Origin of the sequence: Halococcus dombrowskii, assembly GCF_022870485.1 — an archaeon.
GTDB lineage: Archaea > Halobacteriota > Halobacteria > Halobacteriales > Halococcaceae > Halococcus > Halococcus morrhuae.
Map to the genome: position 1 here is coordinate 1,781,340 of NZ_CP095005.1, position 112,252 is coordinate 1,893,591.

The window sequence follows — 112,252 nt, forward strand, 5'->3', positions numbered from 1 at the left end:
TCCCGTCGCCTTCGTCGTCGCCGGCGAGGAGCGCGATTCGCTGAAGGACGAACTGATCGATCTCGTCGCCGAGGACTACCCGAAGTGGTGGGTGCCAGACGACGTGCTGTTCATCGACGAAGTGCCGAAGACCGCCACCGGGAAGTTCTCGAAGAAGGACCTTCGCGAGGAGTATTCGGACGAATCGCTGGTCGCGGGCAAGGCACCGGAGGAGGCCGCGCCCGAGAGCGACTGACCGACAACTCGCCGTGACTCGTTGCCGGTTTACACGAGTTATTTGCGTCGCGCTCCCGTCGTGTGGACATGGAGCTACTGGACGAGTCGATCGTTCCCGAACACGCTCACGAGGTCAAACAGGACGCTCGCGAGTTCGCCAACGAACACATCGCCCCGAACGCCGAGGAGTACTTCCGGACGGGCGAGTATCCCTGGGAGATCCTCGAAGCCGGACAGGAGGCGGGGCTGGTCGCTCAGGACATCAACGAGGAACTCGGCGGGCGCGACCTCGATCTGGAGCAGATGCTCGCCATCGGCGAGGAGTTCTACAGGGCTGACGCGGGCATCGCACTCACGCTCCAGCTGGCGAGTTTCGGCGCGGAGATCGTCGAGAAATACGGCAACGAGGATCAACACGAGGAGTATCTCCGGCCGGTCGCCGAGTGCGAGCAGATAACGGGTTTGGCGGTCTCGGAACCCCAGACCGGCAGCGACCTCGCCGGGATGCAGACCACCGCCGAGAAGGACGGCGACGAGTGGGTGCTGAACGGCGAGAAATACTGGGTCGGCAACGCCGTCGAGGGCGACTGGCTCACCGTCTACGCCAAGAGCGGCGATTCCGACGACCGCTACTCGAACTACTCGATGTTCATCGTTCCGACGGACGCGCCGGGCTACGAGGCCGAGCATATCCCCGAGAAGATGGGCTTTCGCGCCTCCAAACAGGGTCACATCTTCTTCGAGGACTGCCGGATCCCCGAGGCAAACCTCATCGGCAACGAGGGCACCGGCTTCTACATGCTCGCCGAGTTCTTCAACCACGGTCGCGTCGTCGTCGGCGGACATGGACTCGGACTCGCCGCGGCGGCCATCGAGGAGGCCTGGGAGTTCGTCCACGACCGCGACGCGTTCAACCGCGAGATCAGCGAGTTTCAGGCCGTCCAGCACGATCTCTCGGACATGCTCATCGAGTTCGAGAGCGCTCGCGCGCTCAACTGGCGCGCCGCCGAGAAGGTCGCCAATCAGGACAACGCGGGCTACTGGGCCGCTCTCGCCAAGGCGAACTCGACGGAAGCGGCCGTCGACTGTGCCGAGACCGGCATGCAGCTCCACGGCGGACGCTCGGTGCTGACCGAGAACCGCATCGCGCGTGTCTACCGCGACTGCCGGGTGCCCGTCATCTACGAGGGTGCGAACGCCGTCCAGCGCAACCTGATCTACAGCCAGCGCCAGTAGGTAACTACTCCCGGCTCAGAAGTCTTCACTGAGAACTACGTCTCGTGGCGGGAACATCGTAGCGAGACGTGCCGCCACCTCATCTGATTCGACGGTGAGATCGCCAGCCATCCTCGCGTGTTCGACTGAGAAATGGCCGACGAACAGCTGTGAGAGCGTCGTGATCGCGATGCGTGCATCCGGTGGTTCGTCCACGCGGGTGCAAGTCGCCACGCCGTCCCGCACCGCGAGCGCGAACGAGTCATCATTCCACGCGGCGGTCGGGTCCTCGACCGAGAGAACGACGCGTCCCTCGGCAGCGGTGGGATAGTCGAGAGCAGCGAGCGCACGCTCGACGTCGACGATGCGGACCATCCCGCCGGGAACCAGTTCGCAGTCGACGGCACGGGGATCGTCGGCGAGATCGGCCAGCGGCCAGTCGGCTCGGCCACGGATGCGGACGCGCTCGACCTGTGAATCGTGGTAGAACAGGAATCGCAGGAGATCGAGGAATGCCGCGTTGTCGATCGCGTTGCACTCTTCGACCCGCATCGTGCGCCCGTCGTCGGCGTCGATGTGGTACACGACGTATCCTCGGAGGTCGCCATCGCGCTCGACGCCGTAGATGTAGGGATCGTTCTCGCGACCGGTGAAGACCCGATCGCGCCACCACTCCTCGCTGCGGCGCATCCAGAGCGAGACGCCCTCGCCGGCGGCCGCGAGCACCGGATTCATCGTTTCGAAATCGTCGGCGTCGAGTCGCCGAAACTCCCCGTCGCGTTCGGTTTCGGCCGCGAAGGCGAGCGCCTCCGGATCGCACTCGTAGATCGTGGTGGTGCCGGCCTGTGCCCAGCCGTACTGCCGGTAGAAGGCGTACTCGAACGGCCAGAGCGCCGAGAGATACTGACCGCGCTCGCGATACTCGGCGAGCGATTCCCTGAGAAGCCGTGCGATCAGTCCCTGTCGGCGGTTCTCCGGTGGAGTTGCGACACCCGCGAGCCCCGCCAGCGGATGCTCGCCGCCGCGCACCGTGGTCGTGAACCAGTGATGAGTACCGGTACAGAGCAGTTCCTCGCCGTCGAAGAGACCGCGGCGCGCGCCGAGTGTCGCCCGTCGCGGAAGCTCGTCGACGCTCTCGACGGGCTCCGTCGGTTCGGCAGGACTGAAGGCGTACTGCTGGATCGCCCGAAACTCGTCGATCCGGTCGTCGGGCACCGGGCGGTAGGTGGGCATGGGATGCCTGCGATCCGGACGGTGAAATAGCCACTCGATCAGACGAGGAAGACGCCACCGCCGATCACCGCGAGTGCGCCGAGGCCGACACAGATCAGCCAGAACGAGACGCGCTCGACCAGTCGCATCAGCGCGTCGATGGTGAGGTAGCCGACGATCGCGCTCGTCGCGAGCGCAACGGCGGCCATCGCGGGCGAGATCGCCGGGATCCCGTCGCTGAGTGTCGTGATCGCCCCCGCGCCGAGCGCTGCCGGGATCGAGAGCAGGAAGGAGAGCCGGAACGACGACGGACCGTCGTGGCCCCGGAGGAGAAGGGCACTCGCGGTCGTTCCCGACCGGGAGACGCCCGGCAGGATCGCCAATCCCTGGAGTCCGCCGACGAGCACCGCATCGACGAGGTCCGGCGTTCCGCGCCGTCCGCCACGGCCCTCGACCCCGCGCTGGACCAGACCCGTCACGATCAGCAGGGCACCGATGAGCGCGACGAACGCCCCGCCCGCGAGCTGGCTGACGACCTCTTCGAGCACCACGTATGCGGGCAGTCCGATCACGCCGGTCGCGAGCGTGGCGACGACCAGAAAGGTGAGTTCGGAGCGATCGCGGTCGAACGCCCGATCGGGTCGCCAGTTTGGAATCTCGCCGAGCAGGGCCGCGACCTCGTCGCGGTAGTAGGCGAGCGCCGAGAGCGCGGTGCCGGCATGAAGAAAGAGCGACAGTTGGACGGCGACCGCCGGCGAGACGTTTTCGACCACCGTCAGATACAGCGTGATGTTCCCCTCGCTCGATATCGGCAGCCACTCGAAGATACCCTGCAGGATTCCGACGATGAGCGACAGCGCGACCGAGGGGTCCATGTTCGACCGGCCACGGGCCCCGGATAAAGGCGGTTCGATCGTCGCCGCGACATCACTCCAAAAACCGATAGATGTATGTGGGGATGCGACCTATATTGTCAGAGTACAGACGTGAGTGGACATCTCGCCGAGCGATTCGGGACGGCGGACAACGCCCTGGCGGTCGGCGAAAGCGAAGTACGGACCTACGTGTGGACGGCACTACTGCTGACCACACTAATCGCCGTCTGCGTGCCCGTGGTCGCCGCGGCAAGCGGTCTCCCGACCCCGGTGCTCGTCGTCGTCGCCGGTCTCTGCTATCTCGCGGTCGTGTTCGCGAGCGGACATGACCTCGCGGGGCTCGCGAGCGCCGCCATCGTCCTCACACTATTTGACATCTCCACGACGCTCGTCGAGGGTCCCGGCATCGCGTTGATCGACGTGATGGCCGCCGACGTCGTCACCGTCCCGCTGCTGTTCGTCCTCCTCTACGAGTTTCTCGACGACCGACCGTCGGTGGGGTTCAACGGGCGGTCGATCGCGACGTTCGGGCTGATCGCGTTCGTCGTCTGGGCGTTCGTCGCCGGCCTCGTCGCCAACGGGGGCTCGTCGGGGGCCGGTGTCATGTACGCCATCGAGCAGTTGCGCAATCTCGTCGTGTTCGCCGTCGCCGCGCTGATCGTCCACCGATCGGACATCCGCTGTGTCGTCTACCCGTTTCTCATCGCCGTCGCGGGCAACCTGCTGCTCTCGCTCGCACAGATCGTCAACGAGGGAATGCTCGGCTTCCCGTTCCTCGGCGAGCCGCCCGACCGCTATCTGCGCTCGTTCGTGCTCGGCTCGTTCGAGATCGCGACCGGCTTCTACGCGGGCGGGTTCGTCGGCCACGGCCGCGAACTGGTGATGGTGTTGTTGCTCGCGCTCCCGCTCGCGGTCGCCGTCGCGATCCGGCGTGCGTGGCTCTCGCCGTTCGTCGCGGCCGCGGCCGTCGTTTCGGTGCTCTCGATCCGCGTCGCCGATACGGACGCCGGCTGGGCGACGCTTATCCTGCTCGGACTCGGTTTCGGCGCATGTCTCACTCTCTGGCTGCTCGTCACCGCGAAGCGACGCCATTCGATCGCCGTGACGGCGTCCGCCAGCGTCGTCGCGATCGCCATCTGGGGGGTCATCGCCCGCGTGCTGTTGTTCGTCCTCCAATCGGGTGACGGCGACACGTCGATCTTCCGCACCGATACGCTCGCGATACGGATCGAGGAGTACGTCACGGCGATCCAGCTCGCGGTCAAATATCCGCTGTTCGGCATCGGTGGGAAGAACTTCTACGTGTTCTCGGAGCGCTATGGGCTGCCGGCGGATCTCGGCGTCCACAACACCATCCTGTCGAACCTCGCCGCGACGGGGTTCGTCGGCGGTGGCTTCTATCTCCTCGCCGCTCTCGCCGTGGCGTTCGTCGCTTTCCGGCTGATCGTGAGCACTGACGGCATCGAGCGCCTGCTGTGGATCGCCATGCTCTGTTCGATGGCCACCTTCCACGCCTACTCCTCGTGGATGGCGGCCTACCACTGGACGGTCGGCAACGCGGCGTTCTGGCTGCTCGCCGGCGCGACGATCGGCGCGGCGAGTCGCCGATACCGTGGCTGGCCGACGAACGCCGGGGTGGAAGAGGACGAACTGTCGACGACGGGTCGCGTCCAGGGCTGACCCCACCGAGCGGTTTTACCGATCCGCGGCGATACCGTTCGCATGCGCGATGCATACGTCGTCGGTGCGGGCCAGTCGCCGTTCGGCTCGTTCCCGGACGCGACCTACCGCTCGCTGTTCGAGACGGCCTTCGAGCGCGCGCTCGACAGCACCAACGGGGCGTTCGATCCCGGCCGCATCGACGAAGCCTTCCTCGGAACGCTCGGCGTCGGCGGCCGTCAAATCGGCCTGAGCGCGCCGGCCGTCACCGAACACGTCGGCCTTCACACGACTCCGACGACACGCGTCGAGAACGCCTGTGCGGCCGGCGGCTACGCGTTCCGGTCGGCGGTCACGGCCGTGCAGTCGGGCCGGGCCGACGTCGCCCTCGCGGGCGGCTACGAGGTGATGACCGACACGAGCGCCGACCAGACCCGGTGGTGGCTCGGCGTGAGCGGCGACACCGAGTACGAGCGCCTCAGCGGGACGACGTTCGCTGGTGTGTACGCCCAGATGGCGAACGCTTACTTCCACGAGTACGACGCGGAGCCGGAGGCGCTCGCACGGGTCGCGGTCAAGAATCACGCCAACGGGGCCGAAAACCCGAACGCACACCTCGGATTCGCCTGTTCGATGGACGATGCAACGAACGCGCCGCCGGTGGCCGAGCCCCTCAACCGCTATCACTGCTGTCCGATCTCCGACGGGGCGAGCGCCGTGCTGGTCGTCTCGGAGGACGTCGCCGAAGAGTTCGCACCCGTTCGCGTCGCGGGCGTCGGTGCGGCGAGCGGTCGTGTCGGCCTGTTCGAGCGTGACACCCTCACCTCGATCCCGGCGAGCGCGGCTGCCGCCGAGCGTGCCTACGAGCGCGCCGGCATCGGCCCAGGAGACGTCGATGTCGCCGAGGTCCACGACTGCTTCGCCATCGCCGAACTGCTGGCCTACGAGGATCTCGGCTTCTGCGAGCGCGGCGAGGCAGGGATACTCCTCGACGACGGACGAACCGATCCCGACGGCGAACTGCCCGTCAACACCTCTGGCGGGCTGAAATCGAAGGGACATCCGATCGGTGCGACCGGTACCGGACAGCTCGTCGAGCTGTTCGAGCAGCTGCAGGGCACCGCGCACGTCCAGGTCGATTCGCCCGAGATCGGCCTCGCCCACAACGTCGGCGGGAGCGGCGGCGGGGCCACGGTGACGGTTCTCGAACGCACGGACGTGGGAGGAGCGCGATGAGGGGAATCGACGCCGCCGCGGTCTCCCTCCCGCAATATCGACTCGCCGGTGAGGCGGTCGAAGAGGCATGGGGCCGAAGCCCGCACCGAGAGATGGTGGTGCCCGGAGCCGACGAGGACGCGTTCACGATGGGAATCGCGGCGGCCGAGCGGCTGTTCGAGACGAATGCCGAGCGCGAGGCGATTGAACACGTCGCCCTCGCGAGCACGACGCCACCGCTCGACGAAGGGCTGTTCGCGCCACGACTCGGACGCGCGCTCGGGCTGGAACGGAACGTGGAAACGAGCGAGCACACGGGAAGCACGCTCGCCGGTGCCGAGGCGCTCTCGCGCGCGATCGACGCGGATGGACGGGCGCTTGTGGTCGTGTCGGACTGCCCCGCCGGCGATCCGGCCGACGGGTGGGGAGCCGGCGCGGTCGCGCTCCTCGTCGCCGACGACGCCGCTGTCGGGGTCCCCGAACGGGCATGGCACACCGACGAGTATCCGGGACTCCGTTATCGCGAGAGCGGCTCGGAGAATGTAGAGTCGATCGGCGTCACCACCTACGAGCGGGACGCGATCCGCGAATGCGTGGCCGGGGCCGCCGCAGGGATCGACGATATCGAGCGCGTTGCGCACGCCGCGCTCCACCAGCCCGACGCGCGGATGCCGAGTCGTATCGCGGGCGACCTCCCGATCGACGACGAGGCGATCGAGCGCGGGACCGTCGTCGATCGGGTGGGCGATGCCGGCGCGGCCACCGTCTTCTTGGGACTGGCTCGCGCGCTCGGGGTTGCCGACGCGGACGACCGGACGCTCGCGGGCGCGTTCGGCAGCGGCGGCGCGGGAGCGGCGTTCGTCCTCGATGGCGGCCTCGACATCGCGGGGCTCGCTGATGGAGAGATTCCCAGTGGCGAGCGGATTTCGTACACGAACGCCCTCCGCAAGCGCGGCGTGCTCGACGAGGAAGAGGTCGCTGGCGGCGGCGCACGCGTCAGCCTCCCGACGTGGCGCGAGAGTCTCGACCAGCGCTACCGACTCCGCGCCGGGCGCTGTCCCGACTGCGAAACGGTGGCGTTCCCGCCGGAAGGTGCCTGTCCGAACTGCGGCTCACGGGCGGCGTTCGAGCCGTACGACCTGCCGCGCGTCGGCGTCGTGAAGGCGCGAACGGTCGTCGGACAGGGCGGCGCACCACCCGAATTCGCCGCCCAGCAGCGCCGTGACGGAGCTTACGGGGTCGTCGTGGTCGGTTTCGAGGGGATCGACGCGACGCTGCCGGCACAGCTCACCGACTGCGATCCCGAATCGGTGGCGATCGGCGACGAGCTCCGGGCGGTCGTCCGTCGGATCTACGAGCAGGAGGGGATCGCGCGCTACGGCGTGAAGTTCGTCCCGACCGAATAGTCGCGGCGGCGTCGGGAGTGTGGTCGGAACGAAAGCGAGGATGTGATCGAAGGAGGCAATTGCGGGATATCAGCAGTGGGTTTCATATACCACACCGTCGATGATTGGATATGCCATACAGTTACGAACCACACTACTTCGAGGATCTCGACGTGGGTCAGCGCTTCGAGAGCGCCGGCCGAACGGTCACGGAGACGGATTTCGCCCTCCACTCGATGTTCACCGGCGACTGGACCGAACTCCACACCAACAAGGAGTATTCCGAAGACGGACCGTTCGGCGAACGCATCGCCCAAGGACCGATGACGTTCATCCTCTCCACAGGGCTGTTCCAGCGCACGGGGATCGTCGAGCGGACCGTGGTGGCGTTCCTGGGAATGAACTACATGGACCTCCCCAATGCGATAGGGATCGGGGAGACGATCAGTTGCGAGTTCGAGATCGGTGAGAAACGTGACCTGGAGAGTCGCGACGACGCCGGCCTCGTCGTCGTCGATGTCGTGACCACCAACCACGAGGGAGAGGTAAAGTTGGAGGGAGATATGAAATTCCTGTTCAAGAACAAAGAGTGAGCGTCAGCACCCATTGGAATCGGGGCCAGGCACTCGCAGACGAACCGTCCGCGAGAGTATCGCTGTTTCTTGCGGAATGAATCCTGATTTTTCTGCATTCTCGATGCAGAAAGAGGAACCTTCATGTACTGTATGAACGGATCAGTGCTATGCAACGACGTCGAGTCCTGACTGGTCTCATAGCGGGTGCCTCGCTCCTCGCCGGCTGCAGTAGTACCGATGGTAGCGGCGGCAACACCGCTCAATCCGCAAACGGTTCCGACACGACGGCGGGCAACGAGTCGACTGCGACGACGGTCGCGACCACGATGACCGAAACCGCACGGGAGACCGCCACTCGGACGCGCACTCGGACGCAAACCCGGACTGCTACTGCCACTCCCACCCCGACCGAGACGGCGACAGCCCGGCCCACGTCAGCAACCACGGCTGCCGAAACGGCAGCGATGGCCACGACCATGCAGTCGATGCAGATGGACCTCTCGGATCGCGAAACCTACAGCAGTGACTCCTACCCGTACACGATCGAATATCCGACCGAGTGGCGAGTCGACGAAACCGATCCCACGGAGGTTTCCTTCACGAGTCCGGCCACACCCGGCGAGCTCACCATCTACATCAGCGAGGATGCGCCGTCGTCGGTGACGCTCGAACAGGCGACGGACCAGTTCCTGAGCGGCTATCAGCAGTCCGCCGGGGAAAGCGATCTGGAGCACGAAACGCTCGACCGGCGAGAGGTCACGCTCCCGAACGAGTACGATGCCATCTATCTCGATCTGCGACTCAGCTCGGCCGACGTCGCCATGCGCATTCGACAGAACGCGGTTCTCACGCTCGTCGGTGATACCCTCTATACCGCCGCGATCACCCTCCCGGAGCCGGCGTACTCCTCGTCGGTCGACCAGCAGACGGAGGAGATGCTGCTGTCGCTGACGGTCAGTGAGGAAGCGTCGATCTCGGTGTGAGAACTCTGTTCGGCATCGCATGACCCGATTGTCGGGATCGGGACTGTCGACGACACGGAGCAGATACCGAGATCGGTGACGGTTCCGCAGGTCATTGCTCCGATCGTCCACCGCCACACAGCTATTTATCCGGCGGCTACGAGACACGTGAACATGGCCGCCATCGACCTGCTCGACGAGCCACGCGCCATCGACACTCACGCCCACCAGCCGACCGCGGAGTTCCTCCACGACGCCGGCGGCGAGATGATGCGCGACGCGGCCGGCAAATTCGGCACCGAACTCGAAACGTGGGGCTACGAGGAGATGCGCGAGGAGTACCACGCGGCCGGCATCCGCCACGCCGTTCTTCTGGGGTGGGATGCCGAAACGAACACGGGCAATCCACCCGTTGAAAACGACTACGTCGCCGAAGTCCGTGACGACTACCCCGACTTCTTCACCGGGTTCGCGAGCGTCGATCCGCTCAAGGACGACTGCGTCGCGGAGGCCGAGCGCGCGATCGAGGAGCTCGACCTCTCTGGGTTCAAGTTCCAGCAGATCGCCCAGGGGTTCGATCCGAGCGCACCGGAGCACGACGAGCTCTGGGCGACGATCGAGGATCTCGGCGTTCCGGTCGTCTTCCACGGCGGCAACTCGACGCTCGGGGCCGGCGCGCCGGGCGGGCGCGGGCTGCGGGTCCGCCACGGCAACCCGCTGCTCGTCGACGACGTGGCCGCGCGCTTTCCGGACATGCAGATCCTGCTCGCCCATCCGGCCTTCCCCTGGGAGAAAGAACAGCTTGCCATCTGCCAGCAGAAGGGCAACGTCTACATGGATCTCTCGGGCTGGCTCCCCAAGTACATCGACGAGCAGGTGCTCCAGTACGCCGGCTCGCTGCTCCGCGACAAGGTGATGTTCGGCACCGACTACCCGATGATCCGCCCCGAGGCGTGGCTCGAATCGTTCGCCGAGCACACCGACTTCTCCGAGGAAACCCAGCGCAAGCTCCTCTGGGAGAACGCCGAGGCCTTCCTCGGGCTCTGAACGAGGGAAAAAACCGTCGCTTGCAGGCAGTACGCCGAACTGCGCCGCGGGTGACGAGCCGGCATGGACGACGAGCAGTTCTTCGCCGACGTGGAATCGCGCGCCGACCTCGACTCGCGCGAGTAGACGGTCGCGGTAGCCGAATCGGTGTTCGACGTGCTCGGCGAGCGACTCGACACGACAGACGCGCTTGCGGACGAGCTCACGGGGAACCTCGCGGCGGCACTCGACGGTGCCGGCCAGGAAGCTGCCGGGTTCACGCCCGAGGAGTTCGTCGACTGGGTGCGCGAGGCCGTACGCGAGAAAACGACCGACGTCGACGTCGACCGAGCACGGCTCCACACCCAGGCCGTCTTCGAGAGCCTCGCGCAGTCGGTCGACGGCACGACCTGGAACGACGTTCGGGGCCAGCTCCCCGACGAGTATGAGCGCCTCTATCGGGCGGGCTAGTTCACTCGTCCGAGCGCGTGCCCATCAGAATCGTGTCCTCGGCCAGCACCCGCTGAGCGCGGCGCAGCCGCTCGGAAAGTGCCTGATGGGAGATGCCGAGCTCGTCGGCGAGCGTGGTGACATCGGTTTCGCGCGGCACCGAGAAGTAGCCCTGCTCGGTCGCCAGCCGGAGCGCTTCGTACTGTTTTTTCGTGAGGCCGTGCCGGCCGACCGGGTTGCCGTCCATCTCGCGGATGGTCTCGACCTCGAAGGTGAGGCCGTTCTCGTCACAGAACTCGTAGGTCTCGGAGAGCGATTCGCGGGTCGGATAGAGAACGCGGAGATACCACCAGCCGTCGGCTCCGTAGGCGTCGAGGATCGTCGCCTCCACGCCGGTAAGCATCTGGAGAACGAGCTGGATGTCGCCGATCCACTCCATCCGATAGAGCGATTCGGTGTCGAGATCGCTCAGCAGCGTCGGATCGTCGACGCTCGGGTCGTCGGCGAGCGCCGCCTCGTAGCTCTCGGTGTGAGCACCGCGGAGCCAGACCAGCGGCATGACGACGTCGTCACCGGTCTCGACGATGCGCTCGATCTCGCACTCGATGTCGGGTTCTGCTGTGAGTGTCTCGTAGAGCGCGAACTCGCCGGCCGGTACGCGTCCCTTGACGACTGTCGCCATCGATACACGGGTTACCGGGAGCAAACGGATAAATCAGCGGGATCGGGCGTCGTGCGGCGGAGCGGTCGGAACGCATCCCCGCGGACTCGCATCCCAGGACCGAGCACGATCCCGAACGCGACCTACGACCGGAGAGGGCGTTCGCGGGTTACTGGTCGTCGGTCGTTGCCGTGCCGTCGCCGGTATCGTTCTCGCTGGTGCCGCTCAGAAACCGTCGCTTGATGAACCGAATTCCGAGGATCGCGCCGCCACCAGCGGCCAGCGCCCCGGGGACGCCGTATCGTTTGTAGCCCTTTTTCGCCGCTTTCATCGCTGCCGTGCTGCCGAGCATGGTGTCCGTGTCGGCGGCCGACGGAAAAGCGCGCTGCCTGCATCGGTCGGGCTACAGATTCAAGGCGTCACATCTCGAACCGGGGACAATGCCCCAGCCTCGTCGCCGGTTTCTCGCTACCCTCCCGCTCGCCGCCGGCATCGGTCTCGGCGGCTGTCTCACGCTCAATCCGACGGTGGACGCCGACACCGCGGGATCGGCCGTTTTCGAGGAGATAGCGACCGACGAATCGTGGGCGAGCGGTCGCGTCCGAGCCTCGATCACGCTCGCCGCGAACGCGACCAGCGAGCAGGACGTCACCGATCTGACGGTGACGACCGAGAGCGGCAAGAGCTTCGACTCGACGACCGTTAGCAGCGGCCAGAGCCGCGGGCTCACCCTCTATCTCCCGGCGGGCGAGAGCGCGACCATCACCGCCACCGATTCGATCAACGGTACGACGATCGAGAGTCAGAGCGTCAAAGCCGGTGGCGACGAACTGTTCTGACTAGCGCTGGGAGCCGCGCAGAATGAGCGGGCCGATGGCGAGCGTGCGTTTCGCGATCGTCGCGACGCGGGCGATGTAGGCGATGAGCAGGAGGAAGGGCAGCGTCGTGACGGTGAACCCGCCGGCGACGAGCCAGAGGATGTCCGGAACCCCGACCGTCGCACCCGTCAGCGTGCTCCCGTCGACGAACGCGAGCATCGCGGCGGCGACGACCAGCGCCGGCACCGCGACGTAGAGGATGAGCTGTGAGAGATCGATCAGCGCCCACTCGAAGTAGAGCGTCTTGATGTGCTCGCGCGCCGGACCGAACATCGACAGCGACGTGCGGAGTTCGTCGAGAATCGCGTGATCCTCATCGGTCAGACTCTCCTCGTGATCGTCGGCGATGCGCTCGACCTGGAACAGTTTCCAGCCGTAGTTGAAGTTCAGCGCAGCGAAGAGCACGTCGAACTCGCCGAACGTCGCCCCGTCGAGCTCCTCGTCGACCTCCTCGGCGTTGCCGACGATGGACTCGGTGAACTCGTCGACCTCCGCGCGGAGCTGGTCGTCGTCGTTGTCGGCGATGGCGCTGCGCAGGGCTTCGGCACGCCGGCGCGCCGCGTCGATGACGACGCGCAGGAACATCGAGGGGTCGGCCGGCATCGGCTGGCCGATGAGATCGCGGGTGTACGACCGGAAATCCATCGTATCGCTCATGCGGGCGTGCTGTTCGCCAAGCGGGCCGTTCTCTTGGGAGATGACGAGCTGTGAGATGGTGAGCACGAGCGTCGTCGCGGTGACGATGGCTCCGATCATCGTCGAGAACATCGTCTCGATCGTATCGGCGCTCCGGAGGCTCGCCTCGAACGGCGGGTAGACGAACACCCCGAGGGCGACGAACGCGACGAAGACGAACAGCGCGAGCAGCCCGGTGATGAGCAGGCGGTTCGCGCCGAGCATCACCCAGAGCTTGATGCGACTCTCGTTCGCGCGCTCGCGCATCGTGTTCGCGGTGCTGATATCGACGTCGGGATCGATTGCCGCACCCATCTCGCTCTCGGTCTCCGGATCGACCCCGACGTCCGTGCGCGCATCGGGGTCGGCGCTCATTCCGATGCCTCGTCGACGGGTCGCTTGAACAGCAGGAACTTCGTCCCGCCGCCGGCGTACTCGACGCTCGTGACGAGCTCCCAGCCCGCCGCGCCGAGTTCGTTCAACTCCGCCTTTGGATCGCTCGTCTCCTTCTGTGTCGGCCCGCGCGGCGGGCGCAACGTCTCGTACTCCCACTCGATCATTGGTCGATAGTCACACGTACCCTGTCGCCACCCGAATGCTAAATGGCTATGCTTTCGACAGTTCCGTCCCGACGAGTGACATGCTCGATGCTGGCAGCGTCGCAATGGCTATACATATTCATGTAGTACGTCATCATATGACAATACGCGAGGCCGCGACCGACGATGCCGAGGCGATCACGGCGATCGCACGCGAGTCGTGGAGCCACGACTACCCCGACATCCTGAGCCGCGACACGGCCGAGCAGGGCGTCGAGGAGTGGTACGCGCCCGAAACGATCCGGACTGAGATCGACAGCGACGATGCGGTGGTGCCGGTGGCCGAGCACGATGGTGAGATGGTGGGGTTCGCCCACGCCGTCGCGGACGAAACCGGCGGCACGGTTCTCAGGGTCTACGTCGCGCCCGACCACCGGGGCGACGGCATCGGGAGCGATCTGCTCGACCATGCCCGCCAGCGGCTCGTCGACCGCGGTGCCGGGCGGCTGCGGGCGATGGTGCTCGCCGAAAACGAACCGGGAAACGAGTTCTACCGTCGACTCGGGTTCGAGCTGCGCGAGCGAAACGAGACACGTATTGGTGGAGAAATCTATCGGGAAAACGTCTATCTCGATGTCTGAGTGGCCCAGTCGATCGACCCGACGACGGGATGGCGAGCACGACCGGCGATTCCCAACGGCTTAACCGTCTGCCGTTCCTATCGAGCACATGAGCGAAGAATCCGGGCGAAAGAACCTCCGCATGCCCGACGACAACGAGGTGTTCGCCGTCGTGACCCAGCACAACGGCGGCAATCACGTCCAGCTCCGGTGTATGGACGGCAAAGAGCGCATGGGCCGGATCCCCGGTCGCATGAAGTATCGCGTCTGGATCAACGAGGGCGACGTCGTGCTCGTCGAACCCTGGGACTGGCAGGACGAGAAGGGCACCATCGAGTGGCGCTACTCCGACCAGGATGCCGACCAGCTCCGCCGCGAAGGCCACATCGAATAGTCGATCTTCTCAGCGCCGCGACCCCTCGCCCGGCGGCGCGCACTGCACGTCGTGAGCTACTGTGAGAGCGACGGCGTCTCGTGGGCTCGCTCTCCAGCCTCGCCGATGACGTGGATGGCGTCGGCCGGCAGCGCTATTCGAACCCGATCACGCTCGTCGAGTCCCGCGCGCTCGTAGGCCGGCGGCGAGAGCGCGAGGCGAACGGCTTCGTCGCCCCCGTCAGGTACGACATCGAGCAGGTAGCCATCACCCTCGAAGACCTGCCGGGTGATCGTCCCCTCGAAGGAATTTCTCGTCTCGTCGCCGGCGAGCGTGACGTACTCGGGACGGATGCAGAACCAGACGTCGTCGCCGACGTTCGTCCCATTGGTGGCGGCGTCGAGCCGGCGGCCGTTCCAGTCGAGTGCGCGGCCCGTTCCGGCTTCGACGACATCTCCCCGAAACAGGTTGGTGCTGCCGGTGAACGAGGCGACAAAGGGCGTCGCGGGGTGGGCGAACACCTCGGCGGGCGTGTCGAGCTGGAGCAGCTCCCCGTCGGCGATCACTGCAAGTCGGTCGCCGATGGCCGTCGCCTCGCGCTGGTCGTGAGTGACGTAGACGACGGGCACGTCGAGCGAGGCGAGCAGCGGTCGGAGCTCGTCGCGGAGCCGGCGCTTGATCGGTGCGTCGAGATTGGCGAGCGGTTCGTCGAGCAAGAGTGCGTCGGGGTCAGCCGCCAGCGAGCGCGCGAGCGCGACCCGCTGGCGCTCGCCGCCAGAGAGGGTGTCCGCGCGCTGGTCGAGAACGTCACCGATCTCGAGCGCGTCGGCCAGCTCTTCCACCCGTCCCTCCGAACTCGCGGCGTAGGCGACGTTCTCACGGGCGGTCATATGTGGGAACAGTGCACCATCCTGGAAGACCAGAACCGTGCCACGCTTTTCGGGTGGTCGCCCGGTGAGATCCAGTCCGTCGAGCGAGATCGTGCCGGTGTCAGGGGTGACCGTGCCCGCGATCGTCGAGAGCAGGGTGGTCTTGCCACAGCCCGACGGCCCGAGCACCGAGAGCACCTCCTCGTCGACGGCGAGATCGATCGGGCCGAGTTCGAACGCGCCGTGAGATTTGTACACCTCGTCGACGACGAGTGTCATTGCCACGGGTTGGCCGCGACGGTGTTGAGCACGGCGAGCGCCGCGACCGAGATGAGCAGGAGGAGAATGGCGATCGGATAGGCGTTGTCGAGCCCGAGCTCGATGAACGAGACCCAGATCTGGACCGGCATCGTCCGGGGGTAGTACGAGAGCATCATCGTCGCGCCGAACTCGCCCATCGCGCGCGCGAACGTGAGCGTCACGCCGGCGGCGATCCCCGGCATGGCGAGCGGGAGCGTCACGTTTCGGGCGGTCGTCCACCGGCCCTTGCCGAGCGAGCGCGAGGCGTGTTCGAGCGTGCGATCGACGCCCTCGAAGGCCGCCTTCGCCGTGACGACGACGAACGGCGAGGCGACGAACGTCTGAGCGAGCACCACACCGGCGAGCGAGCGCGTGAGCGGCACACCGGCGCTGGCCGCGGCCGCGCCGATAGGCGCACCGGGACCGAACACCGTGAGCAGGACGATCCCGCCGACAGTCGGCGGGAGTACCAAGGGGAGGACGACGACCCCCAGCACGGCGTTCGTCCAGCGCGACTCGCTCCGCGCGAGCCAGTACGCGAGCGGCAGACCAAACACGGTGGCGACGGTCGCGCTGATCGACGCCGACAGCAACGACGTCGTTGCCGCGTCCACGACCGTCGAGTCGGTCATCCGGGCGAGGACCTCACCCGGCGGTACCGACAGGAACAGCGAGACCAGCGGCGCGAGATAGTAGAGACACAACACGCCGCCGAGGACGAGCGCGACGGTGAGCCAGTCGAAGCCGAACAGCGTCGTCCGCGATCGTGCCGTGTCCGAGCGTGTCGCCATTCAGATCAGGAGTGTGATGTCCGATACCGCCGAGGATAGTTCCACCGGGCTCCCGCCGAGCACGGACTGGGTTCCCGCGGTTTCGTTGCTGCCGGATCGGTTTCCGGTCGATTGTGTCCCGCCGGACCCGCTACCGCTCTCCCCATCCCCAGCGGAGCCGCCGGTCGCCCGTTGCACACGCTGTGGCACGTCCCCCTCGTACATCGGGAACTGGTCACGCAGGAGGAACCCGTGCTCGTCGAGGTAGTTCCCGGTCGTGTGGGCGGCGAACACGTCGAGAGCGGCGTCGCTCATCTTCCGGATCGTCGACCCGTAACTGATGAGTCCTCCCTGGATCGTCTGGTCGCTCGGGAGCGTGTACGAGACCGTCGAGTACCACTCCTCGTCGTACTGTGGGTTGCTGAGGTCGATCTGATCGGGGAGCTCGATATACTCGTAATCGCGCTCGACGGCCATGTTCCGGTAGGCGATCGCGGCGTCGATCGAACCGCTCTCGAACTGGCTGATGAGCGCCGTCTCGGGGAAGATCTGCTTTTTCTGTAGGATCTTTTCCGTGAGGTTCGACGCGTCGTCGTAGTACCGCGAGGCGAGTTCGAGGGTGAATAGCGTGCGATAGCCGAGCGGGTCCTGATCCGGGTCGGTACGGCCGATGCGTACGTCGTCACTGGCCAACGCATCGTACCAGTTTTCGGCTCCTGCTTCGGCGAGGCGCTTGCCGCCCTCGGTGTCGGGGTTGTAGGCGATGACGACGGCGTTGCTCGTGAATACCGAGTACCAGAGCGGCGAGAGAGGGTCCTCGAACAGCGCCGCGTCGGCGACGCTCACGATGTCGGGGTCGCGCTTGCCCTCGTCGATCAGGCGTGCGACCGTCGCCGATCCGTGGGCTTCGACGTTCACCGGGACGTCGACGGCGGGTTTGAGACCGTTCGACAGCGCGTTCTGGAGGCTGCCGGCTGCGAGGATCGCGATCGTCGTCGATGTTCCACCCCCACCGCTGCCGTCCGTACCGTTACCGACACCGGTAGTACCCGAACCGTCGGTGGTGCCGGTGGAGCCACCGCTGCCGACACAGCCCGCCACGCCCGCAAGTCCGACCGCACCGACCGCTCCGGCCGCCCGCAGAAGGTCGCGGCGCGAGCGTCCGCCGGACCGTTGTTCTCTCATAGACATAACCCTCTGACTCCGGACCCATAATAAACGTTTTGATCGTACGGACGAACCGACCGCATGGACCTCGACGCGGGTTTCGACGCACAGCTCGACAAATCGGGGGTGGAGTTCGACGAGCGCGACGCGAGCCTCCTCCGGGCGATCGACGACCACGGCTCGCTCAACGCCGCCGCCAGCGCGCTCGGGCGGTCGTACTCGCGCTCGCAGCGCCGCGTCGTCGAACTGGAGGAGGCGTTCGGCCCGCTCGTCGCGCGCGAACGGGGCGGCTCCGGCGGCGGTGGCAGCACGCTGACCGACGGCGCTCACAACCTCCTCGCGGCGCTGGAGCGCCTCACCGCCGAGTTCACGGGCGTGGCCGAGACCGAGGAGACGGTGCTCGACGGAACGGTCGTCGAGCGCGACGGTGAACTCGCCACCGTCGAGACGACCGCCGGAACCGTCCGCGCGATCGTTCCCACAGGAAGCCGTCGGGTCCGTCTCGCCATCCGCGCCGATGCCGTCACGCTCCACACGCCCGGGGCGCTGCCCGACCGCGAGACCAGCGCACGCAATCGGTTTCAGGGGGAGGTCACCGCCATCGAGAGCGGCGACGCGCTCGCCCGCGTCGCGCTCGATATCGGGACCGACGCGCGACTGACCGCGCTCGTGACGCGCGAGAGCATCGCCACGCTCACACTCTCGCTCGGCAGCGAGGCGGTCGCCTCGTTCAAGGCGACGGCGACGCGGGCGATTCCGGCGCAGCAGGGGTCAGACGAACGGACCGACGACTGAGCGGTGATTTCGGTCGGTGGTCGAAAACGGCGGTTCGTCGAGAGAAGAGGGGGAGAGGGAGAAGGAACACTCAGTCGGACAGCAGCGAACGGGGACCGGGGAGCAGCTGGCCGATGAGCTCGCGGTGTTCGGCGACGAAATCCCGAAACAGGGGGATGTCGCCGACGTGGAAGAGTTTCGCCAGCGCGAACGGGTTGCCCGCGTTGGCCGACGAGAGCGTGTCGCTGCTGAGCCGGCGGAGGTCGCGGATGAAGCGGTTGTAGCGCTCGGTCGGGGCGTAGTAGATCAGGTGGGTCATGAGCAGTCGCATCGCCGCCTTCGGGGCCACGTTGCGGTGCCAGAGCATGTCGTAGATCGTCATCTCGTCGGCAGAGGTGTCCATCCGGCCGGTGAAACAGCGATCGGCCGTGACGGCCGCCGCACGCCCCGAGCGCATGCACTTGTCGATGCCCTGTCCCCAGAGCGGGTCGATCGAGGGGACGGTGTCGCCGATCGCCATGAACCGATCGGTGCTGAGCTGTTTCGGCGGCTGGATATGTGCCGAGCCGCGATGCTGGCTGTCGTCGATGCGGTTGGCTTCGGCGAACCGGGGGTCGTCGTCGAGCCAGCCCGTGAGCGCGTCGTCGATACGGACGCGGTCGTCGCTCGGGCCGTACTTGTCGTTCTGGATGAAACAGAGCCCGACCTTCGCCGTGTCCGCGCCCGTGTGGAAGATCCACGCGTAGCCCCCCGGCGCGAGATCGTGGTCGAGGCGGAGCATCATCGAATCGTTGAGATCGGCGTAGCCGGGATGATCGAGCGCCACGCCCTCGTACTCCCACTCGATGCCGATCGCCTGGCGTTTCCGTTCGAGATCGCTCACCCCGAGCGCTTTCGCGAGCGGCGCGGCCGGCCCGGTGGCATCGATCACGATGTCGGCGTACACCTCCTCGCCGCCGTCGTAGCGCACGCCGGCGATCTCGTCGTTCTCGACGATGGGCTGTGAGACCCGGGAGTCGAAGCGGTAGGTCGCGCCGTGATCGCGGCCGTCGCGGACGAGATAGCGCTTGAAGTCGGCGAACTCAAGCACCGCACCGGGCTGGGTCATCTGGAAGTTCTCGTCGGGCGATTCGAGGACGACGCTGTCGGTGTAGTGCATCACCACGTCGTCAGGGATGCCGAACGAGCCCATCATCGAGGGGAAGGTCCCGCCGGTGGACTTGTTGCTCTGTGCGGGGAACGTTCCCTCGGGTTCGGTCTCCAGGACGAGCACTTCGTAGCCGCGCTCGGCGAGATCCCTGGCACACTGTGCACCAGCGGGACCCGCGCCGGCGATGACGACGTCGTATCGCTCGGACATGAACGCCGTTCGGATCGGTGTGCTATTTAGTCTTGCTGGCCGCACCCGCCGTGTGCCTGTGACTCACTCCCGGTAGCCCTTGCGGAAACTCCGGAACTCGCTCCGATGTGACTCCTCGTCGCTGAGGATATCGATCGCGAGATCCTCGGTCACGGGATCGTCGGCCTCGCGCGCGGCCTCCAGCAGCGAGCGGTAGGTGTCGATGGCAGCCTCCTCGTACTCGATCACGCCGTCGATCACGCTCAGAACGTCGGCGGTGTCGTCGGGCGGCTGAAGCGCTTCCTGTTCGGGTTCGAACTCGAAGGAGGCTGGCGGCTGGGCGTCGAGTTCCTTCAGACGTTTGCCGAGGCGCTCGGCGTGGAGCAGCTCCTCCTGTTTGGCATCGGTGCGAAGGCTGTCCTTGACCTCGGCGGCGCTGACGCCGTCGAGCACCGACGCGTTCGTCAGGTAGTTCATCACCGTCTCCATCTCATCGTTGTAGGCGCTGCGGAGCAGCTCGATCACTCGGTCGTTCGTCATGCACCCACATACACGAACTCATTACTTATATCATTGGTTAGTTTTTCTTCATGACTCGGACGTTTCGATCCGTTCTATGGCAATCTTTTTGGTGGTATGGCGACAGTACCGTGTGGGAGTGAGTTACTCCCACAGGAGACACTCACACATGGAATTCAGTGGGACGTTCGAACTCGAAGACGTGACGACCGAGGAGGTGTGGCTCGCGCTCTCGGACCCGGTGATGATCGAGCACGCGCTGCCGGGCTGTGAGTTCCTCGTCGCGGTCGACGACACGGATCCGGATTTCGACGCCCTCCGCGAGGAACACGCCGATCGGGACGTCGAGCCGACGTCCGACCCGGCGGTCATCGCCGAGCGCGCATTCGAGGAGGGGAATCACTACGCCGCCATCATCGGCATCAGCATCGGGCCGGTGAACCCGACCTTCGAGACCGTCGTCACCATCGACGATCGCGACCAGTCGTACATGGAGGCCTCGGGCGAGGGGTCGGCCGGCGACAGCTCCTTCGAGATGTCCTCCTGGATGGATCTCGACGAGGCGGACGATGGTGTCGAAGTCGAGTGGGCGACCGAGGCCGACGTGTTCGGGCGCATCGCGCAGATGGGCCAGCGCGTCATCAATCCGGCGGCCAATCAGGTCGTCAAACGCTTCTTCTCGTCCGTTCAGGACGAGCTCCGCGAGCGCGAGATCGCCGAGGGTGGCACCGTCGAACAGGCGCAGTCGGACGAGGACGGCCGCGGTATCGTCGACCGGATTCTCGGTCGATCGGACGGGAGCAAGCAATGACAGAACACGACATCGAACTATCGGTCAACGGGACGACACACGAACTCACGGTCGAATCGCGAACCCTGCTCGTCCACGCGCTGCGCGACGAGCTGGGCTATACGGGGACGAACGTCGGCTGCGAGAGCTCGACCTGCGGGGCTTGCACTGTACACCTCGACGGCGATGCAGTGAAATCCTGCACGCTACTCGCGGTCCAAGCCGACGGTGCGGAGATCGGCACCGTCGAGGGGCTCGCCGAGGACGGCAGCTACGCTCCGATCCAGGAAGGCTTTCAAAAAGAGCACGGGCTCCAGTGTGGCTACTGCACGCCGGGGATGATGCTCGCGGCGGACGATCTCCTGGAGCGCAACCCCGATCCCGATGAGGGCGAGATCAGGGAGGCGATCGAGGGCAACCTCTGTCGGTGTACGGGCTATCAGAACATCGTCAATGCCGTCGAGTTCGCCGCCGACGAGATGGGGGAGACGGCGAGTCCGGAGATGACGGCCGCGGACGGCGGAGGTGACGACTGATGGGGATCGAGACGATCGAAGCCGACGAACTTGATGTGGAATCGGTGCTTGGCTCGGCGGTCGAGCGCCGCGAGGACCCCTCGTTGATCACGGGCGAGGCCGAATACACCGACGACATCCAGCGGCCGAACATGGCTCATATGAGCGTACTCAGGAGCCAGTACGGCCACGCGACGATCAATGGTGTCGACACGAGCGACGCCGAGAAGATGGACGGCGTGATCGGCGTCTACACCGCCGACGATCTCGACGTGCCCGGCGAGGTTCCCACTGGCTGGCTGCTCGACAGCCTAAAGACGCCGGCGCATCCGCTGTTGGCGGGCGAGACGGCACGCTATCAGGGTGACGGCATCGCGGTCGCGGTCGCCGAGGAGCGCTACATCGCGAGCGACGCGGTCGACGCCATCGATGTCGATTACGACCGCCGCGACGCGGTTACCGACCCAAAGGAAGCCGTCAACGAGGGCTCACCGGTCGTCCACGATGATCTCGACGACAACACCGCCTTCGACTGGGAGATCGGCGACGCCGACGAGACGGACGCGGCGTTCGACGAGGCGGCCCATACTGCTGAGATCGATCTGACCAACCAGCGACTGATCCCGAACGCGATGGAACCGCGCGCGACCGTCGCCGAATACAAACCCGGTACCGAGGAGTTGGAGGTCCATATGACCTCCCAGAATCCCCATCTCCATCGCCAGCTGATGTCCGGGGTGCTGGACGTGCCCGAGCACAAACTCCACATCGTCGCCCCCAACGTCGGTGGCGGGTTCGGGAACAAAATCGGCCACTATCCCGACGAGGCGCTCGCCTCGTGGTGTGCGAAGGAGACCGAACGGCCGGTGAAATGGACCGCAACACGCTCCGAAAGCTACCTGACTGGTACCCACGGTCGGGATCACGTGACCCACGGCGAGCTCGCGATGGACGAGGAGGGGACGATCACGGGCATGCGCGTGAAGACCTACGCGGGGATGGGTGCGTATCTCTCGACGTTCGCACCCGCCGTGCCGACGTATCTCTACGGCACCCTCTTGTCGGGCCAGTACGACATCCCGGCCATCCACTGTAACGTGGTCGGCGCGTTCACCAACAGTGCACCTGTGGATGCCTACCGCGGCGCGGGACGGCCGGAAGCACTCTACGCGGTCGAGCGGATGATCACCCTCGGCGCGCGCGAGATGGGGATGGATCCCGCCGAGTTCCGTCGGCAGAACTTCGTGCCCGAGGACGACTTCCCCCACCAGACACCGGTCGCCGTCGAGTACGACAGCGGCGATTACGAACCGGCACTCGACAAGGCGCTCGAAGCCGTGGGCTACGACGATCTCCGGGAACGCCAAGAGGAACTGCGCGAGGAGGGGCGGTATTTGGGCATCGGGTTTTCGAGCTACATCGAGGCCTGCGGGCTCGCACCCTCGGAACTCGCCGGCCAGCTCGGCGCACAGGCCGGCCTCTGGGAATCCGGGCTCGTTCGGGTGCATCCGACGGGGAAGGTCACGGCGTTCTGTGGCACCTCGGGTCACGGCCAGGGCCACGAAACCACGTACGCCCAGATCGTTTCGGACGAGCTGGGAATCCCCTACGACGACATCGAGATCGTCGAGGGCGACACCGACGAGATCCCCCAGGGGATGGGCACCTACGGCTCGCGATCAGCGGCTGTGGGGGGAAGCGCGCTGGCGACGAGCTCGCAGAAGGTCGTCGAGAAGGCCAAGAAGATCGCCGCCCACCAGCTGGAGGCGAGCGAGGACGATATCGAGTTCGAGAACGGCGAGTTCGCGGTCGCGGGCGCACCCGAGCGCTCGATGCACATCCAGGACGTGGCCGCCCAGTCCTATCTCGCCCACGACATGCCCGACGGGATCGAGCCGGGGCTGGAGGAGACCTCCTTCTACGACCCGGACAACTTCGTCTTCCCGTTCGGCACCCACATCGCGGTCGTGGAGGTCGATCCGGACACCGGCGAGATCGAGTTCGAGAACTACGTGGCCGTCGACGACGTCGGCCCACAGATCAACCCGAAGATCGTCGAGGGACAGGTCCACGGCGGCGTCGCCCAGGGCATCGGCCAGGCGCTCTACGAGGGTGCTGAATACGACGACAACGCACAGCTCGTGACGGGCTCGATGCAGGACTACACGGTGCCGAAGGCCGAACACATCCCGACGATGGAGACCGACTCGACGGTGACGCCGAGCCCGCACAACCCGCTCGGCGTCAAGGGTGTCGGTGAGGCAGGCACGATCGCGGCCCCGCAGGCCGTCGTCAACGCCGTCACCGATGCGCTCCAGCCGTTCGACATCGATCACATCGACATGCCGCTCACGAACGAGGCGGTCTGGCGGGCGGTGAACGACGCCCCCGATGCAGGGGCGGAAGGTGGCGACGAGGCGATCGCGGACGGAAGCGCGATCGACGAGGACGGAGGTGAGAACTGATGTATCCCGACGAGTTCGACTACTACAACGCTGACGGCGTCGACGACGCGCTCGATCTGCTCGACGAACACTCGGAAGCGGGGACGACGGAACTGCTCGCCGGCGGCCACAGTCTGTTGCCGGCGATGAAGACTGGACTGTCGAGTCCCGACGTCCTGATCGACATCAGCGATATCGAGACGATGCAGGGTATCTCGGCCGACGGTGACGGGCTCTCGATCGGCGCGATGACGCGATACAGCGATCTCGTTGACTCCGAAGAGGTGGCCGAGCACGCGCCGGCGCTCGCGGCGGCCGCCGGGCAGGTCGGCGACGTGCAGGTCAGAAATCGCGGTACGATCGGTGGGAACCTCGCTCACGCCGATCCCGCTGCCGACCTGCCGGGCGCGGCGCTCGCCTCCGATGCGACCCTCGTCGTCCACGGTCCGGACGGCGAGCGTGAGATCCCGGCCGACGAGTTCTTCTTCGGGATGTACACGACCGACGTCGGCCCCGACGAGCTGCTCACGCGGATCGAGATCCCCTCGGCCGACGGGGCGCACGGCGCGTACGCGAAGAAACCCAGTCCATCGTCGGGCTACGCGATGGTCGGCGTCGCCGCGCTGCTCGAAACCGACGGCGAGAGCGTCACGGCGGCGCGGATCGGCGCGAACGGCGTGATGGACCACGGTGTTCGCCTCTCACCCGTCGAGGACGCACTGATGGACGGCTCGCTCGACGACGATACGATCGAGGCGGCCGCGAACCGCGCCGGCGACGATCTCGACGTGGACATGATGATGTCGGATCTTCAGGCATCGAACGAGTTCCGCGCTCAACTGCTCGAAGTGTACACCGAGCGGGCGCTGACCGCGGCGATCGAGGACGGCTCGTCGTCGGCCGCAGCCGACTGACACTTTTCTCGTCTCTTTTCTCCCAGTCGTCGTCCGCCGACTCGTGACGGCGATCTGACGAACTGGTTTTTAAGGCACGGGTACGTTACGTGCGGTCGTGTCACAGTCGATGGTCGATATTGCTTCGTACGAATGGGGGCCGAACCCGCCCGACGGTGCCCCGTGGCCGGCAGCACCAGTCAATCGACGGGCCGTGGAGGGCGAATGAGCGACGTGACCGGGTTCGACGGGACGACCGAAGACGACGTCCGGGCAGCCTTCGAGAGCGAGGACTACGTCGCCGGCGACGAGATCGTCACGACGGTGACGCTGGCGCTCCGTCTCGGCAAGCCGCTGCTCGTCGAGGGTGAGCCGGGAGCGGGCAAGACCGAACTCGCCAAAGTGTTGGCCGGCGGGTTCGACGCCGAACTCCTCCGGCTCCAGTGTTACGAGGGGCTGACCGCCGAGAGCGCGCTCTACGAGTGGAACTACACGAAGCAGTTGCTGAGCGTCCAAGGAAACGAGGGCGAGGGATCGGTGTTCGACGAGGAGTACCTGCTCGAACGACCACTATTGAGCGCGCTCCGCGGCGAGGGCCGGCGAGTGCTGCTCATCGACGAGATCGACCGGGCCGACGAGGAGTTCGAGGCGCTGTTGCTCGAACTGCTCTCGGATTTCCAGGTGAGCGTGCCCGAACTCGGCACCGTCAGCGCGACGACCCCACCCGCGGTGATCATCACCTCGAACCGGACACGGGGGCTGTCGGATGCGCTCAAGCGCCGGTGTCTGTTCCTCCATGTCGCGCCACCCTCCTTCGAGAAGGAGCGCGCCATCCTGGAGCGGAAGGTGCCCGCGCTCGACGCGGCGGTTGCCGCCGAACTCTGTGCGATGGCCGGTCGACTCCGCGAGGAACCCCTGCTCAAACCGCCCGGCGCGGCCGAGACGATCGACTGGGCACGGGCGATCGACGCGCTCCGCGACGGAAACGAGGACTCGCTCGACGATGCCGAGATCCGGAACACGCTCGGCTGCCTGCTCAAGGAAGTCGAGGACATCGAGCGCGTCGACGACGAACTGCTGGCGTCGCTGCGCGAGGCGGCCGAACGCGCCCGCGCGGAGGCCGACTGATGCAACCGACCGAGCACGTTCGCGAGGAACTCGTTCGGTTCGTGCGCGCACTCCGTCGGGCAGGCGTGTCCGTCCCCGCGAACGCCGGGACGACCGCTGCCCGCGCGCTCGTCGCCGTCGGGTTCGACGATCGCGAGCGCGCACGAGTCGCGCTTCGGGCATCGCTCGTGCCCGAACAGGCGGACGTGGCGACGTTCGACGAACTCTTCGCCGAGTTCTGGCGGCGACTCACCGCCGGCCTCGATCCGAACGGCCCCGCGGAGCGACCCGACGATCCGCCGGACGGGGGACTCGCACCGCTCGGGGCCGAAGCGGCTCCCGGTGAGCGCGCCGAATCGGACGATGGGAACGGTGAGAACGGTGATGCGGACGAAACCCGGGATGGCCTGGGTGCGGCCGTCGGTCGCGGAACGGAAGCAGCGGGCGAGAACGTCACGACCGCCCGGTACAGTCCGACGGGTCGATCCGAGGCGATCGCACCATTCGCCATGCCCGAGGAGGGGTTCGACGACGCCTTCGATAAATTGACGCGCGCGCTCGCGGAGCTCGCGGGTCGGCGCTGGACCACCGGCGAGCAACGTCCCGACGTCCGGCGTGCGCTCCGGGCGAGCGTCGGGACAGGGGGTGCGGTCGTCGACCTTCCGCAGCGCGAGCGGGCACGAACCGCGCTGCGAGCGCGCATGGTGGTCGATGTCAGTCGATCGGTGCTCGACGTGATCGAACGGCCGTTCCTGCTGCGATTCCTCCAGCGGGCCCACACGATCTGGCGCGACACACGGGCGTTCTTCTTCGACGAGGATCTCCGGGAAGTCACCGAGTCGTTCGATGCGCCGAGTTCTGACGCGGCGCTGGCCGCCCTCGAACGTGCCGAAGCCGAGTGGGGTGGCGGCACACATATCGGCGCATCGCTCGATCGCCTCCGGACCGGATTTCCGTACGCCGTCGATCGGCGATCGGTGCTCGTTGTCGTGAGCGACGGACTGGAGATGGGCGACGTATCAGTATTGGAAAGAGCGATGGCGGAGCTGTCGCGGACAGCAGAAGCGGTGCTCTGGCTCAACCCGCTCGCGGCCTCACCGGCGTACGAACCGAGCGCCCGCGGGATGGCGGCCGCGCTGCCGTATCTCGACGGACTGTTCGCGTTCGCCGGACCGGACGATCTCGCCGACCTCGCCCGACAGCTCCGACGGCAAGGGTCACACGGCGCTATCGGCTACGAACACGACAGGCGACGAACCGAGAGGCGAACACACCAACAGAGAACGACATGACCGACACGAACTGGGAAATGGCCGAAGCGGACGTACTGGCAGCGATCGGCGATACGCTCGATCGGGATAGCGACGCGGTGCTCGCGACCATCATCGACGTCGAGGGGAGCGCGTACCGCCGCCCCGGCGCGAAGATGCTCATCGAGGGCGACGGCGGTGCCGGCAGTCTCACCGCCGGCTGTCTCGAAGACGAGGTTCGCGCGCTCGCGAACGACGTGCTCGACGCCGGACAGCCACGGATCGAAACCTACGATCTGATGGGTGACGAGGACGTCTGGGGGCTCGGAATGGGCTGTAACGGGATCATCACTGTCCTGCTCGAACCGCTCGCCGCGAGCCACCGCCCGGCTGTCGAGCGCGTTGAGCATGGCACGGACTGTGCGACCCTCACGGTCGTCGGTGGTGACCGTCCACTCGGCGAGCGTGCCATCTACGACCCCAACGACGGGTTTTCGGGCGATCTGCCCGAGTGGCTCGTCGCGGACCTCGCCGATCGAACGACCGCGCTGTTCGACGCCGGGCGGAGCGAAACGATCAGTATCGACACCGACGAGGGCAGCGTCGAGCTGTTCGTCGATACGATCGAGGCACCGCCGGAGCTCGTCGTGCTCGGCTCTGGGCCGGACGTCACCCCCGTGGTCGAACTCGCGACGCGGGTCGGGTTCCGCGTCGGGGTCGTCGCCTTCCGGGGCGCGCTGTCGGAGGCCGACTTCCCCGCGGCCGACACGGTTCACACGACGTCGCCACCGAAGCTCCGCGAGACCGTCGATCTCGACGCCGATACGCACGTGGTCGTGATGACCCACAACTTCATCGACGACCGGCTTGCGCTCGGCGAACTGCTCGAAACACCCGTGCCCTACATCGGTCTGATGGGTCCTCGTGATCGCTTCGAGGAGATGCGCGACGAACTCGCCGCCGAGAGCATATCTATCACCGACGCGGATGCCGATCGCATCTACACGCCCATCGGCCTCGATCTCGGCGGTGATGCTCCCTCCACCATCGCCTACAGCATCGTCGCCGAACTGCTCGCGGTCGCCAACGACCGGACGCCACACCACCTCGCCGAGCGTGCCGGACCGATCCACGAGCGCCGTGCCGTCGAACCGACCGACCGATCGTAGATATCGTATAGCGACATGCGATTTATTCGTACGAGCGAGAACAGCCGAAATAGTTCATTCAGATTCGTGTTGTTATCCGGAACGGATGATCTGGCGATAAGCCATCCCGAAATCGACAGATCGAATCCCTTTCCGAGTGAGCTCGGGCGGTACAGATAAACGATTCTCGGAGAGTTCAGCAACAATCATATGACCGATGAGTCGGTTCCGGGCCAGCGTTTGCACTCTACAGCGTAGAATCAACTGGAGCGGAAAGCCCGACAAAGACGGCCATCAGTGCGCCAACTTTGGCGCACAGGCGGAGTTGGAAGTGTACCACGTCGTTTCCACCTCGTCGGGCGGAACGAACTTGACCACAGTCTGTCAGGCCTGCATATCGGATCACCTGAAGAGAACGGCGATGATCCCAGCGATACGATCGAACGAGAACGCTGGCTACCGACGATCACGGGGCTCCACAATCATTGGACCGACTCACAATCCACTGAAGCGGACGGTGATGGGTTGGTTGCAGAGCTCGGGATCGACGTCAGCGAACGCCGCGACCGTCGTCTCGTGGGCGTTGACGACGAAGATATTGTCACTGCAGACGATATCGAAGCGTCGTCGTGAACAGCAGACGGTCTTCCCGGTTCGGAACCGTGTGATGGGAACGATCGTACGCAACTGCTCTGTTGATCGACAGACAGCGAAGGGGTGGGGTAGCTGAATACAACTCTTAGCGGCTCTAACCGACGATTCAACGTGACACACGATGCAGAAACATAGATTTGCGGTTGGGTTAGAATTGACAGATTTGATAAGGACCGGCGGATGGATCGGCGTATCGCTGGTGATGCCTCTCAGACCATCTGACAGAGAAAGAGCGGGCGGCGGCGTTAGCCGACCGCCCGCGAGAGGTTATGGATTATGCACTTCCGAGTCAGCTCTCGAAATTGCCCGTGCCACGTCCTTGTGTGGAGATTCTCGCCATCATCTGCCTTCAGCATCGAAAAGACGGTTTCGCTCATTGACCGCTGGTTGTAGAGGTCATCGTCGATCCGGGCGTTGTGAGCCTTCTGCAACGGGGATTGCTCACAGTGCTTGATGACCGGACGCGTGGCTTCTTTCCGGCACTTCTCTCGAAGCTCTTTCCACGAGTACATCTTATCCGCGAGGAGTTCCCGCAGGTCTCCGGCGTTCCGCCGGAAGACTTGCAACCCGATATGTCCGTCGTAGGCCTTCTTCGTCGTGAAATGGACGTCCCTGATCACCAACGACTCCGTGTCAACCAGAACCGTGGTTTTCATCGCCTGAAACGAGTAATCCGCCCGCTTGCGGTAATGATGGCTTGCCTGACCACGCTGGAAGCCGCTGGCATCGATCGCACCAGTTCCCGAGAAGCCAGCCTGCTCCGCCGTTCTGCGGAGCAGGCTGCGCAGTGTTCGCATCGAGATCTCTTTCTCCCAGTTGCAAAACGACGTGTGATCCGGCGACTTCTCCAACCCGAACACGTCGAGAATCCCGGGCATCTCGTTGAGATAATCTTCGAGATGACGGAGCGGCTTTCCGATGTCTTCGCGCAGAAGCAGTAACGCGATTTTGTTCCACTCAGCGTGCTCGCCGTCGCCGTCTTCGTCGGCGACGGCAGGCGCGTCTGGATCCTCCACGTGTTCTTTGGCAAGTTCTCGATATTTCTTCGCGCGTTGTCGCAAACGTTCCATACCGCAAGAAGGCGTCCAATTCCCCTGAACTCAGCGGTAGAATCGCCGGACGGAACCGGCGATCAACAGAGCATACGCAACAGAGAAAACGAGTCGCGATGACGCTCGTCCCCTCGATGAGCCGATGTACCGCATCCTCAGAGAATAATTGGCCATCCGTCTCGATTTACAGTCGGCCCAGCAGCCGTTTGCCAACGTACTCGTGGGATGGATGACTGTCGCTGCTGGCTGTCGGGACGCTGATCGAATCACGAGCAATAGTCCGTGTGCGGACGAAGTTTCCAAATTGGGGAGTTACACGATACGTGCCTCGATACATCTTTGTCGAACGCTTGCCAGAACCGACTGTATGCAGGTACGTTCTCGAAGAGAGTGCCCCGCTGTTGTTTGGGCAATCCATGGCTCACTATGAAGAGAGGATACACATCGTCTACTGACCCATCATATCTGGCCATCTGTGTAGTACCATTTGTCGATTTTGGGGAACCACACAGATTGATATGCTGAAAAAACGCGGGAATGAGGGTCCCGAATCAAGGTATAAGAACGCTTATCGAGAAAAAGAGAACGTTGATATCGTGGGCGGTCGTTCGGCCGCTGTGAGCGAGAGCGACACCGAACGAAAGGTCGTCAAGACCTACGTTCCGGCCCATCAAAAAGAGCGGTGGCGCGAGCACGCCGCCGAGTTGGAGATGAGCCAGAGTGAGTTCGTACGGCTGATGATACAGGCTGGCCGGCGCGATTTCGACCTCGATGGCGAACCGGAGGAGTCCGGTTCTGGCGACGAAACCCCTGGGGTCGATGGCCTCGAAGGCCGGGTGCTCGACGTCCTCGACGACGGCTACTGGTCGTGGGACGAGCTCGTCCAGTCGCTCACCGACGATATCGAGGAGCGACTCGAAACCACACTCCAACGGCTCCAGCGCGAGAACCGCATCCGCTACAGCGGCCGCCACGGGGGCTACACCGCAGGGGACGATGGCCGCTGAGGCGACCGACGACGCGGTCGGCTATTTCATCGAGGACCTCGAATACCACGGTCGTTCGGAGCGCACGCGTGAGGCCTACGAACGGGTTCTCCGTCGGTTCGAGGAGTTCATCGCTGGCCCTCGATGCCCGAACGAGCGCTCGCTCGCACCTGCCGAGGCGGGTCAGCGCGAGTGCATGGCGTGGGTGCATTCATTGCGGGATTCACACAGTCAGAGTACGGTGGCGACCTACGCATCGTATCTCCATCGGTTCTACGCCTATATGATGCAGGTCGAGGCGTTCGATTCGAACCCGATGGCGCTCGTCGTCGAGGAGATGGACGAAACCATCGAGAAAGACCCTCAGCGGCGGGAGATCTCGCTCTCGGCCATGTGCGAGTTCGTCGCGGGAATCAGCCATCCACTCGATCGAGCCGTGATCGTCGTACTGCTGAAGACCGGGATGCGCGTCGGCGAACTCTGTAACCTCGATCTCCGCGATCTCGTGCTCGACGACGCAGATCTCGACGAGACATATTCATTGGGGACTCGTGGCCAGTTGAATGGCCGAGCCGAATCACTGTACGTGGCGAACGACGTGGGTCGTGGTGACGTCGTCAACGGCGAGCAGCGACACGCGTCGAACAAACGACGGCGTGCGACGATCGTGCCGGTCGATGCGGAACTCCGCCGTACGCTGCGGCGCTGGCTCGCCGTCCGGCCGAACACGATCTCGACCGCCGAACCCCTGTTTCTCAGTACCAGAGACAGTTGGGGCGAGCGCCTCACGCCCCCGATGGTGCGTTCGATCGTCACCAAGCACGCCCGTTCGATGGGCTGGTATCAGTCGGGCGGCGACGCGGCCGAAAACGTCACTCCGCACTACTTCCGGCATTTCTTCACGACACACCTCCGTGATCGGACCGGCGATCGCGGCATCGTGAAGTATCTCCGTGGCGATGTCGCCGACGATATCATCGATACCTACACCCATAACTGGGGTGATCGCGTCCGTGAGCTCTATCTCGATAAAATATACGATATATTATAATCTCTGAGATTGTCGCATCTCGAATTCATACACTATATATTGCTATATCGATCTCGGCTGCGGGCGATCGACAATACCGGGATGTGAATCGTGCAGCTACGTGCGATCATGACCCCTCAAGCGGGCGCAAAGACTGACCGAAGACCGCTGATTTTCGCTACGCTCCATCGACCCACGGGGGTTCGGCGGCTACTGCTGGTCAACGAAAACGGTATCCGATAGACGATGCGTAGCAGCTCTATGTCCGCTCTCTCGGGCATGGTGTTTCAGACGAACCCTCGTGGGGTTGAAGCGCCGCACGAACCGTGCGAGACGAGAGGCGCGGCTCGTGTTTCAGACGAACCCTCGTGGGGTTGAAGCCCGAGATATCCCTCTGCAACGGGTGTCCCACTCCGTGTTTCAGACGAACCCTCGTGGGGTTGAAGCTGAAAGCGGTCACGGGACCGTTCAGCCGGGACATGGTTTCAGACGAACCCTCGTGGGGTTGAAGCGTAGACGGAACGAAAGCAGGCTCAACGACCGACACGTTTCAGACGAACCCTCGTGGGGTTGAAGCGGCGAGGGCGTTCATGATCTCCATGCGCTCCTCGTGTTTCAGACGAACCCTCGTGGGGTTGAAGCTCGGTGCGGGTGTGTCGGTGCCCACATGGGCCACCGTTTCAGACGAACCCTCGTGGGGTTGAAGCGGTCGGTCAACTCGCCGCGGCCGGGTGGGATGGTCGTTTCAGACGAACCCTCGTGGGGTTGAAGCATCCGGGGGATAACACCCTCGCTCTCCGGCCGCGTTTCAGACGAACCCTCGTGGGGTTGAAGCGAGAAGCTCGCGAAAGACCTGACCGACGAACAAGGCGGTTTCAGACGAACCCTCGTGGGGTTGAAGCGATCTCGACCACGACGCGCCGAGTATCATTGGCGTTTCAGACGAACCCTCGTGGGGTTGAAGCGAGGTGACTGTCGATGCGCCCCCGAACCCGGACGTTTCAGACGAACCCTCGTGGGGTTGAAGCGATTCGCTCCGCGCCGATAGCGTCCTCGAAGCGTTGTTTCAGACGAACCCTCGTGGGGTTGAAGCGGGATCGCGTATGAGCAATCTACCTGCATACTTCGTGATGGCATGGCTTGAACTAAAGAACATGTTCGGGAGTACATATATCGTCACACCGAGCGACGTTCCCGACATGGCCCTCGAATTCCCGTGGTGGCTCCGACTAGCCCACGTCTTCAATCTCCTCTTCATGCTGCTCCTGATCCGGAGTGGGATCGGGATCATCGGCGCGCATCCGCGATTCTACTGGAGTGACGACGCGATTCCCGGGACAGAATGGCTTCGCACCGGCGATGAGGAGCGACCGACCAACATCGATAAGGAACGAATCGGCGGTGACGACGAACAACGACGACCGACCGCGACCGAACCCGTTTCCGAGGAGGCCACCGACGGCGGGGTCAGCACAGAGTCGGCTGAGCTCCCGTCGCCAGAGCGCTCGTCGGGACGGACGTCCAAGCGAGTATCGAAGGAAAAAGAGGGAGTGTGGACGGCCGAAGACGAGGCCGATCCGTACTCCTCGTGGCTGGCACTCCCCGGCAAGGACAATCTCGGCCTCTCGCGCCACTGGCACTACTGGGGCGTGGCCGGCTGGCTCATCACGGGCGGTCTCTACGTCGTCTTGCTGTTCGGCACCGGCCAGTGGGATCGATTGGTCCCGACCTCGTGGTCGATCTTCCCGCAGGCCATCGACGCACTGGTGACGTACGCCCAGCTACAAATTCCGGAAGCGGCCGGCTACAACGCGCTCCAGCAGCTCACGTATTTCGCCGTCATCTTCGTCCTCTCGCCGCTGATGATCGTCACCGGTGTACTGCAAGCGCCGGCGATGCGGGCACACTTCCCGGGCTGGTTTTCACATATCCGTCAGAAGGTGCGGTCGATCCATCTCCTCGGAATGCTCGCGTTCGTCGTCTTCATCGTCGGCCACGTGAGCCTCGTCGTCGCCCACGGTTTCAGCGAGGAGATGGCGAAGATCCTGCTCGGCAGCGCCGATGCGTCGCACTCGCTCGCGCTCGCGCTCACGGCGGTCTGGATCGGTGGGGCGGTCGCCTTTCTCGTGATCGCCGATCGAGCGTCACTCAAATGGCCCATGCGGACCAAGAAACTCCTCGAGATTGGCCTCGATTCGCTGTTGAAGCGCGTCTTTCACCATCACACCGATATCGTCGACGAGGAAAGCGAACTGCAGACCTCCTCGGAGTTCGCCCGTGTCAACGGGAAAGCACCACGAAACGACGACTACCGAGCGCACGTCGCCGAGGATTTCGCGAACTGGCGACTGACGGTCGGCGGGCTCGTCGAGAACGAACTCGAACTCTCGCTCGACGAACTCCAGGAGCTTCCCCGGCAGTCACAGACGACGCGTCACGACTGCATCCAGGGCTGGACGTACGTCGCCCAGTGGGGTGGCGTCCCGGTCAACGAACTCATCGATCGCTGTAACCCGGTCGAGGAGGCCGAGTGGGTCGTCTTCCACACTCTCGACGAGAAGTGGGAGGAGCCGGACGTCGACGGCTACTACTACGAGGCGATCCGGATGGACAAGGCCACCGAGCAGGGGACGCTGCTCGCCGACGAGATGAACCACGAACCCCTGCCGATCGCTCACGGCGCGCCGCTACGCCTGCGTCTCCGGACACAACTGGGTTACAAGATGGCCAAATGGGTCACCCACGTCGAGTTCGTCGAGAACTTCGACGACATCGGCAAGGGCCAGGGCGGCTGGCGCGACGACGTGCTCAACTACTTCCCCAACAGTGCCGACATCTGATCGCGGTCCCCGGGGTGCATGGGTTCAGCGACCCCACCTCACACGCAGGGTTCGGGATCAGCAGCTGTGAACGGGACGGACTGGGAAGATGGGACTGTGCCGGCCGAGAGCGGATCATCGCAATCGAACGGCTACATCCGGAACGTCATCGGTGACGTGCTGCGTGACTGGGACCCGATCTACTTCGCTCTCGTCATGGCGACGGGGATCGTCTCGATCGCGACACACTTGCTCGGTCTCCGTCCGCTCGGCATCGCGCTCTTTGGCTGCAACGTGCTCGCGTACGTCGTCATCGGTGCGTTCACGCTCGCGCAGATCGGGCGTCACCCGTACTCGGCCGTTCGTGATCTGACGAACTACGATCGTGCGGTCGGTTCGTTCACCGCGATCGCGGGAACCTGCGTACTCGGGAGCCAGTTCGTCGTCTTCGACGTCTCGATACCGATCGCGACGGGGCTGCTCGCCGTCGGCGGCGGACTGTGGTTCGTGCTCGTGTACGCGGTCTTCTTCGGTCTGACCGTCCGCGATGTCGACCAGCCCATCGACGAGGCGATCGACGGGAGCTGGCTGCTCGCTGTCGTCGCCACGCAGTCGGTGGCGGTGCTGTCCGGACTGCTCGCACCGGCCTATCCGTCGGTGCTGCAGGAGCTGTTGCTCGTCGCGTTCGGACTGTACGCGGTCGGTGGAATGCTGTATCTGATACTGATCACGCTCGTGTTCTACCGGATGACGTTCTTCGCGTTCGATCCGAGTTCGGCGACGCCACCGTACTGGATCAACACCGGGGCGGTGGCGATCACGACGCTTGCCGGGGCCATACTCGTCGCCGCCAGCGGCGACTGGGAGTTCCTCGCTGCTCTCCGACCGTTTCTGGTCGGATTCACCTTCTTCTACTGGATGACGGCGACGTGGTGGATCCCGCTGCTCGTCGCGCTGGGTGTCTGGCGACACACGATCGGCGGGCTCGCCCTCCCGCACACACCGGTAGGGTACGATCCGAGCTACTGGGGGATGGTGTTCCCGCTCGGGATGTACACGGTCAGCACCTACCGGCTGGCGGCGGCGACCGGACTCGATGCGATCGGTGTCATCCCTCGATATTTCGTCGTCATCGCCGTTCTCGCCTGGCTACTGGTCGCCAGCGGACTGGTCCGATGTGGGCTCGTGCGACTCTCGAACGCCCGTGGATGATGCGAGTCGTCGACTCAGACGGGATCCATTGCTAACGATCGGAGGAAGAGGGACTGACCAACCATCGCGAAACGCTCCACAGCCCGAAATCCCACCAAGGCCTTGTATACGGTCGTCACCTGCAGACGACAATGGTGACGACAGAATCGCCAGCCGTAACCGCAGCCGCCCCCGGCAGCGTGACGCCGATCTTCGTCCCACCGCGCTCCTCACAGGACGGGTCGTTCGGCGTGAGTTTCGCCATCGAGGACGGCGTCGAAGCGACGGTCGAACCCAGCGACGAGATATCGATCAGCCTCGACGGGGAGCCGACCGCCGTCGAACCCGTCGAGAACGTCCTCCACCGGCTGTCGGTCGCGGCGGCGGTGTCGCTGACGGCGTCGATTCCGGTCGGCTACGGGTTCGGAGCCAGCGGTGCCGCGACCCTCGCCACTGCGCTGGCTGCCAACGAGGCGTTCGATCTCGGGCGGGATCGCGAACAGCTCCTCAACGCGGCCCACCACGCGGAGATCGACGCCGGAACCGGTCTCGGCGACGTCTTCATCCAGGATCGTGGCGGCCTCGTCTGGAACACCGGCGACGGCATCCAGCGCTCGGAGTCGTCGGCCGAACTCGCGTACACTGCGCTCGATGGGATCGCCACCAGTGCCGTCCTCGACGACGAACGGACCGTCGAGCGGGTTCGCGAGTACGGCCAGGAGGCTCTCTCACACATTACTCCCGGCCAATCGCTGCGAGAGCTGCTCGAACTGTCGTGGACGTTCGTCAAACGAACCGGTCTCGCAACCGATCGCGTCATCGACGAAGTACGACGCGTCGAACGGGATGGCGGTGTCGCGAGCATGGCGATGCTCGGTGAGACCGTCATCGCCACCGGGACGCGAAACGTCCTCGAACGAACGACTCACATCACGAACGAGGGTGCACGCATCTGCTGAGCTACGAGCGAATGAATGGGTGATCCTGAGCAACACTCACCAGCGGATGGCCACGGAGTAGGACGTATTCGTCGGTGGCGTCGATCGCGATCCGACGAGCAGAACGATCAATACGGTCCGTCGACACCGGCATGCATGGTGAACAACGGGCGGATCGCGGTCGTCCATTTCGTCGGACGGATCGCAGACGGTGCGGAGGCGGGTACGGTCTTCGACACCTCCGACGTCGATGTAGCGCTGTCGGAGGAGATCTACCACGGCCACCGCGACTACAAACCCCTCGAATTCCGGGTTGGAGCGGGCGAGGTCGTCGCCGGTATCGACGAGGCAGTAGAAACGATGGAGACCGGCGAGACGAAGACCGTCCGTGTCGATCCCGAGCGAGCCTACGGAACGTATGATGCTGAGCACGTCGTTGAGGTTCCGCGGGACGAACTCGAAACTCGAAACGACGTCGCTGCCGAGGAGGGTGAACTGGTGCAGAGCGATACCGACGAGACCGGCTGGATAACCGACGTGACCGACGAACGAGTCGTCATCGACTTCAATCACGAACTCGCGGGCCAACCGGTCGAGTTCGAACTCCGCGTGATCGACATCCACGATCCGGAATAACGACCGATCGCGCCCTGTCGATCAGCTCCCGCCGTCGGTGGTGCTGTTGCCCGACGTGGTGGACGTGTTTCCACCGGCTGTGGTATCGCCGGATGGGTTTCCGATCGTGGTTTCCCCGCCGGTGTCGTTTCCAGTCGTCGCGTTCCCACTCGTCGCGTTGCCGCCAGTCGCGTTTCCGCTGCTGGCGTTGCCACCGGTTGTGTTCCCGTCACCGCCGCTCGTGACGGTCACGTCGACCGATTCGGGCATGTAGGCGTTGCTGCCGTAGCCGTCCTTGTTCCACGGGTACTTGTCGTCGGTGATGCCCCGGAGGTTTTCGTCCGGTTTGGAGATCGTCGCCGGCTGGGTGCGTCCCTCCCCGTCGGTCGCCCGTGAGGCGAGCGTGTAGTCGCCGGGGTCGGCATCCCAGCGGTAGCGATACTGTCGCCACGCCGCCGGGCCGGGGCTCGGGCCGAAGAACTCCGCGTCGTTCCACGTCTCGCCGCCATCGGTCGAGATCTCGACACCATCGACCTCGTCGTCGCCGGCCCACGCGACCCCGACCACCTCGACGGTGCCGTCGATACCGGGGCTCACCGTCGCGTCCTGTCCGGGATAGCCGATGAGCGATTTCACCAACTGATCGTACATGTACGCGTTACGGATCTCATCGGTGTTCTGCATCTGCTCGTGGACGTCGAAGGTGTCGATGGACTCGTAGCGTTTCGGCTCCTCGTCTTGAACCGGAATGATCCGGTAGGAGCTCTGTTGCCAGTGGGTGTAGGTGCGGTCCTGCTCGCCGTTCCACTGGGGCCCGTAGAGCATCTTCTCCATGACGTGCATCCGGCCGAGCCACTTGACGTTGTTACAGCCGTACCAGCCGGGGACGATCAGGCGGACCGGAAAGCCGTGTTCGGCGGTCAGCGCGGATCCGTTTCGCTCGTAGGCCAGCATGCAGTCGTCCGTCGCCTTCTGCATCGGAATCGACCGCGCGAAGACGTCCTCGCCCTCGGGGGCGTCCTCGCCCATCACCGAGAGCCACATCTCGTCGCTCGTGTCGGCCCCGTACGCTTCGAGCACCGCACTGAGCGGCGTCCCGGTGTAGCGAGCGGTGTCGGTCGCCCCGAACGACCACGGGTTGCCAGCGACCTGCGGCTCGAAATACGACCGTCCGTTGCCCGAACACTGCATCGTGTGGACGACCGACGCCGTGGGGTAGTCCCGTTTCAGCTCCTCCATCGAGATCTCGGCCTCGCCGTCGGACAGTCCCGTGAACGAGATCGTGTGCTCGGCCTCGTCGATCTTCGGGGAGTTGTAGTGACTCCGGATATACTCCGAGTCGACGCCCGTGAGGAAGCTCGTGTACGTCGACAGATCGTCGGCCTGTCCGTTCGGCGGTTCGGGCGAGAGGATCTCGAGACCCGGATATTTCTGCTTCAGCTGTTGTTTCGTGTAGCTGTAGCTGTCGCCCGTCGCTCCGCCCTCGGTGGTCGCCTCGGCCGTTTGCTCCGTTCCTCCACCGGCAGTCGCCGTCTCGGCAACGGTCGTCCCGGCTGCGCCGGTCGTTTCGTTGCCGCCGGACTGGTCTCCGCCACCGCAGCCGGCCAACACCCCTGCACCGGCGGTCACTCCCGCCGCCGCGAGATAGCGCCGTCTGCTCAGGTAGCGGTCACTCTGCGATCGGTCCGTCGCTGGTTCGTCTTCTGTTTTGTTTTCTGTCATGATATGTTCGTCCGCTGTCGGCACAGAGCCGTCATCCGTTACTCGGAGACCGTGACCGTCCCGATCATTCCCGAACTAGTGTGTGGGATGCACACATATGTATATTCACCGGCTGTTTCGAAGGTGTGCTCGTAGGTTTCGCCCTCCGAAACGACGGCGAAGCTGTCGCCGTTATCGTAGGACGCGAACGACTCCGCACCGTCCGGGATACTGACCTTGTCGTCGTCCTGTGGTCTCGCGCTGACGTTGTGGCCGGCGCTCTCGAACTCCCACGTCACCGTGTCGCCGACCGAAACCTCGATCTGTTCCGGTTCGAAGACGAGACTTCCGTCGGGACCGGCCGCGACCGTCTTCCCGCCGCTACCGCCTCCACCGGCTGTCGCTGCCCCGTCCGTCGACGTGTCGTCCGAAGCGGTTCCGTTGTCGGCACCGCTCCCACCGGTCGTTCCGTCACCACTACCATCGCTCCCACCGCCCGTTTCGTCACTGTCGTTACTGCCACTACTGGAACTGGTGCCGCTGCTACTACAGCCTGCACTGGTTGCAGTGATGGCTACTGCTCCGATGCCCGCAATGAACCGTCGTCGACTCGTGCGTTCCATCAGTTCGTATCACCAGTAGGGTCGATAAAAGGGGTTGTTTGGCGTGCGCTAACTCTACCGGACCTGTGGCGGCCGATGCAATGTGCTCGATAGCGCGATGGGACGAAACCGCGAACGCACGGCTAGTCATGGCTGCGATCAGCCTCCCGCCATCGTTCGGCTGGTACGACGGTGTTGCCTCGTCCACCGATCGTCGTCCAGGTGTGTATCGATACTGTTAAACAAAGCGATTCGATGAGTGGACATCAGGAATCCGCCGCAGCGAGCGGCTGTATCACTAATTCACGATCCGCCCTGTCCGATACGGTACCCGATCGATGGGTCAGTCGCTGCGATGAAAGTCGATGGATCGAGAGCCACTCCGCCGTTCGACGACCGTCTCCCGTGGTTCCGTGCGCGCGATCGGCCGGCCATCCCTGAGAACGAGTGCGCGCGGGGCCCGCGTCCGAAGCGTGTTGAACGCGTCCGGACTGTGGTAGAGCACGAGCGAGCCCCTGTTGCCCTCTTCGAGGCCGTACTGCTCAGCGCCGAACACGTCGGCGTTCGCGTCGGTCAGCATCTCCCAGATCGTCTGCACGTCCTCGCGGCCGTTCATGTGCGCGTAGTGGACCAGGAGATGGGCGGAGTCGAGTGGGTCTGCCGTCCCGTAGTGATACCAGGGGTCCATCACCGAGTCGTGGCCGATGCCGACCGTCACGCCCGACTCGTGGAGTTCGTCGATCCGCGTGTGCCCGCGCCGGCGTGGGTAGTCGTCGTAGCGCCCCTGGAGGACGCTGTTGTCCGGCGGGTTCGTGATGACGCTCACGCCGCTTTTGGCCAGCAACGAGATCAGCTTGTCCGCGTAGGCGTCCGGATACGAGTGCATCGCCGTCGTGTGACTCGCCGTGGTTCGCTCGCCGATGTCATGCCGGTGGGCCTCGCTCGCGAGCACTTCGGTCATTCGGGAGGTGGGATCGTCCGTCTCGTCGATGTGGAGATCGAGCTGGATGTCGTGCTTCCGGGCGATCTCGACGGCGGTTTCCACCTCCTTCACCCCTTCTTCGCGCGTGTGCTCGTTATGGGGGATGCCGCCGACGAGGTCGGGACCCATGCTGGCGGCCTCACGGAGGAGGTCCTCGTTTTCTTCCTCCGTAAAGACGCCCTCCTGCGGGAATGCGACGACTTGGAGGTCGATGATGTCGCTGACCTCATCGCGCAGTTCGAGCAACGCCTTGAACCCGGTGAGCGTCTCCTCGGTGACGTCGGCGTGGGTTCTGACCCGCGTCACGCCGTTCGCCGCGAGCCACTCGATGACCTGCTCGGCTCGCTCCTTGACGCCCGCGGTGGTGAGTCCCTGCTTACGCTCGCCCCAGAGCTCGATCCCCGCCGCGAGCGTGCCGACGTCGTTCCAACAGGGTTCGCCGGCCGTGAGCGCCGCGTCGAGGTGGATATGTGGCTCGATCAGCGGCGGTGTGACGAGCTTTCCGGCGGCGTCGTAGTGCTGATCGCTGTCGAACGCCGACGGATCGCCCTCGCCGGCCGGGATGATCCGGTCGATCGTCCCGTCCCGGATCTCGATGTCCACCTCCTCGTCGGTGCGAGTCGTCGCACTCGTCACGATGAACGACGCCATGTCCTCCGTACAGCGCCGACGGCGAAAAGTGCGTTGTTGGCGAACGACGGCGAACGATCGTTCGACACTAGCGGTCAGAAAACCGATAGAACACCACGAACAGCCAGTTTTGTACCGTTGTGGAGCGGGTTCGACCAGTTACGACTGCACTAAGACACTTGTGCGAGCAGTCGCTCCCGGAGCACGAGCAGACACGGCAACACCGTCATGCACGCGATGAACGCATAGACGATGCTCAACCCCGTCACGATGCCGAAGCGCTGGAGCGGCGGCGACAGCGCCAGCGCGAGCACCCCGAAGCCGGCCGCGGTCGTCACCGCGCTCCCGAGCAACGCGCCGCCGGTGCCCGTGAGCGTGGCCGACAGCGTGTCGGCGAGCGAGTCGTGGCGCGCACGCTCGTCGACGAACCGCTCGCTGACGTGGATGCTGTAGTCCACGCCGAGACCGATCGCGAGACTCGTGATGACGACCGTCTCGCTGTTGAACGGGATTTCGAGGGCGGCCATCGTCCCGAGCAGCCACGCGAGCGCGATCAGGACGGGCACGAGTGCGATCACTCCCAATCCCGGCGTTCGGCTTCGCCACCAGTACAGCCCGGCCAGCAGCCCGAGAATGACCACGAGCGTGATGGCGAACCCTTCGACGAGCGTCTCGAACAGCGCGCTCTGGACGACAGCGGTGATGACCGGCCCGCCAGTTGCGGTGGCCGTCACCGGCGCATCCTCTTCGATCGTCGATGCAACGTCCCGCACGTCGCCCGCGACCGCCTGAGAGGAGGCGTTGCCCTGGACGCCGACGGTCAGTCTGGCGGACTGGTACGAGCCGTTGTCGGCCCGGTAGAATACCGACGACGCCTGCTCCGGCGCGGCATCGAACAGGAGATCGTAAACCGCCGCCGTATCCCGGTCCGGGAGGCCGTCGCCATCCATATCTCGCGTTGCGATCGCGTCGGCGACCGTCTCGTTCTGTGCGGCGACGCTCCGGAGAACGGATGCTGGGCCCTCGATGGCGGCCCGACCGTCGGCACCGACCACGATCGTTCCGTTTTGGGCGGTGTTTTCGGCCGTCTGGTCGGTGGCGGTCAACAGCGCCGGCGCGGTCACGTTCCCCTCTAGCAGTATCTGTCCGTCCGAATCCTGACCGCGCTGGCGGAAGTTCTCGCTCAGATAGTCGAGGTTCTCGCTCACGTCGTAGTCACCGGGCGCGAACGGGCCCGGCAGCGAATCCATCCACGCCGGTGCGTCCTGGGGCAGGAAGTCGGCCTGATTGAACTCCGTGTCGATGCCGGTCGCGCCATAGGCACCGCCGGCGGCGAGCACCACCGCGAGAACGATGACGACGATCGGTGCGCGCCGGGCAAGCGTGGCGGTGCCCGAGAGTAGCCGGCGCAACCACCCCGAGCCGACGCCGACGGCGTCGTTCCGTCGATCCCGGTCGCGACGATCGAAGAACCGTTCGAGTTCGAGTTTGAGCGCCGGGACGAGTGCGGCGAAGACGACGAAGATGGCGACGATCCCGACACCGCTCAAGATCGCGAAATCCTGGATCGAGCCCAGTGGACTGATGTAGTTCGAGAGGAAGCCGACGGCCGTCGAGAACGCGGCGGTCGCCAGCGCGAGCACGACACCGGCGATCCCGACGCGCATCGCGGCCGTGGGATCGCGCCGCTCGACGGACTCGTCGTCGGTATCGAGAGTGCCAGTTCTGGCCTCGCGATAGCGCATGACGACGTGGAGCGAGTAGTCGATGCTCAGTCCGATCAGCAGGAAGGGCACGGCGATCAGCGTCGAGTTCGACGGAATGCCGAGCCAGCCCTGGATGCCGGCGTACCAGACCAACACGACGGCGACGCCGAAGACGCTCACGAGCACGTCCATCAGGTCGCGGTAGGCGATCGCGAGCACCACGAGCAGGAGGACGACCGCGATCGGCGTGATGATCGTGAACGTATCGCCGATCGCCTGAGAGGACTCCTCGTCGATGATGCCCTGTCCGAAGACGAACGCGTCCGCGAAGCGCTTCTCGACCAGCGCATCGATCGTCACCTGCGCATCGTTGACCTCCGCTTCGGTCACTGGCGAATCGCTCGGGGCCTGCTGGAAGACGAGGGTGGTCCGCGCGTCGGCCCGTGTCGTGCCCGGTTCGTACGCCGTCGGCAGGAACTCGGCCGGATCGTCGCCCGGAACGGACGCGTCCGGATCGAGGATGCGGCTGAGATACGTCTCGACCTGTGCGTCGGATCTGGATTCGAGGGCGGCGATCTGCTGATCGAGCGTCGGCTCCGACGATCGCTCCGCAGCCGGGCTCGCCGTGGCATTTGTCGCCGTCCCGTTGGATGCGGTCCCGTTGGAGTCGTCACCACCCGCGGCATCGGCACGTTCGCTCTGCTGGTGGGCGTAGGCGACGTTCGCCACGATGTTCTCGATGCCGATCGCTCCCGTTTCCGTGCGTAGCGTCGCATTGATCGATTCGTTGTCGCGGAACTGCTTCTGCAATCGGAGACTCTTCAAAAGCGACTCGCGGGTGAGGACGTTACCCCCGTCGTCCCTGACGACGACCTGCGAGACCACCGCGTCGTCGGTCCCGTAGGTCGCGTCGATACGGTCGAGCGCCGCCTGCTCCGGCGAGTCGATGCCGGTCTGGCCGATCTGCTCCTCGCCAGTGGTGCCGACGACCGCCCCAGCGCCGACGATCGCGGAGACGACGAGCAGCAGGGCGATTATCAGCCGGCTCCGCGAGACGAGGAACTCCGCGTAGCGGGATGGAATATCCCGTTTCATCGGTTCTCGTCCCTCTCAGCTCTGGAAGCGACCGCACGATCTGTTCCCCGATCCGTCGTTGCGTATCCGTTCATGCCCATCCTCCGAGAGGAACAGATAAGGAGCGATGGGAGGTTCCCAGAACGTGGGAGAGCCGTTCCAATCGGGCAGACACGACACTCACGGACCGTGACGAGAAGAGAAGGAAGGGGGGGGGGGGGGGAGGCTAGCTACGTCCGATAGAGTCCGACGATCATGACGGCGAACCCGGCGCAGATGATCACGCTTTCGAGAAGCATGCCGAGCGTGATCGACGCGCCGCCGAGATGGTGGAACGCACCCACGAGAACGGTTCCGAAGGTGATGACCGCCAGCCCCAGCGCGAAATACTGGAGTCCGGCGATTCGCGTCCGATCATAGGCTCTGTAGGCCATCAGAGAGACGACGCCACCGAGAACGAGTGCGGCGAGTTTGACGACGAGCAACGACGCGACGAGAAGGTCCATCACGACTCCTCCTTCATCGCCGACCAGAACGTGGCCAGTCGATCCTCGGCGTCGGTTTCCGGACGCGTCACCGACATGGTGAACCCACCGTCATCGTCGACACCGATGGTGATTTCGGAGAAATCCCGCTCGTAGAGCGTGACATTCGGCCCGTCGCGGCGCACCTCCGTGTACTCCCTGACGAGGCCCGATTCCCGGAGCAGTTCGAGCTTGCGATACACCGTCGAACTCGACAGTTCGCACTCGTCGCGGAGCTCGCTCGCGGATTTCGGGCTGTCCAACAGCGACAGGATCGCTCGGCAGTGATCGTCGTCAAGCGATCGCAACACCGTCGGGAGCGAGGGGCCATCGGGGTCGTCGGCCGTCCAGCGAGCCATTCCTGTGGAGCCGTCCGTGGTGTCCGTGTTCGACGGGATCAGTGATAACCGGTTCGACCCGACGTGGTCACTCATGTCGAGGACTCCCCCACGATTTCGCTCCGTGCGTCGGCGTCGATCATCGCTGCTATCACTCGTTCTTTCGGTGGCTGAGGTATAGTGGTCTCGGTCGTTCCCAGATCGCCGGAATAGCACACTCCGGTCGTCGATCGGGTCGCTGGCCACCTGCCCGTGGCACTCCCACGATCTGGGACGCCTCCGATGGCGTTTATATCCCACCCCCGAACGGTTCGACGATGACGAACGGAGCAACCGAACGAATCCACTTGAGGGATGCCAGATGGATGACCGAAACTCGACTGGTACGCCGCGGAGCGGAAGCCACGTCGGCGAGCGAGCGGTCGGACACGAGAGGTCGCGGATGACGAGCGTACTTGACGTGGCGATGACCATCCATACGGTCTTCGCCGCACTGTGGACAGGTGGCACGCTCGTGGTCGCGGGTGCTGTCATCCCGGCCGCACGCAGCGAGCTGCTGAACACGGATGGATTGGCGCTCGTGGCACGACGGTTTCGCTATCTCACGGCTGCGTCGGTGCTGCTGCTGTTGTTCAGCGGTGGCCATCTCGCGGGAACGCTCTACACCGCCGAAACGCTCCAGACGACGGGCCGCGGAAACCTCGTGCTGGCGATGGTCGGCCTCTGGCTCGTCCTCGCGATCGTGCTGTTCTTCGGATTCCGTCGCCTGTCCGGCAGTCGATCGAACCGGTCGGCGGCAGCCGCGGCAACGAACGCACGACCGTGGTTTCTCGGGGCGAGTGTCGTCTCGATAGCGCTGCTCGTCGTCGCCGGGCTGCTGTGAACTGATTCGAAACTCGTCGTACCGAATATTTCCGGATAGTCGGGAAACGAGATCGAGTCCCGATGCGCAAGCGCTAACTACCGATGAGTACCACCGATCGATATGTCGATCACCGACGAGCAGTTCGAGCGGTATCAACGGGACGGCTATCTCGTCGTCGAGGACGTTCTCACCCCCGACGAGGTCGAGTACGACACCGATATCGCGCTCGCGGGGAACGACTACGACGAGAGCGACACCGTCTCGCTCCCGATGGACCCCGGCGACGTACTGTTTCAGCACTGCCTGCTCCCTCACTACACCGCGCCGAACGAGACCGACCGGTGGCGGCGGGCCATGATCGTCGCGTACATGCGCTCGCGGTCCCGGTTCACCACGGACGATCGGCCGGAGTGGGTCGAGAGCCACCCGATCGCCGGCGACGAGTTCCCGGGGTGTGTCTGAATGAGCGTCGCGGAGCGGTTTCGAGCGTTCACCGGCAGCATCGGGCCGACGTGGCTCGCAGGGGCCATCGCGGCCGGCCCGGCGACGATGGCCAGCCTCATCACCGGCGGTGCGAGCTTCGGCTACGCTCTGCTCTGGGTCGCCCTGCTCTCGGCAATCCTGGGCGCGCTCTCGCAGTATCTCGCCATGCGGCTCGGCCTCCTCACCGAGGCGGGCATCGTCGCGGTCGTTGAGGAGCATCTCGGAAACACCTGGGCGTGGCTACTCGTCGTCGACGCGGTGTTGGCTGCGGGGCTGGCACAGCTCACGATCATGAAGACGGTCGCCGGTGTCTCGGCAACGATCACGGGCATCGACGCGCGCATCTGGGCGGTCATCTGGGCGCTCGTACTCGCAGCCGGGCTCGCGGGCGGTGGCTATCGCCTCGCCGAGACGGGCGCGAAACTGCTCGTCTCGCTGGTCGTCCTCGCCTTCCTCGCCTCGCTGTTCGTCGTCCCGATCGACTTCTCGGCGGCGGCCGGCGGGCTCGTCCCGCGGATCCCCGCCGGCGTGGACGGCGCGCTCGTCGCCGCCGGCATCCTCGGTGGTGCGGTCCACGTCACGCTCGTGACGATGCAGTCGTACACGATGAATGCGCACGGCTGGAGCCGTGACGACATCGATCTCGCCCGGTTCGACGTCGGTCTCTCGATGCTCGGCGCGTTCGGGATCTACAGCCTCGCCATCTTCCTCGTGGCCGCATCGGTGCTCCACGGGCCGGGTGTCTCGGGAGCCGAGCTGACCGCGACGGCGGCCGCGCAGGCGCTCGGCCCGCTCGTCGGCGATGCCGCGAGCTGGCTGTTCCTGGTCGGGCTCTGGGGCGCGGCCGTCTCGACGCTCGGCGCGAACACGGTCGTTCCGCCCTATCTCCTCGCCGACAAACTCGGCTGGGAGCGCGACGTCTCCGACAACCGCTACCGGGCGGCCATCATCGCCGTCGCGCTGGCGGGCATCGCCGGTGTCTTCATCGGCGGTGAGGCGTTCCCGCTGCTCGTGCTGACGCTCGCATTCGGGCTCGTCGGCACGCCGTTCGCGCTTGCGGTCGTCCTCTACTTACTCAACGATCACCAAGCGGTGCCGGAGACCAACTCCACGCTCGTCAACGTCGGCGGACTCGCACTCATCGGCGTCACCGCCGTCACGGCCGGCTCGTTCCTGCAGGAACAGGTCGCGAGCGGGCTGACGCCGGCCACGCTGTTCGTGCTTGCGTTCGCCGCCGTGCTCGCGATCGCGACGCTGCTGTTGCTTGCACTGTTCGTTCGTGATCGGTTCGACGGCACCGACACGGCCGCCGAGTCGATGGGGTAGATCGCGTTTTCGCGGCTCTTCTTTGCTCCCCGGTGAGATAGCCTGCTTTTCCGAAACGATCGGGAGCTGCGTGCGATGGTTTCTCTCACATATTTCGCGATTCGTGACGAATATCACGACTGAGTTGACGTTTGTTGTCTTGAGACACGATAGACAGCCGGTTAGCGAACTCAGTGCGCAATTCTTTCCGTACCTGGGCAAATACTGCGAGGTAGTTTCACATGGAATCGGAGAACGAACCGCCATCGACCGGCGGTGTCGACCCGTACGTTGCGGCCGACTCCAGCATGACCGAACTCTCCGTGAAGGCGGTCCTGCTCGGGCTCGTGCTCAACGTCGTTCTGATGGCGGCGAACGCCTATCTCGGGCTGCGTGCCGGACTGACGATCAGCGCCTCCATCCCGGCGGCGGTCATCAGTATGGGACTGTTCTACGGCCTCTCGCGCATCGGCATCCAGGGGACGATCCTGGAGAACAACATCGTCCAGACGATGACGTCGGCCGGCTCGTCGCTGACCGCCGGCGTGATCTTCTCGCTCGCCGGCGTCGCCTTCCTCGGCGAGTCGATCGATATCGTCACCACCGCGGCGGTCTCGCTGCTCGGCGGGATCCTCGGCGTGCTGTTCATGATCCCGATGCGACGCTATCTCATCGTCGAACAGCACCAGGAGCTCCCCTATCCCGAGGGGACCGCCTGTGCGGACGTGCTCCAGGCGGGCGAACACGGCGGGCGCGGTGTCCGGTTCGTCTCGATCGGGTTCATCGTGGGCGCGATCTACACGGCGCTCGCGAACATCTGGGGCGTGATCCAGACGACGATCCAGGGGGCGTTCTCGGTGACGAACACCCGCGGGTTCGCGCTCGGCGGGGATTTCACGCCCGCACTCGTCGGTGTCGGCTACATCATCGGGCCGCGCATCGCGGCGTACATCCTCGGCGGCGGGCTGGTCTCGTGGATGATGCTGATCCCGCTGCTCGTCACCGGCGGGATGGTGCCGCCCGACGCCGCCGGCGGGACGCTGTTCGAGCAGGCGAACGCGGTCTGGAGCAGCTACGTCCGCTACGTCGGCGCTGGCGCGATGATCGTCGGCGGGCTGTACGCGATCGCCTCGATGCGCTCGACGATCCTGGACGCGATCCGGCTCGCGGGCGCGGAGTTCAGCGAGGGACTCAACGGGAACACGGACCGCAAACGCACCGCTCGCGACCTCCCGATGGCGATCGTCGTCGTCGGCGCGGCCGTCGTCGCGATCTTGCTCGTCGTCATACCCCAGGTCCGCGTCGGACCGTTGGGCGCGCTCATCGCGGTGCTCGCGGCGTTCCTGTTCGTCGCGGTCTCCTCCTATCTCGTCGGCGTCGTCGGGAGTTCGTCGAACCCCGTCTCGGGGATGACCGTCGCGACGATCCTGATCGCCGCGGTCGTACTCCGCTCGACCGGCGTTTCGGACCCGGTCATCGTGCTCGTCACGGGCTCGGTCGTCGCGATCGCGGCCGCGGTCGCCGGCGACACCTCACAGGACCTCAAGACTGGCTATCTGCTCGGCGCGACGCCACGGAAACAGCAGATCGCTCAACTCATCGGGATCGGGCTGTCGGCGCTGTTCGCCGGCGGGATCATCGTCTTCTTCAATCAGGCCTACGGGCTCGGGAGCCAGACGCTCCCCGCACCCCAGGCCGGGCTCATGGCGCTGATCGCCGAGAGCGTCCTCAACGGGACCGCGAACTGGGGGATGGTGTTGATCGGCGCGACGTTCGCAATCGTCCTCATCATGATGGACGTGCCGGTGCTGCCGTTCGCGGTCGGGATGTATCTCCCGATCAGTCTGGCGACGCCGATCTTCCTCGGTGGCGTGCTGAAGGCGATCGTCACCCGCTACGTCGAGCGAACGAGTGACGAGGAGGCGACCGAACGCGCCACTCTCAACGGTCGTATCGTGGCCGCGGGCCTGATCGCCGGCGAGGCGATCATGGGGATCGTCGTCGGCACGATCCGGATTCTCGGCGTCGGGTCCGGCGGCGAGATCCCCTTCCCCGTCGGCATCGGCGACCAGCTCTCGCTGTGGCTCGGCGTCGCCGCCGTCGGCGGGCTGCTCGCGTTCATCGCCGCGAGCACGATCCGGGGCGCAAGGGAGACCGAAAACGTCGAGGAGCTGTACTGAGCATGTCCGAAACCGAGTTGCGGGTGCGATATCCGATCCGAACGACCGAGGACTGGGAGTGCGAACGTGTCGATGGCGACCCGAGCGTGACGATCCAACGCCCGCGTCAGCCACGGAACCGCGTCGACGAGTTCCTTTTCGATCTGCTCGATACGCCGACCGAGCGCGAACTCGAACTCGACGCGGTCGGCAGCATCGTCTGGCGTCACTGCGACGGCGAGACGACGACGGCCGCGATCGCCGACGAACTCGCCACGACGGTGCCCAACGAACGGATCGAACCCGTCGACGAGACGCTCTCGTATTTCCTCGCACAGCTCTCGGAACTCGATCTGATCCGCTATTCGTCCGACTGATCGGATCGTTTCGAACGGCTCGAAAATCCCCGATTACGGAGTGATGCAAAGAGGAACGGTGAGGTAGGTATCGTCAGTCGTCTCCGTCCTCGTCGTCCCCGTCATCGTCGTCTCCGTCGTCATCGTCGTCTTCGTCCTCCCCGCCGGCGGCATCGACGAGCGCGGTGAGATCGAGATGGCCGTCGCCGCGGTAGTCGGGCTCGCCGATGTCGCGCGCGGTGTCGCGGAGCAGGTCCTCGACCGCCGCGACGCTCATTTCAGGACGCAGTGATCGCACGAGCGCGACCGCGCCCGTCACCTGTGGGGCGGCCATCGAGGTGCCGGCCTTGAAACCGTAGTCGGGTGAGACCTCGCCGTTCTCCTCGCTATAGACCGTCGAGAGCACGAGATCGTAGAACCACTTCGGGGAATCCGCGTCGCCGTCGTTGGCCTCGTCCTGGGCGTCGGGATCGAAGTTCCCGCCGGCGGCGCTCACGTCGACGACGCTCCCGCCATACGTAGTGTACTTCGCCGGCTGTGTCGTCGGTTTGCGGAGGTTTTCGGATTCGAGCGCCTCCTCGGCCTCGATCTCGTCGTCGAACCCGTCGTCCCAGATGTAGCCGATCGGGCCCGTCGCCGCAACCGAGAACACGCCGTCGGCCTCCGTCGGTACGCCGATCGTCCCCTTCGGATCGAGATCGACGGCGGAGTTCCCCGCCGAGTTGACGACGACCGTCCCCTGCTCGTTCGCGTAGCTGGCAGCGCGGCCGTACAGTTTCTGGATCGCGACGAGTTCCGGACTCCTGTTCCCATCCGTCGCTGGAATGCCGAGACTCAGGTTCGCGGCGTCACAGTCAGTCTCGGCGGCGTAGACGATCGCCGCCAGGATGTCGCCGGTCGCCGCGCCCTCCTCACCCGCGGCGAACACGCGGAGCGCGAGCAGATCGGTTTTCGGCGCGGTGCCGAGGATCCCGCCGCGCTCGCCATCGTAGTCGTTCGTCCCGGCGGTGATGCCGGCGACGTGGGTGCCGTGATCGCTCGCGCCGCTGGCGAAGAACCCGCCGCCGTCGCCGGTGAAGTTCCGCGAGAGCTCCTCGTTCACCACCTCGTCGAGGTCGGGATGGTCGGCGTAGACGCCGGTATCGATGACGGCGACCCGACTTCCCGCACCACGGGTCGTCTCGTGAACCTCCTCCGCGAGTTCCTGGGCGTGTTTGTCCCACTGGAGCGTGCGGCGGTCGGGAACCCCCGGCGTCTCCGCGTCGTCATCGTCGCGCTCGACGGCCGGCCCGTCGTCACCGTCCCATTCGTCGTCGTGCGGGGCGATCTCCACGTCGGGCGCGGTGGCGGCCGGACCGCCGACCTCGTCGGGATCGCCGGCGGCGACGAGGACGTCGATGTCGGCGAGATCGTGGATGATCTCCGTGTCCGCGGACACCGCCGAGCGATCGACTTCGCGGAGATCGATCAGGAAGCGCTTCTTTCCGCTCGCGGCCGAGACGGCTGTCGTCCCGAACGCGAGTCCGGCACCCGCCATCCCGGTCAACTGAAGGAATTTCCGACGGCTATGGTCTACCATACCATCACATACACCCACACCGATCGTATAAAAAATTAGTTGCAGCAGTGCTACACGAACTGCATCTCACCGGGGTTCGCTCTACCTGGCAACCATCGGGGCGAACCACGATCGGCACGGTCGCGTACGGCGATCGGCTTTCGACAAGACTTAACCCGCGGGTACACAGGTTGCGGTATGAGCGAGAGCGACTCCGCATCGACGCAGTCGCGGACCTGCGTCTCCTGTGGTATCGACGTCTCCGGAACCAACGCCGCCGCCTTCGACTGTCCCGACTGCGGGACTCGCATCCACCGGTGTGCGACCTGCCGCAAGCAGAGCAACCTCTACGAGTGTCCCGACTGTGGGTTCACGGGGCCGTAACGATGGGGAAGGTCGCCGCGAAGCTCAAGGTGATGCCCGAGAGCCCCGAAGTCGACCTCGACGACCTCCAGGAGGAGCTGGAGGACTCGCTGCCCGAGGGCGCGAAGATCAACGGGTTCGAGCGCGACGACGTCGCCTTCGGATTGGTCGCGCTGCTGCCGACGGTGATCGTCCCCGACGACGCGGGCGGGACCGAAGCGGTCGAGGAGGCCTTCAGCAGCGTCGGCCGCGTCGAGAGCATCGACGTGCAGAACGTCGGCCGGATATAGTTCGCCGTCCTAGAACACACGTTTTATACGGGCCCCTCTGCAACGCAGGCCATATGCCGAACTCCAAGGGCCCACTCAAGAAAACCCGAAACAAACTCTCCAACGACCCGCGAGAGCGCGGTACCTCGCCGCCCCAGCGCGCCATCGAGGAGTTCGACGCCGGCGATCGCGTCCACCTCAGTCTCGATCCGAGCGTGCCCGATGGGCGCTTCCATCCCCGGTTCAACGGTCACACCGGCGAAGTGCTCGACGAGCAGGGGCGCGCCTACCGCGTGCGCATCACCGACGGCGAGAAGGACAAGACGATCATCGTCACCGCCGCCCATCTCCGCCGGCAGGAATGACGATCTTCAAGGAGAAACTCGACGAGGAGTATCTCACGCTCGCCGAGACGAAGGAGCTGCTCGCCGATATCGAGGCCGAGCGCGCCGCCGACGAGGAGCGCGAGATGCGCTACGAGCTCGCGCGTGCCATCGACCACGTCAACCGCTTTGCGGATCTGACCGTCGAGGAGGCCGGCGAGTTCGTCGACGAACTCGAATCCCAGGAGAAGATCGACGAGTCGACCGCGTACAAGATCGCCAACCTGAAGCCCGCCAACCGCGACGAGCTTCGCGCCGTCTTCGCCCAGGAGCGCTATTCGCTGTCGGGCGAGGAGCTCGACGCCGTTCTCGACGTGGTCGCCCGCTACGACTGAGCGGGACGAGTTTAAGTGTATCCTCGGCGTAGGCGGAAGCTATGAGCGATGTCGAAAGCGACGAGGCCGGCGAGCACCGTGCCGTCGTCCTCGATATGTTGCCGACCGGCCGTCCCGACGACGACCGGCCGCCACAGCAGAAATCGGCGCTCGCGTTCGCCCTCGGCGAGGCCGACTTCCTGCTGTCGGAGTTCACGCTCGCCGAGGACGCCGACATCGGCTTTAGCGATCGCATCCGACCCGACGACCCGGTCATCGAAGCGACACACGCCATCGAGTTCGACGCGCTGCCGAGCGCCGCCCGCTCGGAGCTCGAATACGCCATCGAGGACACCATCGACCGCGACGAGCAGCGGTTCGTCGATTTCTACAACGACGCCCAGCCGATCACCCTCCGACTGCATCAGCTCAACCTCCTGCCGGGGATCGGGAAGAAACTCAGGAACTCGATCCTCGACGAGCGCAAGCGAAAACCGTTCGAGAGCTTCGACGAACTCGAAGAGCGCGTCGCCGGGCTCCACCGACCGAAGGAGATCCTCATCGAGCGCATCCGCGAGGAGCTGCGCGACGACGATCTGAAGTACCGCATCTTCGTCGGGCGCGACGAGGAGTGAATAGGGTTTTGTCGGCCGCGTCGCTATCGCCGCCATGAACCAGCGAGCGTCGAGCGCGGCCGTGGCGGGCGGATGGCGATGAGTCACGGACGCGACGCCGACGAACGAGATCACGACCAGCAACGCGACCCCGATGCACTGCTCGCACGGGCGGGCGTGCGCGCCGATCCGGATCAGGACCAACACTTCTTGGTCGACGATCGTGTGCTCGACCGCCTGGCGTCCCACACTACCGAGCTCGACACGAGCCACGTCCTAGAGATCGGTGCCGGCACGGGTGCGCTGACCGACCGCCTGCTCGATCGGGCCAAGCGCGTGACGACCGTCGAGCGCGACAGCCGGCTCGCCGCCTTCCTCCGCGAGGAGTTTGCCGACGCGATCGCGGCAGGACGTCTGACCGTCGTCGAGGGCGACGCGCTCGCCATCGATCTGCCCGAATTCACGGCCTCGCTATCGAACCTCCCCTATGGGATTTCGAGCGAGGTTCTGTTTCGACTGCTGCCCCGCAAGCGGCCGCTCGTCGTCACCGTCCAGCGGGAGTTCGCCGAGCGGATGGTCGCGGCTCCCAACACCGAGAACTACGGCCGGCTGTCGGTGACGGCGGGCCACTACGCCGACTGCGAGATCGTCGAGACCGTGCCACCGGCGGCGTTCTCGCCGCCGCCAGCCGTCGAGAGTGCCGTCGTGCGAACCCGTCCCCGCGATCCCGACTACGGCGTTCCCGAAGAACCCTTCCTCGCGTTCGTCAGGGGCGTGTTCACCCAGCGACGCAAGACGCTGCGCAACGCGATTCGGAACACGGGCCATATCACGGGTATCGAACGACCCGAAGCGGTCGTCGAGGTCGCCGACGAGGAACTGCTGGGCAAGCGCGCGGGCGAACTCGCTCCCAAGCAGTTCGCCGCGCTGACGGAACTGGCGATCGAACATACCGACGTCGCTCCTCCGGAATGATCGCGTTCAGCGAAACGGCGCTCGACGCCGTACCGGGTGGGCGCGTCTCGCGCGTACCCGGCGGATGGGCGGGATCGGGCGGGTGGACCGAGGCGAGCCGGAGGAACGGTTCACGATTCGTGTCGGTCGAGCGAACACGGCACGTGCATGCACGAAACCGAAAGGCTCCACGAACGTCCTTGACCACATGGCGTTCATCGAGGGGCTCCGCGAGACGCTCGATACGGATACCGCCGACGCGGGGCCCGACGACGAGGAATATCGGTGCATCGACTGTTATGCCGAGTTCGACGAGCGAAAGCGGCTCTGTCCGAAGTGTGGTGGCGAGGAGTTCGAGCGCGTCTGAGGCGGCTGTCGGGTGCGATCGCCGATGCTAGTGCCCGAGTTCCTCCGCTCCATCCAGAAGATCTATCTCTCGTCGACCGGCGGGCAGCTGCTCGGCAGTCTCGGCGCGTTGGTCGTTCTGGCCGGCATCGTGGTGCTCATCAATCGGGCCGGAAAGCCGCTGAAGCGGCGGTATAGCTCGCGGCTCACCGAGGCGCTGCAGGCCGGCGTCGTGGCCGTCTGCGTCGTCGGCACCGTCTACTGGCTGATGGTCGTCTGGCGGGTCGTGCCGGCCATCGGGCTGGTGTTCGACGCGCTCTCGGTGAACCGCTGGACCGGGGCTCGACTGCTGCTCATCGCCGGCGTGATCGTCATGGCCTATCTGCTGATACGGCTGCTCAACCGCTCGATCGACCGGTTGGCCGAGGAGTACGGCGCGATCACCGACCACCAGAGCGAGGTCGCCTACCACATCGCCGACGTCGGCGTGGCCGTGGCCGCGCTGTTCGTCGTGCTCGCGATCTGGGGGATCGAACTCAGCCGGCTCTTCCTCAGTGCGGGAGCGCTCGGCGCGGTCATCGGGCTGGCCGCCCGGGAGACGATCGGCTCGGTCACGGCCGGCTTCGTGCTCCTCTTCTCGCGCCCGTTCCACGTCGGCGACTGGATCGCCGTCGGAGAGTACGAGGGGATCGTCAGAGAAGTCACGATCGTCAACACCGAGATCCGGACGTTCAACGACGAACACGTCCTGGTCCCGAACGACCAGATCACGAGCGAGCCGCTCGTCAATCTCTCCGAAAACAACCGCCTGCGGGTCGACACCGAGATCGGCATCGACTACGCGACCGATCTCGACGACGTGGTCGCGCTCACCGAGGAGACGATGGCGGAGATGGACGAACCACGATCGGTGCCCTCGCCACAGGCCGTCCTGAAGGAGTTCGACGAGTCGAGCATCGTCCTCGAAGCGCGCTTCTGGATCGACGACCCGAGCTCGCGGCGCGTCTGGGGGGCCAAGAGCGCGTTCATCCAGGCGATCAAAGGGGCGTTCGACCGTGAGGGGATCTCGATCGCCTACCCGCAGCGCGTGCTCGCCGCCCGCGATGAGGGTGGCGAGGTCGGCCCACACGCCGAGCACGGCAGCCTCAGCCCCGCGACGGACGGGGGTGAGTAGCGTGGGGCTCGACGAGCGCCGCGAGCGCGAGAAGGTCTATCAGCCGGCCGAGGATTCACACCTGCTGGCGACGGCCGCCCGCGACGAGGCCGCCCCCACCGACCGCACGCTCGACGTCGGAACCGGATCGGGCTACGTCGCGACCGCGATGGCCGAGACCGGCGCGACGGTCTACGGCGTCGACCCGAACCCACACGCCTGTCGGCAGGCCCGCGAGAGCGGTATCCGAGTGGTGCAGGGCGATCTCACCGAACCGTTCGGGGACGGGGTGTTCGATCTCGTGACGTTCAACCCGCCATATCTGCCGACCACGCCCGAGGAAGCGGTCGACGACTGGATGGAGGTGGCGCTCGCTGGCGGCGAGAGCGGGCGTGCGGTGATCGAGCCGTTTCTCGCCGGCGTCGGGCGCGTGCTCACGCCCGAGGGGCGGGTGCTCATGCTCGTGAGCAGTCTGAGTGGGTTCGACACCGTCGTCGAACTGGCGAACGAGGCCGGCTTCACGGCGACGACCGTCGACCAGGACTCGTTCCCGTTCGAGACGCTCTCGATCCTCCGTCTCGACCACGAATGATTACCTGGATGCATAATCGCGAGTAGCAAATATTAAGCGCCGTCATTCCCCATCCCACCTATGACGGAATTCGTCGCGACGACGCCCGGCGTGTTTCCGCTGCCCGACTGGGCGAAGGATCAGTTGGGGAGCCTGAAGGGCCACCAGAAGGAGGACCTCGTCGACGGGAGCGAGGGGACCGAGATCACGGACGTCTACGATGAGACGCGGGCGACCGTCGCCGACTGGCAGGCGACCGCCGGACTCGACAGAGTAGTGGAAGGACAGCTCCGCTGGGACGACATGCTCGCCCACCCGCTCTGCGTCCACGACGCCGTCGAGACGCGCGGGATCGTCCGCTACTACGACAACAACAACTTCTACCGCGAGCCGGTCGTCTCCGGCGAACTCACCTTCGACGGTGACCTCGCCGACGATCTCGACGCGCTCGGCGAGATCGATCCTGACGCCCCGACGCAGGCGGTCGTGCCCGGTCCGTACTCGCTGTCGGAACTCGCGACCGACGAGTTCTACGGCGATTCCGCGGAGTTCCTCGACGCCATCGCGAACTTCCTCGCGGGCGAGGTACGGGCGTTCTCCGACGTCGAGACCGTCTTCGTCCTCGAACCGTCGCTCGTGACGAGCCCGCCCGGCGACGGCGAGGACGAACGCGCGAGCGAGGCCATCGATCGCGTGGCCGACGCGACCGACGCCGACGTCGTGGTCCAGACCTACTGGGGCGCGCTCACCGAGAAGGTCCACGCCCACCTGCTCGACGCGGACATCGACGCCGTGGGCTACGACTTCGTCACGAACCACGAGGACAACCTCTACAACATCAACGAGTACGGGACGAAGGAGGGGATCGCACTCGGGCTGGCCGACGGCCAGAACACGCTGGTCGAAGAGCCCGAGAAAATCGCCGAGCGCGTCGCGTGGGTCGACGAGCAGACGCCCGGTGCGGAGTTCGAAACCATGTACATCACCACCAACACCGAACTGTTCTACCTGCCGGTGAGTCGCTGTATCGAGAAGCTCGAAGCGCTGGCCGCGGGCGCTGCCCGCGCCGCGGAGGTGGCCCAATGAGCCGCGAGCAGTTTCGGCCGGCCGACCACCCGAACGAGCATTTCATCCTCACCACCGTCGTGGGCAGCTATCCGAAACCGAAGTGGCTCGATCGCGTGCGCGAGCTCCACGACGATCCCGAAGGCGACTTCGACGATGGCGAGTGGGAGGAGGCGACCGACGACGCCGCCCGCATCATCACTCACGAACACGAACGCGCGGGACTCGATGCCGTCGTCGACGGCGAGATGCGACGAAACGAGATGGTCGAGTTCTTCGCCGATCGCATCGAGGGCTACGAGTTCAACGGCCCGGTCAAGGTCTGGGGTCACAACTACTTCGACAAACCCTCCGTCGTGAACGACGTCGAGTACGACGACTCCTGGCTCGTCTCCGAGTTCGAGTTCACCGATGGTGTGGCCGATCGCCCGGTGAAGGTCCCGATCACGGGCCCCTACACGCTCGCCAGCTGGAGTTTCAACGAGGCCTACGACGACGATCGCGAGCTCGCGCTCGCGCTCGCGGACCTCGTCAACGAGGAGATCCAGAAGCTGGTCGACGCTGGCGCGCGCTACATCCAGATCGACGAGCCCGCCCTCGCCACGACGCCCGACGACCACGCGATCGTCGGCGAGGCACTCGACCGCATCGTCGCTGACCTCCCCGAGGAGGTACGGATCGGCCTGCACGTCTGCTACGGCGACTACTCGCGGATCTACCCCGAGATCCTGGAGTTCCCGATCGACGAGTTCGACGTCGAGCTCGCCAACGGCGACTACGAGCAGTTGGACGTGTTCAAGGAGCCGGAGTTCGATCTCGATCTCGCGCTCGGCGTCACCGACGTCCACGTCGGCGAGGTCGAATCGGTCGCCACGATCAAGGCGAACATCCAGAAGGGCCTCGAAATCGTCCCGCCCGAGCGGCTGACGGTGAGCCCCGACTGTGGGGTGAAACTCCTCCCACGGGACGTGGCCTACGGCAAGATGGAGAACATGGTCACGGCCGCCCGCGAGGTCGAGCGCGAACTCGACGCCGGCGAGATCGAAGTCGGCGCGGCGGTCGCCGACGACTGAGTCCTACTGACGCTCGCGGATCGACATTTCGACCGGATCGGCAGGATGGAGCGTCAGCGTCGGCTGGAAGTCGAACGAGGCGCTCGATTCGAGATCGAGGTGGTAGTCCTGTGCGACGGTGCCGATGATGAATTTCGCTTCAAGCAGCGAGAGCTGTTTGCCGATACACGACCGCGGGCCGGCACCGAACGGGAAGTACGCATAGCTGGGGCGCTCGTTCCGGCGCGTGGGTTTCCAGCGGTCGGGGTCGAACGTGTCGGGATCGTCGTACCAGCGGGGATCGCGGTGGATGGCCCACTGGGGGAGCATGAGCAGCGACCCTTGCGGTAGGCGATAGCCGCCGAGATCGACCGGCTCCTTCGCAGTTCGAAAAAGGGTGTAGACCGGCGGGTAGAGCCGCATCGCCTCGTTGAGCACGCGATCGGTGTAGTCAAGCTGTCGCACCGTCTCGCTCGTCGGTGGCTCGCCGCCCAGCACCGTGTCGAGCTCGTCGTGGAGTCGCGCCTCGATCTCTGGATGGCGCGCGAGGAGATGCCAGGTGTAGGTGAGCGTGAGCGCCGTCGTGTCGTGGCCCGCGAGCAACATCGTCATCATCTCGTCACGGATCAGCTCGCGATCGACCTCGGCGCTCTCGGACTGTGCGCCGAACAGCAGCGAAAGCATGTCCGGCCCGTCGGCGTGTGGGCCCTGACGGTCGCGCAGGACGTCCCGAAGGACGTCTTCGAGAACATCGATCGACTGGCGGTATTCGCGCTGTTCGCGCGTCGGCACCCATTCGGGCATCAGGAAGCCACGGATCGTCGGACTGAACTGGTCGCCGACCGGCTGGAGGCTCTCCTGGACGCGCTCGATCGTCGCGTCGTCGAGATCGACGCCCATCATCGCGCTGGTGATGATCTTGAGGGTGACTTTCGCCATCGCGATGTCGACCTGGATGGTCTCGCCCGTCTCCCACCCGGCGGCCATCTCCGCGGCGTACTCGGCCATCAGCCCCGCACAGTCGTCGAGTCGACTCCTGAGAAACGCCGGCTGCATCCGCTGGCGCTCGCGTTTCCACGTCCCGCCCTCGCTGAGCAACAGGCCGTCGCCGAGCAGATTGCCGAGCGTGTCCGCCTGGAACTGGGGTTTGCGGTAGGCACCCTCGTCGCTGACGAGCACCCGCTCGATGTCTGCCGGGTTCGTCAGCATGTACGCCTGCTCGGGCCCGAGCGTGAACTGCGCGATGTCGCCGTAGGTGTCCCGGACCGCCGTCATGAACCGCAACGGGTCCTGAGCGTAGTGATACGAGTTGCCGACCACCGGCAGTCCCTTCGGTCCGGGAGGGGTCGTGCTCATACCCAAAACAGGGGCCAAAACCACTTGAACGGCCGGAATTGACGGGAAAACGGTACTTTCGCATCGGTAGCGAACGGGCGATCGTTCGCTCGATGACGCCGTTGGATGCTCTCCCTTTTCCCTACCCTCCCACCTCTCGCCCCCTTTTCCTCCTTCGTTCAGACGGGCTGTCTCCGACTGACAGTATAGTAGACCGGGAATACCGTGGGTAACCGTCTTATTCCCCGGGCCTCTCTCGGGCTCATGCGTCGTCTCCGTGTCGCGCTCGCGTTGGTCGTTCTCGTCGTGGTGAGCGGCTGTACGCTCCCCGGTGGTCAGCTCACCGCCGAGGCGAACCCCGTCTCGGTCGGGAATGACACCCTCGATCGGACGGGCTACGCGCTCGACGACAGCGCCACGATCGCGCTCAACGAGACGGTCGGGATCGACGGCGAGGATCGGACGGTCGGCGTGAAAAACCACATCGAAACGTACGCACATGGCGATCACGCGGGGCGATTCGCCGTCTTCAGTACGCCGAGCCCCGAGGCGAACGGAACGCCGATAAACCCGTTCGCGAAGCCGTCCGAACGCCGCGACGTGGGCCGGATGCTCGGCGAGGTGAACAACACGAGCGCGCTGGCGGTCGAAAACCGGAAGAACGTCACGCTGGTCGGCCAGCCGACGGAGCTGGTGACGTACGCGACGACCAACCGTTCCGCCAACGGAACGACGCCGGTGTACGTCCACGTCGCGATCGCCCAGAACGACGGTGATGCGGTGGTCGCCGTCGGGGTCAATCCACAATCGGTCGATGCCGGTAATGCGACGAAGCAGCTAATAGAGGGCGTCGAATATGAGGGATCGTCATGAGGGGTGAACTCGATCCACAGGTCGAGCAGCTGCTCGATCTCCTGAACGAGTACGACATCTCGCTGTCGGGCGATGTCGCCGAATCGCGCCAGCAGCTCGATCGGATGCTGGCGCTCGCGGGTGACGATCCCGTGGACGTGGGGCGAGTGTCCGACGTCACGATTCCGGCCGACGGGCGTGAGCTGCCGGCGCGTGCGTACGTGCCCGCTGGCGAGGGACCGTTCCCGACGGTGGCCTTCTTCCACGGCGGCGGGTTCGTGCTCGGGAGCCTGGACGGCTACGACAACCTCTGTCGGCTGCTGGCCAAGCGCAGCGACTGTTTGGTTGTCTCGGTCGACTACCGGCTCGCACCGGAGCATCCGTGGCCGGCGGCGCTTGAGGACGCCTACGCGGCGACGAACTGGCTCGCGAGCAACGCCGAGCGGTTTTCGGGCGACAGTGATCGGCTGGCGGTCGCGGGCGACAGCGCCGGTGGGAACCTCGCGGCGACGGTCTCGCTACTGGCTCGCGAGCGCGGGATGCCCGCCATCGACGGGCAGATCCTGCTGTATCCCGCGACGGCGTATCTCGAACCGATGGACTCGCGCGCGGAGAACGCCTCGGGCTACTTCCTCACCGCCGAGGACCTGCTGTGGTTTCTCGACCAGTACATCGAGAACGAACTCGACGCGCACAACCCGCTCGCCTTCCCGCTCGCGGCGCGCGATCTCACCGACCTCCCGCCGGCGTTCGTCATGACCAACGGGTTCGATCCGCTGCGCGACGAAGGGATCGCCTATGCCGACCGACTTCGAGAGGCCGGCGTCGCTGTCGAGCACACGAACTACGAGTCGATGATCCACGGATTTCTCAACATGGAAGGAATCGTCGACCGGACGTACGACGGTATCGACGAGATCGCAGCCTATCTCCGCGACGAACTCGGCGCGTGATTCGTGGCGGCCGCCACGCGGCAGCGGCGTGGTCGCCGTGGCGGTGCGGCCGCGGTGGTGCGGTCTTGGCGTCTGCGGTCGCGGAGTGACCGCAGGCTCAGGAGAATAAACTCTCCTGGTGGATGAAGGGCGAACGAGCGAACGCAGTGAGCGAGTGAGGGCTTCGGCGGTGCTGTGCGGTTGAGGTGCGGTGGTGTGATGAGTCAGTATCCGCGCGAACAAAGCGAGGTTCGACCGTAGGAAGAACCTCGAAAGCGAACGGTGAACGGAGTGAACCGTGAGCAGTGAGCGCGGTTCACCGTGAACGAGCGAAGCGAGTGAGCGGGAGTTTTTAGTCGAGGTTTTTGCGAGGGGTTGAGCGCGCGAGTGAAACGAGCGCGCGACGCCCCGAAGTAAAAAAGTCGTTAGTAGAACTCGCGGACGAGGTCGGTGGCGTCCTCGGGAGCGCCGTCGGGGATGTCGGCCATGTTCGAGTCGAGGCCGTGGCGTTCGTTGTAGGGGACCGAGTCCTCGTCCTGGTAGATGACACCCTGGTATTCGGTGTCGTTGGTGATCTTCTCGCGGGCGGCGTCGCGGTCGGTCGGGTCGTGGTCCTCGTCGTCGACGTCGACGATGGTGTCGCGGAAGTAGTCGTAGGTGTCGACGTCGTTGAACGTCACGCAGGGGCTGTAGACGTTGACGAAGCCGAAGCCGTCGTGTTCGACCGCCTGCTGGACGATCTCCTCGTGGCGCTGGGCGTCCGAGGAGAAGGATTGGGCGATGAAGGTGCCGTCGGCCGCGAGCGCGAGCGCGAGCGGGTTGACGGGCGACTGCTTGGGACCGTCCGGCGAGGTCGACGTCTCGAAGTCCTCGCGGGAGGTCGGCGAGAACTGGCCTTTGGTGAGACCGTAGATGCGGTTGTCCATCACGACGTAGGTCATGTCCATGTTGCGCCGCGCCGCGTGGACGAAGTGGCCCGCACCGATCGAGTAGCCGTCGCCGTCGCCGCCCGAGACCATCACTTCGAGGTCGGGGTTGGCGCTTTTGACGCCGATGCCGACGGGGAGTGCGCGCCCGTGGACGCCGTGGAGCGCGTAGCTGTGCATGTACGTGCCGATCTTGCCCGAGCAGCCGATGCCGGCGACGATGAAGGTGTTGTCGGGATCGTTGCCCGTGTTGGCGAGCGCCTTCATCATCCCGTTCATGGTGCCGAAGTCGCCGCAGCCCGGACACCACGTCGGCTGTTTGTCGGACTTGAAGTCGGTGAATCTGACGTCTGAGCTCATGTGGGGACCTCCTGTGGCGTGTCGAGTTCGTCGGTGATCCGCTCGGCCAGCTCGTCGGCCTTGAACCGCACGCCATTATATTTGTTTATCCGTTTCAGTCGTGTAAGCGTGTCGTGTTCGATGACGTCGGCGAACTGGCCCGTCGCGTTACACTCGACGACGATGGCGTCGTCGGCGGCCTCGATCTCCTCGGTGAGATCCGGCCGCGGGAACAGATACGGCACCGAGATGAACCGGACCGAGATGTCCGCTTCGTCGAGGAAGCCGATCGCCTCGCGCATCGCGCCCTCGTTCGAGCCCCACGAGAGCACGAGCGTGTCGGCATCGGGATCGCCGAACTCGCGATAGTCCCACTCCTCCTCTTCCTTCGCGGTCTCGACCTTCTGGTTTCGCTTGTCGACCTGTTCGATGCGCACCTCCTGTTCTTCGGTGCGTCGACCGAGTTCGTCGTGTTCGAGCCCCGTCGTCATGTGTGCGCCGCCCGACGTTCCGGGTAGCGTCCGCGGGCTGATGCCGTCGGCAGCGGGGAAATGCGGCTGGAACTGATCGCTGTCGTTGAGCCACGTGTCGATCTCGTCCTCGCCGACGAGCTTGCCGCGGTCGATCTCGACGGCGTCCATGTCGAACTCCTCGGGGGCGAACGTCTGTTCGGTGACCGCCAGCGCGAGGTCCGAGACCAGATAGACGGGCGTCTGATATTTCTCGGCGTAGTTGAACGCCTCGATCGTCTTGTGGAAACACTCCGATACCGTCGTCGGCGCGACCACGAACCGCGGGATCTCGCCGTGGCCGCCGAACAGCGTCATGTTGAGATCGCCCTGTTCCTGCTTGGTCGGCATCCCCGTCGAGGGGCCCGAGCGCATCACGTCACAGATCACGAGGGGCGTTTCGCTCTGGGCGACGAGGCCGAACGTCTCGGCCATCAGGTCGATGCCCGGACCCGAGGTGGCGGTCATCGCCCGCGCGCCGGCCCGCGCCGCGCCGAGCGCCATGTTGATCGCCGAGAGTTCGTCCTCGGTCTGCATCACGTGGCCGCCGTAGCGTTCGAGTCGCCCCTTGAGGTACTCCATCACGTCCGTCGCGGGGGTGATGGGGTAGCCCGAATAGAACCGACAGCCGGCGGCGATCGCGCCCATACCGATGGCTTCGTCGCCGTTCAGGAGGACGTAGTCGTTGTCGGTGGTCTCGATGTCGTAGCTGAACTCTTCGTCGTACTCCTCCTGGACGTATTCCTCGCCGAGGCGGGCAGCATCCTGGTTGTTGTCGATGATCGATTGGCCCTTGTCGCCGAACCGTTTTTCGAGCGCCTCGTCGAGGTTGTCGATCGGGAAGTTCGCGACCTCGCAGGCCGCTCCGAGCGCGACGATGTTCTGCATGATCGCGCCGCCGGCGTCCTCGGCGAGCGATTTGAGCGGCACGGCCAGATCGATCATCCCCTCGGGGGCCTCGAAGTCCTCCATCATCGTCCGCTCGCCGTCGTAGATGATGACCGAGCCCTCGTGGAGTTCGTCCATGTTCTCTTCCACTGTTCGCTGTGTGAGCGCGATGAGGACGTCGAGTCTATCGACGACCGACTCGACGCGTTCGGTCGAACTGCGGACCTTGTAGGCGGTGTAGCCGCCGCGGATGCGCGAGGCGAAGTCCTTCGAGGTGAAGACCTGTCGGCCCGCGCGCGAGAGCGCTTGGGCGAAGATCTTCCCCGTCGAATTGATGCCGTCGCCGGCCTCCCCACCGATGGCCCAGTTCAAATCATCTGGCATGTGCTGGCCCCGACTACGCCATCTGCGGACGAAAAGGCTTCGGAACGACCATCAACATTTTCGACGGATACAGTTCCGCTGCGGCCCGCAGCACCCGTCGAATCGATGGATGCGACGTGTTTGCGCCGCGCTGCTCGCCGAATCGAAGTCCATTTGCCCGGGCCACACCGAGCGTCGACATGGAGCCAACACGCACTCGCATCCGCGCCGTCCGGGACGTCGGCCCGGACGCCATCGCGCTCGATCTCGAAACGCCGGCGGGGTTCGACGCCCGACCGGGCCAGTTCGTCAAACTCTCGCTCGACGTCGACGGCGAGCGCCTCTCGCGATTCTACACGCTCTCCTCGCCGAGCGTCGAGGAGGCGTTCGAGATCACCGTCGCCGTCGATCCCGAGGGCGATGTCGGCCCGAAACTCGCTTCCTTGGAACTCGACGACACGATCGTCGTCGCCGGCCCCTTCGGCAACGCCTACTACGAGGATGAACCGCGCACGACCGTCCTCGCCGGCGGGCCGGGCGTCGGTCCCGCCATCGGTATCGCCGAGCGCACACTTGCCGATGGCGGGGACAGCGCCGTCGTCTACCGCGACGACGACCCCATTCACGACGAGCGCCTCGCGGCCCTCGACGAGGCGGGCGCTGCCGTCACCGTTCTCGACGGCGACGAACCGATGACCGACGCCGTTGCTGATGCACTCGCGGGCACGCCCGATGAACAGGTGCTCGTCTACGGCTTCGCCGACTTCCTCGACGCCGCCACCGACGCGCTCCAGGCCGCCGGTGGCGATCCCGACCGCGCGAAAGTCGAGAACTTCGGCTGAATTTTCGCTCCGGAGTCATGTGGACGTCGGGCGAAAGCCGCGATCGTTCTTCACCTCTGGTCGTACCGTCGCCCCTCAATCGTCGCTGTCCGATTCGTCCTCCTCAGCTCCATCGTCTTTCTCGTCTTCTCCGTCCTCTCCATCCTCCTCGTCTTCATCTTCTTCGCGTTCTTCGTCTCCGTCGTCTTCATCGCCATCGTCCTGTTCGGGGTCGTCCTCCGCGTCCTCGCGCTCGATCGGGACGGTCGCCCAGACGAGTCGGTGGTCCGAGGCGGTACGGACGGCGTCGAGCAACCCTCGCTCGGTCGTCGCCGCGCTCGGCCAGATGACCGACGACTGGTCGCGACCGAGAGCGGGTGACGGGAGCACGTAGTCGACCTGTGAGCCGAACTCGGCGGTCCAGAAGCGCGAGCGCGGCTTATTCTTCGCCGCGCCGCCGGGGCTCGTCGGGAACGGTGTGGCGACGAACCCGTCGTTTTCGACGAAATACTCCGTGGCGGCGTTGAGGCTCTCCGCGTCGCCGGGTGCGGCGTTCATGTCGCCCATCAGCACGTACGAGTCGTCGTCGAGACCGCCTTGTCGCCCGCTGTCGTCGTAGATGTAGTCGGCACCGGCGGCGTAGTCGGCTAAAAGGCGAATCTCGTCGTGGTTTCGCTTGCCGTTGAAGTTCCCCTCGCCGTCGAAGACGGGCGGCGTCGGGTGGGCGGCGAGGGCGTGGACGACCTCGTCGCCGATTTCGATCGGGACGTCGATATGCGTCTTCGAGGAGAGGCGGAACTCCTCGGCCTCGGCGTCCGAGAGGTAGTTGTTCGTGTTCGGATCGCGTGGGAGCAGGTTGTCCGGCATGTCCTGCCAGAGGAACTTCCGGAAGGTTCGAATCGCGTCCCGCCGGATGGGAAATCGACTGAGAATCGCCAGACCGTACTTGCCGGGGAACTCCCCGAATCCGTAGGCGTCGTTGCCGTACGTTCGATCGCCGGGCGTCTCGTCGACCGTGCCGTTGTTGTCGAGATCGAGCCCGCTGGCGACGCCCGTGTTCGTCGTCGGCATGACCGTCTGTGGATAGTCGATTCCCTGGAGGTCGGAACGCTGGGGGACGCTGAGGTAGTTCTCGACGAACGCGCGGGCGTTCGAGGGCGACGACGGGACGTCCTTGACGCGACTCGCCTGACGGTTGTTGGTCAGTTCGTTGAGCACCAGTACGTCCGGACGGATTTCCTGAATGACGCGTGCTGCGGCGGCGGCCTGTTCGTCGCCCGACGACTGGACCTGTTCGGTGCGGAGGTCGACGACGTTGTAGGTCGCGAACGTGACCGGTTCGTCATCCCCGTCGTCCGCACTGACGGTTCCGGTCCCGATGGCGACTGTGCCGGCGATCGCGAGGAAATCACGTCGTGTGATAGTCTGTCGCATGAACGCGTGTCGTGCCGGAACTACAAAAAACCTGGTGAAAATAGTAAAAATATAACATCTTTCAGCAGCGATTTCTGTCCGTCAGCCAGCGGTGGACGGGCACTCGATCGGTGGCGATCATCCGGCGAGATGTCGGCGATCGCATTGTCGAACCGCACCGCCGTCGACCACGAGCGAAGCCCTATAACGAATGGCGCATGAACCTGGCACATGACCGATGAGCGGTGAGGAATCCGCCGCCACCCACGGGAACGACGAGCCGTCATGGCGGGCGCGCTTCGGCTACGAGCAGCCCTACGATGGCCAGGCCGACGCCATCGAGACGGCCATCGAAACGGGGGCCGAGGGCGGCTATCTCGTCATGGAGGGTGCCTGCGGGACGGGCAAAACGATGGCCGCGCTCACCGCCGCGGGGACGCTGCTCCGCGAGACCGACCGCTACGACAACGTGCTGGTCGTGACGCCGGTCAAACAGCAGCGCCGGCAGTTCATCGACGACCTACGGGCGATCAACGCCGGGCTCGACGACCCCCTCTCCGGGCTCGCACTCGTCGGCAAACCCACGCTCTGTCCCTACGAGCGCGCGGGTGCGCTCGATCGGAGCACTCAGGACGCCTGCGAGGACCTCCGGGAGAACACCGCTGGCCTGGTCGCCCACGACGGCGGTGGCGATGTCTGGTGGGACAGCGCCCGCGCGGGCGAACTCGTGTCCGAGGCCCGCACAGATGCCGACTCGTGGCGCACGCTCGACGACAACCTCTCGACGGCCGGCCAGACGGCTCCCTATCCGACCGCACGACCGACCGCACCCGACTCGCTCAGTGAGAGCGATCAGTCCTACTGTCCGTTCGAAGCCGACTGGTACGCCCGCGAGAAATCCGTCCCCGTGGCCTTCGACGATGACGAAAACCACGTCGTCACCACCGACGAACTGCTCGCCGGTGCGGTCCCCCGAGGAACCTGCCCACATCGTGCGATGGGGACGCTGCTCGCCGACGCCGACGTGGTGGTCGGCAACTACAACCACCTGTTCGACCCGCGAACGCGCGCGCTCACCGACGGCGTGGTCGACGATCGGACGTTCGTCATCGTCGACGAGGCTCATCGACTGGAGGGGCGGGTGCGCGATCTCCTCAGTGATCGAATCGGGATCCAATCACTCCGGCGCGCGCGAAACGACGTCTCCCATCTCAGCACGCTCGCGGGCCAGTCGCGCGAGCATCGCGAGGAGGTCGCCACCGAACTCGCCAGCTACGAGGTCGGTACCGACGAGCTCCAGCGAGCGAGGGAGTTCTTCGACGACGCCATCGACTGGCTCGATCGCCGCGTCGAACACTATCTCGCGGACGAGTACGGCGATCTCGACCGCGCGGCCGAGGGGGGACGACTGCCCGAGAACGTCGAGATCCCACTTCGCGATCCCGAGACGGACGAGACTGACGCGTTCTCAGAGTGGGCGAACGAGCAGTATTCGGCCGGTTTCTGCAAATCCCTCCACACGGTGGGCGCGGCCGTCGCGGACGCGCTCGATTCGCTCGATCCCCAGCGCTCGACGGTCTGTGGCGACGTCGGCCGCATCGTCACCCGCTGGTGGACGCGCGATCACGCGAGCTACTTCCGGGAGATCACGCTCTCGCGGACCGATCGCGAGCGCGTCGAGGGCTGGGAGCGCCACTACACCGCCGGGCTGGTCTGCTACGACTGCCTGCCCGCCGAGGATCTCCGCGAGCGGTTCTCGGATCTCGGTGGCGGCGTACTGATGAGCGCGACGCTCGAACCGATGGACGTCCTGCGCGAGTGCATCGGTCTCGATCGCCTCGTCGAGACCACGGACGACGAGAGCGACGATCGCGAGCGCCCGATCGCCACGCGGACCTACGATCTCGGTTATCCCGAAGAGAATCGTGCGAGCTGGATCGTCGACGCACCGGCCTTCACTGCGCGCAATCGCGGGCCACCCGGCGAGGAAAGCGAAGTTCGGGAGACCTATGCCTACGCGCTCCGGGAACTCGCCCGCAGCCCGGGCAACGTCCTGGTCTGTATGCCGAGCTATCGCGAGGCCGCGTGGGCGCACGGCCGCCTCGCCGACGCGGTGGCGAAACCGGTGCTTCTGGACGAGCCATCGAGCGACGAACGGACGGAGGAACTCAAACAGGAGTTCTTCGCCGGCGACGGCAAAGTCCTCGTCACCTCCACGCGCGGCACGCTCACGGAGGGCGTCGATTACGATGGCGAAAAACTGAGCGCGTGTGTGGTCGTCGGCGTCCCGCTCGTCAACGTGGCCTCGCCGCGGATTCGGGCCGTCCGGCGGGCCTATGGTTCGGAGTTCGGCGACGAGCACGCCTTCGAGTACGCGCTCACGGTACCTGCCGTGCGCCGCGCGCGACAGGCCATCGGCCGGGTGATCAGGGGGCCCGAGGAGGTCGGGGTGCGGGCGCTCGTCGACGAACGCTACACGCCGGATGCACCCCGGTCGGTCCACGAATATCTCCCGCCCGCCGAGCGCGACGAGTGGCGCACGATGACCCCGATGTTTCTAAGTCGGCTAATCGAAGAATTTGAAGAGGAACATCCCAAATGGAGGAACTCAGATAAATAACAATCCACAGGATCTAAATTGGTCATAAGAAAAGACATTGAAAAGGTAACAAAAATTATTTTAACATTGGATCATTGTCATTGATATTAGTTGTGCGATTATTCAGTAGGTCTAGAATCTATGACTTCCCACATTCTGTCCCAGAGGATCTCCGAGCTTCGACCTGCTTCCTCCCAAGGTAGCCCGAACGCTTCCAGTATCTGAGCGATTGATCTAACAATTCCATCATATTTTCCCTCTTCGGTGGGATAAAGCAATCGAGTATCTCTGAAAGGAACCGTCACATTGTCTTCATAAGATATTGGCGGACCGTATTCGTTAATAAGTCGCCTATACCAGGGTTTATTGAACATCAACGCAGTACGATATCCGTTCCGCGTTCGTGCTCTAAAGTGTAATTCCCGTCCGGGCCGATCTGTCCAACCACATTCTTCTAAAACCCTCAAGTACGAATTCAGTACGGTGTGTATTGCGAGTACAAGCTCCTCTCCATCAAGAAATCGAATATTTTCTGAGTTCCCATCAATCTTTTGGTCGCGTCGGAAAACCGTTCAGAGTTCACCTCCGTTCGTTGTGACCGACACGCTACATCGTATCTTTTCGTGAGTTGACCGCTGGAGGAACTCATCGAAGAACTCGCGGTAGTATTCGGGATTGGCGTATTTCGTGAGAGACAACTGCAACAGCGTATCTAACCCTTCTTCGCTCCACTGCATCCAGTCACGCTTGCATCGCTTGGCTACCTCACCCATTGCTCGTTCGACAGGGTTCGAGGTCCACGGCACCTCGAACCCGTCTATCGCGTCCTCAGCAAACGTCACCATCGAATCCAGTCCACTACGAAGGTACGATGCTGCTTTCAGCGAAGAGAGTTGCTCTAACTGCCATGCTGTCTTCTCTATACGCTCTTTCGTTCGGGCGATCCGCTCGCGGATCGCCGAATACTCCTCTTGCGGACGATGTTTCTCGACGGAGTTCTTCAGGTGGAACAACTCTCCAGAGACCTCCGAAATGATCTCGTTACGGTCCTCCAATGAGAGCGCACCGTCGTCCCACAGCTTGTAGCCAAGTGTGCGCGGAACGTGAGACAAATCGAGTTGATGATCGCGTGTGTCTGTTTGAAAGGCCCCAACAAGGCTCTTTTCGGCGTCACTGACGACTTTCGCGTCGTCAGTGATCGCCTCAGCAGTATCCAGAGTATCCGCAATCTCACTCCAGGGAGTGTTCACCGAGACATCAAGCACTGATCGTGACGCTGTTTCGGTGTCTTCTGCGAGCGTTACTCGTACGTCGTGGTACTCACGGTCCTCGTCCTGACTGTAGCAGTTGGTTCCGTCAGGGATGACGGTTTCAGCTTCAGACCCGGCAATGCGGCTGGAAACGAACTCTGTGAGTTTCCTGCCGCACTCGGTCACGCGGTCGCGGATGGTGTCCTTCGAGGGCGTCCTTTCGAGGTCCTCAGCATGTGAGGCTGCGTCACGGTAGGAGAGAGCCGTCGCAAGATCGACTGTTCGCGCAGCGATATCCTGCTGATATCGCTTCTTTCCGTTGAAATCGACGAATTGTTCGATGGGGCGGAAATGAGCGTTCTCGTCGTCAGTTGCCGCAGTGTCTTTGACGTAGCCAAGGGAGAACTCGTGCTCGCCGACGGTAGTAACCGCTGTGCGAATCTTCGTTGTCGAGCGTTGGAATCGGTTGGTTCCGTTTCCCTGTGCGTGTTTTTCGCCACAGTACGCCTCAACGAGTACGTCGTTGAGGCTCTCGATGATTGCTTCGAGCAGCGTCGATTCGAGACGCTGCTCGGTCAGAAACTCCGCGAAGGCGGCAAGTGGGTACTGTTCAGTTGGGTCAATAGTCAGAACGAAGTGGATCGTGACCGTAACCTCAATCGGGGACTCGTTCACGTTCATCAAACAGTCCCCATTCCTTCGAGGAGTCAGCTACGACTTCGTTTCAGCGACTGCCCAGACGGTTCTGAACGATTTTCCGACGCGACCAATCTTTTGCAGGAACAGCTGCCAGGATCTACCCGGGTTATCTGGTACACGGGTTTGAGGAACATTGAGCAGAACTTTCAACCCACCATCATCGAAAAATTTGACTGATTCTGGGGTCATTGCTGGGTTAATTTCTCCATATTCATCAATATTGAAGCTCTGCGCAACCACTGCATCGTTACTGGCTCGGTAAGCATTATATTCGCGTCCAGAAGAAATTTCGAATGAGCTACTGTCATCGTCTAGCTCAAAACTAGGAAGATAAACCCCAGATTCGCTAAGAATTGACTTGAAGAGGTCGATATCTTCGAGTATTTCTGTACATAGTGGTTCTCCAAGGGTAGAGGGAACTACATACAATTCCAGAAATGGCCATCCATCTGAAAAATCGTCTGCTGTTCCTGCCTGTCCACGTGTCAAATTTAGAGATGTTTGACAAAACTCATCTACCTGATTTTTCCACTCCTCATGCCTCTGATATAGTTTGTTGACAGACCATCGATCTGTTGTGGCTTCTATTGGATCAGAACCTTCCCCAGTTCGAGTGTATATTTTGCCACTACTGTGAATATGTGGTGTATCTCTACTTTTCGGAATTTCCATTAAAAGCAAAGCGTAATTTTTATAATCATCCCTTTGAATCACTCGGGTCGCAAAGTCTGGGGAAGGGTTGAGATGATCTCTAACGATATTCCGGACTGTTTCTTTTGGATCTGGGTTCTCCTGGATATTCACACCGATTTGGCCCGAGGCGATATTCGTTAATTCCTCTTCTGCAACTCCAATGAGAAAAAATCCGCCATGAGTATTTGCGAATGAAGCGATTACCTTGGCAAGACTTTGCGTACTAGGGAGGCTCCGTTTGTATTCCATATACATCCCTTCAGAGATATTATTTTCAGCTAACCCGTCCAAATCATCCATCTCTACCTCCCGAAGGGGTTTCTCAAAAGGATCAAAATCTATCATACTCTATCTTTGTGCTTTCACTAATATATCTATTGGGTGGAAAACTAGCCACTTGTATTTTTATATCAAATCACAGCTCGAACGGTTCTGGAGCGATCACGAGCGGCCGGATCAGTAGATCTCCATCAGTTGTCGTCGTCACCGACGAATCGGAGTGCCACGCCCGCGATGATGACGCCGACACCGGCAACGGCGCTCAGAATGGGTGGTACTGGCAGGAAGAGCAAGGCGACACCGGCGAGGATCAACCACGTCGAACGAGCGACCATACCGGAAGTCCACGCGCGGCCCACATACCGTTTTTGCTTGCTCAACAGAAGTTCTGGGTCGCGTAGACGCGCGTCCGGCCGTCGATCTGCTCGATGTGAACTCCGATGGCCTCGTTCTCCCAGTAGGGTTTGAGCAGGTTCTTCCGGTGGCTCGTCGAGTTCATCCAGCCGTTGACGATGCCGCGGGCGAGCTCCTCCTGGGAATCGTACTGCACCGTGCGATTGTCCATCGAGACCGGTGCGTCGTAGTAGGTGTAGAGGATGTTCTCGCCGCCGGTCGCGTACCGAAGGGTGCCCGTCTTGACGCGACACTGGTAGTCGAAGCGCTGGTAGCGATCGGCGAGCGTCTCGCCGTCGGGGCCCACGTGCGAGAAGTAGCTCCGATTGGCCATGTCGGTGCTGTGATAGCGCGCGACCGGCCGGAGATCGGTGTCGAACGACAGGTTCGACTTGCCGCGCTCGGCGCGCTCCTCGTTGACGTTTCGATGAACGAGATATTCGAGTTCGGTGCCGTTGAGCTCGCTCGTCTCCGATGCCGAGACCGTCGACGCGTTCGTGCCCGCACCGGCCGTTCCACCCGACCCATCGGCTTCATCGTCGACGATGCTACCGATACCGCCGACGCCGCTGGCGCTGTCGTTGTCGGCAGCACCGAGTGCACCGATGTCGCCCACGTCGGCTGGCACACCGAGATCGCCGAGCAGATCGCCGACGCCGCCGTCGACCGGGAGACCGCCAAACGCGATGCTGGCGGCGAAGACGACGACGGCGACCACGAACGCGAGCCGGACGAGGAGCGACAGCAGCCACCCGAGCGTCCGGAACAACCACCGGAACATCACTCGCGGGTTGGCCCTCGGCGAGTATGTATCTGTCTCCCTGCTCATACTGTCGGACGGAAGTACGTGAAGTTCAGATTGCGAAAATCTACTGCAACGAGTGACATTTCACCTTACGATTTCCGATCAGCTCCGTCCGACAGTATCAGATGGCCAGCACGCCGGCGTCGAGACGATCGGTCGGCCGGCTGCTGCGCCAGCGAACGGGGCTCTCGCCACATTCGACGCGCTCGTCGGGACCCGATGAGCCGACGAACCGCACGACGAGACAGTACACCTGCGGGCGCTCGCGGTCGGTCTCGTCACCGATGCCGACGATGGTGATGCGCTCGACGGCATCGATCGAACAGTCGATACCGGTCGCTTCGCGGACGTTTCGCTTCGCGCCCGATTCGAGCGATTCGCCGGGTTCGACGGGCCCGCGCGGACAGGCCCACTCGTCGTGACCGTCGCGGATCAAGAGGACCTCGTCGGCGTCGTTGGTCACGTGAACGCCCGCGACTGCTCGCTCGATCCCGTCGGCGTCAGCCGCTCGCTCGTAGCGCGCCGAGGGGACGGTCCAGCCGAGTTGGTGGACCGGCGCGGAGCCATAGACCTCCTCCAGCCGGTCGAGCTGGTCCGTCACCCACTGTTCGGACCGTTCGGCCTCGTTCATATCACCACACGACGTCGACTCACAATAAAAACGGAGGTTCGTTCACCGCCCTGTGAACACGTTTCACGCCGTTTTCCGCGATTTCATTCGTGCCCTGTGGACCCGTCAGACGTGCTCGGCGAGGAAGTCGGCGATCGCGGTGTAGGCTTCGATGCGGTTGTCGCGCTTGACGATGCCGTGACCTTCGTCGTCGAAGATCAGTGTTTCGACGGGAACGCGCTCGCCGACGCGCGCGGCGACCTGCTCGGCCTCGCCGACGGGCACCCGTGGGTCGTTCTCGCCGTGCAGGACGAACAGCGGCGCGTCGATGCGATCGATGCTGTTGAGCGGACTGATCGATTCGAGGAGTTCGCGGTCATCCTCCAGCGAGCCGTATTCGGCCTCGCGCAGCGCACGCCGCCAGGAGCCGGTGTTCTCCAGGAAGGTCGTGAAATCCGCGATGCCGACGATATCCACGCCGGCCGCCCACAGATCGGGATACTCGGTGAGCGACGCGAGCGTCATGAACCCACCGTACGAACCGCCCATCACCGCGATGCGCTCGGGATCGACGGCCGGCTGCTCGTGGAGCCAGGCGACGCCGCGCTCGATGTCCGCGACCGAATCCATCCGCTTGTCCCGGTCGTCGAGATGCGTGTAAGCCTTCCCGTAGCCTGTCGAGCCGCGCACGTTCGGCTCGAAGACCGCGTAGCCCGCCGAGAGCAGGTACTGCGTGACGGGGCTGAACGAGGGCCGGCGCTGGCTCTCGGGACCTCCATGAATGTCGACGACGACCGGCGTTGCGCCCTCCTCGGCGTCCGCCGGCAGCGAGAAGAAGGCTGGAATCTCACGGCCGTCGAAACTCTCGTACCGGACGAGTTCCGGCGTACGGAACGATTCGCGAGCGAGACCCGCAGTCGAAGCGTTCGTCCAGCGCTCGCTCTCGCCCGTCTCGACGTCGACGACGTGGACGTTCGTGTTCTCGCGGCGACCGGTGACAGTGACGGCGAAGCGCCCGGCGTCGGCGTCGAAGGCGATGCCGCCGGCGACGCCCTCCGGGAGATCGGGCGCTGGGAACTCCTCGATCCCGCCGTCGGTGAGTCGGCCAACGGTGAGCTCGGTGTAACCATCGACGTTGCGTGCGTACGCCAGTCGGCCGGTGTCCTCGTCGAGCGTGACTCCCTCGACGTTCCAGCCGTCGCCGTCGGCCACGATTTCGAGATCGGCGGTGGCGAGATCGAGTTTGGCGAGCGAGAGCGTGTCGGACTCGCGGTCAGTTACGAGATAGAGCGCGTCGCCGCTCGGATTCCAGGCCGGATCGAGAAATCGCACGTCACCGTCGTGTGGTGTGACGTGTTCGATCTCCTGAGTGTCGAGATCGAGCACGTGAAGATCCTGGTCGAAGCTCGACTGCGATTCGCTCACGAGCAGTCGGTCGTCGCTCGGCGAGAACCCCGCAACCGTGAGCCAGCCGTCGCCCTCGTGGACGCGCGTGGCGTCGTCACCGGTCTCGGTGCGTCCCTGCGTGTAGACGTCGAAAACGGATTTGTCGCGTCGGTTGGCGGCGAAGGCGAAACGTTCGCCGTCGTGACTCCAGCCGCCCCAGCGATGTTTGGCGTCGGGCTCGTCGGTGAGCGCCTGGATCTCGCCGTCCGGAGCGAGTCGGAAGAGCTGTGCGCGCTCGTTGCCGCCCTCGTCCATGCCGAAGATCAGCTCCTCACGCTCGGGCGAGAACGCGGCGGCAGTAACGCGCTCGTCGAAGAAGGTGCGCTGGTCCGGCCATCGACCGGGTTCGGAGAGCGACCAGACCTGTGGCGTGCCCGTCGCGTCGAACAGGAAGGCGAGATCGCCGGCGGGCGAAAAGCTCGCGCCGTAGGCGCTACGGACGTTGAGATACCGTTCGATCGATCGCATGCCGTTCGGTTCCGCAGTCGGGCGCAAATCCCTTCGGGTCACGGCGGTGCACACCTGTTCTCACGGAAAACTCGTCAGCAGAGTACCAGTAAACGAACGGAGAAGACAGATAAGGCAACGGTCCCTATCGACGGCGACCGTGATCGAACCGGGACCGAAATCGGATTCGGGGTTGCTCGACCGCGAGGAGCTCTCGAACGTCGAGAAGTGGTTAGCGCCGGCCGTCGGCGTCGTGGTCGTGCTCGTCCTGCTGGCGGGCGTGGGCTTTCTCGTCACCGACTATCTCGGCGGCACTCCGAGCGGCCCGGACGACGCTGACCGCGCTGGCGTCGCCGCCCCGGGGAACAACACGACGACCGCGGCGACCACCACGAACGCCACGGCGACGACCGCCCAGCCGACCGCGACGACCGTTGAAACATCGACAACGACAGCCACACCAACCGACACACAAACAGCCACTGACACACCGACGGCAACCGACACGCCAACGGACACGCCGACACCGACCGATACGGAAACCCCGACGCCGACCGAAACCGAGACGGAAACACCCACTGAAACGACGACTGCGACGCCGACGGCAACCGACACGCCAACGCCGGAGCCGACGACCACGACGGCCACCCCGACCGAAACGTCGGCCTCGACGCCAACGGAGACCCCGACTACGACCGCAACGTCGACGCCACCCGATGCGCCGCCACCGCCGGAATCGGCTGCCCAGAGTGCGACGGAGACGACCTCCCAAACGACGACCGACGAACCGACGACCGAAGCCGAAACCCAAACCGCGACGAGTTCTGCGACGACCACGACCTCAACAGCGACGGCCACGGACGCGCCGACAGCGGAGGCGACCGAAACGCCGACGCCGACCGACACGCCACCGCCGGAGACGGATACCCAACGCGCGAGCGAACCCACCGAATCATCGACCGAAACCCCGACCGACGAACCAACCACCGAGTCGCCGACCGAAACCCCTTCTCCGACGGAAACGTCGACCGCGACGCCGACTTCGACGCCAACCGCAACTCAAACTCCGACAGCTACCGCGGCCGAGACATCAACGCCAACTCCGACTGACTCGTCAGCGACGGCTGCGACTACCGAGACGACGAGTCAGACAGCAGAACCGACGAGTCAGACGGCGGAGCCAACAGCGGAACGCACGACGACAGCAACGCAAACGGCGACGGCGACCGCAACCACGACCGCGACGCGTAGTTCCGCAACGGCAGCCTAATGATGTGAGCCATCGAATTCGTTCGGTGCGTTCGCTGCCTTGCTGACGCCGACGGCGGCGACGCTCTCGGCGACGTCGTGGACGCGGACGATGTCCGCACCGCGCTCGGCGGCCAGCGCGCTCGCGGCCACCGTCGCCGACAGGCGTTCGCCCGCCTCGCTGCCGACGAGATCGAACATCGACTTGTGCGAGTGGCCGAACAGGATCGGGCAGTCGAGCGCGCGGAACTCGGCTAGACGGTCGAGGATCGCGAAGTTCTCCCGCTTGCTTTTGCCGAAGCCGATGCCAGGATCGACGATGATCTGCTCGCGATCGAGACCCGCCTTCTCGGCGAGCAGCACGCGCTCGCGCAGTTCACGGATCGTGTCCCCGACCACGTCGTCGTATTCGGGGGTCGAATCGGGATCGACGGGCGCGTCGATGCTGTGCATCACGACGAGCGGGCAGTCGTAGTCGGCGGCGACGAACCGCATCTCCGGATCATCGAGCCCCGTGACGTCGTTGATGATGTCCGCGCCGGCATCGAGCGCCGCGCGCGCGACCGCCGCCTTTCGGGTGTCGATCGAGACCAGGGCGTCGAGTTCGGCGATGCGCTCGATGACGGGTACCACGCGCTCGCACTCCTCCTCGTCCGAGACGGGTTCCGCACCGGGGCGGGTGCTCTCGCCACCCACGTCGATGATGTCGACGCCTTCGTCGACCATCGCCTCTGCCTGCTGGACTGCCGCCTCCGTGGTATCGAACTCGCCGCCGTCGTGGAAGCTGTCGGGCGTCACGTTCAGAATGCCCATCACCGCCGTCCCTTCTTCCCAGGGGTAGCCGTGCTTTTCCGAACTGACACCGATCGAGAGTGCCTCACGGATGTCGTCGGCAAGCGGTGCCAACCCGTAGGGCTGGCCGGCGAGTTTCTCGGTGAGACGTTTGAACTGCGCGAGCGTGGCGAGCATGAGCACGTCGAGCGACTCCTCGTCCTGATCGTTGAGCCCCGAGATGGAACACTCGCCGCCGAGCGAGAGCAGTTCTTCCTTGAGATACTGTGCCTGTCGCGGGCGCACGCGGGTCTTCAGCGCTCGATGGACGGCCTTGCCGCGCATCCGATAGGCCCCCGCGTCGGTCACGTGGGTACCCTTGATCGCGCGCCGGGCGTCGTCGAGCCCGTCGATCTCCTTGGGGACGTCGAGGCGACTCCAACGCGTCCGTGCCTCGCGGACGACATAAAGTGAACCGCAGACGAGCACGCAGTCGTTCGGCTCGGCGGCCTCCAGGGCGGTCTGGAGCGCGTCGGTGACGTCGCTGCTGGTCTCGACGTGACTGTCGTCGAACACCTCCGCGAGAACCGCGTTGTCCTCGGCGCGCGGGACATCCGGGCGGCAGGCGACGACGTGCTCGGGTGTCGGCAGCGCGTCGACCATTCCCCGGTGGTCCTTGTCCGCGAGCGCGCCGAACACGAGATGAAGGTTCTCGAAGTCGAACTCGTCGAGCGTGTCGGCGAGGCGCTCACACGCGCCGGGATTGTGTGCGCCGTCGAGCACGACCAGCGGATCACGTTCGAGAACTTCGAACCGACCGGGCCAGTAGGCCGCGCGCAGGCCGCGCGCGAGCGTTTCCTCGTCACACTCGACATCGAACTCGTCGGTGACCTGTCGGGCGAGCGCCGCCGCGATGCCAGCGTTCTCGGCCTGGTGAGCTCCAAGCAGGGAGAGTTGGGTCTCGACGGTCCAGTCCGCACCAGAGAGACGGATAGCGTTCTCGATGCCCGTTCGGCCCTCGTGCGTTACCGAGACGTCGCCGTCCGTACCGACCGTCACGGCGTCGCCGGCGCTCTCATCGATCGCCGCGCGCGCGTCGCCGGTTGCGGCGGTCACGATATCGTTTTCGCGGGGCGCGACGGTGGCCATGTCGCGGCCGATCTCTCCAACCGTGTCGCCGAGCATGTCGGTGTGTTCGAGCGTGACGCTGGTGATCGCACTCGCTACCGGATCGACGACGCTGGTCGCGTCGTAGCGCCCGCCGAGACCGACTTCGAGTACGGCGACGTCGACCGACTGGCGGCGGAACTCCCAGAGTGCCATCCCAGTGAGCACCTCGAAGAACGTGGGTGCATCGCCGTCGGCGGCCCGCTCCAGGACATAAGGGCGGATCGTTGCGACGTACTCGGCGAGCGCGCTCTCGGTGATCATGCGGCCGTCGACACGGACGCGCTCGCGGACGGAATCGAGATGCGGCGAGGTGTAGAGACCGACGTCGAGCCCCGCTTCCCGGAGCACCGATGCGACCATCCTGGCCGTGCTCCCCTTGCCATTGGAACCGGCGATCTGGACGAACGCGATCCCCTCGTGTGGATCGTCGAGAACGGAGAGCAGGTCGTCGGTGGCGTCCAGGCCCGGGCGGGGCGGATACCGACGCAGGTCGAAGAGGAAGTTTGCCGCCTCGTGGAACTCCATATCTGACACCGGTGGGGCCGTGGTTTGAGCGTATCGGACGTTCCCGTTCACCGCTCGCACGACGGCTGGAACCGATATGGAAAACAGTGTTCACTACGACAGGCTGTTTTCCGTCGCAACGTGACGAGGCTCAGCAGTACGACGACAGCGCCTCGTGGGCCTCGCTGGCGGCTCTGTCCGGTTCGTCGGGATAGGTGTAGAGTTCGAGCGTGGCGAATCCCTCGTAGCCGATCCCGTCGAGCGCGTCGAAGATCGCCCGGAAATCGAGGTCGCCCTCGCCGGGGATGCGATGGTAGTGTTTGCCGCGCACGCCGCCAACGATATCCTCCAGATGGACGCCCGTGATGTGGCCCGCACACCGCCGGATCGTCTCCGCAGGGTCTTCCCCGTAGACGGCCGCGTGGCCGACGTCGAGGTTGACACCGAGCGTGTCGTGGTCGACGTCCTCGATCAGTTCCAGGACCTCTTCTGTGCACTCGACGAGCAGTTCGGGTTCGTATTCGATCCCCACCTCGACGTCGTGCTCGGCGGCGTATTCACAGATCGTCCCGAGCGAGTCGAGCAGGTACTCGTAAGCCTGCTCCGGTGGATTGCCGGGCAGCGGGCGACCGGTGGCCAGACAGACCGCCGGCGCGCCGACCTCGGCGGCGAGATCGATGGCTCGCTTCGTGTAGTCGATGCGCCACTCCCTCTCCTCGTTGTCGGCGGTGACGACGCTCGGGTCGAAAAAGGACGACGGCGGTGCATCGTCGTAGTAGCCCGTCGCAGTGTTCGCGTTGATGTTCGAAACGGCCAGCCCGGTGCTGTCGAGCGTGTTCGACAGCTCTTCTCGATCGTCCTCGCCGAAATCGGGGAAGTAGGCGTGCGGTTCATCGCCCAGAATCTCGACGCCGGCGTAGCCGTGGTCGGCGATGCGTTCGACCGCGTCCGGCAGCGCGTGGCGCGTGTAGGCGTTCGTCGAAAATGCCAGTTCGACCATGACGAAGGCAGGGCCGGCCTCCCGAAACACCTTCCGACGACGTTACGAGACGTCGAACAGACGGGAGAGGCCGACCGCGGGAACGAGAAAGACGAGGACGGCGAGTGCCCACTCGACACCCGCGAGCGCCGCGAACGCCGCATCGAGCACCACGAGCGCGAGGATGCAGGTCCCGACCGCCGGGCCGACGGTATCCGGACGAGGAGTCGCGTACGCCGGCCCGAGCGCGCGCCCAGTCCAGACCAGGAAGCCACCGATGAGTCCGACCGCGAACGCGGTCCGGACGAGCGACGGCCCGGTCGTCACGACCGCCGCGAGCACGCCGAGAACGGCCAGCAACACGCCGGCGGCCGCCGCCGCGACCGCACCGCGCTCGGTCGTCGTCGCCTCGTTGTCGGCCATGTACGTCACGGCAGCGATATACAGCGTGATAACGACCGGAATCGCGAGCGCCCACGCGGGGAGCGCGGCTGTCGCTGCCGTCGTCCCCGCCGCCGTCCCGAGCAGTACGTCGAGCCCGCGCGCGCTACCCATCGCGAGAAATCCGGCGGGACTTCCTTTGAGAACACCGTCGTAGAGCGCGATGACGGTCGCAAGCGCCGCCGCGAACAGGCCGGCCCGTGGTCCGGCGGCTACGAGCGCGACGAGAACACCACCGATCAGCAGCGCCGCGCCGAGCGCGCCCGCCGTCCGCCGTGGAATCCTGCCCGATGGGATCGGTCGTTCCGGGCGCTCGCGCGCATCGATCGCCGCGTCGAAGTAGTCGTTCAGCGTCGTACCACCGGCGTACAGCAGCATCGACGCGACCGCGAGCCCGGCGAGTGCAGGTATCGAAACCGTCGTTCCTGTGGCGGCGACGAGCGCGCCACCGAGCAGGACGTCCGGTGGGGCGCTGAAGAGGTTCGGAACGCGCACCAGCGCCGCATAGGCCGCGAGTTTCCCGCGCGAGTCGGCCTCGCGGGCGGCTCCCTCAGACCCACCCACCGTCTTCGAGGTAGGCCATCGCCTCGCGGGCGGTCTCGGCCGCCGTCTCCTCGTACGGGTAGAGCTCGACCGTCACGAACCCGTCGTACTCTCGCGAATCGAGCGCACTGAGGAACTCGCCGATCGGTAGCGCGCCGTCGCCGAGCTGAGTGTGTTCGTGGCGGCGATTCTCGGGGATGTCCTCAAGATGAACGTGATCGACGTACTCTGCGAGCCGGTCGAACGCTTCGATTGGATCCTCGCCGACGCTGAACAGGTGGCCAGCGTCGAAGTTGCAGCGAATCCGGGGATGGTCGATACGCTCGGCGAACTCCAGGAACTCCTCCGAGGTCTCGATGAGGAGGTCCGGTTCGGGTTCGACGTGCAAATCCACCCTCGCCTCCTCGGCGGCCGGGAGGACTGCTTCGAGGCTTTCGACAAATGTCTCGACCGCCCACTCGCGGGATTTTTCCTCCGGGATGGGGCCACCGGGTTCGATCGAGATGTAGTCGTGGTCGAGTGCGGCCGCCGTTCGGAGGGCGGCTTTCGTGTAATCGATGCGCTTCTGGCGGTAGTCCGTGTCCGGTTCGATGTAGGAGGGATGGTGGAACCCCTCGATGGCCGTCAGCATGAACGCGTTGCAGTTGCCGATGGCGAGATCGTTCGTGTCGAGGGCTTGCCTGATCTCCTCGATATCGTCCTCGCTCGCGTCGGGCGGGTAGAGATGGGGCTCGTCGAACAGCAGTTCGATGCCGTCGTAGCCCGCGTCGGCGATGATTTCGATCGCCTCGCCTGCGTCATACTCGCGAAAGGCGTTCGCGGAGAAGCCGAACTTCATCGCTCGTAGGTGAAGTTCGGCGACTGGTCGAAGAACTCGTAGGGGTTGTCGAAGACGACCTTCTTCACGTCCTCGCGATCCCAGCCACGATCGAGCATCTTGTCGCGCGCCTTGGGGACCGCGAGCGGGTCAGAGGGGTCCCAGTCGGCGGCGCTGTTGAACAGCATCTTGTCGGTGCCGTACTCTTCGAGGAGGTCGATGGCCGCCTCGTCCTCGATCTTGCCGGGGTAGAGCGTGAACCCGACCCAGCAGTCCGTGGTGAGGGAGGTCTCGATCGTCTCTGCGGTGTTGTGGTCGATGACGATGCGCTCCTGGGTGACGCCCTCGTCTTCGATGATGTCGACGATGCGCTCGGTACCTTCGGGTTTGTCCGTGTGAGGTGTATGGATGATGACGGGGAGCTCGCGCTCCTCGGCCATCCGCAACTGGGTTCGGAAGGCCCACTCCTCGTCGTCGGTACCCTGATCGAACCCGATCTCGCCGAGGCCGACGACGTTCTCGCGGTCGAGATACTCCGGCAGGCGATCGAGGACCTCCTCGGCCATCTCGCGGTAGTTCGACTCCTTCGGTTCGAGGCCGATCGTTACATAGTGATCCATCCCGCCGGCGCGCTCGGCGCGCGCGGTCTCGAAGTCGATGATCTGCTCGAAGTAGTCGAAAAACGAGCCCGCGTGCCGTTTGTCCGTACCGCTCCAGAACGCGGGTTCGATGCAGCACTCGATGCCGGCCCGACGCGCCCGTGCGTAGTCGTCGGCCGAGCGCGAGACCATGTGCATGTGCGGATCGATGATCTCCATGTCCGCGAGTGGGTGCCGGACGCACTACTATGTACTGATCGTACATTCTCGGGTCGTGATCCGACCCCCGATTGCGACGGTTGGCGCGCGCTCGCGCTCGTGTGCGAGCGAAGCGAGCACCGAGCGCGAACACTGCGCGAGGGATGAGCGAACGAGCGTAGCGAGTGAGCGAATCGGCTGGGGAGGTATGTGGGCTGTTGCGGTTCTCATTTGAGTCAGGATTCGTCGCATCGGTATCGGCTGATACAAGAATTTGATCGACTATCCTTCAAATCCATCCGTCCAACGATCGGACAGTTCGGTGCCGACATCACAAAGTAGGTGTGTCTCGGAATCGTGGTTTGAGAGGATGCAGCGACGGACTTCCGAGCCGATCGGAAAACAGGGGATCGAATCGCAATCGAGTCAGAATGAACGATCGAGCGCCACGACGGTCGGGTGGTCGCGATGAGCGCGAGCATCGGCGTCTGGCTCGTCGGCGCACGCGGGAACGTCGCCACGACGGCGATGATCGGTGCACGCGCCATCGCCCACGGCGCGACCGACACGACGGGGATGGTCACCGAGCGCGCGCCGTGTGCGAACCTCGATCTCCCGGAGGTCGACTCGCTCGTTTTCGGCGGTCACGACGTCCAGGACGGCAGCGTCGTCGAGACCGCCGAGCGCCTCGCGGAGCGCAACGGCATTCCCGATCGCGCGACGCTCGACGCCGTTCGTGACGATCTCGCCGTGATCGACGAGCGCATCGAGACCGGCACGGCACGCAACTGCGGGCAGGCGGTCGAGGAACTCGCCGACGGGGGCACCGACGAATCGCTCTCGCTACGGGCGATCGTCGGGGACATCCAAGACGACTACGAGAGGTTCCGCGAAGACAACGATCTGGACAGGGTCGTCGTGATCAACGTCGCCTCCTCCGAACCGTTGCCGGCCGACCCCGAGAAGTACGACTCGATCGAGGCCATCGAGCGCGCGCTCGACGAGGACGAACCGCTGCCGGCGAGCTCGCTGTACGCCTACGCCGCGCTTGCCGGCGGCCATCCGTTCGTGAATTTCACGCCGAACGCCGCGAACGCGCTCGGTGGATTGCGCGAGCTGGCCGACCGCGAGGGCGTCCCGCACATGGGCAAGGACGGCAAGACGGGCGAGACGCTGATGAAATCCACGCTCGCGCCGATGTTCGCCGGGCGAAACCTCCGCGTGCGCTCGTGGGAGGGTCACAACATCCTCGGAAACAAGGACGGCGAGGTGCTCGAAGACGACGCGAACAAAGCTGGAAAGTTGGCGAGTAAGGGTGGCGTGCTCGATGGCATCCTCGACGAGGACCTCCACAACCGGGTCCGAATCGACTACACGCCCGCGCTCGGCGACTGGAAGACCGCGTGGGACGACATCCGTTTCCGTGGCTTTCTCGACACCGACATGAAACTCCAGTTCACCTGGGAGGGCTCCGATTCGGCGCTCGCCGCGCCGCTCGTGCTCGATCTCGCGCGCTTGCTCGCGTTCGCCGACGAACAGGGCGAGAGCGGCCTCCAACCGCAGCTCGCCTCCTTCTTCAAAGCGCCGCTCGGCGTCGACGAACACGGCCTCTCGAAACAGTTCGGGATGCTCGAAGAGTACGTCGAAGTGCACGTTGCACAGCCGACTGCGGCCGGCATGGAGGACGATGACTGACGGTGACGCGGGACGGGCGATCGTCCTCGACGTGATCGGGCTCGAACGCGAGCACGTCGAGTCCGGGCTCGCGCCGAACATCGCCGACCTCGTGGCCGACGGCGCGCGTGCGGATCTCCAGTCGCCGTTTCCGGCCGTGACGCTGCCCGTCCAGAGCACACTCGCCACGGGTCAATCGCCAGAGAATCACGGCGACGTGGCCAACGGCGAATATGATCGGGAGGACGACACGGCGGCGCTCTGGGAGCGCGACACCGAGAGCCGGGATCGCCTCTGGGAGAGCGCAAGTGAGGCGGGGCTCACCACCGGGGTGCTCTGTTTCCAGCATCTCGTCGGGACGACGGCGGACGTCGCGCTCACGCCCTCGCCGATCGAGGACGAGGAGAACAACATCCTGGAGATGAACTGCTGGACCAACCCCGACGGCTTTTACGACGAGCTCGAAGCCGAGTACGGTCACTTCCCGCTGCACACCTACTGGGGTCCCGGCGCGAACGAGGAATCGACAGCCTGGATCCTCGACGCCGCTCGGGAGGCCATCGACCGCCACGATCCCGACCTGCTCTGGATCTACATCCCGTATCTCGATTATGCAGGTCTGGCCCACGGCGCGAGCAGCGACGAACTCCGCGAGGCGATCGGCGTCGCCGACGAGCTCGTCGGAGACTTCCTCGACTTCCTGCGCGCTGACGAGCGCTGGGGTGAAACAGCAGTGAACGTCGTCAGCGAGTACGGGTTCCACGACGTCGACACACCCGTGTTCCCGAACCGCGCGCTGCGCGAAGCGGGATTGCTCTCGGTCCAGGACGACGGCGAGGGTGGCAAGGAGATCGACCTGCCGAACTCGCGGGCGTTCGCGCTGGTCGACCACCAAGTTGCGCACGTCTACGCCGACGAGGACGTCGTCGACGAGGCACGTGAGGCGCTCACCGGGCTCGATGGCGTCGAACGCGTGCTCGGCGAGGACGGGAAGGAGGAGTACGGTGTCGCCCATCCGAACGCCGGCGACCTCGTCTGCGTCGCCGAGCGATCGGGCTGGTTCCAGTATTACTGGTGGTTCGACGACGCGAACGCGCCGTACTACGCCCGCGACATGGACATCCACGCGAAACCCGGCTTCGATCCCGTCGAACTGTTCTTCGGCGACGAGGGGCTCGTCTCGCTCGATGCCTCGAAGGTCGGCGGCTCGCACGGCCGCGCCGACGTCGACGGGTTCTACGGGCTGGGTGGTCCCGCCGCTCCCGACTCGGTGCCCGACGACGTGGACGCACGGACGGTCGCGCCAACGCTGACCGACCTGCTCGATATCGAAGTCGAAACGGCGTTCGAGCGCGACGCGCTGTAAAAATTCTACTCTTCGCGTCCGGACAGCAACCGGGCCGCACCGATCGTCAACCCGGACAGCGCCGCCAGGACGCCGAACCCGGGGCCGGAGTCGCTGCTCGTCCCCGCCGACACGCCGCCTTCGCCGCCCGCCTGCGTCCCCTCGGTCGCCGTCCGTGGGCTCGTCCCGTCAGTCGACGATGTCGTGGCGTCTGTCCGGCCGACCCCGGTCGTCCCGGCGGCCGTCGTGTTCGTGGTGGCCGTCGCATTCAGGGTTGTCGCCGAGCCGTTCGGGGCGGTCGCGTTGCCGGTCGCGGTCGCTCCCTGGGACTGGGGTGGCACGATACGATGGACCGCGCCGGTCGCCTCGCTGCCCGGATTCGCAGTCGTCAACACGTAGAGTCGGTCGTCGTTGTCGCGGCCCATCGCGAGGATGTAGCCGCCGACGAACCCGCTGTCGGTGTTCTCGACCGAGAGCTCCGCGATGTCCCAGAGACCGTCGTCCTCGGCAGGCGTGGCTGCCAGCAGCGATCCCGTCGGCGTCTCGGTCTCCTTCGATTTGCGGAAGTCGCCGAAGACGTAGTCGCCCTGGAGCTCGGGGATCGCGTCGCGCTGGTAGAGATAGCCCCCCATGGCTGCCGAACCGACACCCTGCCCGTCGGCGCTGTGTGGATACTCGATCACGGGATCGATGAGCTGTTCGCCGCCGCGCACGTCCGACGGGAGCTTGCTCGGGCAGTTCTCGGGCGGGTTGCGACTGCCCTCGGGACCGGGTTTGAAACAATGAGTCCCCTCACGGACGTTCCACCCGTAGTTCTTGTTCTTCTCGACGATATCGATCTCCTCGAACCCGTTCTGGCCGACGTCGGAGGTGAACAGCTTCCCGTCGGAAAAGCCCATCCGCCACGGGTTACGGAACCCCCACGCGAACTGCTCGTTCAGTCCGTCCCTCCCCACGAGCGGGTTGTCGTCGGGAATTCCGTAGGCCTTGTCGCCCTCCTGACTGTCGACGTCGATGCGCAGGATCGAACCGAGCAGGTTCTCGGTGACGTCCTGGCCGTTGCCACCCTCGTTGCGGTCGTACCAGTCGCTGACGTGACCCAGATCGGTGTCGTGTGCGCCGCCGCCGTCGCCCATCGCCACGTAGAGATAGCCGTCGTCGGGCCCGAAGACGATCGCGCCGGCGTTGTGCGTGTCGTACGGCGAGGGGATTTCGAGGATCGTCCGTTCCGAGTCGACGTTTCCCGTCGAGCCGTCCTCGCTCGCCTCGAACTCGGAGAGCACCTCGGTGTGCGAGAACTCGTCGGGCGTCCCCTCCCGCGAGGGGGCGCTATATCGCAGGTAGAACTTCCGGTTGTCCGCGAAGTTCGGATGAAACGCCATCCCGAGCAGCCCCATCTCGCCAGTGATCTCGGTCAGTTTGTCGCTCACGTCGATGAACGGCTCCTCGTTCAGGCTTCCCGACTCGTGGACGTAGACCTGTCCGATGCGATCGGCAATGAAGTAGCGACCGCTCTCGCCCGGCGGGACGCCGAAATCGAGCGGTGCGGTGAGTGTCCCCTCCGTCACCGTCTCGATGCGCACCGTCGGACCGTCACCGAAATACGATGACGAGCCCCCGCTCTCGGTCGTGGTCCGGGTTGCGGTCTCCTCGCCGAAGGCGATCGAGCCGTGCATCGAGCTTCGGTGTGGCTCACAGATGTACTCGGTCATCTCCTCGCGCGCGGTGAATGCGATTGTCTGGGTCGCACCCTGCTCGTTCATCACTTCGGTGCGCTTGAGCACCTCACCCTTCCCGTCGAGCAGCGCGATGTTGTGGCCCTGGCCATCGATGTTCTTCCAGGTGATGCGGTAGTCGACGCCGGCGTCGAGCTGGAGCGTCGGATTGCTCTCGTCGGCGATCGGTTCGGGCTTGCGACCCTTCCAGCCGCCGATCTCGCCGCCGAGGCGGATCTGCGTCGGCTGGGACTGTGCACCCGCGATCCCCCCTGCACCGACGAGCGCGCCGGCCGCCGCGCTCGCGCGGAGGAATCGTCTGCGGGTCGTTGCGTGTCGGCCTGTCGCGGCGTTCGTTCTCATTGATGTCTCGTTGTCGTCGGTCGGACCGTCGCGGTGCTGGGATGGGGTCGAACGGCCACGGCGGCTCATCGATCGTCACCACCCAGCAGGCGTGCGACGCCGAGCGCGATCGCGGCGAGCCCGGCGAGAATGCCGAATCCCGGCCCGTCGCCGCTCACGATACCGCCGCTCTCGCCCGTCCGTGCCGTGTCCGACTCGTTCGTCGTCTCGGTCGGCGTTGCCGTCGCCGTTGCGGTCGGTGTCGGCGTCGGTTCGGGAGTCGCCGTCGCGGTCGCCGGTCGAGCTGGCGTCTCGGTCGTCGCGGTCGAGCGTTCCTCGGCCTCCGGTGGCCGAAGACGATGGACGGCACCCGTCTCACCCTCGACGCCGAGGTTGTCGGTCGTCAGCGCGTAGAGCTCGCCGTCGTTGTCGCGGGCGACACAGAGGAGATAGGCACCGAGCTCGCCGTTCTCGCCGTTGCCGATCGAGATCTCCTCGACCGACCACGAGTCGCCCTCGACTGGCGTGGCGGCGAACAGCGATCCGCGTGGCGTGCCGTCCTTGCTGTAATCGCCGAACACGTACTTGTTTCGAAGACCGGGAATGGTCGCGTTCTGGTAGATGTAGCCGCCGATGACGGCGACGCCGACGCCGTTCGTCTCGTAGGTGTGCGGATACTCGATCACGGGATCGATAAGCGGCTCCCCGCCGCGGACGTTCGACGGCGTCTTCGTGGGACAGTTGGCGCGATACGGGTCCGATCCCTGCGTGGCGACGAAACAGTGACCGCCCTCGCGGACGTTCCAGCCGTAGTTGCCACCCTTGCGGACGACGTTGACCTCCTCGTAGCGGCGCTGGCCGACGTCGGCGGCCATCAACCGGCCGTCGGAGAAGCCGATGCGCCACGGGTTGCGAAAGCCCCAGGCGTAGTGTTCGTCCAGACCCTCTTTGCCGACGAGCGGGTTGTCGCCGGGGATGCCGTAGGCCTTGTCGCCGTCGCGGCCATCGACGTCGATGCGCAGGATCGATCCCATGAGGTTCTGAGTGACGTCCTGGCCGTTGCCGCCGAGGTTCGCACCGTACCAGTCGTCGGGCTGTTTCGACGATTTGAGTGCGCCGCCGCCGTTGCCGATGCCGATATACAGGTAGTCGTCGGGCCCGAAGACGATCGCGCCGCCGTTGTGCGTGTAGTACGGCGAGGGGATTTCGAGCACCGTCCGCTGGGAGTCCGCCACCACCCCGGTCACGTCTTCGTTGGCCTCGAACTCGGCGATGACCTGCGTATGCGTGTAGTTCCCGGGCGTTCCGGGGCGTGATTTGGCGCTGAAGTGGACGTAGAACTTCCGATTGTCCGCGAAGTTCGGATGAAACGCCAGCCCGAGCAGCCCGCGCTCGTCGATCGTCTTGATCTCGGGGAGGTTGTCGAAATCGATGAGCTGATCGCGCACGTCGAGGAAGACGTCGCCGCCGCTGCCGTCGGCTCCGTACCGACGGATGACGCCGATCTGATCGACGATGAAGAACGCGTCGCGCTCGCCGGGTGGGGCTTCGAGCCCGAGCGGGGCGGTGATGCCGCCGTCGATGACGGTATCGGTCCTGACCGTCGGGCCCGTCGGGAAGAACCCCTCCGGCTCGCTCGATTCGGCCGTCGTCGTCTCGGTCGTGCCGCTCTCGCTCGACAGCGTGATGTCGCCGCGCATCGAGTTGAGGTGGGCCTGACAGACGTACTCGTCCATCGCCTCGGTCGCCGTGAACTCCAGTGTCTGCGTCTTCCCCTCGTCGGACATGTACTGGGTGCGCTCGATGACGGCGTCGTCGGCATCGAGCAGGGCGACGTTGTGCTGTGCGCCGTCGACGTTCTTCCACGTCAGTCGGTAGGTCGTCCCGATGTCGAGTTCGAGCGTTGGGTTGGTCGTCCCCTGAATTCCAGAGGGCTTGCGACCGACCCAGCCGGTCGTCTCGCCGCCGAGACGGATCGTCTCGGGCTGGGACTGGGCGCGTGCACCCGTGATGCTTCCGGCGCCGGCGAGACCGGTCACGCCGGCAGCGGTGGCAGCGAGAAAGCGCCGGCGGGAGGGCCGACCGGACGGAATGGAGGTCTCTCCGTTGGTTCCCTTCGTCATGATCACTCCCGGACCGCTCGTCGCAAGGTGGCGGTGCCGGTGACTGTCTGAACGGGGGGTCGGTGCTCACTTAGGGGTTGTGATACGCCCATCAGCCGACGGAAATCGCCCCGCTAAGAACCGAACACCGCGATCGTCGAACGTCCCTCCGTTCACCCATTCTCGCCCGTTCAATCGTGGCGGAACGCGCGCTGGCCGGTGTGAGCCATCGCGATCCCGGCCTCGTCGGCGGCCGCGATCACGTCGTCGTCGTTGACCGACCCGCCGGGCTGGACGACCGCCTCGACGCCCGCGTCGACGGCTGCCTCGATACCGTCTGGGAACGGGAAAAAGGCGTCCGAGGCCATCACCGCACCCGCAGGGGACTTCCCCTCGGCGTGTTCGTCGGCCTTCATCGCGGCGAGCCGTACTGCATCGACCCGTGAGACCTGTCCCATGCCGATGCCCACGGTCTCGGTCCCGTCGGCGAAGACGATGGCGTTCGATTTGACGTGTTTGATGACCTGCCACGCGAAACACATCGTCTTCAGCTGGGCGTCGCTCGGTTCGCGCCCGGTGACGATCTCCAGGTCTTCGGGGGTGATCGCCTGCTCGTCACGCTCCTGGATCAGTCGCCCGCCAGCGAGCGGTTTTTCGACCAGCGAGGATGGATCGGTATCGAAGCCGTCGATGTCGAGCACGCGGAGGTTGTCCTCCCCGCGCAGCACCGCGAGTGCGTCCTCGGTGTAGCCCGGCGCGAGGACGACCTCCTTGAACGACTCGACGATTCGCTCGGCGGTCGCCGCGTCACACTCGCGGTTCAGCGCGACGATCCCCCCGAACGCGCTCATCGGATCGGTGGCGAGTGCGTCCTCGTAGGCCGCCGCGAGCGTGTCGGCGGTCGCACAGCCCGCGGGGTTGGTGTGCTTTATCACTGCGGCCGCCGGCTCGTCGAACTCGCGAACCAGCCCGAGCGCGCCGTCGGCGTCGTTGTAGTTGTTGTACGAGAGCGCCTTCGCACCGGGGTTCAGCTGTGGCGCATCGACGACGCTCGCCCCCGCGTCCGCGTCGGCGTAGAGCGCGGCCGACTGGTGTGGATTCTCGCCGTAGCGGAGCTCCGCCGTGCGCTCGCTCCCTCGGACGCGTCGGGTTGGAAACGAACGGTTTCGATCGCCTGCGATCCGCACCTCACGCTCGTCGCCCTCGCCTTCGATGGTCAGTTTTCCCTCGGCGAACAGCCTGACGGCGCGCGGATAGGCCGCGAACTCGGCCTCGTGGAGCACGCGCTCCTTCAGCGATTCCGGATCGTCGTCGGCATAGACCGCGACCGGCTCCTGGGTGACGATCGGGCCAGCGTCGACCTCCTCGGTGACGAGATGGACGGTACAGCCGGTGACGTCGACGTCGGCGTCCAGGACCTGCTCGTGGGCGTCGATCCCCGGGAACGCCGGGAGAAGGGACGGATGGACGTTGAACGCCGGCGGGGCGGCCTCGACGAACTCGTCGGTGAGCACGCGCATGTAGCCATCGAGACAGACCAGTTCGGCGTCGTACTCGTCGAGTCGGTCGAGCAGTCGTCGCTCGTGGCTCTCTCGGGATTCACCATCTTCGGGTTTGACGACCTCGGTGGGAATCCCGCGCTCGGCGGCCGCGTCGAGCACCGGCGCGTCGGCGTCATTGGTGAGAACGACACTCAGTTCCGCGCCGCCGGGTGCGCGGTCGGCGATCCGAACGAGGTTGCGGCCGCGATTACCCGCCAGTCCCGCGATCGGTGTCATGGCTGAAGGGGACGCGCCGTGCGCAAAGTGCGTTCGGATTCGAGAACGGCGGCCACGGGCCATCCTTCGATGAAATTCGTGAGAAATTCGACGTCCCACATGGCGCGCGCTCGCGGTCGTGTGCGAACGAAGTGAGCACCGAGCGCGAACACTGCGCGAGGGATGAGTGAGCGACCGCAGGAAGCGAGCGAATCGGCTGGGGAGGCGTGTGGGCTGTGCGGGATTCATTGTCGTCAGGTAGTGCGGTCACAACTGCTCTACTGACCGAGACTGAATTTGACGACCCGAGAAGCCAATACGACACTTGAAATCGAATCGAACACATGAGAGCGATCAGTGATTCGACATGCTCTGTTGATCGCCGGTTCCGTCTGGCGATTCTATCGTTGAGTTCAGGGGAATTGGACGCCCTCTTGCGGTATGGAGCGGTTACGACAACGCGCGAAGAAGTATCGAAAACTTGCCAAAGAACACGTGGAGGATCCAGACGCGCCTGCCGTCGCCGACGAAGACGGCGACGGCGACGGCGAGCACGCTGAGTGGAACAAAATCGCGTTACTGCTTCTGCGCGAAGACATCGGAAAGCCGCTCCGTCATCTCGAAGATTATCTCAACGAGATGCCCGGGATTCTCGACGTGTTCGGGTTGGAGAAGTCGCCGGATCACACGTCGTTCTGCAATTGGGAGAAGGAGATCTCGATGCGGACGCTCCGCAGCCTGCTCCGCAGAACGGCGGAGCAGGCTGGCTTCTCGGGAACTGGAGCAATCGATGCCAGCGGCTTCCAGCGTGGTCAGGCAAGCCATCATTACCGCAAGCGGGCGGATTACTCGTTTCAGGCGATGAAAACCACGGTTCTGGTTGACACGGAGTCGTTGGTGATCAGGGACGTTCATTTCACGACGAAGAAGGCCTACGACGGGCATATCGGGTTGCAGGTCTTCCGGCGGAACGCCGGAGACCTGCGGGAACTCCTCGCGGATAAGATGTACTCGTGGAAAGAGCTTCGAGAGAAGTGTCGGAAAGAAGCCACGCGTCCGGTCATCAAGCACTGTGAGCAATCCCCGTTGCAGAAGGCTCACAACGCCCGGATCGACGATGACCTCTACAATCAGCGGTCAATGAGCGAAACCGTCTTTTCGATGCTGAAGGCAGATGATGGCGAAAATCTCCACACAAGGACGTGGCACGGGCAATTTCGAGAGCTGACTCGGAAGTGCATAATCCATAACCTCTCGCGGGCGGTCGGCTAACGCCGCCGCCCGCTCTTTCTCTGTCAGATGGTCTGAGAGGCATCACCAGCGATACGCCGATCCATCCGCCGATCTTTATCAAATCTGTTAATTCTAACCCAACCGCAAATCTATGTTTTTGCATCGTGTGTCACGTCGAATCATTGGTTAGAGCCGCTAAGAGTTGTATTCAGCTACCCCACCCCTTCGCTGTCTGTCGATCAACAGAGCAATTCGACACCCATTTCACCGGACTCGGGTCAGTCGTACGCATGACAGACCGCGGCCCGCTTTCGTCCGTGTCGCCGCTCGATGGTCGGTACGCACGCTACACCGAACCGCTCGTCGAGTACGCGAGCGAGGCAGCCCTGCTGCGCGCTCGCGTCCGCGTCGAGGTCGAGTATCTCGTCGCGCTCGCGAAGCTCGACGCCACTCCGCTCGACATCGACGCCGACGACCGAGAGGTTCTCAGAGAACTCTACGAGGAGTTCTCCGAGGAGGACGCGGCGCGAATCAAGCGCATCGAAACTGAGGGCACCGCCGATCATTCGGCGACCAACCACGACGTGAAGGCCGTCGAATATTTCGTCCGCGACGGGCTCCCCGACCCGGACGCCGCGCCGTGGGTCCACTTCGGACTGACGAGCGAGGACGTCAACAACCTCGCGCGCCGGCTGCTGCTCAAGCCCGCCGTCGAGGCGGTGCTGGTGCCCGAACTCGACGCGATCCGGGAGTCGTTCGCGGGGATGGCGCGCGAGCACGCCGACAGCCCGATGCTGGCGCGCACGCACGGCCAGCCCGCGACGCCGACGACGTTCGGCAAGGAGATGGCCGTCTACGCCGGCCGGCTGGAGAGGGCGATCGAGCGCATCGAGCGCGTCGCCGACGGTCTCGCGGGAAAACTCGCCGGTGCGAGCGGGACCTATGCCGCCCACTACGCCGCCTATCCCGACGTCGACTGGCGAGCGTTCGCCGAGTCGTTCGTCCGCTCGCTGGGGCTCGCCCATGTTGAGCCCGTCACGCAGATCAACCCGTGTGACGATCTCGCGGCGCTGTTCGACGCACTCCGCGGTGCGAACGCGATCCTGCTCGACGCCGATCGGGACATGTGGCGCTACGTCTCGGATGGCTATCTCGGTCAGGAGAGCGACGCGGGCGAGACGGGTTCGTCGACGATGCCGCACAAGGTCAACCCGATCGACTTCGAGAACAGCGAGGGCAACCTCTCGAAGGCCGACAGCGATCTCTCATTCCTCGCCGAGACCCTCACCACCTCACGGCTCCAGCGCGATCTCTCGGACTCGACGGTCAAACGGAACGTGGGCGCGGCGCTCGCCCACAGCCTCATCGGCTACCGGAAGACTCAGGCCGGCCTCTCGAAGGTCGTCCCGAACGAGCAGGTGATGCGCGAGGAGTTGGAGAAAAATCCCGAGGTCATCGGCGAAGCAGTCCAGACGATCCTCCGCCGCGAAGGCCACACCGACGCCTACGAGCGGGTGAAAGAACTCACCCGCGGGCGACGCACCGGTCTCGGCGATTTCCGCGAGCTGTTCGCCGAGCTCGACGTGAACGAGACGACGCGTGCGGAACTGCGCGCGCTCACGCCCGCCGACTACACGGGGCTGGCAGCAGAACTGGCCGATTCAGCCGAGTGAGTCGATTTGCGAGTAGTCATATCAACCACCTGGGGACCACACGAACCGTACAGCCCACATACCTCCCCAGCCGATTCGCTCCGCTCGCTCCCGCCGGTCGCATCGCTTCGCTCATCCCTCGCACGCCGATCCGCGCTCGATGCTCGCTATTGCTCGCACCGAGCGCGAGCGCGCGCCGTGTGAAAAATCAGTCGTCGTATCGCGTCAGTTGTCGTACTCTTTCCGGTAGCCCTCGAACTCGGTGAGATGCTCCTCCTCGTCGGCGAGCAGTTCCGTCGCGAGGTCCTCGGTCACGGGGTCGTCGGCCTCGTCGGCGACGGTGACGAGTTCGCGGTAGGTCTCGACCGCACCCTCTTCGGCCTCGATGACACCGTCGATCACCGCGAGCGTGTCGGTCGGGTCCTCGGGCGGCTGGAGGCTCTCTTGGCCCATTTCGATCTCGTACGAGCCCTTCGGCTGGTCGCCCAGCTGGACGATCCGCTCGCCGAGCTCCTCGGCGTGGCCGAGCTCCTCCTCGACGTCGGCGCTCAGGCTGTCGGCGACCTCCTCGGCGGCGACGCCAGCGAGCGCGATCGCGTCGCTCTGGTAGTTGATGACGGTCTCGAACTCGTCGTTGCGTGCCTCGTGCAGCAGGTCGAGCACCTGCTCGTCACCCTCCATACTCATGGGTTCGGTTCGAGCGCCGCGTTCTTAAGTCCCAGTCCTCCGGAAGAGCGGTGTGAGAATTTGACCGAGCAGCGCCGCCGCGCGCTCGACCTCGGGGAGACGGACGTACTCGCGCTCGGCGTGGGCCACCGGGCCGTCCGCGTCGGCGAGGTCGCCCGGCCCGAACACCACGGTCGGAGCTTCACGGGCGAAATACGACGCCTCCGTCGCGGCCGTGAACGGGCGTGGTTCACAGCCCGCGTCCCGAAACGAGTCGATCACCCCCGAATCGACCGGCGTCTCGAATGCCTCCAGGAACGGTGTCTCGCGCTCTGTGAGGGTGAACGAGACCGACGAGTCGAGCCGTTCGCGGAGGTAGTCGTCGAGATCGCGCTCGAAATCCGTCGCCGTTTCCGGCGGGACGCTCCGGCGATCGACGACGATCTCGCAGCCGGCGGGTACCTGATTCGTCGCGGTCCCACCCTCGACGACCGTCGGCGTGAGCGTCGGCGCGCCGAGATCGGGATGGGCCGAGAGCGCGCCCGGACGCTCGCCGAACTCGCCGATGGCTTCGATGGCGGCTGCGGCCCCCGTGATCGCGTTCGTCCCGGTGTGGGGTTCGGCTGCATGGGCGCTCTCGCCCTCGACTCTCACCGTTCCCTCGAAACGTCCCTTGCCGGCGGTACAGACGTCCAAACCGGTCGGTTCGCCGACGATGACTGCGTCGCCGTGATCGCCATCGAGATCGAGCGACGGTACGAGCGCCGCCGCCCCGTGCGATCTGAGTTCCTCGTCGGGCGTCACCGCGAGCGTGAGCCGTCCCCGATCGGGATCGCAGTCGAGAAACGCCGCCAGCATCGCCGCGAGCGGCCCCTTCGCGTCGCAGGAGCCCCGCCCGTGAAGGACGTCGCCCTCCCGTTCGGCGGGCACGTGCGGCGCGACCGTATCGAGATGGGTGTTCAGAACGATATGCGGCCCATCCATCGCACCCTTGCTCGCCAGCACGCTCCCTCCGTCGTGGACGGTCGGCTCGATACCATTCGTGGCGAGGCAGTCACACAGCAGCGCGCGCATCGGCTCGACGGTCTCGTGTGACGGTGTCTCGACGGCCGTTTCGAGAAATTCGAGCGGGTCGAACCCCATCAGTCGCCGGCCGCCCCGTCGGTCCCACCCTCGACGACCGGTGGGGCAGCCATCGAGACGCTCCCGGCGAACTCGCGCTCGGTCGGGCCGGCGAGCGTCGCACCGCGCGCGGTGAAGCGAACGTCGAGCCGGCCGCCCGGGGGATGTACGGGAATCGAAGCGCGCTCTGTCGTTCCGAGCTCCCGGGCGACCGCCGCGATCGCCACGGCACCGGTCCCGCACGAGCGCGTCTCGCCCTCGACGCCGCGCTCGTAGGTGCGCTGGTCGAACCCGTCGTCGCGCGGGCTGGCGAGCGTCACGTTCGCCCCGTGCGGGAACCGATCGGCGTGGCGCACCGGCGGTGCGAGCGCGTCGAGATCGACGGTCGCAACGTCGTCGACGAACGCCACGGCGTGGGGAACACCGGTGTCGACCGCCGTCACGGATAGATCCTCGACTGACTCGTCGAGTAGGGGTTCGTCGCCAGCGAGCGGGACAGCGTCGGGTGCGAAGCTCGCTGCACCCATCTCGATGGTCACACCCTCGTCCTCGATCGTCGCGCGCCGAGTGCCGGCCTGCGTGTCGACCATCACCGTCTCCGCAGCCGTTCGCTCGGCCGCCCACGCCGCCGCACAGCGTGCGCCGTTGCCACACATCGGCGCGGTCGAGCCGTCGGGTTGGACGAGCGTCATCACCACGCGCGGCGACGCGTAGCCGTCTTCGAGCGCGAGGAAGAGCACGCCGTCGGCACCCGTCCGCTCGCCGACCGCAAGCCCATCGTCACTATCGCAGAGCTCGATCGCGAGCGCCCGCCGGTCGGCGACGGGTTCGCTCGCGTCGATCACGAAGAAGTCGTTGCCCGTGCCGTGGTACTTCTCGATGTTCATCGTTCGAGCCTCCCGAGATCCGCGATCGTCTCGCGGCGCACGCACAGCTCGCCCCCGTCGCCATCGAGCGCGACGATCGCTGGCCGTGGGCGCGAGTTGTACGTGCTCGCCATCTCGTAGCCGTAGGCTCCGGCGTTGCCGACGGCGAGGAAATCACCGCGTTCGGGTGCTGGCAGCTCGCGATCGCGCCCAAGCACGTCGCCGGATTCACAGACCGGCCCGGCGACCGTCGCCGCGACCGTCTCGTGATCCTCGGCAGCCGCCGCGAGCGATCGAATTTCGTGGAAGGCGTCGTAGAGTGCCGGCCGGGCGAGAGTCGTCATCCCGGCGTCGACGCCGACCACGGTCGTCTCGGGTGTCGGCTTCACCGTCGTCACCTCGGCGAGGAGCACGCCCGCGTCGGCGACGAGATAGCGCCCCGGCTCGATCCCCAGTCGGGCGTCGGCGGAAAACGCCTCGCGGGTCGCACGGGCGAGAGCGTCCACGTCGAGCGGTGCCTCCGTATCACGGTAGGGAACGCCGAACCCGCCGCCGACGCTCACCGTATCGAGGTCGATATTCGCAGCGGCGATCTCGTCGGCGAGATCGCTCATCCGTTCGACGAGTGTGCGATGAGCCGCGAGATCCTCGGTCTCCAGGATGCCGCTGCCGGCGTGGGCGTGGAGACCCTCGACCGCAAAGCCGCGCTCGTCGGCGTCACGTACGGCCGCCGCGGCGCGATCGATCGGGATTCCGAACTTCGGATCCGCCCCTGTCCGGACTTTCTCGTGGTGACCAGCGCCGACGCCGGGGTTCACGCGCACGTAGATCTCCCCGGACCAGTCGCGCTCCGCGAGCGCGTCGAGCGTGTCGAGCGCGCCGACCGTGATCGTGATCTCGTGTTCGTCGGCGACCTCGACGACCCTGTCGAGATCGCGGGCGGGCGGGTTGACGGCCGTATAGCGCACGTCGGCAAACCCTGCCTCGCACGCGCTGACGACCTCGCCGGCCGACGCGCACTCGGCACCGAAGCCCGCCGCGGCGATCGCATCGAGCACCGGCTTTCGAGCGTTGGCCTTCACCGCGTAGTCGATGGCCGCCTCCGGGAACGATTCTCGAAGGCGTGCAGCGTTCTCGCGTACCCGCTCGATGTCGACGACGTACAGCGGCGTCCCGTGCTCGTCAGCGAAATCGCGCAGGCGCGCGGCCGACCAATCGGCGAGCCGTCGGACGGGCGGGTTCGCCGTCGTTACGGCAGTTTTCGTCATCGAAGCGCGTCCTCACGTTCGGTCGCTTCCAGGGTTCTGTCCTCGACGGCCGTCGCCACCACCGCCGGCTTGTACGCCCCGCCGTCGAAGAGGTCGTGGTCGCCGACCGAGGATTCGACGAACCGTGTGAACGCACGGCGCTCGGGCGGCAGTTCACCGTAGACGACCGCCTCCTCGACGAGATCGTAAACCGGAATTCGCGGCGTGAGCAGCGTGTTCTCGCCGACCACCGAATCGTGGCCGACGACGAACCCGGAGGTGACGCGACAGCCGGCACCGAGCGAGACGCCCTCCTCGACGATCACGGGCGTGTCCTCGACCGGTTCGAGCACGCCGCCGATGAGCGTGTTCGCCCCGAGCTTCACGTCCGCGCCGATCTGCGCACAGGAGCCGACCGTATCACAGGAGTCGACGAGCGTGCCGTCGCCGACGTACGCGCCCGCGTTGACGAAACTCGGGCTCATCATGATCGCGTCGCCGCCGAGATGTGCCCCACGCCTGATGACCGTCCCGTCGGGCGTGTTGCGGGTGCCACGCTCGCCGAGATCGTTCGTGGAGCGGAGCGGCAGTACGTCGTGATAGCCGACGTCGCCGTACTCCCGGCGCTCGGTCTCGCGAAGGCTGAAATTGAGCAGGATGCCCTGCTTCACCCACTCATTGGCCACCCATTCGTCACCACTCTGCTCGGCGGCGCGCACCTCACCGGCTTCGAGCGCGTCGAGGAACGCATCGAGCGTCGCGCGCTCGTCCGACCCCGCGTCACTCGCCGTCAGACCGTCCTCGGAGCGCTGCCAGAGGGTCTCGACGTCCGACTGGAGGCTCATGCGAGCACCTCCCCGAACTCGTAGAATCCCGGATCGCGCTCGGCGAGCCAGACTGCCGCATCGAGCGCGCCCGAGGCGAACACCGCCCGGCTCTCGGCGCGATGGGTGAACGTGAGCACCTCGTCGTTGCCCGCGAACAGCACCTCGTGCTCGCCGCGGATACCGCCCGCACGGCGGACGTGAACGCCGATCTCGCCGTCCGCGCGTGGCTGGTCGCCCTCGCGACCGTAGGTCCGGTCGTGCTCGCCGCCGCTCGCGTCGTCGATCCCGTCGAGCAGCGTCGTGGCCGTCCCGCTCGGTGCGTCCCGCTTGCGATTGTGATGGGTCTCAGTCATTTCGATATCGTACTCCGAAAGCGTCTCCGTGATCTCGCCGAGTGCCTCGCCGAGCGCGTGGATCCCCTGCGAGAAGTTCGTCGCCCACAGCAGAGGGACCCGCTCGGCGCTCGTTTCCAGTGCAGCGCGGCCGTCCGCGTCGAAACCCGTCGTCCCCGTGACGAAGCCGACGCCCGCCTCCGCACAGGCCGCGGCGTACTCGATCGCCGATCCGGGGCCGGTGAAATCGACCACCACGTCGACGGATCGGTCGGCCAGCAGCGTCGGCAGATCGGCCGCGTCGTGGACCCCCTGGCCGGCGACGCGCTCGCCGTCTGCCCCGCGATTGACCGCGACGTTCACATCTATATCCTCGCGGTCGGCAGCCGTCTCCAAGACTGCGGTCCCCATCGTGCCCGTCGCACCCGTGACGCCGATCGCCGTCATCGCTCGGCCTCCAAGAGTCGCTCGGCATCGTCGAGATCGGCGAGCACGGATTCGAGTTCCTCGCGATGGTTGGACGAGAGTCGCGACAGCGGCGGGCGCATCCGTGGCGAGACGTGCCCGCGGATCGAGAGCGCCTCCTTCAGCGGGATGGGGTTGGTCTCCCAGAACAGCGCCCGAAAGAGCGGCCCGAGTTCGAGATGGTGTTCGCGTGCCCGCTCGAAATCACCGTCGAGGGCTGCGTGAACCATCTCGCTGACGCGCTCGGGTTCGACGTTCGCCGCGACGCTGATGGTGCCGCGCGCGCCCGCCGCGAGCGCCGGCAGCGTGAGTCCGTCCTCGCCCGACAGAACGGCGAACTCCGCCTCGCGCGTCCGCTCGACGAGTTCGCTCAGTCGCCCGAGATCGCCGCTCGCCGACTTGAAGCCGACGACGTTCTCGTGATCGGCGAGCGCCGCCGCCGTGTCGATCTCGATCGTGCGCCCCGTGCGCCCGGGGACGTTGTAGACGATCTGCGGGAGATCGACGGCGTCGGCGATCGTTCGGTAGTGGTCCTCCATCCCGGCGGGTTCGGGCTTGTTGTAGTACGGTGAGATCAGGAGGAGGGCATCTGCGCCGGCGTCGCGCGTCCGCTCGGCGAGGGCGAGCGCCTCGTGGGTGGCGTTCGAGCCGGCCCCCGCGATCACGGGGATCGAGATCGCGTCGACCACCGTCTCGACGACCGAGACGTGCTCGTCGTGCGAGAGAGTGGCGCTCTCGCCGGTGGTACCGACGGGAACGAGCCCGTCGACGCCCGCCCGTTCGAGCCGCTGGGCTTCCGCTCGTACTCCGTCGAAGTCGATGCTGTCGTCCGCTTCTAACGGCGTGACCATCGCAGGGAACACGCCGTCGAGATCGATGTCGTGTGTCATGTGGGTGGTGTCGCTACTCGGAGATCGATGCTGATCGAAAACAGCGCGCGACGGGGACGCTACGCCCGCCGCGAGCTACCCGCCGCCCGTTTGGTCGCGCGAACGGGACCGTCACACCCGCCGCTCTGCCCGCTCGCCCGCTCGGGTGTGACGCGTCGCATACCCGATCAACTGTACCCGGTACACTTAGGAATTGCGTCGTACGCGATACCTGCCGGCCGATCCATCCCGTTCTTTCGGTGACGAAACGCTTTAGCGGACACTCCGAGGAATGCCCGCATGTCGAACGTCGTTCAACCGGGCCAGCGCGTCGCGGTGCTCGTCGATTCACAGAACCTCTATCACACCACCCAGAGCGTCTATTCGCGCAACATCGACTACGAGGAACTGCTCGACGAAGCCGTGGCCGGGCGCGAGCTGACTCGTGCCATCGCCTACGTCATCCGGGCGAACTCGCCGAACGAGGAGAACTTCTTCGAGGCGCTCCAAGAGATCGGCTTCGAGACCAAAATCAAGGAGATCAAGACCCACGCCGACGGCTCCAAATCGGCCGACTGGGACGTCGGCATGATCCTCGACGCGGTGACGCTCGCGCCGAACCTCGACAGCGTCGTCATCTGTACGGGCGACGGCGATTTCTCCAGACTCTGCTCGCATCTGCGCCACGAGGGCGTCCGTATCGAGGCGATGGCGTTCGGCGAATCGACCTCCGAAGAACTCGTCGACGCCGCCGATGCCTTCACCGACCTCTCGGCGCGCTCCGACCGGTTCCTGCTCTAAACCGTTCCTTCGGAGGTGCCGATGAGCAGCGAGCCGGCGGCCATCGCGAGCGCCGCGACGACCGCCAGCGGGATCGGTACCGCGAACCCGAGCGTCGAGGCGGGAAACGCGAACAGCATGACGATTATCGCCCCGACCACCAGGAGTACGCCACCCGCGCCGATCTGCGTCCGTTCGTTCATGACTCCCACTGCGACCCACGGGGTATAAATGGCTTCGAAAGCCTCGCGCCGACCGGCGCGGGATGGCCGTGTTTTTGCCGACCGACGCGCGAACGGCAGTATGGACGATTTCGCACGGCTGCGCACGGTCGCCGACTACCAGTTCGGCGCGGGCGCTGGCGCGGCACTCTTTCCACCCGACGGCTCGTTTTCGGTACGACGATCACGAACCGGCCGGCCACAGCAGATCTTCGCCGACGGCGAACGCCTTGTCTCCTACGGCACCGACGGCCGCTTCACGTTCGGACTGGCCGGCGGCGAACGACTCCGAACGGCGCTCGCTGCGCCACAGGTACGCGTCGTCGTCGGCACGGAGAGCGATCCGTTCGTCAGGGAGGGGAAAAACGCCTTCGCGAAATTCGTCCGCGACGTCGATCCGGCGATCAGACCGGGCGACGCGGTCTGCATCGTCGGGCCGGACGACGATCTCTTCGGCGTGGGACGGGCGGAGCTCTCGGCCGACGCGATGGCGGAGTTCGAGACGGGTGTCGCCGTCAAAACACGAGAGGGAGCCGCGACGACAGAGCAGTCGGATCGGTCGTAGCGACGCGGTTCAGGCGAACGTCTTCGAGACGTCCGCGTCGACCTCGTCGGTGTCGATCTTCGTCCACGCCTCGTGGAAGTCCTCCATCCGCACCTCGGTCCGGTCGTCGCGGATGGCGAACATACCGGCCTCGGTACAGATCGCCTTGATGTCGGCCCCGCTGGCCTCGGCGATGTCGGTGGCGAGCTCCTCGAACGTGACGTCGTCGGCGAGGTTCATCCCGCGCGTGTGGATCTCGAAGATCTTCTCGCGACCCTCGGCGTTCGGCTTGGGCACCTCGATGAGGCGATCGAACCGTCCTGGACGGAGGATCGCCCGATCGAGCATGTCGAAGCGGTTCGTCGCGGCGATGATTCTGACCTCGCCGCGCTCCTCGAAGCCGTCCATCTCCGAGAGGAGTTGCATCATCGTGCGCTGGACCTCGGCGTCGCCGGAGGTCTTCGAGTCCGTCCGTTTGGAGGCGATGGCGTCGATCTCGTCGATGAAGATGACGGCGGGCTCGTGCTCGCGGGCGACCTCGAAGAGATCGCGGACGAGCTTCGCGCCCTCGCCGATGAACTTGTGGACGAGCTCGGAGCCGGCCATCTTGATGAACGTCGCGTCGGTCTGGTTGGCGACGGCTTTGGCGAGCATCGTTTTCCCCGTGCCGGGCGGACCGTGCAGCAGCACGCCGGAGGGTGGTTCGATACCGACGTCGGTGAACATCTCCGGCGATTCGAGCGGGAGTTCAACGGTCTCGCGCACCTCGTTCATCTGCTCTTCGAGCCCGCCGATGTCCTCGTAGTTCACGCCGGGGCTCTCCTCGACCTCCATCACGCGCGCCCGGACGTCGGTCTCGTCCGAGAGATCGGTGACGACCGACAGCGAGTTGTTCACCGCCACCCGGGAGCCCGGTTCGATCTCCTCGCGAGTCTCCGGCGTGACCTCGGTGACTGCCTCCTGGTTGTTGCCGTGCTGTTTGATGATGACGCCGTCGTCGGTGACCTCCTGGACGGTGGCGACGAACAGTGGTGACTGTTTCAGCTTCTTGTTCTCGTGGGTGAGCCGTTCGAGCTTCTGTTTGTACTTGTTGTTCTCGGCGTTCGCGTCGAGCAGCTTGTCGCGCATCTCCTCGTTCTGGCCGTCGAGGATGTCGATGCGCTCCTCGAGCGATTCGATCTTCTCCTGTTGTGAGGCGTCGGTATCGTACGGTTGGTCCACGTCGTCGACCGTATCGGTCATTGGCCTCGGTAGGGCACACTTTCATAAGAGCGTTCGGGTCGTCACGGACGATCGGTCGCCGGCGTGATGGCCGTGACAGCCCGTCTCAGCGCCCGTCGTAGCGGATCGGCAGCGACTCGACGCCGTAGATGAACGAGCTCCGCGTCGGCGAGAGATCGGCGTCGGCGAGCGCCAGCCCGTCGAGCGAGAGCAGTTCCGAGAGAGCGACTCGGGCTTCGAGACGAGCCAGCGGCGCGCCGAGACAGTAGTGGGTGCCGTGGCCGAAGCCGAGATGGCCCGTCGGCGCGCGATCGACGACGAACTCGTCGGCGTTGTCGAAGGCGCGCTCGTCGCGGTTCGCCGAGCCGAGCCACGCCACCACGCGATCACCCTCCTCGATCGTCGCGTCGCCGAGCGTCACGTCGCTGCGCGCGATGCGCGTCATCGCCTGGACGGGCGCACGGTAGCGCAGCGCCTCCTCGATCGCCGGCCCGACGGCGTTCTCGTTGCCGGCGAGCTCGGAAAGGACGCCCTGATTGCCGAAACAGCGCACGGCGTTCGTGATGAGGTTCGTTGTGGTGATGTTGCCGGCGATGAGCAACAGCATGCACATCCCGAGCGCCTCCTCCTGGGGCAGTTTGCTCCCGTCGTCGAGCTCGGCGGTCGCGATCGTCGTGAGGAGGTCGTCGCGGGGCTCCTCGCGGCGCTGCTGGAGCTGATCGAGGAAGTACATCGCCATCTCCTGCTGGCTCTGCTGCTGGCGCTCGGCGATCTCCTCGTCGCTCGCGGCCGCGACGAGCGAGTCCGACCACTCCTTGAACTGCGCGCGATCCTCGGCGGGCACTCCCAGCAGCTCGGCGATGACGATGACCGGGAACGGATAGGAGATCTCCTCGACGAGATCCATCTCGCCGTCGTTCGCCGCGAGCGCGTCGTCCAGAAGCTCGCTCATCAGGTCGCGCAGGCGCGGCTCCATTTCGGCGACCGTCCGCGGGCTGAAGGCGTCGTCGACGACCGCGCGGAGATCGTCGTGACGCGGCGGATCCTGGAACAGCATCGTATCGAGGATCAGCCCCTCGCCCTCGCCGCTCAGCCCCTCGAAATCGCTCGCTGTCCGCGGGTTCACCGAGAACGCCTCGTCGTCACTGATGACGCGTTTGACGTCAGCATGGCGGAAGACGTCCCAGGAGCCGCGCGAAGCGTCGTACCGGACTGGCGAGCCGTCGCGCATCTCGCGATACCAGTCGAACGGTTCGAGCCACGCATCGGGTTCGGAGAGTGCTTCGGGAAACGCCTGCAGTCCCTGTGGGTCAGCGGAACTCATAGCTGTTAGTAGTTGCCTACTGACTATCAATCTTTCCCGTCGGCGAACGCGGCCGATTCGCGTCGCTGAGCGACGCTCTGGCGAGGTTCTCCGGCGATGTTATCCGAGATCTTTAAGTATCTCCATCCCTTACCTATGGGTGAACACCGACCCGTTGTACCGTCAGACAACCCACCCATCCGAGCACGCGCTCACCAACCCGATATTGGAAGGCACTACCCACATCCGACAGCGAGAACCGAGCGAACAGGACGAACGAGCCACCGAGGACGCCCAGACGGACGAGTCCGAGCGAGTCTGTCCCGAGTGCGGCGGCCGACTGGCCGAGGACGAAGCCCACGGCGAGACCACCTGCACGGAGTGCGGGCTCGTGGTCTCGACCGACGAGATCGACCACGGTCCCGAATGGCGCGCCTTCGACAGCGCCGAACGCGACCGCAAGAAGCGCACCGGCGCGCCCACCACCAAGATGATGCACGACAAGGGGCTGTCGAGCCAGATCGGCTGGCAGAACAAGGACGCCTACGGCAACACGCTGAGCGCACGCAAGCGCCAGCGGATGCAGCGCCTGCGCACCTGGGACGAACGCTTCCGCACGCGTGACTCCAAGGAGCGGAACCTGAAGCAGGCGCTCGGCGAGATCGAGCGCATGGCCAGCGCGCTCGGCGTCCCGAAGGACGTCCGCGAGACCGCGTCGGTCATCTACCGCCGTGCGCTCTCGGAGGATCTCCTGCCCGGACGATCGATCGAGGGCGTCTCGACCGCCGCGCTGTACGCGGGCATCCGCCAGATGGGGCTGCCCCGCAGCGTCGAGGAGGTCGGGGCGGTCTCGCGGGTCGACGAGATGGAGTTCAAGCGCGCCTACCGCTACATCAACCAGGAGCTCGATCTGGAGATCGGCCCGCCGAACCCCAAACAGTACGTCTCGCGGTTCGCCTCCGACCTCGACGTGAGCGAGGAGACCGAACGCCGTGCGCGCGACCTGCTCGAAACGGCCGAGCGACAGGCCGTCCACAGCGGCAAGAGCCCCGTCGGGCTGGCCGGTGCGGCGCTCTACGCCGCCGGCATCCTCACCAACCGCAAACTCACCCAGGACGAGGTCAGCGAGGTCGCCGAGGTCAGCAACGTGACGATCCGAAACCGCTATCACGAACTGATGGAGGTCGCCGAGGACGGGACCGGCCAGTCCGCGGCGGCCCTCTAATCGGACCGCGACGACAGCAACCGTTTAGTAGCCCGGCAGCAACGTTTTGGTATGCCGAGTTCGAAGGCCGAGGACTATCTCAAAGCGATCTATCAGCTCCGTGAGGGCGAGGAGCCGGTCGCCACCTCGTCCATCGCCGAGCGCCTCGACGTGACGGCCCCGACGGTGACCGCGACGATGAAGCGCCTCGAAGGCCACGGACTCGTCGATCGCGAGGAGTACAAGGGCGTCCGTCTCACCGAGGACGGCGAACTGGTCGCGCTCGAAACGATCCGCCACCACCGCCTGCTCGAACTGTTTCTCGCCGAACACCTGAACTACGACTGGGCGGAGGTCCACGAGGAGGCCGACCGGCTCGAACACCACATCAGCGAGCGTCTCGAAACCGAACTCGCCGCGAGCCTCGGCGACCCCAGCGCCGATCCCCACGGCGCGCCGATCCCGACCGAGGACCTCGAACCCACCGAGGCCGACGACGAACCGCTCACCGAGTACGCGGCGGGTGAGACGCTCGTCGTCGCGCAGGTCGCCGACAGCGATCCCGAGGTGCTCTCCTATCTCGCCGACGCCGGCATCACGCCCGACACCAGCCTCACCGTCCGCGAGGTCGCACCGTTCGGGATGCTCACCGTCGCGCCGGAGGGCGAAGACGAGACCGTCTCGCTGCCGGCCGAGATCGCCGCCGAGGTGCGGGTGCGGGCCGACGACGAGCGTTCGGCGGACGAACTGGCCGCCGACTGATCGCCGGCTGTCCTGAAGCCGCGTTTCCCGTTGTCATTCCGTCACGCACCGGCGACCGTGACGACAGTTTTAATTACCACTCGTCGAAACCACCCGGTAATGGATAGACGGCAGTTCCTTCGACGGTCGAGCGCAGGCGTCGCCGGGCTGGCGATGCTGGCAGGCTGTACGGGTGCGGGCGAGAGCGGCAATGGCTCCGGGGCGAACGGCTCGGGAACGAATGGTTCGGGCAACGGAACCACCGAGGCGGGAGCCGACAGTACGGCGACGACCGGCAGCGCGTCGTCCGGCGGCACGCTGCGGGTCGCGACCTACTCGTCGTTCACCGGCGAAGACACGGCGGGCAACTGGCTCAAATCCGCCTTCGAGAAGGAGCAGTCGGGGACGACCGTCGAGTTCCTCACGCCGGAGAACGGCGTCAATCAGTACGTCCAGCGGGCCAAACAGGGCGCGCCGATCGACGCCGATATCTATCTCGGTCTGAACACGGCCGAGCTCGTCCGTGCGCGGAAGAAGCTCGACAAGCCCCTGTTCCAGTCTGTCGGTGAGGATCTCGACGGTGCCGACGGGCTGAAGAAGCCGCTGCGTATCGATCCCAAGAAGCGCGCCGTGCCGTACGACACGGGTTACATCTCGCTCGTCTACAACGAGAACGAGGTGAAGGAGCCGAAGACGTTCGATTCGCTGCTCGAATCGCGTTACGAGGGGGATCTCATCACCGAAAACGCCCAGCAGTCCGATCCCGGGCGGGCGTTCCTGCTCTGGTCGATCATCGCCAAGGGCGAGGAGAACTATCTCGACTACTGGAAGCAGCTCGTCGGCAACGGCGTGAAGGTGCTCTCGGACTGGGAGCCGGCCTATCAGGCCTACTCGGACGGCGAAGCGCCGATGGTGGTCTCGTACTCGACCGATCAGGTCTACTACCACGGCCCCGACGTCGACATGGCGAAACACCAGCTCGGCTTCCTCAACGATCAGGGCTACGCGAACCCCGAGACGATGGCGCTGTTCGAGAGCGCGAACAACCCGCAGCTCGCCCGGACGTTCATGGAGTTCGTGCTCACCGAGACGGCTCAGTCGAAGATCGCGGTCAAGAACGTCCAGTTCCCGGCGGTGAAGGGCGTCACGCCGAGCAAGGAGTTCGATAAGTACGCGAAGGAGCCGCCCGAGACGGTGACGCACTCCTACGACGAACTCGCCGGCTCGGTCGAGTCGTGGGTCGAGGAGTGGTCGCGGCTGGTCGCGAGCGAGTGAACGCGCGGCGCTGGGGCGAGCGACTCGCCGTCCCGACCGCGTTCGTCCTCACCGTCGCGATCCTGGCGCTCGTCTTCTACTACCCCGTCCTGAGCGTGCTGCGCGAGGCGGTCGTCCGTGCCGGCTCGCTGACGGTTGCCCCGCTAGTCGACGTGCTCGGCGACCCCTTCTATACCGGCGTCGCCCACCACCTGTTCACTGCACCGCTCTCGATTCCGGCTGGCGTGCTCGACTGGATCCGAGCCGGGTTCCCGTCGGTCGAGTTCGGTCTGTTCGGCTTCACCGCCTTCCAGGCGTTCCTCTCGACGTTGGCGAGCGTCGTCGTCGGGCTGCCGGGGGCGTATCTGCTCGCGCGCTTCGAGTTCCGTGGCCGACGGACGCTCCGCTCGCTCACCATTCTCCCCTTCGTGTTGCCGTCGATCATGGTGGCGGTCGGCTTCCTCGCCATGTTCGGGCAGAACGGCCTGCTCAACGACGTTCTGAGTGCGCTCGGTCTCGGGCAGGTGAACCTGCTGTTCACGCTCGAAATCATCGTGCTCGCGCATGCGTTCTACAACGCGCCACTCGTGACGCGGCTCGTGACGACCGCCTGGGAGAGCGTCGATGCCCGACGCGTCGAGACGGCCCGAGCACTCGGTGCCGGCCCGTTTCGTGCCTTTCGCGACATCGTGGTGCCACAGCTCCTTCCCGCACTACTGACTGCCGCGCTGCTCACGTTCGTCTTCACCTTTCTCTCCTTTCCGATCGTGCTCGCGCTCGGCGGGTTGCGCCTCGCCACCGTCGAGGTCTGGCTCTACGCGCGCGTCCAGGACCTCGAACTCGCCGAGGCGGCGACGCTCGGCACCATCGAGACGGTGCTCTCGCTCGCGCTCACCTATCTCTACCTCCGGTACGAGGCACGACAGACGACCACGGGCGGCGGAACGACGCTCTCGCGGCGTGCGCTCGCGATCGGCTGGAGGACCCTTCGTGATCCGATTCGAATCGGGCTCGCGGTCTACGGCGTCGGAATTCTCGTTCTGTTCGTCGGCCCGCTCGTAAGCATGGTCGTCGAGAGCGTCACCGGCCCGAACGGGCTGACGGGCGCGTACTACGAGTTCCTGCTCAACCAGCAGGCGACGACGGCGGCCGGCACGACGAAACCGCTGCCGGCGATCGCGAACTCGCTGGCCTTCGGCGTCGGCACGCTCGCGCTCGCGGTGCCGATGGGGATCGTCGTCTCGGTGATGGCGACCCGGGGCGGGACCGGCTCGCGGCTGGCCGAGACGCTGATGAGCGCGCCGCTGGCGGTCAGCGGCGTCGTCGTCGGTCTCGGCTTGCTCCAGACGCTCGTCTTCGGGACGACGGTCGCCGGCTATCGGTTCACCGCCGGCGGGGCACTCGCCATCGTCGTCGCGCACGCGGTCGCGGCCTACCCGTTCGTGACGCGCAACGTCACCCCGGCGCTCGCCGGCATCGACTCGCAACTCGTCGATTCGGCGCGCTCGCTCGGTGCGAGTCGGTTTCGGACCCTGCTCGACATCGAACTCCCGCTCGTGTGGACGGCGGTACTCGCCGGCGGTGCGTTCGCCTTCGCCATCTCGATCGGCGAGTTCGATACGACGGTTTTACTCGCCGAGGGTGTCGAAAGCTACACGATGCCGGTCGCGCTCGAACGGTATATCGGCAATCGGTCGCTTGGTCCGAGTCTCGGACCAGCGACCGCGATGGGCACCGTCCTCCTCCTGGTGACGGCCGCGAGCTTCCTCGTCATCGAGCGCCTCGGCGGGCGGTGGGAGCCATGAGCGACGCCGTACCCGAACGTGACCCCACCACAGCGGAGGCGGGCGTGGCACTCGACAACATCACCGTCGCATTCGGCGGCGTCACCGCGCTCGAAGACGTCTCGCTGTCGGTCGACGAGGGCGAGTTCTTTACGCTCGTCGGCCCGTCGGGTTGTGGGAAGACCACGACGCTCCGAGCCGTCGCGGGCTTCGAGGAACCGGCCGCGGGCGAGGTCCACATCGATGGCGGGCGCGTCACCGATCTCGCCCCCGAACGGCGCGATGTCGGCGTCGTCTTCCAGCATTACGCGCTGTTTCCGCACATGACGGTTCGTGAGAACGTCGCCTACGGACTCCGCTTTCGCGACCCGCCGGGCGGCGTCGCCGACGACGAGCGCGTCGACGAACTGCTCTCGCTGGTCGACATGGCGGGGATGGGCGAGCGCGATCCCGAACAGCTCTCGGGCGGTCAGCAGCAACGGATCGCGCTTGCTCGCGCACTCGCGCCCGGTCCCGACGTACTCCTGCTCGACGAACCGCTGTCGGCGCTCGATGCCCGCCTCCGCGAGCGCCTCCGAGTGACGATCCGGGAGATCCAACAGGAGCTCGGGATCACCACGATCTACGTGACCCACGACCAGAGCGAGGCGCTCGCCATCAGCGATCGTGTCGCCGTCGTTAGCGGAGGACACATCGAGCAGGTCGCCCCGCCCGAAACCGTCTATCGGGAGCCCAAGTCCCGGTTCGTCGCGGAGTTCGTCGGCGAGAACAACCTCCTCGATGGCGAGGTGACAGAATCGGCCCCGCCGTACGCGACCGTCGACGGCGTCGAGATCGCGCTCCCCGAGAGCGCCGCGGTCGATACCGGCGATTCCGTGGCGCTCTGTGTACGGCCCGAGGTACTCTCGCTCGGCGAGAACGATACGGCCTCGAACGCAACGACGCTAACGGCGACCGTCGAGCACCGCGAGTTTCTCGGCGATGCCTACCGAGTTCACTGCTCGTGGAACGGACGGTCGCTGCTCGTCAAGACCGGTAGTCGGGA

At 65.2% G+C, this 112,252-nt stretch carries 106 protein-coding genes and 1 CRISPR repeat array (2 of these 107 only partly in view); of the genes, 58 read left to right on the plus strand and 48 right to left on the minus strand.

Features of this window, described 5'->3' with window-relative positions:
- Together MUK72_RS09270 and MUK72_RS09275 are read left to right on the plus strand one after the other, a co-directional pair.
- Positions 1–235 carry the final stretch of a long-chain fatty acid--CoA ligase gene (locus MUK72_RS09270; protein WP_244699354.1) on the plus strand. The gene continues 1,412 nt to the left of window position 1, outside the view, so the window shows 235 of its 1,647 coding nt (coding positions 1,413–1,647); the start codon falls outside the window, past its left edge; it ends in the stop codon at positions 233–235.
- A gap of 68 nt (positions 236–303) precedes the next feature.
- On the plus strand, positions 304–1,452 hold the full coding sequence (locus MUK72_RS09275; protein ID WP_244699363.1) for an acyl-CoA dehydrogenase family protein: 1,149 nt from the start codon (positions 304–306) through the stop codon (positions 1,450–1,452).
- Positions 1,453–1,467: 15 nt separating this feature from the next.
- Here MUK72_RS09275 and MUK72_RS09280 read toward each other — a convergent pair whose 3' ends face one another.
- Together MUK72_RS09280 and MUK72_RS09285 are read right to left on the minus strand one after the other, a co-directional pair.
- Positions 1,468–2,664 carry a GNAT family N-acetyltransferase gene (locus tag MUK72_RS09280; protein ID WP_244699365.1) on the minus strand — a complete coding sequence of 399 codons (1,197 nt, stop codon included), beginning with the start codon at positions 2,662–2,664 and terminating at the stop codon, positions 1,468–1,470.
- A 38-nt stretch (positions 2,665–2,702) separates the two neighbouring features.
- Complete coding sequence (locus tag MUK72_RS09285) at positions 2,703–3,518, minus strand: undecaprenyl-diphosphate phosphatase (protein ID WP_244699367.1); 816 nt, start codon at positions 3,516–3,518, stop codon at positions 2,703–2,705.
- 111 nt (positions 3,519–3,629) lie between these two features.
- Between MUK72_RS09285 and MUK72_RS09290 the strand changes: the two genes are divergently transcribed.
- The 7 genes from MUK72_RS09290 to MUK72_RS09320 all read left to right on the plus strand — a co-directional run bounded on the left by MUK72_RS09290 (position 3,630) and on the right by MUK72_RS09320 (position 10,811).
- Positions 3,630–5,198 (plus strand): O-antigen ligase family protein, encoded by a 1,569-nt coding sequence (locus tag MUK72_RS09290; protein ID WP_244699369.1) that lies wholly within the window; start codon positions 3,630–3,632, stop codon positions 5,196–5,198.
- Positions 5,199–5,240: 42 nt separating this feature from the next.
- Positions 5,241–6,413: a thiolase C-terminal domain-containing protein gene (locus tag MUK72_RS09295; protein WP_244699378.1), complete on the plus strand. Its 1,173-nt coding sequence runs from the start codon at positions 5,241–5,243 to the stop codon at positions 6,411–6,413.
- Positions 6,410–7,798 carry a zinc ribbon domain-containing protein gene (locus MUK72_RS09300; protein ID WP_244699380.1) on the plus strand — a complete coding sequence of 463 codons (1,389 nt, stop codon included), beginning with the start codon at positions 6,410–6,412 and terminating at the stop codon, positions 7,796–7,798. The genes MUK72_RS09295 and MUK72_RS09300 overlap by 4 nt, the downstream gene beginning before the upstream one ends.
- A 110-nt stretch (positions 7,799–7,908) precedes the next feature.
- Positions 7,909–8,370: a MaoC/PaaZ C-terminal domain-containing protein gene (locus MUK72_RS09305; RefSeq protein ID WP_004052179.1), complete on the plus strand. Its 462-nt coding sequence runs from the start codon at positions 7,909–7,911 to the stop codon at positions 8,368–8,370.
- A gap of 149 nt (positions 8,371–8,519) precedes the next feature.
- Positions 8,520–9,335 carry a hypothetical protein gene (locus MUK72_RS09310; RefSeq protein WP_244699382.1) on the plus strand — a complete coding sequence of 272 codons (816 nt, stop codon included), beginning with the start codon at positions 8,520–8,522 and terminating at the stop codon, positions 9,333–9,335.
- 153 nt (positions 9,336–9,488) lie between these two features.
- Positions 9,489–10,361 carry an amidohydrolase family protein gene (locus MUK72_RS09315; protein ID WP_244699384.1) on the plus strand — a complete coding sequence of 291 codons (873 nt, stop codon included), beginning with the start codon at positions 9,489–9,491 and terminating at the stop codon, positions 10,359–10,361.
- A gap of 147 nt (positions 10,362–10,508) precedes the next feature.
- Entirely contained in the window at positions 10,509–10,811 is a 303-nt protein-coding gene (locus tag MUK72_RS09320; RefSeq protein WP_244699386.1) for a DUF2267 domain-containing protein, read from the plus strand.
- A gap of 1 nt (position 10,812) precedes the next feature.
- On the opposite strand, the gene MUK72_RS09325 is transcribed toward MUK72_RS09320, so the two are convergent.
- Both MUK72_RS09325 and MUK72_RS09330 read right to left on the minus strand, forming a co-directional pair.
- Positions 10,813–11,472, minus strand: a complete 660-nt coding sequence (locus MUK72_RS09325; protein WP_004052183.1) for a helix-turn-helix domain-containing protein — start codon at positions 11,470–11,472, stop codon at positions 10,813–10,815.
- Between the two features lie 148 nt (positions 11,473–11,620).
- Complete coding sequence (locus MUK72_RS09330) at positions 11,621–11,803, minus strand: hypothetical protein (RefSeq protein ID WP_004052184.1); 183 nt, start codon at positions 11,801–11,803, stop codon at positions 11,621–11,623.
- An 88-nt stretch (positions 11,804–11,891) separates the two neighbouring features.
- Here MUK72_RS09330 and MUK72_RS09335 point away from each other — a divergent pair, with 88 nt between their 5' ends.
- Positions 11,892–12,290 (plus strand): hypothetical protein, encoded by a 399-nt coding sequence (locus MUK72_RS09335; protein ID WP_244699388.1) that lies wholly within the window; start codon positions 11,892–11,894, stop codon positions 12,288–12,290.
- On the opposite strand, the gene MUK72_RS09340 is transcribed toward MUK72_RS09335, so the two are convergent.
- Both MUK72_RS09340 and sp36 read right to left on the minus strand, forming a co-directional pair.
- On the minus strand, positions 12,291–13,379 hold the full coding sequence (locus MUK72_RS09340) for a DUF7972 family membrane protein (protein ID WP_244699390.1): 1,089 nt from the start codon (positions 13,377–13,379) through the stop codon (positions 12,291–12,293). It abuts the gene before it with no gap.
- Positions 13,376–13,564: a Sp36 family protein gene (sp36, locus tag MUK72_RS09345; RefSeq protein WP_004052187.1), complete on the minus strand. Its 189-nt coding sequence runs from the start codon at positions 13,562–13,564 to the stop codon at positions 13,376–13,378. Before sp36 ends, MUK72_RS09340 begins: the two co-directional genes overlap by 4 nt.
- 137 nt (positions 13,565–13,701) lie before the next feature.
- Here sp36 and MUK72_RS09350 point away from each other — a divergent pair, with 137 nt between their 5' ends.
- Complete coding sequence (locus tag MUK72_RS09350) at positions 13,702–14,184, plus strand: GNAT family N-acetyltransferase (RefSeq protein WP_244699392.1); 483 nt, start codon at positions 13,702–13,704, stop codon at positions 14,182–14,184.
- Positions 14,185–14,272: 88 nt separating this feature from the next.
- Positions 14,273–14,557, plus strand: coding sequence for a translation initiation factor eIF-1A (eif1A, locus tag MUK72_RS09355; RefSeq protein WP_244699394.1), 285 nt, complete (start codon positions 14,273–14,275; stop codon positions 14,555–14,557).
- A gap of 56 nt (positions 14,558–14,613) precedes the next feature.
- Here the strand turns inward: eif1A and MUK72_RS09360 are convergent, their stop codons facing one another.
- The 3 genes from MUK72_RS09360 to MUK72_RS09370 are packed head-to-tail and all read right to left on the minus strand — an operon-like array spanning position 14,614 to position 17,660.
- Positions 14,614–15,684 (minus strand): ABC transporter ATP-binding protein, encoded by a 1,071-nt coding sequence (locus MUK72_RS09360; protein WP_244699397.1) that lies wholly within the window; start codon positions 15,682–15,684, stop codon positions 14,614–14,616.
- Positions 15,681–16,496 (minus strand): ABC transporter permease, encoded by an 816-nt coding sequence (locus MUK72_RS09365; protein ID WP_244699399.1) that lies wholly within the window; start codon positions 16,494–16,496, stop codon positions 15,681–15,683. The genes MUK72_RS09360 and MUK72_RS09365 overlap by 4 nt, the downstream gene beginning before the upstream one ends.
- Positions 16,497–17,660 (minus strand): extracellular solute-binding protein, encoded by a 1,164-nt coding sequence (locus MUK72_RS09370; RefSeq protein ID WP_244699401.1) that lies wholly within the window; start codon positions 17,658–17,660, stop codon positions 16,497–16,499.
- Between the two features lie 63 nt (positions 17,661–17,723).
- Between MUK72_RS09370 and MUK72_RS09375 the strand changes: the two genes are divergently transcribed.
- On the plus strand, positions 17,724–18,437 hold the full coding sequence (locus MUK72_RS09375; protein ID WP_244699403.1) for a TOBE domain-containing protein: 714 nt from the start codon (positions 17,724–17,726) through the stop codon (positions 18,435–18,437).
- Positions 18,438–18,507: 70 nt separating this feature from the next.
- Here the strand turns inward: MUK72_RS09375 and MUK72_RS09380 are convergent, their stop codons facing one another.
- On the minus strand, positions 18,508–19,776 hold the full coding sequence (locus MUK72_RS09380; protein ID WP_004052195.1) for a digeranylgeranylglycerophospholipid reductase: 1,269 nt from the start codon (positions 19,774–19,776) through the stop codon (positions 18,508–18,510).
- A 63-nt stretch (positions 19,777–19,839) separates the two neighbouring features.
- Positions 19,840–20,295 carry a ferritin-like domain-containing protein gene (locus MUK72_RS09385; RefSeq protein ID WP_244699405.1) on the minus strand — a complete coding sequence of 152 codons (456 nt, stop codon included), beginning with the start codon at positions 20,293–20,295 and terminating at the stop codon, positions 19,840–19,842.
- A gap of 148 nt (positions 20,296–20,443) precedes the next feature.
- Here MUK72_RS09385 and MUK72_RS09390 point away from each other — a divergent pair, with 148 nt between their 5' ends.
- From MUK72_RS09390 to MUK72_RS09420, 7 genes are all read left to right on the plus strand, one after another.
- Entirely contained in the window at positions 20,444–21,085 is a 642-nt protein-coding gene (locus tag MUK72_RS09390; RefSeq protein ID WP_244699407.1) for an SRPBCC family protein, read from the plus strand.
- Positions 21,082–21,600: a (2Fe-2S)-binding protein gene (locus tag MUK72_RS09395; RefSeq protein WP_244699409.1), complete on the plus strand. Its 519-nt coding sequence runs from the start codon at positions 21,082–21,084 to the stop codon at positions 21,598–21,600. Before MUK72_RS09390 ends, MUK72_RS09395 begins: the two co-directional genes overlap by 4 nt.
- Positions 21,600–24,044: a xanthine dehydrogenase family protein molybdopterin-binding subunit gene (locus tag MUK72_RS09400; protein ID WP_244699411.1), complete on the plus strand. Its 2,445-nt coding sequence runs from the start codon at positions 21,600–21,602 to the stop codon at positions 24,042–24,044. The genes MUK72_RS09395 and MUK72_RS09400 overlap by 1 nt, the downstream gene beginning before the upstream one ends.
- Positions 24,044–24,937 (plus strand): FAD binding domain-containing protein, encoded by an 894-nt coding sequence (locus tag MUK72_RS09405; RefSeq protein ID WP_244699413.1) that lies wholly within the window; start codon positions 24,044–24,046, stop codon positions 24,935–24,937. Before MUK72_RS09400 ends, MUK72_RS09405 begins: the two co-directional genes overlap by 1 nt.
- A 204-nt stretch (positions 24,938–25,141) precedes the next feature.
- Positions 25,142–26,044, plus strand: a complete 903-nt coding sequence (locus MUK72_RS09410) for an AAA family ATPase (RefSeq protein ID WP_244699415.1) — start codon at positions 25,142–25,144, stop codon at positions 26,042–26,044.
- Positions 26,044–27,315, plus strand: a complete 1,272-nt coding sequence (locus MUK72_RS09415) for a VWA domain-containing protein (RefSeq protein ID WP_244699417.1) — start codon at positions 26,044–26,046, stop codon at positions 27,313–27,315. The genes MUK72_RS09410 and MUK72_RS09415 overlap by 1 nt, the downstream gene beginning before the upstream one ends.
- Entirely contained in the window at positions 27,312–28,442 is a 1,131-nt protein-coding gene (locus tag MUK72_RS09420) for an XdhC family protein (protein ID WP_244699419.1), read from the plus strand. Before MUK72_RS09415 ends, MUK72_RS09420 begins: the two co-directional genes overlap by 4 nt.
- A gap of 474 nt (positions 28,443–28,916) precedes the next feature.
- Here the strand turns inward: MUK72_RS09420 and MUK72_RS09425 are convergent, their stop codons facing one another.
- Positions 28,917–29,108 carry a hypothetical protein gene (locus MUK72_RS09425; RefSeq protein WP_244699421.1) on the minus strand — a complete coding sequence of 64 codons (192 nt, stop codon included), beginning with the start codon at positions 29,106–29,108 and terminating at the stop codon, positions 28,917–28,919.
- 212 nt (positions 29,109–29,320) lie between these two features.
- Complete coding sequence (locus tag MUK72_RS09430; RefSeq protein WP_244699423.1) at positions 29,321–30,145, minus strand: IS5 family transposase; 825 nt, start codon at positions 30,143–30,145, stop codon at positions 29,321–29,323.
- Positions 30,146–30,723: 578 nt separating this feature from the next.
- Here MUK72_RS09430 and MUK72_RS09435 point away from each other — a divergent pair.
- The 6 genes from MUK72_RS09435 (at position 30,724) to MUK72_RS09460 (ending at position 37,727) form a co-directional block, all read left to right on the plus strand.
- Positions 30,724–31,134, plus strand: a complete 411-nt coding sequence (locus MUK72_RS09435; RefSeq protein WP_244699425.1) for a DUF5805 domain-containing protein — start codon at positions 30,724–30,726, stop codon at positions 31,132–31,134.
- Complete coding sequence (locus MUK72_RS09440) at positions 31,124–32,164, plus strand: tyrosine-type recombinase/integrase (protein WP_244699427.1); 1,041 nt, start codon at positions 31,124–31,126, stop codon at positions 32,162–32,164. The genes MUK72_RS09435 and MUK72_RS09440 overlap by 11 nt, the downstream gene beginning before the upstream one ends.
- 263 nt (positions 32,165–32,427) lie before the next feature.
- Positions 32,428–33,236: a CRISPR direct-repeat array (repeat unit 30 nt; unit sequence GTTTCAGACGAACCCTCGTGGGGTTGAAGC).
- Positions 33,237–33,273: 37 nt separating this feature from the next.
- A complete protein-coding gene (locus MUK72_RS09445) occupies positions 33,274–34,983 on the plus strand; it encodes a molybdopterin-dependent oxidoreductase (RefSeq protein ID WP_244699429.1) in 1,710 nt (569 codons plus the stop codon).
- A gap of 66 nt (positions 34,984–35,049) precedes the next feature.
- On the plus strand, positions 35,050–36,174 hold the full coding sequence (locus MUK72_RS09450; protein ID WP_244699431.1) for a tellurite resistance/C4-dicarboxylate transporter family protein: 1,125 nt from the start codon (positions 35,050–35,052) through the stop codon (positions 36,172–36,174).
- 131 nt (positions 36,175–36,305) lie between these two features.
- Positions 36,306–37,112 (plus strand): GHMP family kinase ATP-binding protein, encoded by an 807-nt coding sequence (locus MUK72_RS09455; protein ID WP_244699433.1) that lies wholly within the window; start codon positions 36,306–36,308, stop codon positions 37,110–37,112.
- A 135-nt stretch (positions 37,113–37,247) separates the two neighbouring features.
- Positions 37,248–37,727, plus strand: coding sequence for an FKBP-type peptidyl-prolyl cis-trans isomerase (locus tag MUK72_RS09460; protein WP_244699435.1), 480 nt, complete (start codon positions 37,248–37,250; stop codon positions 37,725–37,727).
- Between the two features lie 21 nt (positions 37,728–37,748).
- Here the strand turns inward: MUK72_RS09460 and MUK72_RS09465 are convergent, their stop codons facing one another.
- The 6 genes from MUK72_RS09465 to MUK72_RS09490 all read right to left on the minus strand — a co-directional run bounded on the left by MUK72_RS09465 (position 37,749) and on the right by MUK72_RS09490 (position 45,359).
- On the minus strand, positions 37,749–39,428 hold the full coding sequence (locus MUK72_RS09465) for a sulfite oxidase (protein WP_244699437.1): 1,680 nt from the start codon (positions 39,426–39,428) through the stop codon (positions 37,749–37,751).
- 38 nt (positions 39,429–39,466) lie between these two features.
- Positions 39,467–40,030, minus strand: coding sequence for a plastocyanin/azurin family copper-binding protein (locus tag MUK72_RS09470; protein WP_244699439.1), 564 nt, complete (start codon positions 40,028–40,030; stop codon positions 39,467–39,469).
- Positions 40,031–40,352: 322 nt separating this feature from the next.
- Entirely contained in the window at positions 40,353–41,642 is a 1,290-nt protein-coding gene (locus tag MUK72_RS09475; protein WP_244699441.1) for a cytosine deaminase, read from the minus strand.
- Positions 41,643–41,791: 149 nt separating this feature from the next.
- Complete coding sequence (locus MUK72_RS09480; protein ID WP_244699443.1) at positions 41,792–44,422, minus strand: efflux RND transporter permease subunit; 2,631 nt, start codon at positions 44,420–44,422, stop codon at positions 41,792–41,794.
- 209 nt (positions 44,423–44,631) lie between these two features.
- Entirely contained in the window at positions 44,632–44,907 is a 276-nt protein-coding gene (locus tag MUK72_RS09485) for a DUF7521 family protein (RefSeq protein WP_004052245.1), read from the minus strand.
- Positions 44,907–45,359, minus strand: coding sequence for an ArsR/SmtB family transcription factor (locus tag MUK72_RS09490; protein WP_244699445.1), 453 nt, complete (start codon positions 45,357–45,359; stop codon positions 44,907–44,909). The genes MUK72_RS09485 and MUK72_RS09490 overlap by 1 nt, the downstream gene beginning before the upstream one ends.
- 346 nt (positions 45,360–45,705) lie before the next feature.
- Between MUK72_RS09490 and MUK72_RS09495 the strand changes: the two genes are divergently transcribed.
- The 5 genes from MUK72_RS09495 to MUK72_RS09515 all read left to right on the plus strand — a co-directional run bounded on the left by MUK72_RS09495 (position 45,706) and on the right by MUK72_RS09515 (position 50,452).
- Positions 45,706–46,146, plus strand: a complete 441-nt coding sequence (locus MUK72_RS09495) for a hypothetical protein (protein WP_342346234.1) — start codon at positions 45,706–45,708, stop codon at positions 46,144–46,146.
- Positions 46,147–46,248: 102 nt separating this feature from the next.
- Complete coding sequence (locus MUK72_RS09500; RefSeq protein ID WP_244699449.1) at positions 46,249–46,590, plus strand: phytanoyl-CoA dioxygenase family protein; 342 nt, start codon at positions 46,249–46,251, stop codon at positions 46,588–46,590.
- Positions 46,591–47,937 carry an NRAMP family divalent metal transporter gene (locus tag MUK72_RS09505; protein WP_244699451.1) on the plus strand — a complete coding sequence of 449 codons (1,347 nt, stop codon included), beginning with the start codon at positions 46,591–46,593 and terminating at the stop codon, positions 47,935–47,937.
- Positions 47,938–48,158: 221 nt separating this feature from the next.
- Positions 48,159–50,096: an OPT family oligopeptide transporter gene (locus MUK72_RS09510; RefSeq protein WP_244699453.1), complete on the plus strand. Its 1,938-nt coding sequence runs from the start codon at positions 48,159–48,161 to the stop codon at positions 50,094–50,096.
- Positions 50,097–50,098: 2 nt separating this feature from the next.
- Positions 50,099–50,452, plus strand: coding sequence for a PqqD family protein (locus MUK72_RS09515; protein ID WP_244699460.1), 354 nt, complete (start codon positions 50,099–50,101; stop codon positions 50,450–50,452).
- A 73-nt stretch (positions 50,453–50,525) separates the two neighbouring features.
- On the opposite strand, the gene MUK72_RS09520 is transcribed toward MUK72_RS09515, so the two are convergent.
- Positions 50,526–52,010 carry a S8 family peptidase gene (locus MUK72_RS09520; RefSeq protein ID WP_244699462.1) on the minus strand — a complete coding sequence of 495 codons (1,485 nt, stop codon included), beginning with the start codon at positions 52,008–52,010 and terminating at the stop codon, positions 50,526–50,528.
- Between the two features lie 177 nt (positions 52,011–52,187).
- Between MUK72_RS09520 and MUK72_RS09525 the strand changes: the two genes are divergently transcribed.
- The 11 genes from MUK72_RS09525 (at position 52,188) to MUK72_RS09575 (ending at position 59,093) form a co-directional block, all read left to right on the plus strand.
- On the plus strand, positions 52,188–52,373 hold the full coding sequence (locus MUK72_RS09525; protein ID WP_244699464.1) for an HVO_2753 family zinc finger protein: 186 nt from the start codon (positions 52,188–52,190) through the stop codon (positions 52,371–52,373).
- Positions 52,374–52,375: 2 nt separating this feature from the next.
- Positions 52,376–52,642 carry an elongation factor 1-beta gene (locus tag MUK72_RS09530; protein ID WP_004052261.1) on the plus strand — a complete coding sequence of 89 codons (267 nt, stop codon included), beginning with the start codon at positions 52,376–52,378 and terminating at the stop codon, positions 52,640–52,642.
- Positions 52,643–52,695: 53 nt separating this feature from the next.
- Entirely contained in the window at positions 52,696–52,986 is a 291-nt protein-coding gene (locus tag MUK72_RS09535) for a 50S ribosomal protein L21e (protein WP_004052263.1), read from the plus strand.
- Positions 52,983–53,339: an RNA polymerase Rpb4 family protein gene (locus MUK72_RS09540; RefSeq protein WP_244699466.1), complete on the plus strand. Its 357-nt coding sequence runs from the start codon at positions 52,983–52,985 to the stop codon at positions 53,337–53,339. Before MUK72_RS09535 ends, MUK72_RS09540 begins: the two co-directional genes overlap by 4 nt.
- Before the next feature lie 41 nt (positions 53,340–53,380).
- The gene (locus MUK72_RS09545; RefSeq protein WP_004052268.1) at positions 53,381–53,953 is read left to right on the plus strand and encodes a DUF655 domain-containing protein; all 573 of its coding nucleotides are present in this window, start codon (positions 53,381–53,383) and stop codon (positions 53,951–53,953) included.
- Between the two features lie 72 nt (positions 53,954–54,025).
- Positions 54,026–54,907 (plus strand): 16S ribosomal RNA methyltransferase A, encoded by an 882-nt coding sequence (locus MUK72_RS09550; RefSeq protein WP_244699468.1) that lies wholly within the window; start codon positions 54,026–54,028, stop codon positions 54,905–54,907.
- A gap of 187 nt (positions 54,908–55,094) precedes the next feature.
- Entirely contained in the window at positions 55,095–55,253 is a 159-nt protein-coding gene (locus MUK72_RS09555; protein ID WP_169316345.1) for an FmdB family zinc ribbon protein, read from the plus strand.
- A gap of 24 nt (positions 55,254–55,277) precedes the next feature.
- The gene (locus MUK72_RS09560) at positions 55,278–56,405 is read left to right on the plus strand and encodes a mechanosensitive ion channel family protein (protein WP_244699470.1); all 1,128 of its coding nucleotides are present in this window, start codon (positions 55,278–55,280) and stop codon (positions 56,403–56,405) included.
- A 1-nt stretch (position 56,406) separates the two neighbouring features.
- Positions 56,407–56,976 (plus strand): HemK2/MTQ2 family protein methyltransferase, encoded by a 570-nt coding sequence (locus MUK72_RS09565; RefSeq protein ID WP_244705310.1) that lies wholly within the window; start codon positions 56,407–56,409, stop codon positions 56,974–56,976.
- A gap of 60 nt (positions 56,977–57,036) precedes the next feature.
- Complete coding sequence (locus tag MUK72_RS09570; RefSeq protein ID WP_244699472.1) at positions 57,037–58,041, plus strand: 5-methyltetrahydropteroyltriglutamate--homocysteine methyltransferase; 1,005 nt, start codon at positions 57,037–57,039, stop codon at positions 58,039–58,041.
- Positions 58,038–59,093 (plus strand): methionine synthase, encoded by a 1,056-nt coding sequence (locus tag MUK72_RS09575; protein WP_244699474.1) that lies wholly within the window; start codon positions 58,038–58,040, stop codon positions 59,091–59,093. The genes MUK72_RS09570 and MUK72_RS09575 overlap by 4 nt, the downstream gene beginning before the upstream one ends.
- Before the next feature lie 3 nt (positions 59,094–59,096).
- On the opposite strand, the gene MUK72_RS09580 is transcribed toward MUK72_RS09575, so the two are convergent.
- Complete coding sequence (locus tag MUK72_RS09580; protein ID WP_244699476.1) at positions 59,097–60,428, minus strand: cytochrome P450; 1,332 nt, start codon at positions 60,426–60,428, stop codon at positions 59,097–59,099.
- A 243-nt stretch (positions 60,429–60,671) separates the two neighbouring features.
- Here MUK72_RS09580 and MUK72_RS09585 point away from each other — a divergent pair, with 243 nt between their 5' ends.
- Both MUK72_RS09585 and MUK72_RS09590 read left to right on the plus strand, forming a co-directional pair.
- Positions 60,672–61,280, plus strand: a complete 609-nt coding sequence (locus MUK72_RS09585; protein WP_244699477.1) for a DUF6517 family protein — start codon at positions 60,672–60,674, stop codon at positions 61,278–61,280.
- A complete protein-coding gene (locus MUK72_RS09590; protein WP_244699479.1) occupies positions 61,277–62,212 on the plus strand; it encodes an alpha/beta hydrolase in 936 nt (311 codons plus the stop codon). Before MUK72_RS09585 ends, MUK72_RS09590 begins: the two co-directional genes overlap by 4 nt.
- Positions 62,213–62,616: 404 nt before the next feature.
- Here the strand turns inward: MUK72_RS09590 and MUK72_RS09595 are convergent, their stop codons facing one another.
- Both MUK72_RS09595 and MUK72_RS09600 read right to left on the minus strand, forming a co-directional pair.
- Positions 62,617–63,477: a 2-oxoacid:ferredoxin oxidoreductase subunit beta gene (locus MUK72_RS09595; RefSeq protein ID WP_004052291.1), complete on the minus strand. Its 861-nt coding sequence runs from the start codon at positions 63,475–63,477 to the stop codon at positions 62,617–62,619.
- The gene (locus MUK72_RS09600) at positions 63,474–65,237 is read right to left on the minus strand and encodes a 2-oxoacid:acceptor oxidoreductase subunit alpha (protein ID WP_004052292.1); all 1,764 of its coding nucleotides are present in this window, start codon (positions 65,235–65,237) and stop codon (positions 63,474–63,476) included. Before MUK72_RS09600 ends, MUK72_RS09595 begins: the two co-directional genes overlap by 4 nt.
- A gap of 179 nt (positions 65,238–65,416) precedes the next feature.
- On the opposite strand from MUK72_RS09600, the gene MUK72_RS09605 reads away from it, so the two are divergent.
- Complete coding sequence (locus MUK72_RS09605; protein WP_244699481.1) at positions 65,417–66,058, plus strand: FAD-dependent oxidoreductase; 642 nt, start codon at positions 65,417–65,419, stop codon at positions 66,056–66,058.
- Between the two features lie 75 nt (positions 66,059–66,133).
- On the opposite strand, the gene MUK72_RS09610 is transcribed toward MUK72_RS09605, so the two are convergent.
- Positions 66,134–67,471, minus strand: coding sequence for an endonuclease/exonuclease/phosphatase family protein (locus tag MUK72_RS09610; protein WP_244699483.1), 1,338 nt, complete (start codon positions 67,469–67,471; stop codon positions 66,134–66,136).
- A 217-nt stretch (positions 67,472–67,688) separates the two neighbouring features.
- On the opposite strand from MUK72_RS09610, the gene MUK72_RS09615 reads away from it, so the two are divergent.
- Positions 67,689–70,070, plus strand: a complete 2,382-nt coding sequence (locus tag MUK72_RS09615; RefSeq protein WP_244699485.1) for an ATP-dependent DNA helicase — start codon at positions 67,689–67,691, stop codon at positions 70,068–70,070.
- A 551-nt stretch (positions 70,071–70,621) separates the two neighbouring features.
- On the opposite strand, the gene MUK72_RS09620 is transcribed toward MUK72_RS09615, so the two are convergent.
- The 6 genes from MUK72_RS09620 to MUK72_RS09645 form a co-directional block, all read right to left on the minus strand.
- The gene (locus tag MUK72_RS09620) at positions 70,622–71,959 is read right to left on the minus strand and encodes an ISH6 family transposase (protein WP_425311083.1); all 1,338 of its coding nucleotides are present in this window, start codon (positions 71,957–71,959) and stop codon (positions 70,622–70,624) included.
- Between the two features lie 51 nt (positions 71,960–72,010).
- The gene (locus tag MUK72_RS09625; RefSeq protein ID WP_244699489.1) at positions 72,011–73,036 is read right to left on the minus strand and encodes an AlbA family DNA-binding domain-containing protein; all 1,026 of its coding nucleotides are present in this window, start codon (positions 73,034–73,036) and stop codon (positions 72,011–72,013) included.
- A 125-nt stretch (positions 73,037–73,161) separates the two neighbouring features.
- Positions 73,162–73,305 carry a hypothetical protein gene (locus MUK72_RS09630; protein ID WP_049916054.1) on the minus strand — a complete coding sequence of 48 codons (144 nt, stop codon included), beginning with the start codon at positions 73,303–73,305 and terminating at the stop codon, positions 73,162–73,164.
- A gap of 41 nt (positions 73,306–73,346) precedes the next feature.
- Positions 73,347–74,144 carry a CAP domain-containing protein gene (locus MUK72_RS09635; protein WP_244699491.1) on the minus strand — a complete coding sequence of 266 codons (798 nt, stop codon included), beginning with the start codon at positions 74,142–74,144 and terminating at the stop codon, positions 73,347–73,349.
- 145 nt (positions 74,145–74,289) lie between these two features.
- Complete coding sequence (locus MUK72_RS09640; RefSeq protein ID WP_244699493.1) at positions 74,290–74,799, minus strand: NUDIX domain-containing protein; 510 nt, start codon at positions 74,797–74,799, stop codon at positions 74,290–74,292.
- A gap of 105 nt (positions 74,800–74,904) precedes the next feature.
- Positions 74,905–76,692, minus strand: coding sequence for a S9 family peptidase (locus MUK72_RS09645; RefSeq protein WP_244699495.1), 1,788 nt, complete (start codon positions 76,690–76,692; stop codon positions 74,905–74,907).
- Positions 76,693–76,831: 139 nt separating this feature from the next.
- Here MUK72_RS09645 and MUK72_RS09650 point away from each other — a divergent pair, with 139 nt between their 5' ends.
- Complete coding sequence (locus tag MUK72_RS09650) at positions 76,832–77,941, plus strand: AAA family ATPase (protein ID WP_244699497.1); 1,110 nt, start codon at positions 76,832–76,834, stop codon at positions 77,939–77,941.
- On the opposite strand, the gene folP is transcribed toward MUK72_RS09650, so the two are convergent.
- The 5 genes from folP to MUK72_RS09675 form a co-directional block, all read right to left on the minus strand.
- A complete protein-coding gene (gene folP / locus MUK72_RS09655; protein ID WP_244699499.1) occupies positions 77,938–80,385 on the minus strand; it encodes a dihydropteroate synthase in 2,448 nt (815 codons plus the stop codon). The genes MUK72_RS09650 and folP overlap by 4 nt on opposite strands.
- A gap of 130 nt (positions 80,386–80,515) precedes the next feature.
- Entirely contained in the window at positions 80,516–81,364 is an 849-nt protein-coding gene (locus tag MUK72_RS09660; protein ID WP_244699501.1) for a sugar phosphate isomerase/epimerase family protein, read from the minus strand.
- Between the two features lie 42 nt (positions 81,365–81,406).
- Positions 81,407–82,348, minus strand: coding sequence for a UbiA family prenyltransferase (locus tag MUK72_RS09665; protein WP_244699503.1), 942 nt, complete (start codon positions 82,346–82,348; stop codon positions 81,407–81,409).
- Positions 82,335–83,165: a sugar phosphate isomerase/epimerase family protein gene (locus MUK72_RS09670; protein WP_244699505.1), complete on the minus strand. Its 831-nt coding sequence runs from the start codon at positions 83,163–83,165 to the stop codon at positions 82,335–82,337. The genes MUK72_RS09665 and MUK72_RS09670 overlap by 14 nt, the downstream gene beginning before the upstream one ends.
- Complete coding sequence (locus MUK72_RS09675; RefSeq protein ID WP_244699507.1) at positions 83,162–83,962, minus strand: TatD family hydrolase; 801 nt, start codon at positions 83,960–83,962, stop codon at positions 83,162–83,164. The genes MUK72_RS09670 and MUK72_RS09675 overlap by 4 nt, the downstream gene beginning before the upstream one ends.
- Before the next feature lie 447 nt (positions 83,963–84,409).
- Between MUK72_RS09675 and MUK72_RS09680 the strand changes: the two genes are divergently transcribed.
- Entirely contained in the window at positions 84,410–85,636 is a 1,227-nt protein-coding gene (locus tag MUK72_RS09680) for an inositol-3-phosphate synthase (RefSeq protein WP_244699509.1), read from the plus strand.
- Positions 85,629–86,981: an alkaline phosphatase family protein gene (locus MUK72_RS09685; RefSeq protein WP_244699511.1), complete on the plus strand. Its 1,353-nt coding sequence runs from the start codon at positions 85,629–85,631 to the stop codon at positions 86,979–86,981. The genes MUK72_RS09680 and MUK72_RS09685 overlap by 8 nt, the downstream gene beginning before the upstream one ends.
- Positions 86,982–86,986: 5 nt before the next feature.
- On the opposite strand, the gene MUK72_RS09690 is transcribed toward MUK72_RS09685, so the two are convergent.
- The 3 genes from MUK72_RS09690 to purH form a co-directional block, all read right to left on the minus strand.
- Positions 86,987–89,107, minus strand: a complete 2,121-nt coding sequence (locus tag MUK72_RS09690) for a PQQ-dependent sugar dehydrogenase (protein WP_244699513.1) — start codon at positions 89,105–89,107, stop codon at positions 86,987–86,989.
- A complete protein-coding gene (locus tag MUK72_RS09695) occupies positions 89,104–91,140 on the minus strand; it encodes a PQQ-dependent sugar dehydrogenase (protein WP_244699515.1) in 2,037 nt (678 codons plus the stop codon). Before MUK72_RS09695 ends, MUK72_RS09690 begins: the two co-directional genes overlap by 4 nt.
- A gap of 170 nt (positions 91,141–91,310) precedes the next feature.
- Positions 91,311–92,897, minus strand: coding sequence for a bifunctional phosphoribosylaminoimidazolecarboxamide formyltransferase/IMP cyclohydrolase (purH, locus tag MUK72_RS09700; RefSeq protein WP_244699517.1), 1,587 nt, complete (start codon positions 92,895–92,897; stop codon positions 91,311–91,313).
- 420 nt (positions 92,898–93,317) lie between these two features.
- Here purH and MUK72_RS09705 point away from each other — a divergent pair, with 420 nt between their 5' ends.
- Both MUK72_RS09705 and purB read left to right on the plus strand, forming a co-directional pair.
- A complete protein-coding gene (locus tag MUK72_RS09705) occupies positions 93,318–94,148 on the plus strand; it encodes an IS5 family transposase (RefSeq protein ID WP_244699519.1) in 831 nt (276 codons plus the stop codon).
- A 251-nt stretch (positions 94,149–94,399) separates the two neighbouring features.
- A complete protein-coding gene (purB, locus tag MUK72_RS09710; RefSeq protein WP_244699521.1) occupies positions 94,400–95,782 on the plus strand; it encodes an adenylosuccinate lyase in 1,383 nt (460 codons plus the stop codon).
- A 204-nt stretch (positions 95,783–95,986) separates the two neighbouring features.
- Here purB and MUK72_RS09715 read toward each other — a convergent pair whose 3' ends face one another.
- Genes MUK72_RS09715 through dapA form a run of 7 tightly spaced genes read right to left on the minus strand, consistent with a single transcriptional unit; the run spans position 95,987 to position 102,176 of the window.
- A complete protein-coding gene (locus MUK72_RS09715; protein WP_244699523.1) occupies positions 95,987–96,448 on the minus strand; it encodes a ferritin-like domain-containing protein in 462 nt (153 codons plus the stop codon).
- Between the two features lie 24 nt (positions 96,449–96,472).
- On the minus strand, positions 96,473–97,570 hold the full coding sequence (locus MUK72_RS09720) for a M20 family metallopeptidase (RefSeq protein ID WP_244699525.1): 1,098 nt from the start codon (positions 97,568–97,570) through the stop codon (positions 96,473–96,475).
- Positions 97,570–98,436 carry a diaminopimelate epimerase gene (gene dapF, locus MUK72_RS09725; protein WP_244699527.1) on the minus strand — a complete coding sequence of 289 codons (867 nt, stop codon included), beginning with the start codon at positions 98,434–98,436 and terminating at the stop codon, positions 97,570–97,572. Before dapF ends, MUK72_RS09720 begins: the two co-directional genes overlap by 1 nt.
- Complete coding sequence (lysA, locus tag MUK72_RS09730; protein WP_244699529.1) at positions 98,433–99,683, minus strand: diaminopimelate decarboxylase; 1,251 nt, start codon at positions 99,681–99,683, stop codon at positions 98,433–98,435. Before lysA ends, dapF begins: the two co-directional genes overlap by 4 nt.
- Positions 99,680–100,507: a 2,3,4,5-tetrahydropyridine-2,6-dicarboxylate N-succinyltransferase gene (locus MUK72_RS09735; protein ID WP_244699531.1), complete on the minus strand. Its 828-nt coding sequence runs from the start codon at positions 100,505–100,507 to the stop codon at positions 99,680–99,682. The genes lysA and MUK72_RS09735 overlap by 4 nt, the downstream gene beginning before the upstream one ends.
- Complete coding sequence (dapB, locus tag MUK72_RS09740) at positions 100,504–101,268, minus strand: 4-hydroxy-tetrahydrodipicolinate reductase (protein WP_244699534.1); 765 nt, start codon at positions 101,266–101,268, stop codon at positions 100,504–100,506. Before dapB ends, MUK72_RS09735 begins: the two co-directional genes overlap by 4 nt.
- On the minus strand, positions 101,265–102,176 hold the full coding sequence (gene dapA, locus MUK72_RS09745) for a 4-hydroxy-tetrahydrodipicolinate synthase (RefSeq protein ID WP_244699537.1): 912 nt from the start codon (positions 102,174–102,176) through the stop codon (positions 101,265–101,267). Before dapA ends, dapB begins: the two co-directional genes overlap by 4 nt.
- Before the next feature lie 279 nt (positions 102,177–102,455).
- On the opposite strand from dapA, the gene MUK72_RS09750 reads away from it, so the two are divergent.
- Positions 102,456–102,956, plus strand: coding sequence for a LabA-like NYN domain-containing protein (locus MUK72_RS09750; RefSeq protein WP_004052343.1), 501 nt, complete (start codon positions 102,456–102,458; stop codon positions 102,954–102,956).
- Here MUK72_RS09750 and MUK72_RS09755 read toward each other — a convergent pair.
- Entirely contained in the window at positions 102,953–103,138 is a 186-nt protein-coding gene (locus tag MUK72_RS09755; RefSeq protein WP_004052346.1) for a hypothetical protein, read from the minus strand. The two genes, MUK72_RS09750 and MUK72_RS09755, sit on opposite strands and share 4 nt — an antisense overlap.
- 100 nt (positions 103,139–103,238) lie before the next feature.
- Here MUK72_RS09755 and MUK72_RS09760 point away from each other — a divergent pair, with 100 nt between their 5' ends.
- A complete protein-coding gene (locus MUK72_RS09760; RefSeq protein WP_244699542.1) occupies positions 103,239–103,721 on the plus strand; it encodes a PUA domain-containing protein in 483 nt (160 codons plus the stop codon).
- A 9-nt stretch (positions 103,722–103,730) separates the two neighbouring features.
- On the opposite strand, the gene pan1 is transcribed toward MUK72_RS09760, so the two are convergent.
- Both pan1 and MUK72_RS09770 read right to left on the minus strand, forming a co-directional pair.
- Complete coding sequence (pan1, locus tag MUK72_RS09765; RefSeq protein WP_244699545.1) at positions 103,731–104,942, minus strand: proteasome-activating nucleotidase Pan1; 1,212 nt, start codon at positions 104,940–104,942, stop codon at positions 103,731–103,733.
- Positions 104,943–105,027: 85 nt separating this feature from the next.
- Complete coding sequence (locus tag MUK72_RS09770; RefSeq protein WP_244699548.1) at positions 105,028–106,245, minus strand: cytochrome P450; 1,218 nt, start codon at positions 106,243–106,245, stop codon at positions 105,028–105,030.
- 205 nt (positions 106,246–106,450) lie between these two features.
- On the opposite strand from MUK72_RS09770, the gene MUK72_RS09775 reads away from it, so the two are divergent.
- From MUK72_RS09775 to MUK72_RS09795, 5 genes are all read left to right on the plus strand, one after another.
- Complete coding sequence (locus tag MUK72_RS09775; protein WP_244705312.1) at positions 106,451–107,449, plus strand: transcription initiation factor IIB; 999 nt, start codon at positions 106,451–106,453, stop codon at positions 107,447–107,449.
- 51 nt (positions 107,450–107,500) lie between these two features.
- A complete protein-coding gene (locus MUK72_RS09780; RefSeq protein WP_244699552.1) occupies positions 107,501–108,190 on the plus strand; it encodes a metal-dependent transcriptional regulator in 690 nt (229 codons plus the stop codon).
- A gap of 99 nt (positions 108,191–108,289) precedes the next feature.
- The gene (locus MUK72_RS09785; protein WP_244699556.1) at positions 108,290–109,444 is read left to right on the plus strand and encodes a thiamine ABC transporter substrate-binding protein; all 1,155 of its coding nucleotides are present in this window, start codon (positions 108,290–108,292) and stop codon (positions 109,442–109,444) included.
- On the plus strand, positions 109,417–111,228 hold the full coding sequence (locus MUK72_RS09790; protein ID WP_244699572.1) for an ABC transporter permease: 1,812 nt from the start codon (positions 109,417–109,419) through the stop codon (positions 111,226–111,228). Before MUK72_RS09785 ends, MUK72_RS09790 begins: the two co-directional genes overlap by 28 nt.
- A protein-coding gene (locus tag MUK72_RS09795; protein ID WP_244699577.1) for an ABC transporter ATP-binding protein crosses the window boundary here: on the plus strand, positions 111,225–112,252 show its 5' portion. It continues 73 nt past the right edge of the window; the window shows 1,028 of its 1,101 coding nt (coding positions 1–1,028); it begins with the start codon at positions 111,225–111,227; its stop codon lies beyond the right edge, outside the window. The genes MUK72_RS09790 and MUK72_RS09795 overlap by 4 nt, the downstream gene beginning before the upstream one ends.

What these genes read in the sequence shown, in the direction of transcription:
- MUK72_RS09715 (WP_244699523.1), bottom strand. Translation starts at nt 96,448, where the DNA reads ATGAGTATGGAGGGTGACGAGCAGGTGCTCGACCTGCTGCACGAGGCA.
- purB (WP_244699521.1), top strand. Translation starts at nt 94,400, where the DNA reads ATGACAGACCGCGGCCCGCTTTCGTCCGTGTCGCCGCTCGATGGTCGG.
- MUK72_RS09440 (WP_244699427.1), top strand. Translation starts at nt 31,124, where the DNA reads ATGGCCGCTGAGGCGACCGACGACGCGGTCGGCTATTTCATCGAGGAC.
- MUK72_RS09600 (WP_004052292.1), bottom strand. Translation starts at nt 65,237, where the DNA reads ATGCCAGATGATTTGAACTGGGCCATCGGTGGGGAGGCCGGCGACGGC.
- dapF (WP_244699527.1), bottom strand. Translation starts at nt 98,436, where the DNA reads ATGAACATCGAGAAGTACCACGGCACGGGCAACGACTTCTTCGTGATC.
- MUK72_RS09295 (WP_244699378.1), top strand. Translation starts at nt 5,241, where the DNA reads ATGCGCGATGCATACGTCGTCGGTGCGGGCCAGTCGCCGTTCGGCTCG.
- MUK72_RS09385 (WP_244699405.1), bottom strand. Translation starts at nt 20,295, where the DNA reads ATGACGAACGACCGAGTGATCGAGCTGCTCCGCAGCGCCTACAACGAT.
- MUK72_RS09675 (WP_244699507.1), bottom strand. Translation starts at nt 83,962, where the DNA reads ATGGAGATCATCGATCCGCACATGCACATGGTCTCGCGCTCGGCCGAC.
- MUK72_RS09350 (WP_244699392.1), top strand. Translation starts at nt 13,702, where the DNA reads ATGACAATACGCGAGGCCGCGACCGACGATGCCGAGGCGATCACGGCG.
- MUK72_RS09735 (WP_244699531.1), bottom strand. Translation starts at nt 100,507, where the DNA reads ATGAGCCTCCAGTCGGACGTCGAGACCCTCTGGCAGCGCTCCGAGGAC.
- MUK72_RS09400 (WP_244699411.1), top strand. Translation starts at nt 21,600, where the DNA reads ATGGGGATCGAGACGATCGAAGCCGACGAACTTGATGTGGAATCGGTG.
- pan1 (WP_244699545.1), bottom strand. Translation starts at nt 104,942, where the DNA reads ATGACCGATACGGTCGACGACGTGGACCAACCGTACGATACCGACGCC.
- MUK72_RS09315 (WP_244699384.1), top strand. Translation starts at nt 9,489, where the DNA reads ATGGCCGCCATCGACCTGCTCGACGAGCCACGCGCCATCGACACTCAC.
- MUK72_RS09415 (WP_244699417.1), top strand. Translation starts at nt 26,044, where the DNA reads ATGCAACCGACCGAGCACGTTCGCGAGGAACTCGTTCGGTTCGTGCGC.
- MUK72_RS09685 (WP_244699511.1), top strand. Translation starts at nt 85,629, where the DNA reads ATGACTGACGGTGACGCGGGACGGGCGATCGTCCTCGACGTGATCGGG.
- MUK72_RS09335 (WP_244699388.1), top strand. Translation starts at nt 11,892, where the DNA reads ATGCCCCAGCCTCGTCGCCGGTTTCTCGCTACCCTCCCGCTCGCCGCC.
- eif1A (WP_244699394.1), top strand. Translation starts at nt 14,273, where the DNA reads ATGAGCGAAGAATCCGGGCGAAAGAACCTCCGCATGCCCGACGACAAC.
- sp36 (WP_004052187.1), bottom strand. Translation starts at nt 13,564, where the DNA reads ATGATCGAGTGGGAGTACGAGACGTTGCGCCCGCCGCGCGGGCCGACA.
- dapB (WP_244699534.1), bottom strand. Translation starts at nt 101,268, where the DNA reads ATGACGGCGATCGGCGTCACGGGTGCGACGGGCACGATGGGGACCGCA.
- MUK72_RS09330 (WP_004052184.1), bottom strand. Translation starts at nt 11,803, where the DNA reads ATGCTCGGCAGCACGGCAGCGATGAAAGCGGCGAAAAAGGGCTACAAA.
- MUK72_RS09670 (WP_244699505.1), bottom strand. Translation starts at nt 83,165, where the DNA reads ATGAAGTTCGGCTTCTCCGCGAACGCCTTTCGCGAGTATGACGCAGGC.
- MUK72_RS09660 (WP_244699501.1), bottom strand. Translation starts at nt 81,364, where the DNA reads ATGGTCGAACTGGCATTTTCGACGAACGCCTACACGCGCCACGCGCTG.
- MUK72_RS09645 (WP_244699495.1), bottom strand. Translation starts at nt 76,692, where the DNA reads ATGCGATCGATCGAACGGTATCTCAACGTCCGTAGCGCCTACGGCGCG.
- MUK72_RS09375 (WP_244699403.1), top strand. Translation starts at nt 17,724, where the DNA reads ATGGACCTCGACGCGGGTTTCGACGCACAGCTCGACAAATCGGGGGTG.
- MUK72_RS09750 (WP_004052343.1), top strand. Translation starts at nt 102,456, where the DNA reads ATGTCGAACGTCGTTCAACCGGGCCAGCGCGTCGCGGTGCTCGTCGAT.
- MUK72_RS09380 (WP_004052195.1), bottom strand. Translation starts at nt 19,776, where the DNA reads ATGTCCGAGCGATACGACGTCGTCATCGCCGGCGCGGGTCCCGCTGGT.
- MUK72_RS09485 (WP_004052245.1), bottom strand. Translation starts at nt 44,907, where the DNA reads ATGGACCTTCTCGTCGCGTCGTTGCTCGTCGTCAAACTCGCCGCACTC.
- MUK72_RS09300 (WP_244699380.1), top strand. Translation starts at nt 6,410, where the DNA reads ATGAGGGGAATCGACGCCGCCGCGGTCTCCCTCCCGCAATATCGACTC.
- MUK72_RS09445 (WP_244699429.1), top strand. Translation starts at nt 33,274, where the DNA reads ATGGCATGGCTTGAACTAAAGAACATGTTCGGGAGTACATATATCGTC.
- MUK72_RS09760 (WP_244699542.1), top strand. Translation starts at nt 103,239, where the DNA reads ATGGACGATTTCGCACGGCTGCGCACGGTCGCCGACTACCAGTTCGGC.
- MUK72_RS09515 (WP_244699460.1), top strand. Translation starts at nt 50,099, where the DNA reads ATGTCCGAAACCGAGTTGCGGGTGCGATATCCGATCCGAACGACCGAG.
- MUK72_RS09555 (WP_169316345.1), top strand. Translation starts at nt 55,095, where the DNA reads ATGGCGTTCATCGAGGGGCTCCGCGAGACGCTCGATACGGATACCGCC.
- MUK72_RS09490 (WP_244699445.1), bottom strand. Translation starts at nt 45,359, where the DNA reads ATGAGTGACCACGTCGGGTCGAACCGGTTATCACTGATCCCGTCGAAC.
- MUK72_RS09770 (WP_244699548.1), bottom strand. Translation starts at nt 106,245, where the DNA reads ATGAGTTCCGCTGACCCACAGGGACTGCAGGCGTTTCCCGAAGCACTC.
- MUK72_RS09635 (WP_244699491.1), bottom strand. Translation starts at nt 74,144, where the DNA reads ATGTTCCGGTGGTTGTTCCGGACGCTCGGGTGGCTGCTGTCGCTCCTC.
- MUK72_RS09540 (WP_244699466.1), top strand. Translation starts at nt 52,983, where the DNA reads ATGACGATCTTCAAGGAGAAACTCGACGAGGAGTATCTCACGCTCGCC.
- MUK72_RS09470 (WP_244699439.1), bottom strand. Translation starts at nt 40,030, where the DNA reads ATGGAACGCACGAGTCGACGACGGTTCATTGCGGGCATCGGAGCAGTA.
- MUK72_RS09310 (WP_244699382.1), top strand. Translation starts at nt 8,520, where the DNA reads ATGCAACGACGTCGAGTCCTGACTGGTCTCATAGCGGGTGCCTCGCTC.
- MUK72_RS09545 (WP_004052268.1), top strand. Translation starts at nt 53,381, where the DNA reads ATGAGCGATGTCGAAAGCGACGAGGCCGGCGAGCACCGTGCCGTCGTC.
- MUK72_RS09520 (WP_244699462.1), bottom strand. Translation starts at nt 52,010, where the DNA reads ATGGTAGACCATAGCCGTCGGAAATTCCTTCAGTTGACCGGGATGGCG.
- MUK72_RS09610 (WP_244699483.1), bottom strand. Translation starts at nt 67,471, where the DNA reads ATGCGACAGACTATCACACGACGTGATTTCCTCGCGATCGCCGGCACA.
- MUK72_RS09705 (WP_244699519.1), top strand. Translation starts at nt 93,318, where the DNA reads ATGGAGCGGTTACGACAACGCGCGAAGAAGTATCGAAAACTTGCCAAA.
- MUK72_RS09465 (WP_244699437.1), bottom strand. Translation starts at nt 39,428, where the DNA reads ATGACAGAAAACAAAACAGAAGACGAACCAGCGACGGACCGATCGCAG.
- MUK72_RS09280 (WP_244699365.1), bottom strand. Translation starts at nt 2,664, where the DNA reads ATGCCCACCTACCGCCCGGTGCCCGACGACCGGATCGACGAGTTTCGG.
- MUK72_RS09615 (WP_244699485.1), top strand. Translation starts at nt 67,689, where the DNA reads ATGAGCGGTGAGGAATCCGCCGCCACCCACGGGAACGACGAGCCGTCA.
- MUK72_RS09305 (WP_004052179.1), top strand. Translation starts at nt 7,909, where the DNA reads ATGCCATACAGTTACGAACCACACTACTTCGAGGATCTCGACGTGGGT.
- MUK72_RS09605 (WP_244699481.1), top strand. Translation starts at nt 65,417, where the DNA reads ATGGAGCCAACACGCACTCGCATCCGCGCCGTCCGGGACGTCGGCCCG.
- MUK72_RS09785 (WP_244699556.1), top strand. Translation starts at nt 108,290, where the DNA reads ATGGATAGACGGCAGTTCCTTCGACGGTCGAGCGCAGGCGTCGCCGGG.
- MUK72_RS09495 (WP_342346234.1), top strand. Translation starts at nt 45,706, where the DNA reads ATGACGAGCGTACTTGACGTGGCGATGACCATCCATACGGTCTTCGCC.
- MUK72_RS09480 (WP_244699443.1), bottom strand. Translation starts at nt 44,422, where the DNA reads ATGAAACGGGATATTCCATCCCGCTACGCGGAGTTCCTCGTCTCGCGG.
- MUK72_RS09755 (WP_004052346.1), bottom strand. Translation starts at nt 103,138, where the DNA reads ATGAACGAACGGACGCAGATCGGCGCGGGTGGCGTACTCCTGGTGGTC.
- MUK72_RS09560 (WP_244699470.1), top strand. Translation starts at nt 55,278, where the DNA reads ATGCTAGTGCCCGAGTTCCTCCGCTCCATCCAGAAGATCTATCTCTCG.
- MUK72_RS09575 (WP_244699474.1), top strand. Translation starts at nt 58,038, where the DNA reads ATGAGCCGCGAGCAGTTTCGGCCGGCCGACCACCCGAACGAGCATTTC.
- MUK72_RS09275 (WP_244699363.1), top strand. Translation starts at nt 304, where the DNA reads ATGGAGCTACTGGACGAGTCGATCGTTCCCGAACACGCTCACGAGGTC.
- dapA (WP_244699537.1), bottom strand. Translation starts at nt 102,176, where the DNA reads ATGACACACGACATCGATCTCGACGGCGTGTTCCCTGCGATGGTCACG.
- MUK72_RS09720 (WP_244699525.1), bottom strand. Translation starts at nt 97,570, where the DNA reads ATGGGGTTCGACCCGCTCGAATTTCTCGAAACGGCCGTCGAGACACCG.
- folP (WP_244699499.1), bottom strand. Translation starts at nt 80,385, where the DNA reads ATGGAGTTCCACGAGGCGGCAAACTTCCTCTTCGACCTGCGTCGGTAT.
- MUK72_RS09360 (WP_244699397.1), bottom strand. Translation starts at nt 15,684, where the DNA reads ATGACACTCGTCGTCGACGAGGTGTACAAATCTCACGGCGCGTTCGAA.
- purH (WP_244699517.1), bottom strand. Translation starts at nt 92,897, where the DNA reads ATGACACCGATCGCGGGACTGGCGGGTAATCGCGGCCGCAACCTCGTT.
- MUK72_RS09420 (WP_244699419.1), top strand. Translation starts at nt 27,312, where the DNA reads ATGACCGACACGAACTGGGAAATGGCCGAAGCGGACGTACTGGCAGCG.
- MUK72_RS09430 (WP_244699423.1), bottom strand. Translation starts at nt 30,145, where the DNA reads ATGGAACGTTTGCGACAACGCGCGAAGAAATATCGAGAACTTGCCAAA.
- MUK72_RS09510 (WP_244699453.1), top strand. Translation starts at nt 48,159, where the DNA reads ATGGAATCGGAGAACGAACCGCCATCGACCGGCGGTGTCGACCCGTAC.
- MUK72_RS09325 (WP_004052183.1), bottom strand. Translation starts at nt 11,472, where the DNA reads ATGGCGACAGTCGTCAAGGGACGCGTACCGGCCGGCGAGTTCGCGCTC.
- MUK72_RS09405 (WP_244699413.1), top strand. Translation starts at nt 24,044, where the DNA reads ATGTATCCCGACGAGTTCGACTACTACAACGCTGACGGCGTCGACGAC.
- MUK72_RS09475 (WP_244699441.1), bottom strand. Translation starts at nt 41,642, where the DNA reads ATGGCGTCGTTCATCGTGACGAGTGCGACGACTCGCACCGACGAGGAG.
- MUK72_RS09570 (WP_244699472.1), top strand. Translation starts at nt 57,037, where the DNA reads ATGACGGAATTCGTCGCGACGACGCCCGGCGTGTTTCCGCTGCCCGAC.
- MUK72_RS09370 (WP_244699401.1), bottom strand. Translation starts at nt 17,660, where the DNA reads ATGAGAGAACAACGGTCCGGCGGACGCTCGCGCCGCGACCTTCTGCGG.
- MUK72_RS09690 (WP_244699513.1), bottom strand. Translation starts at nt 89,107, where the DNA reads ATGAGCCGCCGTGGCCGTTCGACCCCATCCCAGCACCGCGACGGTCCG.
- MUK72_RS09455 (WP_244699433.1), top strand. Translation starts at nt 36,306, where the DNA reads ATGGTGACGACAGAATCGCCAGCCGTAACCGCAGCCGCCCCCGGCAGC.
- MUK72_RS09460 (WP_244699435.1), top strand. Translation starts at nt 37,248, where the DNA reads ATGGTGAACAACGGGCGGATCGCGGTCGTCCATTTCGTCGGACGGATC.
- MUK72_RS09780 (WP_244699552.1), top strand. Translation starts at nt 107,501, where the DNA reads ATGCCGAGTTCGAAGGCCGAGGACTATCTCAAAGCGATCTATCAGCTC.
- MUK72_RS09595 (WP_004052291.1), bottom strand. Translation starts at nt 63,477, where the DNA reads ATGAGCTCAGACGTCAGATTCACCGACTTCAAGTCCGACAAACAGCCG.
- MUK72_RS09695 (WP_244699515.1), bottom strand. Translation starts at nt 91,140, where the DNA reads ATGACGAAGGGAACCAACGGAGAGACCTCCATTCCGTCCGGTCGGCCC.
- MUK72_RS09625 (WP_244699489.1), bottom strand. Translation starts at nt 73,036, where the DNA reads ATGATAGATTTTGATCCTTTTGAGAAACCCCTTCGGGAGGTAGAGATG.
- MUK72_RS09365 (WP_244699399.1), bottom strand. Translation starts at nt 16,496, where the DNA reads ATGGCGACACGCTCGGACACGGCACGATCGCGGACGACGCTGTTCGGC.
- MUK72_RS09530 (WP_004052261.1), top strand. Translation starts at nt 52,376, where the DNA reads ATGGGGAAGGTCGCCGCGAAGCTCAAGGTGATGCCCGAGAGCCCCGAA.
- MUK72_RS09580 (WP_244699476.1), bottom strand. Translation starts at nt 60,428, where the DNA reads ATGAGCACGACCCCTCCCGGACCGAAGGGACTGCCGGTGGTCGGCAAC.
- MUK72_RS09640 (WP_244699493.1), bottom strand. Translation starts at nt 74,799, where the DNA reads ATGAACGAGGCCGAACGGTCCGAACAGTGGGTGACGGACCAGCTCGAC.
- MUK72_RS09680 (WP_244699509.1), top strand. Translation starts at nt 84,410, where the DNA reads ATGAGCGCGAGCATCGGCGTCTGGCTCGTCGGCGCACGCGGGAACGTC.
- MUK72_RS09535 (WP_004052263.1), top strand. Translation starts at nt 52,696, where the DNA reads ATGCCGAACTCCAAGGGCCCACTCAAGAAAACCCGAAACAAACTCTCC.
- MUK72_RS09500 (WP_244699449.1), top strand. Translation starts at nt 46,249, where the DNA reads ATGTCGATCACCGACGAGCAGTTCGAGCGGTATCAACGGGACGGCTAT.
- MUK72_RS09590 (WP_244699479.1), top strand. Translation starts at nt 61,277, where the DNA reads ATGAGGGGTGAACTCGATCCACAGGTCGAGCAGCTGCTCGATCTCCTG.
- MUK72_RS09410 (WP_244699415.1), top strand. Translation starts at nt 25,142, where the DNA reads ATGAGCGACGTGACCGGGTTCGACGGGACGACCGAAGACGACGTCCGG.
- MUK72_RS09390 (WP_244699407.1), top strand. Translation starts at nt 20,444, where the DNA reads ATGGAATTCAGTGGGACGTTCGAACTCGAAGACGTGACGACCGAGGAG.
- lysA (WP_244699529.1), bottom strand. Translation starts at nt 99,683, where the DNA reads ATGACGAAAACTGCCGTAACGACGGCGAACCCGCCCGTCCGACGGCTC.
- MUK72_RS09285 (WP_244699367.1), bottom strand. Translation starts at nt 3,518, where the DNA reads ATGGACCCCTCGGTCGCGCTGTCGCTCATCGTCGGAATCCTGCAGGGT.
- MUK72_RS09525 (WP_244699464.1), top strand. Translation starts at nt 52,188, where the DNA reads ATGAGCGAGAGCGACTCCGCATCGACGCAGTCGCGGACCTGCGTCTCC.
- MUK72_RS09505 (WP_244699451.1), top strand. Translation starts at nt 46,591, where the DNA reads ATGAGCGTCGCGGAGCGGTTTCGAGCGTTCACCGGCAGCATCGGGCCG.
- MUK72_RS09340 (WP_244699390.1), bottom strand. Translation starts at nt 13,379, where the DNA reads ATGAGCGCCGACCCCGATGCGCGCACGGACGTCGGGGTCGATCCGGAG.
- MUK72_RS09395 (WP_244699409.1), top strand. Translation starts at nt 21,082, where the DNA reads ATGACAGAACACGACATCGAACTATCGGTCAACGGGACGACACACGAA.
- MUK72_RS09550 (WP_244699468.1), top strand. Translation starts at nt 54,026, where the DNA reads ATGGCGATGAGTCACGGACGCGACGCCGACGAACGAGATCACGACCAG.
- MUK72_RS09630 (WP_049916054.1), bottom strand. Translation starts at nt 73,305, where the DNA reads ATGGTCGCTCGTTCGACGTGGTTGATCCTCGCCGGTGTCGCCTTGCTC.
- MUK72_RS09585 (WP_244699477.1), top strand. Translation starts at nt 60,672, where the DNA reads ATGCGTCGTCTCCGTGTCGCGCTCGCGTTGGTCGTTCTCGTCGTGGTG.